Source organism: Glutamicibacter sp. AOP12-B1-11 (genome assembly GCF_052379245.1).
Classification (GTDB): Bacteria; Actinomycetota; Actinomycetes; order Actinomycetales; family Micrococcaceae; genus Glutamicibacter.
The window spans coordinates 1-114,815 of sequence record NZ_JBQSYL010000013.1; the positions used below are offsets into that span (position 1 = coordinate 1).

Below are 114,815 nucleotides of genomic sequence, written 5' to 3' on the forward strand. Positions count from 1 at the left end.
CTAAGTCCATTGAACTCGATGGCCGCCCGTTTGGCATCTGCGCTTCACAGATCGACATCGGCAACACTGCTAGCGACATCATGGACGAACTCGGCACCTCGCAAGGAGCCTTGCAAGCCGACGGCTCGCGCAAGGTTGAGCCAACATTCGACCTGCAACAGGCAGCGCAAGCCGTAGCCTTCCTGGCTAACAGCCCACTCACCGTCTCGGTCAATCAGCTCACCATTACCGCTGCAGGGATGCCCTATATTGGCCGCGGTTAGTTCGCTTTGCGCGCGGAGTTCAGCTGGTGGCTATAGTGGGACGAACCGTTTAGAGTCCAAATTCAGGCAAGTGAGAAGATGAGCGCCGAACCGTCAGCAATGCAAGTGAGCTATCCGGAGAATTGCGGTAATGCCCCACGGCATCTGGTGATTCAGGAAGTGATCGTGGCGCTGCACGGGCGAGATCTGGATCATCTCAGGCTGTGGCTCACCGAGGACATTGAATGGGAAATAGTTGGCTTTGAAACGCTGCACGGGATCGAGGCGCTCTGTAGCTGGGTAATGATTTCAGGAGATACGAAATCACTCGAATTCAAAAGCGTGCTCACTCACGGTCGCGAAGGAAGCACCGATGGAAATATCACCAACGGTCAGGATATCTCCGCGGCTTTTAGCCATGTGCTGCGCTTTACCGGAGCAGCGAAAACCGCACGGATCAAGTCCGCGCGCAGCTATCTGGTGTCGAAGCCAATTTAGAAGTACTCGGCCAAGAACGATTCAAGCTTTGCAAACGCGGAATTCCAGGCCTTTTGGCTGCTCTCGATGACTTCATGTGGCAATGGGCCCTGCGTCAAGGTCACATAGGTCTGGCCGGCAAATTCCTTGAAGTCCAGCTTGGTGTGAATGACCAGATCCAGCGTCATCTCATGCGGACCATCGGCGCTGGCCAGGCATACCTGTTCGTCAAAGATCGTGACCACTGCCTTGAGCGGCACCTGAGCTTCCGGGTTATCGCTTTGTGCCATGGTCAGCTCATGGCGTCCCCCGACCTTCGGCTCGAGAATTACCGAGCCCTCCTGCACCGTCCAGCCATGCGGTCCCCACCACTGCGTAATAATCTCCGGTTCGACGAATGCGGCCCAGACCGCAGCACGAGGAGCGGCGAATTGCCGGGACAAGACAAGTTCATTCATTTCCTGCATACTCGGATTTTACCGTGCTCTCGGCGGGGAATCTAAAGCCGGCTATTTGGGGCGACGGGATTCCATGCGGCTAGCGGTATATACGGTTAGCTCATCGGCCTGAGTTCCGGCGGCCTCGTGGGCGCGCAGCACCATCATGGCGCGGTCCCATTTAATGCGTTCGCGTGGGCTGGTCATGATCGAGCGTTCGGCCGGGCCGAAAATACTCAACCCCAAATACTTCAGGCGCCATCGGGCACGATATCCAAGACTCAAGCCGGTGGTGTCGCTGATGATGGGCAGTGGTGACTCGTCCATGGGGAAACCTCAATTTGTCAGGGCGCCGGAGCCAATTGCGTCCGTGACTTAAGCCTACTCCAATAGTTGGTGCACCAACTATATCCTTAATCACTCGGCGGGCGCCGCGATTCCCGCGTCCACCACATCGCCCAGAATCTTGCACAATTCAACGACTTTTTGCTCGCTTAAGTTCAGCCGACTCAGCATCTCATGGGGAATATCCAACGCCTGCTCACGCAGCATTTCACCCTTCTGGGTAGTCTCAATCAAGATCGCGCGTTCATCGCGCGGATTCTTTCTGCGCTCGAGCAATCCGGCTTTTTCAAGGCGCTTGACCAGCGGGGAGAGCGTCCCGGGATCCAGATGCAGCTTTTCGCTGAGCTCCCGCGCACCGATTGGAGCAGATTCCCACAGGGCCAGCATCACCAGGTATTGCGGGTGGGTCAGCCCCAATGGGTCGAGCACCGGCTTATAAGCTGAAATCACCGATCGTGAGGCGACAGCCAGTCCAAAACACAACTGCCGCTCAAGCTTGAGCAGATCATCACGACGAAGATTGGAGCTGTCCACGATGTTTTGTTCTCCTTGGGGTTCATGCCGGTACCGACACTAAGATCGTACGCCAGCATCCTGAGACGGGGCTTGGCGGCAGAGCGCCACAGGCGTTAGCCTCAACATCTCGGCAAAGAAGACTTCAAGGAGACCTAGGTGAACCCAGAACTGCGTGCTAGCCGCTCACGATTCACCCGATGGGTAGCCACCCTTGCCCCGTCGGTATTCTCCAGCGTGATGGCCACCGGCATCGTAGGCATGGGTCTGCTGCTTTCCGGGTTCTCCGCCCTCGGCCAGGCTTTCTGCATCCTGGCCGGTATCATGTTCCTCGGACTACTCACGGTGCTGGTCCTGCGCGTCGTGCGCTATCCGACGGCGGTGCAAATTGATGCGCTGAACCCGGCCGTTGGTTTTGGGTTCTTCACCGTGGTCGCGGCCTCGAATGTCCTAGCCCTCGCACTGGCGGTTTTGAAGCTCCCGGGCGCCGCACTGACCGCGCTGATATTCGGGACGCTCATTTGGCTGATCACCACCTACGCGATTCCCGCCGGGCTGGTGCTGCATGAACGTCCGGAACCGGCACTGACCCACGCAAATGGGTCGTGGTTCCTCTGGGTGGTGGCCACCCAATCCGTTGCCGGCGGATTAGCGCATCATACGAGCTTCGGCGCCTGGGCCGCCATGCTTGCCTTAGCTATCTGGTTGCTAGGCTGCGCGCTCTATCTGCTGACCGCTACCCTCGTGACGGTGCGCATGATCCGCTATCCGAACCGCGCCGAGACGCTTTCACCGACGTATTGGATCTTCATGGGGTCCACCGCGATCAGCGTATTGACCGGTTCGCAACTACTCGGCTTGGCAAACCGCGGTGAGATTCCGAACTGGCTGCAAGCAAATATCGCCTTTACCACCTTGGCGTTGCTCGCCATAGGGTTATGGTTCATCCCCCTGCTGCTGGTCTTCGGAATCTGGCGGCACATCATCCACCGCCACCCGCTGAGCTATGAAACGGGCCTTTGGGCGATTGTCTTCCCGCTGGGCATGCTCGCCACCGCATGCCTTTCCCTGGGATCAATACCGGATTTCTCGGCTCTCTTTACGCTGGGGCAGATAGTGATTTGGGTGGCCGTGGCCAGCTGGGCGGGAACCATCGCCCTATGGGTGGCACGAATCAGGCATCCTGCCTAGTCTTAGGTTATGAGCAACCTTGAACAGGCACCGGCGGAAATCGACTGCAGCAACCTCGATGCACGCTCAGAGGTTCAGGCGCTGGAGCCCCGCCCAGTCCCCCTCGGTGGCCCGCGAGCCATGACGGTCTCCCGGACTCTTCCGCAGAAACAGCGCAGCCTGATCGGCGCGTGGTGCTTCCTCGACCACTACGGACCGGACGACGTAGCGCTCACCGGCGGGATGAACGTTCCACGGCATCCGCACACCGGACTGCAGACCGTCTCCTGGCTCTTCTCCGGCGAAATCGAACACATCGACTCGGCCGGGCATAAGGCCAAAGTGCGCCCCGGTGAATTGAACCTCATGACCGCTGGATACGGAATCACACATTCCGAAATGCTCTGCGAAGAAACCACGATCTTGCACGGAGCCCAGCTATGGACCGCCCTGCCTGACCGGGTGCGCAATATGGAACCAACCTTCGAAAATTACCGTCCCGAACCGATATACGGCCAAGGATGGATGCTCAACGTTTTCCTCGGCACTCTCGCGATTGGCGAGCAGAGCCTCACCTCCCCGGTGAAGACGCATACCGAACTCAGCGGGGCCGAACTGCACCTCGACCCGCATACCGAGGTCGAAATCGTGGTCCCCGCACATCACGAACACGGTGTACTCGTTGATCAGGGCCGTCCGACGGTCAACGGCAAACCACTTGAGCACCGCGAACTGGGCTTCGTCCGGGCCGGATGCACCACGCTGCGCATCACTGCCGGCGAGCAGCCGGTCCGCGCTTTGCTGATCGGCGGAGAGCCGCTGAAAGAGGAGATCCTCATGTGGTGGAACTTCGTGGGACGCAGCCATGAAGAAGTCCTCGCATTCCGCGCGCAGTACCAAGCGGAAATCGGCGCCGAACCAGGAGACAGCTCGGAGGACCGCTTTGGCCCATTTCCGGAAAACACTCCCGCGCCATTGCCGGCGCCGGCGCTACCTACCGTCCGACTACGTACACGAGTTAACCCCTCCTAGAAAGCGGCCACCAAATGAGCGAAATCACCCCTGTTTTCCTGCCCGAACGTCGGCGATATGCACTGGACGATGATGGAAAGGTCATTGGCGCAACCCACTTTCGAGAATTCACCGGTTCCGCTGGCACCGAGCGGATCTTTTTCCACACGACCGTGGACGAAGAATACGGCGGACAAGGACTGGCCAGTGTGCTGGTGAAATTCGCGTTGGACAACACCATCGCCGGTGGAGCCAAGATCGTGGCAGTTTGCCCGTACGTCAAGGCCTATGTCGCTAAGCACGCCGAATACCAGCCACACCTCGTCGCGACGACCCCAGAGCACCTGAAAGTCCTGCCACGCGCCTAGCTGCGCAGCTCAAGACCCTGCTTGTCCAGGGCTTCACGGAGGATGCGCAGCGCTTTTGGTCCGACGCCATGCAACCGAAGCAGCGCTTTCTCGCCGGTTTCGCCCGCTTGTTCGAGGCTCGTGATACCAGCGCTTAGCAGCGCCCTGGTGGCCGGTGCGCCGATGGCTGGGAGCTCAGTTTCCATACGCCTGGGCTACTTAGGGCCAGCCGCCGCCGGGGATTCGATCCGCGGCGTAACGACCAGCAGTACGATGATCAGGAACAACGAGAAGGCAAAGACCGCGGCGAAGCCCAGCCCCACTGCCACCGTGGCGAAGATGACCCCGCCAAGCGCGGTCACTCCCGCGTTGCCCAGCGCATCCGCCATGGTCATCGCCGAGGAGTTGAACCCTTGTTCCTGCTTGCCGGAGAGGGCCAGCATATTCACGTTTTGGCGTGGGAAGATCATTCCCATTCCAAATCCGCCTATCGCCCAACCAACCACGATGATGGCCACCGACGGGTGGAACAACGCGGCATAAAGCGCGGTGGAGATGGCGAACGCCCCGGCCAGGGCGCCGATTCCGATGCATGCGGAATTGCTTAAACGTTCACCGGCTTTCCCCTGCAGCCACGAGCCCAGGGCCCAGGACAATGCGGAGGCGGTGAGCACCAGACCCGCGCGGTCCGGAGGCAGAAAATAGTCTTCGCGCAGCAAATACGGCAGGTAGACCTCTGTGCCGAAAAATGCTCCAGCCACCAGCGATCGGGTCAGCACCGTGGCTGGCATTCCACGCCGGGCGCTGAAGGTCCCTACGGGCAGCAGCGGCCGGATCGCCAACAGGGCGAGCGCCAACGCTGACAGCAGGGCGACGACGGAGGGCCACCCATTGTCCATGAGCCCAAGCAGGTTCATGGCGATCACCGAAGCCCCGGTGAACCCCGCGAGCAGTAGCCGCTTGATGGAGACCGGACCGAGGGTTGCATCGCGTGCAGAATCCATGCGATGCAGGGTCGGGATGACCGCCACGATCGCGAAGGCGATGAAGATCAGCACCCCAAGGAATACCCAACGCCAACCGAGGTATGTGGCGATCAGGCCCGCAATCCACGGTCCGAGCAACGCCGGGATCACCCCGGCGGCGGCGAAAAGTGCGAAAATTTTGCTGTGCAATTTTGCCGGATATGCCCGAGCGATCAGCACAAAGATTGCCACGGTCACGGCGCCGCCACCGATGCCTTGCAAAATTCTTCCGAGGATCAGCACCTGCATATCCGCCGCGGTGCCGCAGATAAGCAGGCCGCCGGCAAAAATAGCCACGGAAGCGTACAGCGGAATCTTCGGGCCTCTTCGGTCCGAAACCTCTCCCGCAGCAACCATGCCAAGCATCGCGCTGGCAATCGGTGCGGCAAAGGCCAGCGCGAAGTACTTCTGTCCATCGAGCAGCTCACTGACCAGCGGCATGATCGTGGAAACCGCCAACGCTTCGAAACCCACCAAGAAGACCAGGACGAACATGCCCAGGGTGGTCGCCAAATATTTGGCGGCATAGATCGACTCAACCGTTGCGGAATCTACCGCAGAGTCACGTGGTGATGGCATGCGGCCATTCTTTCATTGAACTTCTCGGACGCCGATTCGGCACCGATGGTTAGTGGATGCACCGCATGGCTTTGTAAGCTGAACCCATGCTTAACGAAGATACGCGTCGCCGACTGGTCAAGATCACCGCGCTCTGCCTAGCGCTGATGGTGGGAGCTACCGGGATACTCTCCAGCGGTGTCCTTGGCCTTTTCTAGGCAGCCAGCCCCACGCGCGGCGCGAATGGACGGCGCTTTCAGCACTATCATCGGCACGAAGCCATGCACGGAGAACGCAGCTGAACCAAGGGGCAGGGCCAAGAAATCTTGCGGATTTCTGGACCCTGCCCTGTGCCGTAGGCCTGCCTCGGCAGGCTAGCCGTCGTTCTGCATGTTGCTGAAGCGCGAATAGTGGCCCTGGAACGCCACGGTGATGGTCTTGGTGGGGCCGGCACGGTGCTTTGCGATGATCACGTCGGCTTCACCCGGACGGTTTTCCTTGTCGTAGACATCGTCACGGTGCAGCAGGATTACCATATCGGCGTCCTGCTCGATCGATCCCGATTCACGAAGGTCCGAGATCATTGGTTTCTTGTCGGTGCGCTGCTCGGAACCACGGTTCAGCTGCGAGAGGGCAACCAGCGGAACGTCGAGTTCCTTGGCCAGCAGCTTGAGGTTACGCGAGAACTCGGACACTTCCTGCTGGCGCGATTCCACGCGCTTGCCCGAGCTCATCAGCTGCAGGTAGTCGAGGATGATCATGCGCAGCTCGTTGCGCTGCTTCAGCCGTCGGCACTTGGCGCGGATTTCCATCATGGACATATTCGGCGAATCGTCGATGAACAGCGGAGCTTCGTTCAAGCGACCCATCGTGGTCGCAATCTTCGTCCATTGTGCGTCTTCCACCGAACCCTTGCGCAGATCCTGCAGCTGGATGGATGCTTCTGCCGAGAGCAGGCGCATCGCAATTTCGTTGCGGCCCATTTCCAGCGAGAAGAAGACGGTGGCCATATTGTTCTTAATTGCCGCGGAACGGGCGAAGTCCAGGGCGAAGGTCGACTTACCCACTGCGGGGCGGGCGGCGATGATGATCATCTGACCACCCTTCAACCCCTGGGTCAGTTCGTCGAATTCGTAGAACCCGGTTGGCACGCCGGTAATTCCGTCGCCGGCGTTCGCCGCATTCTCGATCTCATCGACGGTTCCCTCGATGATGTCGCTCAGGCGCACGTAGTCTTCGCTGTTGCGGTTCTCGGCGACCTTGTACACCTCGGCCTGCGCCTCGTTGACGATCGCGTCAACCTCACCATCGGGCGAATAGCCCATCTGGACGATCCGGGTCCCGGCATCGACCAGTCGGCGCAATACGGCGCGTTCGCGCACGATTTCGGCGTAGTAGCCGGCGTTCGCGGCGGTGGGCACCTGCTGGATGAGGTTGTGCAGATAGGCGGCGCCACCCACGCGGGCGATCTCGCTGCGCTTGGTGAGCAGATCGGAGACCGTCACGGCATCGGCTGGTTCGCCTCGTCCGTAGAGATCGATGATTGCGTCAAAAATGGATTCATGGGCCGGGCGATAGAAATCTGTTCCGCGCAGCGCCTCGACCACGTCGGCGATCGCATCCTTCGACAGCATCATGCCGCCAAGAACCGACATTTCGGCAGGAATATCCTGCGGCGGGGTGCGACCCGCTTCCGAACCCTGACTCTCGTAGACCGGCTCCGCGCTCATAACTGACACTTCCATCCCCTATTGACCCTCTGGGAAATACCCTTGTGCCATGATGGCAACACTCAAGCATGTCACCGCCAACCGACGTTATCGTGTCGGCGGTACCTGTGGATATATCAGTCCCAAAGCCAACAGTAGGTCTCTTATCCATAGCCGCAAACTCTGTTATCCACAAGATCTGTGGATAATCCCCCTCTAGCTGTGGATGACCCTGTGTGCGACTTGGGGAGAAGCTTGTGGATTACCCCACTTAAGTTGCGCTAATGACTATCTGACTTGGAGTTTGTTGTTTGCACACCTGTGGATAGAAAGTTAATTTCTTTGTAGAGTCAACCTTCGCAAATGACGTTATCCACAGCATATCTCGCGGGATTCCGGTGTTTTCAACCCGCTTCATCGACTTATCAACGTACCATCCACAGAGGTGTGGATAGTTTTGTGGAAAGAATCTTCGTGAAGAACGCGGTAGTCACCGCTCCAAAAAGCTACTGAAACGTAACTTCGAGGCGAGTAATCCACAATTCGATGCAGAGCACCCCTCTGCGGTCATATGAACTTAACGCGCCCGCGCGGTCCAAGCTCGCCGGGCCAGTTAAACGACTGCGCGCCACTTGTCAGCGAAAATGACAGGTGGCGCGAAGCGAAGACAACTATTTAGACGAGTTCCGGGACTGGTAACGAGTGAAATCGTGAATCATGGAAAATCGACGGTGAATGCTCGGCGACCTTATGGCCATGGACCTGCAACAGGATGACCCAATGGTCTCCGGCCTCAACCTCACTGTAGATCGTCGTGTCGAGCCACAGCGTTGAGTCATGGATGAACAACGAGCCGTCGTCGCTGGTGTGGGTGTCCACACCGCGGAATCGATCTCCGCTCTTGGAAGCGATCTGCCTGCAGACCCCTTCATTGCGCTCGCTGAGCACCGAAACGCCGATTCGATTTGCGTCCCGCAGCTTCGGCCAAGTGTTCGAGGTTTTCTGCACGGCAAACATCACCAACGCCGGTTCCAAGGAAACCCCTACGGTGAATGAGGAGGCGACGATTCCCGTCTTTTCCCCGTTGACTTCGGCGCACAGAGTGGCAATTCCCGATGGGTGCTGGGCGAAAACCTTGCGCAGCGTCAGTGCGTCAAGTTCTTGATTCAAAGACATGCCTTGACTTCCTTTGCTTCATGCCCACCGGTACGGCGACGGTCGGCGGCAGGCTAAAGCAGCTTTGACTTGCTCTTACCCGCCGTCGAAGGTTTAACGCCTCGATGTGCGGTACTTGTATCGTGCGGTGTTGCGCGACACCGAATCTTCACCTGGAGCACCCCGCTACCGTATAGAGGGTTGCCGGCCAGCTAGCCAGGGCCTTTAGCTGACGCTCATGATTCTGATTAAAACGATATTGGCCTAAGCTCCCGCGCGTCAAACAAATTGCTTCGCAAATCGAAATATTCAACCCAAAATTCGATGAGCCACAAGTATTCGAGGGTCCATCGGAAATTTATTCAATCACAGGAGGGTTCGGATGCGGCTGCGCGGCCCGCTGATACCGCTCCCCTTCGGTGCGATACGAAGCGCCCAGCCTCTTGCATAGCGAACGGATCTTGCTAGCCTGAAACCATGCGGCCTCGAATAGCTGGTAATCCGAAGATCACGGTTTTCCTTGGAATTCTCGCCTGCGCCGCGATGCTCACCGGATGCGCCGCCGAAGCACCGCGTTCCCCCGGCGCCACGTCAAGCAGCAGGGCAGTCGATACCAAGTCGCCCGAACCGCGAAGGATCGCAGCCGAGCTAGCCGCCCCCTGGTCCATGGTCTTCGCCGAAAATACGCTGATCGTTTCAGAACGCGATTCGGGGCGGATCGTGGAAATAGATTCAGCGGGCAATGCCCGGCAAATCATCCGCTTGGACGACGTAGTTCATGGTGGCGAAGGCGGACTGCTTGGGCTGGCCTTTCAACAGCCCTACCTTTTCGCCTACTCCACCGCAGAAGACGGCAACCGCATCCAGCGATTCGAACTTTCCGGCGACAGCGGTGCGCTCGCGCTGAGTCATCCGCGGACGATCCTGTCCGAATTGCCATCGGCAGGAATTCACAACGGGGGGCGTCTAGCCATCGGACCGGATTCGATGCTCTACGCGACCGTGGGAGACGCTGGAAATGAATCCTCGGCTCAAGATCTGGAAAGTTTAGGCGGAAAGATCCTGCGGCTGACCATTCAGGGCGAGGTCCCCGGCGACAACCCCTTCCCCGGTTCGCCGGTATTCAGTTTCGGCCATCGCAATCCACAAGGTATCGCTTGGGCTCCCGACGGAACCATGTATGCCAGCGAGTTTGGGCAGAACCGCTGGGATGAATTGAACATTATTGAGCCCGGAGCCAACTACGGCTGGCCGGCGCACGAAGGCATTGCGGAAGATCCCGAATACCGCGACCCGATCCAGCAATGGAGCACGCAGTCCGCGAGCCCCAGCGGCATCACCATTTACGACGGGGTCCTCTACATCGCCAACCTGCGCGGGGAGCGCCTGCGAACCGTGGAGCTGAGCACGCCTCACGATTCCACCGAGTTCCTCGTAGGTGACCATGGGCGCCTGCGGGACGTGAAGGTCAGCGAGACCGGCGAGCTCTGGGTGCTGACGAATAACACCGACGGTCGCGGCACCCCGCAAGAGGGTGACGACAGGATTCTCGGCATCTCCCCGGAGACGCTCATCGACCGAACTGCCACCCGGCGCTGAATTTCGGCCACTGAACGAATTGATACTGCGGTTCTTGGATTGAACCCGAGGTCCATGCCACCATGAAGGTCGCAAGTGCTTCAGCTCACAGGCGCAGGCTGAAGGAAACCACGGATACGAATCGAAGGATATCGCACACATGGTCATGACTCAGGCTAACCACTCGGAACTCACACCCCTGCGATTCCTGCAGCGTTCGGCCGAGGTATACCCGTCGAAGACCGCGGTGATCCACGGGACCCGCAGGTACAGCTACGCCGAATTCGAGCGGCGCGTGCAACGCTTCGCCCAGGTCGTCAAGGCGCGGATCGCGCCCGGGGACCGCGTCGCGGTACTTGCGCCGAATACTCCCGAGATGCTCATGGCCCACTACGCGGTTCCGCTGGCCGGGGGCGTGCTGATCGCACTGAACACCCGCCTGTCGGCGCCCGAGCTGCGCTATATTATGGATCATTCCGAGTCGAAGCTGCTGTTCGCCGATACCGAATTGTTGGCAAATACTTCGACCCTGCGTTCCGAGATTCCGAGCTTGGAAGCGTTGATCGAGATCACCGATGACCAATACGCCGGTACGCGCCCGACCGTCGCCGTGGACGCGGTGCTCTGCGAGCTGCTGGACGCGGCCGGCGAGGAACGCCTGAGCTACGAGGTGGCAGATGAGCGCGCCCCGATCACGTTGAACTACACCTCGGGCACCACCGGCAAACCCAAGGGCGTGCTGTACTCGCACCGCGGCAGCTACCTGAACTCGCTGAGCGAGGCCCATCACCAAGGCTTCACCGCAAAGACCCGTTACCTGTGGACCCTGCCGATGTTCCACTGCAACGGCTGGTGCACCCCTTGGGCGGTCACCGCCGCGGGTGGCACGCACCTGTGCTTGCGCGGCGTGCGCGAGGATGCGGTGTGGGACGCCATTGAGAATCTTTGCGCCACACATCTGTGCGGAGCCCCCACGGTCTGCTCGATCATTGCCGACTCACCGCGCGCCCACGCCCTGTGCGATCCGCTGCGTATCACCACCGCCGGCGCCCCGCCGTCCCCGGCAATCATCACGAAGCTGCAGAAGCTGGGCATCGAGGTGGTCCATGTATATGGGCTCACCGAGGTCTATGGCCCCTACACCATCTGTGAATACCAGGATGACTGGGATCAACTGGATGCGGACACGCGAGCCGCAATGCTCTCCCGCCAAGGCGTGGGCATGCTGACCGCCGAAAGCGCACGCATCGTCGACGAGAATATGGTGGACGTTCCCGCCGATGGGCAAACCATGGGTGAGATCGTCTTGCGCGGCAACAACGTGATGATTGGCTACTACCGCGATGAGGCAGCCACCGAGCAGGCCTTTTTCGGCGGTTACTTCCATACCGGCGATCTGGGAGTGATGCACCCGGACGGCTACCTCCAGGTCCGTGACCGGGCCAAGGACATCATCATTTCAGGTGGAGAGAACATCTCCACCATTGAGGTCGAACAGGCTCTCGCCGCGCACCCGCAGGTGCTGGATCTTGCGGTGGTGGGCGTCCCCGACGACAAATGGGGCGAGCGTCCGGTCGCCTATGTCATTCGCACCACAGGTTCGAGCCTGGACGAGGCGACCCTGATCAATTTTGCCCGCGAACGGCTAGCTGGATTTAAAGTGCCACGCACCATCGTGTTCCCGCAGGATCTGCCGCGCACCTCTACCGGCAAGGTGCAAAAGAACGTGCTGCGCAATCGAAGCCTTGCAGCGCATTCAGAGAACGCCTGACTTGATGCCTGCTTTGGGTTCCCCCGCGCACCTGCGAGGCGTAAGGTGAGGTGCACTTAGCGCCGATTTCACGGGGAGTTCCCATGGCAGCGACATATACCTTCGACATCTTCTCCAGCCTCGACGGCTTCGGCAGCGCCACCGGAAATTGGGGCGGCTACTGGGGCAAACAGGGCCCGGAGCTGCTCGCTCGGCGGCTCGAGCACTACTCGCCACCCTGCCGGATGGTCTTCGGCGCAAACACCTATCGGCTCTTTGCCCAGTTCTGGGCCGAGGCGGAGAAATATACGGATGTGGATGACCCTTGGGGCGAGGCCATGCACAAGCAGCCTGCCACCGTCATTTCCAACTCCCTCGTCGGCCCGCTGGACTGGCCCGACGCGGCCATTGAGCGCGGTGATGCCCTTGCCGTAGTTCCGCGGCTGAAAGCCGAGTCGCTGGTGCCGCTGCGCTCTCACGGTTCGCTGTCCATGAATCGTTCGCTGTTGGCAGCCGGCCTCGTCGACTATATCCAAGTCACCATCTTCCCGGTGCTCACCGGACTGACCGGGCAATCACCGATCTTCGAGGGGGCCGAGGACTTCGACCTGGAACTCGTAGAGTCCCGACTGCTCGATGGCCGGACGCAAGAGCTCATCTATCGCCCGAGCCTGCATCACTAGCGCCGGTGAACCGGCAAAAAGTCGTCGTTGGCTACCGGAAATACGACCATCAGAGGGCTGCTTGCCCGGCGGCATGCGCGGCGCGAATCGGCTCCCCAGCCGCAGTCCGGTACCCCGGATAAACTATTGACCGGGCGGTCAATCAAACATAAATTGGAAATTGACTCCCAAAGGGAGCACTCCGACCTCTAGGAAGGTGATTTTCAATGAAGAAGTGGACTCGGTGGCAAGATTGGGTTGTCGTGGTGGCTGGCGCATACGCCGCGCTGTCGACAACATGGGTCGCGGGCACCACGATGTCCATGAACCTGATGGTGGGCCTTGGCGCCCTGATGGTCGTAGTCGGCATATGGAGTGTCGCCATGCCACGGCTGGTCAGCTTGGAGTGGGTGCTGGCCGCGGTCAGCGCGCTCTTGGTCGTCTCCCCTTGGCTCGGATCCTATGCAAGCGGCTATGCCACTGCTTCTTGGGTCTCGTGGATCTGTGGCGCCGTCGGCCTGGTTGCTTCTCTCTGGGCAATAGCACCGGCGATGCACATGCGCCACGAAGCCCACGGCGGCACGCGGGCAGCGCACTGACAACCATCTGCAACACGCAACCGGACGCGTGCGGGACAACGGGCAGAGCCCGCTGAGTCGCACGCGTCATTCTTGCCCGCAGCTCAATCGCGGAAGGATCTCCCCAATGCCCCTGCGCACCCCGACCCACGGCGGCAAGCACTCTCCTCGTGCCAACGACGAAACCGGAGCCTCCGCACGCACCCGCATCCTGAATGCAGCCGAACAGCTGTTCGCGGCGCAAGGCTTCGATGGGACCCCTACCTCGCATATCGCCAGGGATGCCGGCGTACCCAAAGGGCTCCTGTTCTACTATTTCCCGGCGAAGTTCGCCCTGCTCACGGCCTTGCTGGAGGAACGCCTCCAGGGCACGGAGATCGATTCCGGCGCGCTGGCAGTTCCCGGCGATCCTGCCTCGGGCCTCGTGATGATCGCCGAACGCTACTGCGCGGAGCAGGCGCGCTCCACCATGCTCCGGGTGGTGCTGTGGCGCGAACAGCATACCCACGCGGAGGTGGCGGCAGCCTTGGCAAGCTATCTGCATGATTTGGAGCAGTCAATCGAGCAGCTGCTGAGCCTGAGCGTGAGTTCCGCGGTGGATCAGCGATTTCTGCAGGCCGCCAGCCGGCTCTGGGCCGGCTATTTGAGGACTCTGCCGTTGCCGGGCGCGGCAACCGGCGGGCAGCGGTCCGCCATGGAGCTGCGCCTGGCCGCGGACCTGGTCTGCTCCGGGATGAACTCGGGGCAGTGAACGCGCGCGAGCCCGCGAGAACCCAAGGGTTTTCGCGGGCTCCTTGCACGGTATGCGGCGGACTACTGGGCCAGGCGCATATCCCCGGTTTCGTAGTAGCGCTGGTGCCAGCTCAAGGCCTCGCCCAGCAGGTGCGGGGTGTGCTTGCCGTAGCTTTCGCTCCGGGCCCGGTCGAAGTAGTCCTGGAGCATTGGGCGGTACGCCGGGTGCGCGCACTTGTCGATAATCAGCTGGGCGCGCTGCTTCGGCGACAGCCCGCGCAGGTCGGCCAGGCCCTGTTCGGTAATCAGGATCATGGTGTCGTGCTCGGTGTGGTCCACGTGGCTGGCCATGGGCACGATGCCCGAGATCTTGCCGCCCTTGGCCACCGACGGAGACATGAACACCGACAGGTAGCCATTGCGCGCAAAGTCGCCCGAGCCGCCGATCCCGTTCATCACATGCGAGCCGAGCACGTTGGTGGAGTTCACGTTGCCGTAGATGTCCGCCTCGATCATGCCGTTCAGCGCGATGCAGCCCAGCCGGCGAATGATCTCCGGGTGGTTGGAGATTTCCTGGGCGCGCAGCAAGATGCGATCGCGGTAGTGGGCCACGTGCTTGTTGAACTCGTCGATGCCCGCCGCCGACAGTGAGAAGCTGGTGGCGGAGGCGAACTCGATGGTGCCGTCCTTGATCAGCTCCAGCATCCCGTCCTGGATGACCTCGGTGTAGGCGGTCAAGCCCTTGTAGCCGCCGCGGGCCAGGCCTGCGAGCACCGCGTTGGCAATGTTTCCCACGCCCGACTGCAGTGGCAGCAGCTTCTCGGTGAGCCGTCCGGCGCGGATCTCGTAATCCAGGAAGTCCAGCAGGTGATCGGCAATCTGCGTGCTGGTCTCGTCCACCGGGGCAAAGGGGCTCAAGCGGTCGGGCGCGTCGGTTTCGACGACCGCGACCACCTTGGTGACGTCGATGTCCAGGTATTTCTGGCCGATGCGGTCGCGCACCGTGGTCAGGTTGATGGGTTTGCGGTGCGGTGGCAGCGCGGTGCCGTAGTAGATATCGTGCATGCCGTCCAAGGAGGCGGACTGCTGAGTGTTGACCTCGATGATGATCCGGTCTGCCATTTCCAGCCAGGTCTTGTTATTGCCCACCGAGCTGGAAGGGATCAGGTCGCCTTCTGCGGTCACCCCGACGACCTCGACGATAGCCACATCGATCTTGCCGTAGAAGCCGAACCAGGCGTGCTGGGCGACGTGGGACAGGTGAATGTCCATGTACTCCATGTTGCCGTCGTTGATGCGGCGGCGCAGTTCCGGATCGGACATGTACGGCAGGCGCAAATTCATGCCCTCGGCCTTGGCCAGCACTCCGTCGAGCTCGGGGGCGGTCGACGCGCCGGTGAGCACGTTGATCTTGAAGTCCTTGCCCTCGCCATGCTGGCGTTCCATCTGCGCCGCGAGCGCGCCGGGTACCGCCTTGGGGTATCCCGCACCGGTGAAGCCACTCATGGCCACAGTCATGCCGGGTTTGATAAAAGTTGCCGCCTGTTCGGCACTCATCAAACGGTCAACAAAGGCTCGGTGGTGAATACGCTCGTGCAAAATAACCCCTTCTAAACTTCCTTGTGATGCAGGTCTATAACCTGCATCTCACCGGAATACTTTAGCCGTTATTCGCCTGCAGTTAGACCTCTACCAGGCCTTATCCGCGATAGGTGGGGATATTAGCGACGAGGTGCGTCCAATTTGCGCCGACCGGTCTAGCCTGCGGCGGCCCCTTGGCCTAGTTCAGGTCCACGTGAATGGTTTCGCCGACAACCCTTGCCTGCAGCCTGCCACCCATCGCTTCGACGTAACGGCGCAAGGTTGCGAACTGCACGCGATCGATATCTCCGGTTTCCATGCGGGCCACGCGATCAACGCTGAGCTTCAGCGATGCGGCCAGTTCCACCTGGCTCATTTGCGCATCTTCGCGCATTTCGCGTAGTGACAGCTTGCGGGATTCTTCCTGCACGGTACGCCGATGCTCGGCAACCGCGTCGCGCTGGGAATCAGTTAATACATCTGGATCGGCATACGCAAAGCCCATGTGTTCCACCGCTTCTCTTTATTTAGGTCAACCATAGCCACTCTCACATTCGAGGCTATGGGCGGCAGCAGCGTTCCCCAATGATTATGACGACATTAGTTCCGGTCAATTTGGTGAATTATGGGCCAACACAGGGTTTCGCCATGGCATGGAATGTAGTTAAGCGCGAACGACTAGGGAAAATCGGGAAATATCATCCGAAAGCAGGATGAAAACCTAGCTATGTAAGAATCATACTTAAGGGATGGACGAGAATAAGGTAGTTCATCAAATCAGACGGTCCATGCTGCCCGTCGTGATCTTGAGCCAATTGCTCCAGGGGCCAAGCCACGGTTATTCAATGCTTTCAAAATTCGATGAGCACGGCATCACCGGGATCAAGAGCGGCACCTTGTACCCCCTGCTACGCGGCATGGAAGAGGCCGGAGATATCGCAGCCGAGTGGGAAATCGCCGACCGCGGACCGGCGCGCAAGAACTTCACCATCACCGAGCAGGGCCAACAGACCCTGCAAGAAATTCGACTCTGGCTACGCCAGATTGGCTAGGAGCGCCTTATGCAAGATATTGACACTTACCTCGAAGAGCTGCGCTTCAGCCTTTCACTGCGCAACCTGAACGCCGACACCATTCGCGATATTCTGCGCGAAGTGAGCTCAGAGTGCAATAACTACGAAGAGGCAACGGACAACTTCGGCACGCCAAATGACTACGCCGGCAGCTTCCCCAAAAAGGGCGCGGCAAAGGGGCATCAAATGTTCATGATGATCGGAGTGGCCTTGGGAATACTGTGGCCAGCATTTCAGCTGATCGATCGCGCCCAAGACCCCGATGGGCTCAACGGGCTCGGAACGATAGCCAAAACCTGGCTCCCAGCGTTGGGCTTTATCGCACTTGGAATCCTCATCGACTTCTCACGCGCGCTAAGCCGTTCCCGGAAGACCCGCTAAACGCCAATGGGCGGTGCACTCCCCTTGCGGAGAATGCACCACCCATTGAGAAGAGGTGAGTCTAGGCAGACTTACTTCTTGGCAGCAGCTACAACCTGAAGCTTCAGGTTTGCAACAACATCCGCGTGAATGCGAACGGTTGCGCTGTAGTTGCCAGTCGACTTGATGTGGTCGTTGACCTCAACGTTGCGCTTGTCGATCTTACCCAGACCGGCAGCCTCAACTGCGTCAGCGATGTCAGCGGTCTTAACGGTGCCGAACAGGCGGCCGTTAGCGCCAGCCTTGACGGTGATCTTCACCGGCTGGGACTTCAGCTTCGCCGCAATTGCCTGAGCTTCCTCAAGGTTTGCAACGGCACGAGCGGCACGAGCAGCCTTGATGGACTCAACCTGCTTCTCACCGCCCTTGGTCCACACGAGTGCGAACCCGCGTGGAAGGAGGTAGTTACGGGCGTAGCCGTTCTTTACCTCAACAATGTCGCCCGCAGCACCCAGACCGGATACTTCGTGAGTCAGAATGATCTTTGCCATTTTGCTATCCCTCTTCCTTAGCCTCGGCCAGCGCCGGAGTAAGGCAGCAGGGCTACTTCACGTGCGTTCTTGATTGCCTGTGCGATCTTGCGCTGTTCCTGAACCGATACGCCGGTCACGCGACGAGCGCGGATCTTTCCGCGATCAGAGATGAACTTGCGCAGCAACGCTACGTCCTTGTAGTCGATGACGGTGATGTCAGCGGCCTTCAAGGGATTGGACTTTGGTTTGGGCTTACGGATTTCAGCCTTAGCCATCGTGGAGCTCCTTAGGTTTGGAGCCCGCAGAGAGATCTGCGGGATGGTGAATAAATAATTGTTAGAAAGGTGGCTCGTCGTTGCCTGGGTTGCCCCAGCCACCGCCGCCGCCGTTGTTACCGCCGGAGTTGCCTCCGGTGCTCCACGGGTCGTTGGATGGAGCATTCCATCCACCGCCCTGCTGCGGCTGCTGCTGCGGCTGCTGTGGGGCATTTTGCTGCGGCGCGTTGGAGAAACCTCCACCGCCACCGTTGTTGCCAAAGCCGCCCTGGCCACCGCCGGAGCGCTGGGTGCGGGTTACCTTGGCAGAGGCAAAGCGGAGCGACGGGCCGATTTCATCGACCTCGAGCTCCATGACGGTGCGACGTTCGCCTTCCTTGGTGTCGTACGAACGCGAGCGCAGACGACCCTGGGCGATGACTCGCATGCCCTTGGTGAACGTCTCGGCTACGTTTTCTGCAGCCTCACGCCACACCGATGCACGCAAGAACAGGGCTTCCCCGTCCTTCCATTCATTGGACTGGCGATCGAAGGTGCGAGGAGTCGAAGCGATCGTAAAGTTCGCTACGGCTGAACCGGATGGCGTGAATCGCAGCTCCGGATCGGCGGTCAGATTTCCGATGACGGTAATAACAGTCTCGCCTGCCATTGACTCTCCTTACTCAGAATGAACGTTTGTCGTACAACGGAAGATGTTGCCAGCGTAATTAAACGCGGGCCTCTTCCGGACGGGTGACCTTGTGGCGCAGGATCTGCTCGTTGATCTTGAGCTGACGCTCAAGCTCGAACGAAGTAGCTGGATCCGCGGTGTAGTTCACCACGATGTAGATGGCTTCTGCCTTCTTCTGGATCTCGTAAGACATCTTGCGACGTCCCCAGATATCGACCTTCTCGATCGATCCACCAGCAGCGCGAACAACCTCGAGGTACTTCTCGATGGTTGGTTCTACGGTGCGGTCATCGACCTCTGGATCGATGAGGACCATAAGTTCATAAGCACGCATGTGAACCCACCTCCTTTGGGCTAAACGGTCGCGGCATTTCCGCAACAGGAGGTTCTTGCGTTATCCGTGCTCCGCGGCACCCAAGTTTCGGGCGTGCAGTAGCACAGACCTTTCAATCCTACCCGAGATGTCGGTCGGGGCAGAACCCTTGGTGTCCTAGATCATGAACTCATTTTTGCTCGCCGTCCATTGCAGCTTCCAGACGCTGACCGAAAACCGGCGCCAGTGTGCGCATATAGGTGTCCGAGACATGATGCTTATCCCGGTAGACCAGCACATTTCCGATGACCGCCGGGCAGCGCTGGTCGATGCAGAACTGATCGCTGAAATCCAGCACCTGAACCCGCGGCTCAAGCTTCGCGGCCTGCCGCGTGGCATCCCCCTCTTCGAAGGCGGACTCCTTGTCGAAGGAGCACTGCTCGGGGTTGGAGGAGTGTTCCTCCACGCAGTCGCGTGCATAGGAATCCTGCGGCGGCCGCGGCGTATCAACCACCGCGTACACCTGGCGTCCTGCGTTTTCTAGCTTGCCCCACTGCTCGGCGTATCCCTGAGCCGCGTCCCCGACGAAGCTCGCGCCGCCCCAGTTGGCCGCAACGACCGCGTTGAGGTCCTCGCGTTCACTGAGTTTCATCAGTGTCTGCTCATTGGCTTCGGCGCAGTTGATCCCTCCCTCGCGTTCGGCGGTGCGACTTTCGGCGCTGAACGGGCAGGAGTTCTTCAAATAGGTCACGATCTTCCAGCCGCGCTCCTTGGCGTGGCCGGCGAGCGCCTCGAACCAGTGGGCCGCGTGGGAGTCACCTACTAGGGCCACCGTAAGGGTGGCGTCCTTGCTGCCGAATTCGCATTCCTTGATCTGGGTGGATTGCGGGTCTTGCACGCATTCGCCTAGATCCGGCTGATCATCTTCGGCCGTTGCCGGCACCGGAATGATCTGGGGCTGATCTGCCAGGTAGGCCGGGGCGCCAGCGGATACGGAGGCGGCGCCGAAGCCGGCCGGCGGGTTCTGCAGCAGCGCCGCGACTTGTTGCTGCTCGCGCTCGATCGATTCGCGCTGCGCTACGCCCGGAATCAGCGCCACGGACGCAACCACCGCGATCATGGTGGCCCCTGCGAGCAGCGAGCGCTTCGCGGAGGCCGCCACTGGCTGCCAATGGCGTGCCGGGGTTTCGACGAAACGCAGGCTGGCCCAGGCCAGCGCCAGGGATCCTGCCATGAGCGCCAATGATTCCACCGGGGTCGGATCATGCCCGGTGAGATGGGTGGCGAAAACTATCAACGGCCAATGCCAGAGATACAAAGAGTATGAGGCCAACCCGATCCATTGCACCGGGGCAAAATTCACCAGCGCGTGCAGCGAACCGGGACCCGAGGTGGTGCCTGCGGCAATGATTGCCGCACAGCCAAGCACCGGAACGGCGGCAGCGATTCCGGGGAATACGGTCTGCGCGTCATAGCTGAAGGCCGCACCGAGAATTGCGGCGAGCGCGAGCAGCACCACCGCATTGCGCACCGACCAGGAGCTGACCCAGCGCGGAAGCGTGAAGGCGCCATTGGCATGCCCATCCGCTGCAAGGGCGAGCAGCCCTCCGGCCGCTAGTTCCCAGATGCGCGTAGTTGTCACGAAGTAGCCCGCGGCGTCCCCGGAATATCCGGTGAAGATCGAATAGCCCAAGGAAAGCAGTGCGATAACCGTAAAGGCGATCCACAGCATCCGGCGGCGGGAGGCAAAGCGATCGGCTCGCGGGCCGGGGAGGTTGTGTTTGACCAGCAGGCAGGCCGCCAGCACCAGCAGTGGCCAGAACAGGTAGAACTGCTCCTCAACCCCTAGGGACCAAAAGTGCTGCAGGGGTCCGGGTGCCTGCTCGGACGCAAGATAGTCCACGGAATCCGCGGCCAGCACCCAGTTCTGCACCGAGAAGGCCGAGGCGAGGCCCTGCACGGTCAGTGTCCCCCACTGGGTTTTGGGGAAGATGGCCAGGGCCGCCGCAACGACCACCAATATGACGAGCATTGCGGCTGGCAAGATCCTGCGGGCACGCCCGGCGAAGAAGGAGGCCAGGTTCACCGTCCCGGTACGCTGCGCCTCCCGCAATAGGTGCGAGGTGATCAGGAAGCCGGAGATCACGAAAAAGATGTCCACGCCAATATAACCGCCGGGCAGCAGTCCAGGCTCCAGGTGGTAGGCAACCACCAAAAGGACCGCGAGGGCACGCAGCGCCTGGATCTCGGGCCGGAAGTTCTTGGGGGCAGCAGGAGGGGAGCTCATAGAGTTCTATCCGACCACCGCCGGGTTAACGGATAGTAACTATCCGATGACTCGCAGGCCATCGGCAGGTACCAATCCCCTGCGCCGGAGCTGCAAGAAGCCAGAGAATCCGTATCTCCATGCACCTGCCGCTCCGGGGCACTGCTGGCTCGATATCAGGCTTCCCTGCCTCGCCGATGCGCGTGCCCGGGAGCTAAGGTGCGGGATTCTGCTCAGCTACTACGTTTTTGCTTCTCCCGAATGAGGTCGAGGGCCAAGATCGACCCGATGACGGCCTGACGCTGCCCAATTGTGAGGCTTGGGGCAAGCCGCAAGGCATAGGTGGATTTACCGAGCAGGGCATTGCCCACACCCGACCATTCGCGCGCAACGCTGGCTAGCACACCCGCCGCTCCGGTGACTTGGAAATCGAATCCCCAAATATCACCGGACATTTCCAGCTCCTCACCCTGAAAATCGATGGTGATTCGAGTTTTGAAGAAGGTGATTCGCTTGACCAGACTAGCCAGCGGATTGCCCGGGCCATCTAGGATTTCCAAGCGGTCGCGGCCTAAGGTCATGGTGTCTTTCACCTGTATGACCGGATTGTCTGGACCGTCAAAAACCGTAAGCTGCCGGGCCCCGGCAAACATCCGGCCCAGCGCGCTGCCACCCGTTTCAACGTGGGCAACCTGCACGCCAGCGCCGTCCCTGATGGCGAAGTCATTCTTCGAGATGTTTTTGGTCTGCTGGAACACCAACAGGTCCTGAGCGAAGATCGTCATGAAGGCGATTATGCCATCAAGCGCCGCGGTACCTCGAGGCTCGAAGTTGCCAGCGAACTCAGCGGCAACGACCAACTCAAACTCCAAATGAACTCGGAATCAAAGCAAGATCTTGAGTTCATTTGGAGCTGAGATCATTTTCCCTAGGCTCCGAAGAACTCGCGGGAGACCTTCGAGAGGTACCAAGGATCATCCACGCCGCACATCTCGCGGGCCGAATGCATCGATAGCAGCGCGACGCCTACGTCCAGGGTGCGGATGCCCAAACGGGTGGCGGTCAGCGGGCCGATAGTCGAACCGCACGGTACCCGGTTGTTCGAGACGAACTCTTGGTATGGAACTCCTGCGTTCTCGCACCAATTCGCGAAGGCAGCTGCCCCGACCGCGTCGGTGGCGTAGCGCTGATTGGCGTTGATCTTCAGCAAGGGTCCGCCGTTGAGCTGCGGTCGGTTGGCCGGGTCATGGCGCTCCGCATAGTTCGGGTGCACCGCGTGGCCGGCATCCGCGGAGAGGCAGACCGAGGCCGACATCGCCCGGGCGGTGTCTTCAGTGCTCGCGCCGAAGGATGCCTGGATCCGGCCCAGCAGTTCTTCCAAGAATGGTCCGCTGGCACCGGAACGCGATGCCGAACCGATTTCCTCATGGTCGAAGGCGGCGAGCATGGCGATGTGGTTGCCCGATGGGTTCCGCGAGTAACCGGTCAACGCAATCAGCCCGGCATGCACGCTAGTGAGGTTGTCCAGTCGTGAACTGGCGAAGAAGTCCTTGCCGTGGCCGAATACCTCGCCACGCTGGGCCGGAGCGGTCAGCACGTCATAGCCTGCAACCAAGGCCGGGTCCACGCCCGCTGCGGCCGCCAGAATACCTAGAATGTCTGCGTCTGCCAGCTCCCCGGCGCCGAAGATGGGGTTGGTGTGGGCCTGCTTGTCCAAGGTCAGGCCGTCGTTGACCTGGCGGTCCAGGTGAATCGCGAGCTGCGGGATGCGCAGCAGTGGTTCGGTCTGAGCCAGGTGCACGGACCCGTCGCGCAGCACCAGACGTCCGGCGAGCACCAGTTCGCGGTCCAGCCAGGAATTCAGCAGCGGACCGCCGTAGACCTCAACCCCTGCCTGCCACCATCCATTGGAGCCGGTGGTTGGTTTGGGCTTGAGCTTAAAACCGGGTGAATCGGTGTGCGCACCGAGGATGTGGAAACCGCTGGTTGCGGTGGCGGCTTCGGGCTGGACCCAGGCGATGACGGCGCCGTCACGCACCACATAGTAGGAGCCCGCGCTCAGCTTCCACGCGGCCGATTCGTCCAATGCGGTGAAGCCCGCGGCATCCAATCGTTTGGCGGCGCTGGCTGCCGCGTGGAAGCTCGACGGGGAGGTCGCTACGTATTCGGCCAGGTCTGCAATGTGGGCCATTGCTGCGGCTTGTGCCATAACTGGGTGCTCACTTCTTTCATCAGGTTTCGGTGTCGGCCTGAATTGCCGAGCTTTGTCCAGCTTAGTGGGCTTCTGCCGTTAGCGGCTATGCCAACGAATGCACCATGGAGTTTTCAGCAACTTGCCTGCGGATCCTTGGAGTCCGGGCTGGCTTGGCGCATACGGGCTGACCCGATGCATGGCTCAACTTCGGCATTCTTGATCATCGAATAGCTCTGACCAGCGAATCAAAAGGTATTGCACTTGACGAAGTGCCCATATTCGGGCAATGCTGGCAGAAAGTAGCCAACTAGGAAACGAGCGAAATCATGACATCGGCTCCTCACAGCCCAGATGAGATCCCGGTTGGTCACGAGCCAACACCAGATCCAGACGAAGTTGCGGTAACAAAACCGGTAACCGGTCCGGTCGACCAACCGAAAAAATCCAAGGGTAAGACCCCGCCACCTGAACCGGAGGCCAAGTTGCCTGTCACCAGGCTCGGACGGATCTGGACGGCATCCGTGCTGGGGCTCATTGTCCTGGTGCTGCTCATCATTTTCATTGCCCAGAATCAGGATCAGGTGACGCTGCGCTACTTCACCTACGAAGGCCAGGTAAATCTTGGACTGGCGCTCTTCATTGCCGCCGTCGGCGGTGGCTTGTTGATTGCTGCAGCTGGGGCTGCCCGCGTGATTCAGTTGCGCGCCACCGCCAGGAAAGAGCGCAAGGCTCAGAAGCGCCGTTAAGCGCAGAATCGCTGTTGGCGGCACCCTATACGGGTGCCGCCAACGGCGATTTTTTTGCGAAAGCCTTAGAAGTCCAGCCCCTGCGAAGGGATGACCAATCCTGTCTCGTACGCATAGACCACGGCCTGCACCCTATCTCGCAGATGAAGTTTGGTCAGGATCCGTCGCACATGCGTTTTGACCGTCGCCTCGGAGAGGAAAAACCGATGCGCAATCTCCGCATTGGACAACCCCTCGGACAGGGCGCGCAGCACTTCCTGTTCACGAGGCGTCAGATCATCGAGTAACGGATCGCGTTCCACAGCCTCCGCATTCTTCGCAGGCTGGCCTTTAGCGCCGTTGCGCACATAGGTCTCAAGCAGTCGCGCGGTCACACGCGGTGCAACAACCGCGTCCCCCGAAGCAACCAGCCGTACCGCGGAGACCAGCTCCTCTGGGGCCACATCCTTGAGCAAGAAGGCACTGGCACCGGCCTGCAAACCGGAAAACGCGTACTCATCCAGGTCGAAGGTGGTCAAGATGATGATCTTCGTTTCCGGATGCTGCTTGGCGATCCGTTCGGTCGCCTCAAGGCCATCCATCTTCGGCATGCGCACATCCATCAGCACCACGTCCGGGGTCAACGCCGCGGTCTGCGTCAACGCTTCCAGGCCATCTGCAGCCTCCCCAACGATATGCATATCGGTTTCGCCTTCGAGAATCAGCCGGAAGCCCATGCGCAGCAGCGGCTGATCGTCGACCAGCAACACTTTAATATTTTCTTCCATGAGCTACTCCTTGGGACTTGGATTCTGCGTGCTGTATTCGGGCAATTGCAAGGAGGCTTTAACGATCCAACCGCCGTTGGCCGCCGGCCCTGCGTTCACCGTTCCGTCAAAAAGCGCCACGCGTTCACGCATCCCGCGCAGTCCCTGACCGGTGCCGACACTTGGCACACGGGTTGCATCACCGTCATCGATGATTTCGATCCGCACCTGGCTCGCACAGCGTTCCATGCGCACCTGCACGTTGCTGACATTGTGGGCGTAGCGCAAGGAGTTGGTCAATGACTCTTGGATAATACGGAAGATCGTCAGCTGGAAGGCGGCGTCCTCGGGAAGTTGCTTTCCGGTGTATGTATAGGTCAGCGGCAATCCTGCAACACGGAAGCCCTCAAGCAATTGGTCGAGGCTGCCTCCGGTTGGTTTAAGCTCTGGCTCACCGGTCTCGTTCTGGCGTAAGACCCCGAGCATGCGGCGCATGTCGGCGAGCGCCGCCCGGCCGGTGCCCGAGAGTTCTTTGAGCACCTGCTCGGAACGTTCCTGGTCGCGCCGCCCGACCACGCGCGCCCCTTCGGACAATGCAATCATCACCGAAAGCGAGTGGGCGACCACGTCATGCATTTCGCGGGCAATACGGTTTCGTTCCTGCACCTGGGCAAGGCGCGAGACCTGTGAGGCCCAATGGTTGAGCTCGGCCTCGTGAATGCGCGCATTGCGGATGTTCGTACCGATAGCCGCGGCGGCGGCGTAAATACCAATCAGGAATCCGCCGGTGACACCGATGAGAATACCGGAAGCCGCAGCGTCATCGAGGTTTTCTTCATCTGGTTCCGCGGTCAGATCCGAAAGGTCCGGGTAACCCATCAACACCATCATCAACAGTTGGAAGCAGCCGGCGAGCAGCGCGATGGGGATCGCGCGCCGTCCAGAATAACTGGTTCCCACCGTGTACAGGGCGATGGTCATGCCGACCCCGCCCATTCCGCCGCCTTGACCGGCAATTAATATGCCGACGAATTCAAGGACAAAAACGATGCTCAGCACGGTTAGCGGCGCCTTGCGACGCCAGAGCAGCACGAGCCCGATACTCACCGTCAGCAGCAAATACAGCGCCGGAGGTACCTGTGGCAGATAGGCCATCATGACGGTGTTGGGGAGCGCCAAGAAGAAGTAGATTACTACGGTTCCCACAACGACCACACGCGGATGGGTGCGCAGGTACCTGCGTACCCGGCCCATCCGCTTGGCCGCCAGCTCGTCGAAGGAGACTATCGGCTCCTGCAGCGATGTTTGGCTCATGTCATCCAGTCTAGTTTGCTCAACTGCTACAACTCTTCTTAGACGTCTCGGCTCTTCAACAGCCAAGCACCCAGAATGAGCGGAATCAGCGTCCATCCGGCTACCCCGAGCAGCTGCTGCCACTGCTCAAGCTCGCTGGGGTAGGACAGCGGCATAGCCAATGACATGCTCAGATTGTCCGGAAGGAAACGGACGATGTCCTGGACCCAGTCGGCAACCAAGGTGAGCAGCCCGGTGACCGCGGGAAGCACAAAGAACAACGCCACCAGCGAGGTAATTCCACCGGCAGAGTTGCGCAGCAGTGCACCCAGAGCCAAACCGATCAGCGCAGCCATTACCACGGCCAAAACTCCGTACCAGAGCACGTTCTGGAAATCGCCGCCGAAGTAGTCCAGCTCCATGTTGTAGTTCTTGGCCAATGGCATGCATACCAGGTAGGCAAGTGTGCTTCCGATGACCTGGACTACGGCGCAGAGCAGGGTAATCAGCGTAGCCTTGGCGGCGAAGACGCGCAGACGCTGCGGGCTGGCCAAGAAGGTGCTCACCGCCGAACCGGTGGTGAATTCGCCGCTGATGAGCAGCACGCCCAAAACACCGAGGATCAGCTGGGAGAACGCCAGGCCGGAACCCACGAGTTCTGCGGTAAAGGCCGCACTTGACATGTCCGGGGCGCCTGGCACCGGTGGGGCCTCGCCGGCAAAGGAGCCAACTCCCCACACGCCAATTGCGGCAATGCCCATATTGAGCACGATCGCCACAAGCAGCAGAATACGAGTGGAATTCAGTGAGAAGAAACGAATTGATTCCGAACGCAGCACACCACCGAAGGTGACCTTGCCGCGTGTTGGGGTTGCGAGCTGGGTACTCATTAGTTCGTTCCTCCGGCAACTGCTTCGTTGAGAATTCGTGATTTGTATTCGACCTCGTCGCGGGTCAATTCCATGTACGCGTCTTCCAGGGTCCGCTGCATTGGACGCAACTCGCTCAGCACGACTCCGGCTTCCAGGGCGCGGCGGCCGATCGATTCGGAATCCGGGCCGGCGACGCGCAAGGTTTCCGCATCCAGACGGGTCAATTGCACCCCATCGGCTGCCAAGCTGCTCATCAGCAGCTCCAGATCGCTGGAGCGGACAATGGTTTGCGAGAGCCCGTCATCGATGAACTCGTTGATCGGAGCATCCGCAAGGATCCGGCCGCGGCCGATCACAATCAGATGATCAGCGGTCTGCGCCATCTCGCTCATCAGGTGCGAGGAGATGAATACGGTCTTCCCCTCGGCCGCCTGCTGGCGGGCCAGGTTACGCACCCAGGCGACACCTTCCGGGTCCAGTCCGTTAACCGGTTCGTCCAAGATCAGCACTTGCGGGTCCCCGAGCAGCGCCGAGGCGATCCCCAGACGCTGTCCCATGCCCAGCGAGAAGCCACCAACCTTCTTGCGGTTAAGTTGGCTCAGGCCGGTGAGTTCCAGAACCTCGTCCACCCGGGAAGTGGGAATTCCCCCGGTGGCCGCCATGGATCGCAGGTGGGAGCGCGCGGAGAGCGACTTATGTACCGATTTGGCTTCAAGTAGCGCGCCGACCTCGGTCAACGGGTGTTTAGAGGAGGCGAATTTCCGGCCATTGACGGTGACCTGCCCAACGGTCGGCTTGGCTAGCCCCACGATCATGCGCATGGTCGTTGACTTGCCCGCGCCATTAGGGCCGAGGAATCCGGTCACCATTCCCGGCTGCACCGTAAACGACACGTTGTCGACTACGGTTTTCGCACCATATTTTTTGGTTAACTCATGTGCCTGAATCATACTTCCAGTTTAGAAACCGCACAGTTGGAAAGCACCGCCCCGAATGCTGATCTTGGCTCTCACTCCAAAGACTGAGCCAGCAGCTCGGCGGCGATGAGCATACACCTATAGGTGCACGTATTTGCTGCTTAGAGCACCTGGTCGTAGTTCAACAGAAGCATCAAGGCCCCGATGACCACCGCGGCGAAAGGCAGCGCTAGCAACCCCATGGTCAGCTTATGATCCCGCACGATGGCCACGCATTCGCGCAAGAAGGCGCTCGGCCGATAGTAGGCCGCGGTCTTGCCGCCGAAAGCCCGTGCGTCCAACCCGAGCTGGCGAGAAGCAAAGCCTGCACGCAGCGCATGATAGTCGCTGGTCACCACCCACAGTTGGCCTTCGACTTTCTGCTGACGCACCAACGCATCGGAGAAGACCAGATTCTGGATCGTGTCCTTTGCCTGATCTTCAACCATGATTTGCGCTTCGGGTATGCCCTGCTCTTGCAGGTAGCGTGCCATGCTGACGCCTTCGGGCTCCACCTCGTCGCCACCTTGCCCACCGGTCGGAACCAACAAGGGTTTAGGCTCGGACGCGGTTTCGTAGAGCGAGATTCCCCTATCCAATCGACCGCGCAGCAAGGGAGTGACTTTGCCTTTAATGGTGCGTGCCCCCAGTACTACCACCGCGGCTGCTTGCCCCTTGGAGGGGAACTTCGCCTGCACCCAGGCATAAAGCAGCAGCATCGAGAAGAGGCAAGCGGCCAAGGAGGAGGACATGAACAGGACAAAGGCGAACGCGTAGGCCCACCAAGTATTAATGGACAAGATCACAAACGCCGAGACTGGCAGGCCAAGGACCGCCAGGCCCGCGACCAGCGAGAGCAGGTTCGACATCCTTGGGCCTTCACGCCGCCACATCACGACACCGTTGTGGATTAACGCTCCGGCAAACACGATATAGATCAGTGGAGCCAGCAAGAAGACCAGCACAAGCACCAAGCCGAGGCCGGGCACCAGGCTGGTCAGTAAGTTGATGCTCAGCGAGATACTCCCCAGCACCAGCGGAAAGAGCAGTATCGCGTTGCTCAACCGGCGCGGATCCTTGCGGTACCGAATGATGAAGACCGCCCACACGATCAGCAAGATGAATGCCGGGAAAACCCCGAAGTACGTCGAATCCATCAAAGTCCTCAGTTCTTAGCTTCCCAGAGAGTATTCGCGACGGAGCATTGCCTTGGCGCCGAGGTAGCCGGCCATGCCATGCACCGAGGGGCCCGGAGGCGTCGCCGAAGAAACCAGGTACAGCCCCTTGGACTGCAAGTACCACGGCTCCGGGGAGAGCCGGGGGCGCATGATGCTGCCGAGCAGATCCATGGTTCCACCCGAAAGGTCACCACCGACCAGCGCGGCATTCTGTCGTTCCAACCCGGTGGCCGGAACGACATAGCTTTCCCTGACTAAGTCGCTGAAGCCCGGGGCCGCGGCTTCGATTTGAGCGGTGATTTGGCGCTTCATATCGGCGGCAGAGCCCAATGGCACATGGCAGTAGGCCCAGATGACCTGTTCTCCACCCGGAGCCCGCGAATCATCGAAGACCGAGGGCTGGGCAACGATCAGGTATGGATGCTCGGCGGTACGCCGGTTGGCGATGCGTTCGGCCCGGCCGATTTGGCGAGCGGTCCCGCCTAGGTGGACGGTACCGGTTTGGCCGAGGACCGGGTCCTTCCATGGAACCGCTTCACGAAGCACAAAATGTATCAGGCAGCTCCCCGGCGAGCGCCGGGTCTGGGACAACGCCTTGGCTAGTTTCTCGGGAATTCTGCCGCTGGTCAGGTTCGCCGCGTCTTCGGCAGAGGTGTCGAGCAGGATAGACTCGGCAGCCAACTCATCAACATGCGACACCTTGTGCCCGGTATGGATTTTGCCCCCGTGGGCGGTGACTTCCGCGGCGAGCGCGTCCGAGATGGCCTGCGACCCTCCGCGCGGGATAGCCCATCCCTGGCTGTGGGCCGCGGCCGCGAGAAATAGCCCGGCCCCGGCGTTGGCCGGGCCGCGCGATCCGCCAGCCACATGTGCGGCGCAACCGGCATAGAGTGCGGCCGCCTGCGGGAACTTCCCTGAGAGCACATCTTTCAGCGCCATGCCGCCGAGCGTTGCGGCGCCAAAGATGCCCAGGGTCAACGGATGCGCCGGCACCCTCAGCAACGGGTTCAGCAAGGTGTCCCCCAGCTGCGTCATTCGGTCCACCAAAGGGCCAAGCAACCGGGTATAGGCGACCCCGTCCCGTGCGCCCAGGTCCTCACCGGTGCGCTTCAAATCCCGCCAGGCGTAGGCCGTGCGTTCGTCAAGGACATGCGCAAAAGATAGCTCCGGGACAATGAAGTCGACCCGTTCGTGCACGTTGAGCTCATGCATCGCCTCGGAGAGCATCGCCATCGGATGCACCGCGCTACCCAGGTCGAACTTCGCGCTCGAGCCCTCCAGGGGCTGAGTTCGCGCGGCCCCGCCGATCGTTTCATTTGCCTCGTAGACCTCAACTTGCAGTCCCGCTCGGGCGGCCACGGCGGCGGCGGCCAGGCCATTGGGTCCCGAACCAACCACTGCAATCGAGCTCATACCTGTTGCTCCTGAGAAGTATTAGTGGACTTGCGCAGTCCGCGCAAGGTGAAAACGTCTTTGGCTCCGGCGAAGGCACCAGCCAGCGGGTCCTCCTGGCCTACCGCACGGATTGGATCGCGGCGCGGGTCAAGGATCGAGCGCACCACCTGGAACATCAGGTAGGCAAGCATGCCCATATGCGCGAGCACCAGCACCACGTAGCCGATTTCCGGGAAGGTTTTATGCGGGTCTTGCTCTCCGGAGAATGCATCGAGATAGTTCCATAGCCCGTAGAAGTGGGCGACCTCCACCATCATCCAGACCAGGAACAACCGCCAGCGTGGCAGTGCCAGCGCGAACAACGGAATCAGCCAGACGATGAACTGCGGAGAGTAGACCTTATTGACCAGCACGAAGGAGGCGATGATCAGGAATGCCAGCGACCCCAGGCGCGGAGTACGCTTGGCCAGCAGACCGAGCACCGCAACACCGGCGCAGCAGCTGAAGAACAGAATCAGGCCGTAACGGGAGATCTGTTCTGCCTCGAAGGTACCCATGGAATCGGTTTTTGCTGCCACCGCGTTCCACGCGTGCCAGAAACTTGAAAGCCCGGCACCGCGTTCCGAGGAAAAGGTGAAGAAGTGCCTAAAGGAGTCCGGATAGGCCAGCGCGTAGGGCAGATTTACCAGGACCCAGGTGGCCGCGGCGGCGCCGCCGGTCACCCAGAAGACCTTGAGTTTTCCGGTGCGAAGCGCGATCACCAGTATCGCGCCGAGGATGAAAAACGGGTAGATCTTCATCGCCGCGCCCAAGCCAATCAGCACCCCGGCAAGTACTATGCGTCCGCGGGCGAAGGACAGCATGCCCATGGCAAGCAGTGCCACGGCCCACATATCCCAATTGATGCTCGCGGTCAGGATGATGCCCGGGGCGATCGCCACCATCGCCGCGTCCCAGGGACGGCGCCCGCCCATGCGCAGCGTGCACACCACGGTGACCACCCAGAGGATCGCCACGATGGTCAGGTTCATATCGAAGTAGAGCAGCGAGCGGTTCTCCAGACCCTGCGGGACCAGCGCGGCAACCGCCGAGGCCACCGCGCTCATCAGCACCGGGTATTCGAATTCGGCCCCGCTGCTGAACGGAACCCACGGGTTGTCGGCGAATCCGCGCGCCCCGAAGAGCGGCACCCAGTCGGTGTAGCAGGCATATACGTAGGGGTTGGAACCGCCCCAACCATTAAGCCTGCAGGGGTTCTTTGCCAAGAGCATGAACAGCGCGCCGAGGGTGGTCAGCAGGATCATGACGCGTTCAACACTGAAGAATCCGGGACTAACTCGCCCCGGATCGCTGCGGCGACCCAACGGGCCACCGATCAGCGCGGTGAACTGGCGCAGGAATCCGTCGGCCCGCGAGGGGACGGTAATCCGCAGCGGACCACGCTGGCTCGGTTTATTCGGGGCACTCATAGGTTCCAGCCTAGTTTGCCGGGGCACCGCACTGCACCATTTAGTCCGTTGATTCGGTTATTCGCACCGCTTCCATCGACTTCGAGCAGGCGGCAGGATGCCACTATGCACAGTCAATCCAAGGAAAGCCTGGGCCAGCCGGCGCAACTCCTCCGGGCGATCACCTAAGCCATCGACCGGCGCGAGGAAGTTTTCGCGGCAATCGAAAAGTCGATTCGCGCGCCGCGGCCGTGGCGAGCCTGGGCAACCTGTTGCAGGTAGACGAGTCTGGCACCCGGGCCGTCCTTGATATGCAGGCCCGCCGCTTCGCCGGTGAAGAACGCCAAAAGCTAAACGAACACTTGACCGTGCTGCGCGCCCAACTAGCGGCCCGGGAACCGTAAAACGACTGGATAAGCTCAATGACATGGGCATACAGGGTTTTCCCAGCAAGCTAAACCTGTTCTTCACCCTGCGTTAACCTGATGTAGGGCAGGTGGCCAACTCGGCTTCCTAGGCTCATGGATGTGAGTAAAACCGACAAGCCCAGCGTCCTAGCGATCATCCCAGCCCGGGGTGGTTCCAAAGGCGTCAAGCTCAAAAATCTACGCACCATCGGGGGCATCTCCCTGGTGGGCAGGGCCATCCTTGCGGCGCGTTCTGCGACGACAGTCAGCGAAGTCGTGGTCAGCACCGATCATGAACAAATCAAGGCCGAGGCCCTCGCCTACGGGGCCACCGTGATCAGCCGACCGGCAGATATCGCCGGAGACACGGCTAGCAGCGAAGCGGTGCTTCTCGATGTTTTGTCCAAGGTCTCCGACACTCCGGATATCACCTTGTTCATTCAATGCACCAGCCCGCTGATCGATCCTGCGGACCTGGACGCTGCGGTGGGCGCGGTCCGCGACGGCGGAGCCGAAGTCAGCTTCGCCGCGGTACCCGACCATGGATTTCATTGGACCGCCGATCCCCAGGGGCTCGCGCTGGCCAGCGGACATGACGCGGCGAACCGGCCGCGCCGCCAAGACCGCGAGGCACGCTGGCTGGAGACCGGGGCGTTCTACGCCATGGAGACCGCCGGGTTCCAGGCAGCCAAGCACCGGTTCTTCGGCCGAGTTCGCATCTGCGAGGTCGCCGCGGAACACGGGATGGACATCGACACCGAAGCGGACCTGGCGCTGGCGCAACTGCGCGTCCCGCAGCACAGCGAACCGATCCTAGTTGATGCGGTAGTCACCGATTTTGACGGGGTGCATACCCCGGACACCGCCTACGTGGACGAACACGGTACCGAAACCGTGCGCGTCTCGCGCTCCGATGGCATGGGCGTGGCCCGGCTACGAGCGGCCGGCGTGAAGTTCCTGATCCTGTCCAAGGAACGCAATCCGGTAGTCGCCGCCCGAGCGGCAAAACTGAATGTCGAGGTAGCCCACGGCATCGACAACAAGGCCGAATACCTGGCCCGCTGGCTGGTCGACGAGTCGATCAACCCGGCCCGCGTTGCCTATGTAGGCAATGACATCAATGATCTGGCACCTATGGAGCTGGTCGGCTGGCCGATCACGGTCGCCGACGCCAGCGACGAGGTGCATCGAGCCGCACGGCACCGCCTGACCCGCCCCGGCGGGAATGGTGCGGTCCGTGAGCTCGCCGAGCTGGTCCTCGCGGCCCGCTCCAATCCTCAAGTTTGAATTCCCAAGTTTTCCCAATGAAAGGCAAGTCAATGACCTCCGTGAACACCGAAATCAAGCCAGTAGCCATCGGCGAATCCCTGCTCGGCACCGGCCAGCAGGTTTACGTCATCGGCGAGATCGGCATCAACCACAATGGCGACATCGAGATCGCCAAGCAGTTGATCGACGTCTCGGCCGAGGCCGGCGCCAACGCGGTCAAGTTCCAGAAGCGCACCCCGGAGATCTCCACCCCGATGGACATGCGCGACAAGATCCGCTCCACCCCATGGGGCGACATGACCTACCTGGACTACCGCTACCGCGTCGAGTTCGACCAGGCACAGTACAAGGAGCTCATCTCCTACGCTGCTTCCAAGGGCCTGCACGCCTTCGCTTCCCCATGGGACGTTCCTTCGGTTGAGTTCATGGAAGAGCAGGGTGCAGTCACCCACAAGGTCGCCTCGGCCTCGGTCACCGACATCGAGCTGCTCAAGGCCCTCGCGCAGACCGGCAAGCCAATCATCCTGTCCACCGGCATGTCCACCATCGAGCAGATCGATACCGCGGTGGAGACCCTGGGCACCGACAAGCTGGTTATGATGCACGCAACTTCCACCTACCCATTGCCTCCAGAAGAGGCAAACCTGCGCATGGTCGAGACCCTGCGCGAGCGCTACCAGGTGCCGGTAGGCTACTCGGGCCACGAGCGCGGCCTGCAGATCTCGCTGGCAGCCGTCGCCTTGGGCGCGGTCACCGTCGAGCGCCACATCACCCTGGACCGCACCATGTGGGGTTCGGATCAGGCTTCTTCGCTGGAGCCAAAGGGCTTCGAATCGCTGATCCGCGACATCCGCATCCTCGAGCAGGCCATGGGCGACGGCGTGAAGAAGGTCTTCCCGGGCGAGCTGGCACCGCTTTCGCGCCTGCGCCGCGTCGACGCCTAGCCACGGCACACAACCGGCGGTTGGACTCACCGACGGGTCCAACCGCCGTTTATTTTTGCCCCGCCTAGCCCAGAAGGAACCATGAGTTTGATCCCCGGTCGTATATCAGTGGTGATTCCCGCCTATAACCAGGAGGAATACATCTGCGATGCCCTCACCTCGCTGACCCGCCAAAAGCTGGGCAAGTGGGAACTAGAGGTGCTGGTGGTCGATGATGCTTCCACCGATCAGACCGCGAATCTGGTGCTCGGCTACCAGCAGAAGCTCGAGGGCCTCGAGCTGGTCAGCCTCACCGAAAACGCCGGAGTCTCCGCGGCCCGCAACGCCGGGCTCGAGCGGGCCACCGGCGAATTCTTCACCTTCCTGGACCCGGACGACTGGTACGCTCCGGAACACCTCGCCACCCTGGCCGCGGCCTTGGAAGACCTGCACGTGGACTTCGTCCGCACCGACCACGTGCGGGTGACCGGAACTAACCGGGTGCTGCACCGCGCCCCGCAGGCGCTGCGCGGCCTGCCCCTGAACCCGGCAGATGATATCGAGCCGATCGACTCCCCCTCGATGGTGGACTATGCCTTCGTTTGGGCGGGAATGTATCGCACCGAACTGATGCGCAGCAAGGACACCTACCTGTTCGACGCGGACTTGCACAGCGCCGAGGACCGGCTGTGGCTTTGGAAGCTGCATCTGCGCACCAGCCGCTACGCGGTGATCTCCTACCCCGGAGTGTTCTACCGCCGCGGGTTGCCCGGTTCGCTCACCCAGGTCTTCGACCAGCGCCAGCTCGGCTTCATTCCGGCCTATGCGCGGATCCTGGAGGAGGTGCGTGCCCATGAGCACGCCGACCGCCACCTGCCCAAGGCGATGCGCCAGTTCTTCGCGATCGTGTGCCATCACGAGAAACGCGCCAAGCACTACCCGCCACAGGTGCGGCTAGAAATGAAACAGCAGCTACGAAAGATATTCACCACCATCGACGTTAATATTGCACAACAGGTAGCGCTCGAAATGGATATTGCGCGCCGCCGCCACATCCTTTCCTTCCTTCAGGTCGGGGCCGCTAAATGATCGCTTTAGTCGAGGCCAGCAGCTATTTTCAGTTAGCTTCCCTGGCCGCCATGGCCGACGCCGGACTGCTGCCGCAGGCAGATGAATATGTTCTGGTGCTCGCCAATGGCTCGCAGCTGCCCGAACTGACCACGCCCCTTCACGAAGCCCCGGGATTCGCCGAGCTTGCCGCCCGATTCGATCGGGTGGTGGATTTCGCCGCGCTGATCTCCCCGCGCCGGCCTGCCCAGTTCAACCCGCGCGAAGACGAATTGCTCATCTTCGAACGCTTGCTGCGCAGTGCCTGGGATCTGGGAGACGAACGGCTGACGCTAGTTCTCGAATCGATCCAGGTAAACCCGGCTCGGGCGCTGGCGCGGATCTTCTTCGACGCGTCGATCTGGGTGCATTCGGACGGTCTGATGTCCTACGGTCCGACGCGCAATAAGCTGCAGGTCCCAATGGCCCAGCGCCTGGCCGGGACCATACACGTCGATCTGGTGCCGGGCCTCGAGCCGCAGCTGCTCGCCGAGCAGCAACCATCACGCTTGGTCTTGCAGGGAACCGCGCTGGCGCCGGTCTTTGCGCAACTTGCACGGGAGGCGCAGCTGCAGCTGCCCGAGGGCGCCGCCCTGATCCTCGGCCAGTATCTGGGTTCCCTCGGCCTGATGGATGCCGAGGAAGAACTAGAGCTGCACGAGCAGATGCTCCGAGCCGCCAAGGACCGAGGGCTGCACACCATCTTGTTCAAGGCCCACCCGTCGGCCAGCGCCACCTCGGCGGCCCGATTGCGCGCCCGCGCCCAAGACCTCGAGCTGGATTTCCATCTGCTCGATACCGATCATCTGGCCGAAACCGTGATCCTCGCGGCGAAGCCGGAAGTTGTCATCTCCTGCTTCTCCACGGCGCTGGTCACCGCCCACTATGTGCTCGGTACGCCGGTTCAGGCCGTGGGTACCGCCAAGATGCTGCAGCTTCTCGCCCCCTATGAGAACTCGAACCGTATTCCGCTATCGATCATCCACGGGCTCTTTGTCCAGGACCTGCCGGCTCCCGCTCGCGCCGGAAGCATCGACATGCTCAGCGACTTGCTCGGTGCCATTTCTTATTGCATGCAGTCCACGCAGCTCCCGCATTTGCGCCCGGTCGCCGAGGCTTTCCTCGCCGAACACTACGGCGTGTTTTCCGCCCACTTCAAGCGTCGACGCATCACCAAGCTTGCGCTGCCACCGCAGTGGGCCCACTTGCAAGCACGTCGTTCGGTGCCGGCCAAGGTCCGTGGCGTATCCCGCCACATGCTGCGCCACGGCTCACGGACCTTGGACACCATGTCCAAATCCCTGAGTCGACTGGCAAAATGAACGATACGATGATCAAAATTTCCCAACCCGACACCCAGGAAGTGCCACGGCCACGCTTTGGCACCGCCCATGTGTGGGTGGAATCTCCCCTGCAGCTGCTCTCGGCCGTGGAAACTCACGCCGCCGGATTGCTCGGCGATGAGGTGCGCATCATTCCGCGGCGCGGGATGCCGCTGGAGGCAACCACCGGCGCACTGCTGAGAAATTCGCCGGCTGGTTTGCACTTCATGCCCGCGGCCAAAAGGCCACCGCAGCCTAGCTCGGCGCGAGACAGGTACGTCACCGGCGATGCCTATTCGGGCCGGATACAGCGCACCATGCTGACCGGGGTCAAGGCCAAGGAAATTGTCATCATCGATGATGGGCTGGCCACGTTGGCGCTGATCCGGCAGCTGGTCAGCGAGGAACCTACCGCTGTGGTGCGCGCCCGCGCGAAGAACACCGCTGCCCGCGTGGGCCTGGGCTTGGCGATGTGGCACCGGCTGCGCGGCTTGGCTCGAGAGGGACGTCTGCTGATCGTCTCTGCCTTGCAGGTTGAACCGGAAATCAGGAAGCGCATGGATGCGCTGGGCATCAAGTTCGCCCAGCACAGGTTCGAGTGGCTAGCTACTCAACCCGTCGCCGAACGATTCACCGAAGCGACCTTGCTCATCGGCTCGGCCATGGCGGCGGACGGAATTATTCATGCCGCGCCGTATCTGCAATGGATTCGTTCCATTGCCGCAGAAGGGCCAGTAGCCTTCTTCCCGCACCGCCGAGAGACTCCGCAGATATTGGAAGAACTACAGCAGATTCCCAACGTGGTGCTGAAGGAGCATACGATTCCGATCGAGATGCGATTGCGCGATTTGCGTCCCGGACAAGAAATCAGGGCGCTTCCTTCTACCGTCATTCCCTCCTTGCGCCTCCTGCTCGGTAATGAAGCACGTAACCTGTACGCGCAACCGGTGCCGGGTCATTGGTGGACGCCGAGCACCTCGCAAGATCTTCGTGACCATCTATCAAGCTCGTTGAGGGTGTGACGATCCTCGTGAAACCAGCAATTCTTGCGGTCGCGGATTCAGACTCGTATCTGAAACTCGCCACCACATTCCTGCACCGTCTGGGCCCGAGTTGGGACCGTCGCGTCGTATTGGCGCGCACCCCTGTCATGCCCACCGAAGAACAGATCGCCGCAGCATTCGAGGGAACCGACCTCGACCCCGCAGATCTAGAGGTCTTAGCCTTGAATCAGTTCAATGCGCAAACCGTTGGCGAAGATGTCGTCTTCGCCGCCGCCACTGGGCCAGTGGTCGCCGAGTTGTATGCTCGAATGCTGCGCACCGAGCCGGTGGACCAACGACGCACCGCGCTGATCTCCGCGCTTCCCGGGGTCGCCTATCCTGCCACCCGCAAAGGATGGAATTACCGCCGGCCAGGTGACGCATTCATCTGCCATTCACACGCCGAGGCGCGCGATTTTTCATTTATGAACCTCGACCACGAGGGTCATCAGCCAACGATCATGGTCAGCAAGCTTCCCTTTCTGCGTTCCTCGGGTTTTCCCACCAGTTCATCTGCCCCGATCAAGCGACTGGTCTTTGCACCGCAGGCCAAGGTGCCTGTCGGTAAATCCGAACGCGAGAGCATTCTGGTCTCGCTCGAGCAGGCCGCTCGGCTCAATCCGGGACTGGAAGTCATGGTCAAATTGCGAGCGCGCGCTGGCGAACCGCAGACGCATCTCGAGGCCTACCCCTATGACCTACTTTTTGAAGAGCTTGTTCGCTCTGGCCGGTTGGGAAAGTCCACGCATCTGCGCTTCGTGACCGGCAGCATGTCTGAAGTGCTTACGGAGCATAGCGCGCTCGTGACCGTTTCATCCACGGCAGCGCTCGAGTCGATCGATCGCGGATTGCCGACCATGGTGCTCTCCGACTTCGGCGTAAATGCCCAGATGATCAACGTCGTTTTCGAATCCTCCGGATTGCTCGGTACTCTGCAGGACCTCGAGGACCTGAACTTTGAACCGGCAAACAAGCCCTGGCTACGAGAAAACTATTTTCACCGTGTGGACAACACGTTCAATGAATCTTTGACCATCCTCGCGCATCGTGCCCGGGGCGGTCAGCTAAAAACAGATCCCGAGATTCTGGCTTTCATCAAGCACCAACCACTTCGTCAACGGGTCCGGACGGCACTTCCGACACCAGTGCTCAGGGTATTGCTGAAAATTCGCAGACACATGAAGTTGTCACGACAATCAAACCCAAGGTCCATGTCATGATCAAAATTATCTATGCGAGTGACGTAGGAAATTCGTTATTCTTTCAGTAGCAGTCATAGGCATAATTGGCTTTGCTCTTGTACAAGAATAGCTCCTTGATCCGCCTTTTCCCGGATTGCTGCATGCCAAACTCACCACGATCAGCCTGCCTTCCGTTGAAACATCCGGTGATTGCAACCACTATGGGAATGTTTCTTGGCCAAAAGGTCTTAAGATCATTAAGGGCCCATTAATAGACTGTGCTATCGCGCGGTCATTTTGCCCACAGATTTGTATATTTCATTAGGAGTTCATGTGTCGGCGAGCCCGATTCGCGTTGCCATTGTTGGTGTGGGTAACTGCGCCACTTCCCTTATCCAAGGTGTCGAGTACTACCGAAGTGCCGACGAAAATGCCTCTATTCCGGGCCTGATGCACGTGCGATTCGGTGATTACCACGTGGCCGACGTTGAATTCGTTGCGGCATTCGATGTGGATGCGAAAAAGGTCGGCCTCGACCTATCCGACGCTATCCTGGCCAGCGAAAACAACACCATCAAGATCGCCGACGTACCAGCCACCGGTGTCACCGTGCAGCGCGGGCCCACCCTGGACGGTCTGGGCAAGTACTACCGGGAGACCATTGAAGAGTCGACCGCCGACCCTGTTGACGTCGTCAAGGCGTTGAAGGAAAACAAGGTCGACGTCATGGTCTGCTACCTGCCGGTGGGTTCCGAAGACGCAGCAAAGTTCTACGCTCAGTGCGCTATCGATGCAGGCGTTGGCTTCGTCAACGCCCTGCCGGTCTTCATTGCCGGCACCCCGGAGTGGGCACAGAAGTTCACCGATGCAGGCGTGCCAATCGTGGGCGACGACATCAAGTCGCAGATCGGCGCCACCATCACACACCGTGTGATGGCCAAGCTCTTCGAAGACCGTGGCGTGGTGCTTGATCGCACCTACCAGCTGAACGTCGGCGGCAACATGGACTTCAAGAACATGTTGGAACGCGATCGTTTGGAATCCAAGAAGATCTCCAAGACTCAGGCAGTCACCTCGAACACCTCGGCCAAGCTCACCGCTGACGACGTGCACATCGGACCTAGCGACTACGTTGCCTGGCTCGATGACCGCAAGTGGGCGTTCGTTCGCCTCGAGGGACGCAACTTCGGTGATGCTCCGGTGAATCTGGAATACAAGCTAGAGGTTTGGGACTCGCCAAACTCGGCCGGTGTCATCATTGATGCTGTGCGTGCAGCCAAGATCGCGCTTGACCGCGGCATTGGCGGCCCGATCCTGTCGGCTTCGAGCTACTTCATGAAGTCCCCACCAGAGCAGTACGACGACGAGTCGGCTCGCGCAAAGGTCGAAGCCTTCATCCGCGGCGACATCGAACGCTAGAAAGTCCCCCGGGACGAAGCAAAAAAGATCCGTGCGTGGAATTCTGGAATAGAGTTCCATGCACGGATCTTTTTGTATGCTCCTTCTATAGCGCGCGGCTTGCCCCGGACGCGGAGAAGCCCGCCGGCTGATAGGCCGGCGGGCCTCTGCTGAATTGTTTGCGAGTTCATTTCGCACCCCTTCCTGTAGTTGGCAACAACGGTAATGGCGTTGAGCTCAACTATCGGATACGGAGGTACATTTCCGGTGGCACATGGTTGACCAACTCCCGCTGACTTAGTCGGCGGTTTAATTCGGCACTATCAAGTTGCTTCCGGTTCTTAGCAAAACGCTTTTTCATTATTGTTCCCTCCCTTCTAAACAGATCGGGGAGGTGGGAAGGTCCTGGTGCGTAGTAGAAACTGCGCGAGCTTTCAGGCTTTCGGGACCTGCGAAGATGAGTTCCGAGGTTCGAACGGCCCGTTGAACAGAGCTATCAAAAAGTGGAGCAGACATGAAAAAAGTTCCTAAGGGAGAATGTCGATTACTGACTGACCGCCCCAGGAACTTTTGCTTGAATTCGTAGAAGTCTAGGAATCCATCATTCCGGAGGCAGGGGAAACGCCATGGCGCGCGGCAAAGCCGAACCAGCAATTTGAAAAGGCCATTTTGCCTGATCGCATGCCGCCATAATTCCAGTTATCTCGATTTGTAATCACGTTTCCCACCTCCTAAAAATCTGTCCGAGTCAATCGCGCAAAAGCCCGAGACTCACTTAGTATTGTCTTTTTGATCCGCAAGTCTCATTGAGACTTCCCAATCACAATATTCAGCATACATGGAGAATTTCGCACGCGCCAGTGATTTACTCAAATTCTTCAATAAGTTTCTTTAAAGCCGTGTAGGGACGCTCTGGGCCTGCCCCAAAACGTCCCTACCTGCGCTAATTGCAACTACTATTCAGCTGCTGGTTGCTGAGATTCCGGTTGTTCCGCCCACCATGCACGGAGTCTTTCTGCGGCGACTTGCTCTCCCAGCGGCCCGTCATCCAAACGCAGGTTGAGCATGAAATTGTAGGCGCGACCTACCAATGGCCCGGCTTTAATGTCCAGCAAAGCCATAATCTGTTCACCATTCAAATCTGGACGAATGGACTTCAGCTCTTCCTGCTCGGTAATTTCAGCTATCCGCGTCTCTAGATCGTCATAGGCAAATCCGAGGCGCTCGGCCTTACGGCGGTTGCGGGTCGTGACATCCGACCGGGTCAGGCGGTGCAATCGCTCAAGCAGTTCGCCCGCGTCGGTCACATAGCGGCGCACAGCCGAATCGGTCCAACCGGCGTCTCCATAGCCGTAAAAGCGCATGTGCAGTTCAACCAGGCGCGCCACCGCTTTGGTGGTGTCCTTGTCGAATCGCAGGGCGCGCATGCGCTGTTTCACCAATTTCGAACCGACCATGTCATGGTGGCGGAATGAAACCGCGCCATTGGACTCGAACTTACGAGTTGCAGGCTTTCCAGCGTCATGCAGCAACGCCGCGAAGCGAAGAATGAAATCTGGCCCTGGAACGGGGCCCTCGCTATCGGTTTCATGTCCTATGGCTTGTTCAAGCACGGTCAGCGAATGCTGATAGACATCCTTGTGCCGGTGGTGCTCATCGATTTCCAAGCGCAGCGCTGAAACCTCGGGCAGCACCTTGTCTGCCAAACCCGAATCGACCAGCAAATCTATGCCCGTACGCGGGTCGGCTCCGTTGATCAGCTTGATCAATTCGTCGCGTACTCGTTCGGCAGAAATGATATCGATGCGCTCGGTCATTTCGCTCATCGCCTGGCGAACCTCGGAGGACACCTCGATGCGAAGCTGCGATGCGAATCGTGCGGCTCGCATCATGCGCAACGGGTCATCCGAGAAGGAGATATCGGGGGAACCTGGAGTGCGGATTAGTTCATCGCGCAGCGAACTGACCCCGTCGAAGGGATCCACCAGTTCCAAATCGGGCAGACGTAACGCCATGGCATTCATGGTGAAGTCTCGGCGGTACAGGTCATCATGCAGGTTATCGCCAAAGGCAACGATTGGCTTGCGCGAATCCTTGTCATAGGCGTCAGCCCGGTAAGTCGTGACCTCTAATGTGTGCTCACCCTTTTTCAAGGCGATGGTCCCGAATTCGCGTCCCACATCCCAGATGTTGTCGGCCCATCCCGAGATCACCTTAACGGTTTGCTCCGGCTTCGCGCTGGTGGTGAAATCCAGGTCGGGAGAGACACGGCCAAGATAAAGATCGCGGACCGGACCACCAACCAGGGAAATCTCATGACCGGCACGAACGAAACGATCGGCGAGCTCGAAAATGACCGAAGGCAGGATCTGGCGCAGGGCGTCATGAGATGGAAGTGCGTACATAGTTCCTTAAGCGTGCCAGATTTCTGGTGTTCTCGCTTGAAAAATCGCGGAACTTCCTTGCGAGATACCTCTCTTGTCCAAGTCGCTAAGGCGTAGATCGCCAAAAAGTCGATAGAGTGGTTTCATGAACCGTCCGATCCCGTCTGCCCCAAAGCGCACGCCATTGACTGCGTCAATGGCTTCTGCGCAGGCGTCCGGCGGTCCTCAGACACTTCCAACGGTCGAAGAAGTTTCCTCCGGCGGCATTGTTATTGACTTTGACAACCCTGATTTTCCAGTCGCAATCATTGCACGGTACAACCGCGGTGGACGTTTGGAATGGTGCCTTCCTAAGGGGCACCCCGAGGGCGAAGAGATCAATGAGGAAGCTGCCGTCCGCGAGATCGAAGAAGAAACCGGCATTGCCGGTCGTATCCTCGCTCCGCTGGGCTCTGTGGACTACTGGTTCACAGTAACCAATTACCGGGTTCATAAGACCGTGCACCATTTCCTCCTGGAAGCCACCGGCGGACACCTCACGATCGAGAACGACCCAGACCATGAGGCGGTAGATGTCGCATGGGTACCCTTGAATGCGCTCGGTAAGCGTCTTTCCTTCCCTAATGAACGCCGGATCGCTGACCTGGCACGCGAGGTCCTTACGAAGTATGTCTCAGGTTCCTAATTCACCGCTCAGCCCCGATCAGCCGAATACCGGAACCCACGAACAGGTTACTGAACTAGCGACACCAGCGGCCCCGGCTTCCGGTGGAAGATCAAAAACCTATGCGCTGATGGCGTCGGGCACATTGGTTTCCCGCATGCTCGGCTTCGTCCGCACCGCCATGCTGGCCATGGCCATTGGTTCGGTCACCTCGGTGGCAGATATCTTCGAGAAGGCGAACGTCATCCCGACGATCATCTTCATGCTGCTAGCTGGCGGCGTCTTCAACGTGGTGTTGATTCCACAACTTATCAAGGCCTCCAAGGCCAAGGACCGTGGAGCCGCATACACCTCGAAGCTAGTCACCCTCACCATCGTGGTGATGGGTACGCTGACGGTTGTGCTGACCTTGTGCGCCCAACCAATTATCATTGCGCTCACTAACAACTGGACCGATCCGATGATCGCGCTCGGCACGGCGTTCGCCTATTGGTCCTTGCCACAGATCTTCTTCTACGGGCTATATGCGGTGCTTGGGCAGGTCCTCAATGCGCACGGCAGATTCGCCGCCTTCATGTGGGCTCCTGCGGCCAATAACCTGATCCAATTATTGGTAATCGGCTCGTTCATGCTGGTCTTCGGCGCCTATTCTTCGGGCGATCCGATGGATTCTTGGAGCACCGGAAAAACTATATGGCTTGCCGGCGGTGCGACCCTAGGCATCATCATGCAATCTCTCGTACTGCTCTGGCCATTGAAGAAGACTCACCTCAAGCTCCGCTTCGATTTCTCCTGGCGTGGGATGGGACTGCGCCGGGTCGGCCGGCTAGCTATCTGGACGCTGGCGGCGATGGTCATCGGCAACATCTCTTCTTTGATCTACTCGAAAATCGTCTCCGGAGCGACGGCGGCCCGTACCGAACTATCTGCCGAACAGGCCGCCTCAGTAGCCGGCGAATACGCGCTGAATACCTCGCAGCTAATCACCGTGTTGCCACATTCACTGTTCGCACTGACCGTGGCCACCGTCCTTTTTAATGACTTCACCCGAGCCTTTGCCGACCGCCGGCGCAAAGATATCGGACCACTGCTCAACCAGGGCATGCGCTCTACCGCAATCCCTATCATTTTCTTCACCGTGGTCTTCATCGTATTGGCCGGTCCGTTGGGGCGCCTCTTCGCCGGCAGTTCCGAAAATTCCGTTCAAGCGGCAGCCGCCATCGGCCAGTTGCTGGTCCTCACCGCTCTGGGGCTTCCGTTCAAGTCGATCCAGTTCTTCATGTTGCGCGTCTTTTTCGCCGACGAAGACACCCGGACTCCCATGCTGATCCAGAGCAGCATTGCCGCGATCGGTCTGATCGGCGCCGTGTTGGCAGCCTGGCTGGTCGACCCGATAAATATTGCCGCAGCGATTGCCTTCATCTACGGCATCACCAATGTCATCTCGGCAGTCATCACGCATTATCTGATCAAACGACGCTACGGCGACTATGGCGTCACCAAGGTCATCGACACCTATATACGAATCGGTTGGATGGCCACCCTGTCTGCAATTATTGGCTGCATTCCCCTGGCTTTATTGGGTGGTTTCAGCTTCGGATTCGCTTATGAATCGCTGTTCAGCGCCGCTGTCACGATCTGTGTTGTGGGCCTAGTTATGGCCATAAGCTTTGTGTTGTTGTTGCATCGGACCAAGGTCCCGGAGCTCGCCGGATTCCTCGGCCCGCTTATGCGCAGAATTCCGCGCCTTTCCAAGCCGTGATTCTGCTCAAATGACCAACAAATGACGGGTTTGGGCAGGTAACATGAAGGATGGTGGGTCTGCCTGCCGTTCGAAGCAATCAAACCTTGGAGATGCACGTGTCGCAGCCCATCGATGTCGGTTCTGTCCTTAGCGGGCGCTACCAGGTCACCGAAACCGTTCTGACCACAGCCGAGGGAGATCTGGTGCTTGGCGGCATCGATCAGGTGCTCAACCGATCGGTCAGCATCGTGGTCGCTTCCGCGGCCAACTCCTCGCAGCTGGCCACCAGCGCGCGTGAAATTGCCATGGGCGAGCGTCAGGCCAACGTCCAGGTACTGGACCTTGGGATCACCGAAACGAATCAAAGCTACTTAGTGGCGAACGTCGCCCGCTCAGCCGACCTGCTGGATCTGGTGCTCGAGGCACAAGACGCGCCGTACGTCGAACCGTTCTTCACTGATACCCTGGGCACCGAGCTATTCGGCGAGTCCCGTCAGTCGGTACCCGAGACTTACGAAGACGATGCTGAATACTACGAACAGCTGCGCTACGAAGACGAGCCTGAAGAACAGAACAAGGTTGGCAACGCGCTGAGCAGCGGGTTCGCCGGTTTGAAGAACCGTTTTGGCCGCAAGAATGCCACCGCCGCGGAATCCGTCGATGAAGACGAGTACGTCGAAGAAAATACCGACGATCAGACCGCACCCAATGCCCAGGTAACCACCCCCACGGTGGCAACCCCGATCTCACCGGCAAACAAGGCTTCTGCGACCCCTAAGCCCAAGGTGACCCGTCTGGACGACGATGAGGAACCCAATGTCACCGCAACGGCCGCCCTCGCGGCTGCGGCCCAGTCCAAGGGATCTGCTCCTAAGAAAGAGGAGCCGAAAAAAGAAGAGCCAAAGAAGCCTGCGCAGAAAAAGGCAGCAGCTATGGCCGGCATCGCCGCAGCTTCCGCACCGAAGGCTTCTACCTTCCCTGCAGCCGCCAAGGGCGTTCCTGCACAGGACGTTCCAGAGCCACTGGAGGAAGAGGAAGACGAAGGCACCTCGAAGGGCGTACGTCTGCTCGTGGGCGCCGTGCTGATCGCGGTGCTGATCATCGGCATCGTTTTCGCCTTCAACTTCTTGGGTGGCGCAGGTAAGGACACAACTGCCGATCCTTCGACCGCCCCGTCCGAAACCGCGGCCGCACCGACCCAGGACGAGGCTGAAACGCCAAGCGAGCCTTCACTGCCGGCTCCAAAGGTCGATGATGTCTCGCGTCTGGTGCCAGGCAACCAGCAGCTTAATGCGGAAACCGACAACACCCTCGGCGACATGATCGACGGCAATCCTTCGAGCACCTACAAGACCTACTCGTACACCACCAGCAACTTCGGTGGCTTCTCCTCGAATATGGTCTTCATCCTGGAGCTTGAAGAGGAATCGGGAATCTCCGAAATCAATCTCGAGGGCCTGAATGCCACCGGTGGCGACTACGAGATCCTCGTAGGTACCTCAGATGATCTGGGCGATGCGAAGTCTGTGGCCAAGGGCTCGTTCTCCGGTCCATCGATCTCCGTTCCGGTCAAGGGCGATGACTCCGATCAGATGGCAGGCACGCACGTATTCCTCAACGTCACTGACCTGCCACGCCGTGCTTCGGGCGCCAATGCCTCCCGTCCATTCGGCTTGCAGATCGGCGAGTTCTCCGCCAAGTAACAGAAGCGGAATTTTTTACCAAAGCAATGCGTTGAGGTGGATAGTGAGGTTAGACCTTGCTATCCACTTCGCATTATTAGAACGAAAGGGTTCTACCCTCGTGACTTCAGCACAGAACGACGAAATCCGCGACGTAATCATCGTCGGCTCCGGCCCGTCGGGTTATACCGCTGCGATTTACACCGCGCGTGCGAACCTGAACCCGTTGGTCATTGCCGGCTCAGTCACCGCCGGTGGCGAACTGATGAACACCACGGACGTCGAAAACTTCCCAGGCTTCCCCGAGGGCATCATGGGCCCTGACCTGATGGACAACATGCAGAAGCAGGCCGAGCGCTTCGGCGCCGAGGTGCTCTTCGATGATGTCACCGAGATGCAGCTCGACGGCGAAATCAAGACCCTGTCGTTGGCCGACGGTACCGTGTACCGCGCCCGCACCGTCATTGTTTCCACTGGCTCTGCCTACCGCGAGCTGGGCCTTCCAGACGAAAAACGCCTCTCCGGCCACGGTGTCTCCTGGTGTGCTACCTGCGATGGTTTCTTCTTCCGCGACCAGACGATCTCCGTCATCGGCGGCGGCGACTCCGCAATGGAAGAAGCTCTCTTCCTGACCAAGTTCGCGGCAAAGGTCATCGTGGTGCACCGCCGCAGCGAACTTCGCGCGTCGAAGATCATGGCGGATCGCGCCTTGGCACACGAAAAGATCGAATTCGTCTGGGACTCCGAGGTTGTCGGCATTAACGGCGAAAACAAGGTCAACGGCCTCGTCGTGAAGAACCGCAACACCGGCGAAGAGTCCACCCTGGATGTCACCGGAATCTTCGTAGCCATCGGCAATGATCCACGCGTGGATCTCGTCAAGGATCAGCTGGAGCTAACCGCAGAAGGCACCATCGCCGTCGACGGCCGTTCTTCGCGTACTTCGTTGCCTGGTGTTTACGCAGCTGGCGACGTCATCGATTCAAACTACCGTCAGGCAATCACCGCCGCAGCTTCCGGCTGCGCCGCTGCTCAGGACGTCGAGCATTACTTGGCCAACGTCAAGACCCCGGCCAAGGTAACCAACTAATAATTCGCAGAAAGGGGTTCACTCACATGAGTAACGCTAAGGCAGTAACCGAAGCAACCTTCCAGGCAGAAGTTCTGGAGTCCGAGAAGCCAGTAATCGTAGATTTCTGGGCAGAGTGGTGCGGTCCATGCCGTCAGCTGAGCCCAATCCTGGATCAGATCGCTGAGGAGCACGCAGACAAGGTCACCATCGTAAAGCTGAACATCGATGAGAACCAGGCGATTTCCGCGAAGTACGGCATCACCAGCATTCCTGCAATGTTCGTTTTCAAGGATGGCGAGCACGTCGCCTCCTCGCTCGGTGCTAAGCCAAAGGCTGTCATTGAGAAGGAATTTGCAGAATACCTGTAGATCCTAAGTAGTTGTCAAAATAGGCGTTGAGCTTTCGAGCTCAACGCCTATTTTTGTCCCTACCGCTAGTCAGGGCGTGGTGGCTATGCTCAGAAAACGCGCCTCAGAGCTACGACGTATTTAACCAAGTAATATAGCTTGTTTTCTCTCAAGTAAATTGGAGATTTCATTTCCATGTGTGTTTGTTGGTCAGATTCAACATATCGACGGAAAACACGGCGCTCACCCAACCGGCTGCAGGTAGCACGTGCGCTTCGATCTCTGGCTACTTCAACTTTCTTCGAAGCAACCCGTTAGCGTGCAAAGTAGTTTAGAGCACCTTCCAGATATCGATAGCCGCTTACCAACATGAGCATCTTCGGCGATTACTTTGCATAGATGACGACATCCGCTAGCGGCACCAATCTTCTTACCAGTCATGAATCCCGAGGCTGCCATGCACAAGTCGATCCTCGTTTGAAACTCAGTAGTGCTAGTCAGAAGTGAACTCATCTTTAAAATTTTCATGTTCCTGATTCCTATGTTGCTTGGGATATAGACCAGGAAAATTCAGGAAAAAGACTACCTTCGAGATTCGGCAGTAGAAGACGTGCAACGGTGCCTTGCGAGCTCAAAGAAGAAGACGCTGGATGGGGGTCTCTCAATGTAACGGCCCGCCCTACGACGTACCTGGCAAGCGTCTCTCCTCACTGAATGTGTCAAGTAATCAGGACCAGAAGCATGGAGCGAGAACGGACCGGATGGACCTCAGAACGTTCGCAACCATGTGTCGCTACTCTACTTCGATACAGCAAGTCCAGGAGACCGGTCCACGTAACCGGTACTGGTGTACCAGTTATTGAGAATTGGTGACCGCTGAACTACCTTCGCTGTCCAGTCGCTGCACTCGTGTCAGAGCGTCGATGCCAAGTCGTGGATATCGACGCGGTTCGGCTAATAAGGCGCTATCTCGGATACCCGTTTCTCTTTTGCGCTGACTAGCAACTCACTGAGCTTTCTCGGGAACGCGGCAACGAGAAGAACCGATCGGTCTTCATTGATTCGATTACTGGTGAGAAAGCAGGCTCCTAGAAGCACGCGTATTGTTGGGGTCATCTATTGGGAAAACGCAGGTCCAGTTGTACCTCGCCGAGATTATCAACGTGACCTATAGTCGTCGTAAGTAGTTGGTCGTTCAGGGGCCTTCATAGTGTTGTTGGCAGCCCACGGTGGACAGTTCCCGGGTCTGACGATAGCGCTGTGTCTGTGTACTCGAACGAGTGGACGCATGATGCCACGGTAGTTTGCCATCCGTCCTCCTAGAATAGATTCACCTCCCCCAAGTAGAGCATTTGACTCATTGTGAGGCAGCAATAATGCCTTCCAGTGGCCTTGCCAACGAAACACGATAATCTTCCGTCTGAGCCACCCTTAGAGCCCTTGAAGACCTCTGAATAAGCAGACCCTCTATGGGGAGACTTTCGGCGGATGTCGTAGAAAGCGAAGCAACGCCCGTATGGCTCGACGGCAACAGGCTCTGCACTCACTACAAGCAATCTGTCTGGCCTGCCAGGTTCAATTCAGGGGTTCACGCGGATACGAACTTGGATCGGTTTGTTCAGCATAGGATCTGGGTTGAGCCGGGCAACTTCAACATGTAGGTGCAACCCTCATGTCTACGGATCAAGGGTGTTGTTGAATATTAGTAGGTTTGGGGACCACCCAATATTGCCTTTGAAAGCCAGCGTTATTGCCGTTGGGGACCAGCAGCTGCCCTGAAGGGTGCCACTGGCCGCCAACGGTATTCCTTTCTATACGAGGTTCAACTGCTCACGCATGTTGTACGTCCCGGTTTCGCACCACGTCGTATTGTGAATGATTCGATCCATAATCGCGTCCGCATGCACCCCAGAACCAAGCCGCTGATGCCAGAGGCTTCGTTGTCAGAGGATCAATACACGTGTCGCTCCCGGAACTGTTCCACCTTCTGGTGGTTAGTTAGGTCCCGAGATCTGCCAGTGAAAACTTGACGTTAAGAGTGAATGTTCGTTGGCGCAGCCGCAATCAGTTCTGAAATCGACCGAACCTCATTTATCAGACAATCAGGTCCGCCCGCCCCCGATCGTCGAACGGTGAATACCATGTCGTCTCGCAAATAGCGTTGTTTCACGTGAAACAAACGTCATTTCTGGTCTGGCCTCGAAAGGGCTAGATTCCATTCTGTCTTCCGTTGATTGACGTTCGAAATCGCGCGTCGACGATCGCCGTTTTCAATAATGGAAGGGACCAGTAGCGCACAATTCTGTACCCGAAGAACATATTTGCGTCCCGTGCTGACATGGAGCGGCTTTTCTCGTCGCCAGCTATACAACACCATGGATTCTGTAATTCCAACCTTTAAGTGAGTGAAGAATGTTTCACGTGAAACACGCGCAGATGATGAGTATCAGGAGGACCGCGAACCGAACTGCCCCAAGTGTAGTGAAAAATATCAGCACTACGCCTAGACGGTAGCAAGAACTATAAAAACCGTTTCGTCGCAGACGCCATTGTAGAACCTGGCGCCACATCCCGATTACCCGTAATGAGTTCCAGAATCACTGCGGGAGCAGCCAGTGATTCGGTCGGATGTTCTCATCGATTCGTCAGGTGCCTAATCTGGATAGATGACCTTTTGTCCCACACTGGCTTTCAGCGAGAAATCACAAGTGCACAGTCATCGTTTTTGAGCGGAACTCCTAGTAGCTCTCAAACGCCGGCAAACGAGAACGAGATGCAGACAGCCGATATTTGCCTAGTAACTCTCCCCCACTACATCTGGGATAAGCCCTTCATTTCGCACCTGTCCCGATTGCGCGACATGCTGGATGCTACCGATATTTCCGTTGGGAGACGGTACCTACTTGTGCCGGAGATACAGCGGCCGCCAATGCGAATGTCCATGCCCAACAGCACGGATGATCTCCAGTATTCTGAACCTTTCGAAAACGTTCCAGATGGTACCGCGGAAGAGCCTGCCCATCTCATCTCGCAACGGATGCCGATGCCGAGTAACTAAGTCTCCAGACACTGAGTACAAGATAACGTTGAGCGACAACAGCGGCGTGCATATCTCCAAGCAGCAACGTTCCGAACCAGAAGCAATTTTTCCTTGGCACATGCCGGCAAGACTCCATCCATCGCGACGTTATTCTCATCGCTATGGACTTGTGGAACGTAACCGTAGCCATTGAATCCTTCTCGCGAAGTCTGCCAGGCTTCTTTCGTCGGGTCGGGCAGCCTTCGGCAACGTAGATCCCAACGATGCCGGTGAACCCTATGGCAGTGCCCAAAGAGAACATTCATGTTTCTTTGGGATAGTCCCACACGTAGTACCGTCGGTTGCCACAGGAGTAGACGTTCAGAAAAATACGATCGTGAAATCGCTCGGGAAGCGGATCAGTTGAATATTTGACGATTTGAAAGCGCCAATATGGCCACTCAGAACCGCCAATGGCGCCCCTGAGAGCCATGAATTGGAATCCTTCCGCCATATGACAACATCTGTTGGAGGGAGCAATGCAATTGGTGCGATAAAACAATGCGAAGCTGACACGCTTGCTTCCCGTCGAAGGAATATCGGGGCGGAGTATCGACGTCTCGCGAAACATCTTCAGAAACAACGCATACAACGTCCTAGATGCCGAATTAGAAACCGAAAACACCGGAACGGGAACCCAGGCAAACTATAGGAACCTGTTTGGTAGTTTTTAGTCCCTGGCCTCGGGGAGCATTAGGGCTCGTTCACTCCGCCTGACTGGAATACGGTGTCTAAGCAATTCCCGAGAGTCGGAGTGACACTCAAATTCCTGCATGGACGCGATCATGGAGCGGATCGGGCAAAATACGATCTGAGTCGATACTACGAGCTACAACATGAGGGAGAAAAGGTCCTTGGACTAGGCTATAGGATGTTGTTGCGGTTACGTGGTGCCTCCCGAAAGGTTCGGGCCCTCAACAAGCACATTGGTGGCTATGGAAGGGTATATCCGGAGGCTCCCATACCTCCAGATATTCGATCAGTATTCATTGAGTATGGGATTTGGAGCTACCGCGCGAAAGTACCGAACGCAACTTCAATCGAAGCGTGTGCCGTACTGTCGGAGTGACATCAGATCACCGATCATTCCGAAGGTATGCATCCCGTCTGCTACGCCCCTGATCTCGTCAGTCGGACCTGTCTACCGCTTCTTGGTAACCTCTACATCGGACACTTGTTCAGCGCTCAAGAACTGAAAGATCCCGATATTTCACATACGCCCTACTCCCCTGATCTTCTTCGTGACTGGGGTTCCACCATGGGTATCACTAGAAATTGCTGCAGGATAGAAGCATGCACTCCCATGGTGCAGCTGGACTTCCAAGGATATTATTCGCCGTGATCGATTGGGCGGTGCCAAATTCATTCAGAAGTATCTTGTATCTAGTCGTGATGCCGATCCAACTATCGATATCATCTAAGGATTGAGCTCGAACCGCTACAGCTTTGACAGTGTTGGCGGCAGGGTTGAGAAATATTGCCATCCGACTTGTCTGAACTGAAATTCAATCAGCGTGTTGGATGTCGTAGGTAATCTCGATGTCGGTGTTGGACTTCAGATGCGCTGCAGGCGCCCCCTGGCAGAGCATCTAGAGATTATCCTCATCATCGGTTCTCAGTACTTACTATGATCACTCTATGATTTTGGGATTCGATCCAGCCCGCTAGTTCCTTCTACATTGGTGACACGCAATGTAGTTCCGATGTCAGCCGATCCATGGCGCCATGTTTCACGTGAAACAGAGCATGCCCCATATCCAAGATATTCTGATTTATTGAATACGAACCGGAGCTTTAGCGAGACCAGCACCGATCGCGTCTAGCTAATTTTAAACCGAACACGCTCGAGCATTCGGAGCTCAGTTTGGACCTACGGTCAAATATCAGCGTCCTCGACGCCACTGGAAAGCCGATGATTCTATGCGTGAATACATGAGTATTCGGAGCCTTGAGTGTCACCGAATATTGCCTTTCGATCCGTACCACTAGATTCGAGGGTAAGCGTCGGAGCTGGCAAGGTAGCAAGGTAGCAAGGTAGCAAGGTAGCAAGGTAGCAACACTATCCGACCAACCCACCTCGATTACTTCTACACCAAGAAGATGCCTTCGGCTATCTACCATCCGAGGAACAGAGGGAATGCCCATGCCCTCTGTTGAACGCTGCCAAATGGAATCTTGTCAGTCGCTCCGTCTCTGGTGCTAGTCGAAGATCTGTGAACCTAGTTGTTCTAGGACTCGAAAAATCGCTTTGGAGAGCTATACCCAATGCGACGAAAATGAATAGCACCGCCCACAGACAATGCTGTTGCAATCATCACTCGGCATGTTCACAAAAAATCCTGCCCGTAAACCGTTGCCGGTACAGAATAGATAAAGCACTGAGGTACCACAGGATACGCAACTCCGAAGGCTGGTGGCACTCACAGCGTGGATGACGTTTTTATGCCCCCTAAGGCCTGTATTTAGGGCAACGTGCAGCTGGTTATTTTACGGTTCTAGGCAATGAAGCAAAGTAGACCAACGGATCCTCTGGATCACGGAGTCTATAGTACCTCCCCCGATAGGAACGCATCGGTACAATATTCGAGTGTAGTGAATGTCTGCCCCCTGGCTTATCCTCATTCCTGCGGTATTCAATCGTGCCGCTAGTTCCTGCCCGAGCTTGCTGGAACCGTCTCCAACGGCTATTACCGCGACCGGGCGAATTCACAATACGGGATACCCCGAAGGCAATAAACCGCAAACTTCCCCAGCGCGAATCAAGATATTTTCACTACGTAGCCCTAATTACTTTTCCAAAGGGACTGCTGGTCCCCAACGGCAATAACGCTGGCTCCAATAGGCAACGTTGCGGGGTCCCCAAACCTACTAATATTCAACACTAACGAGTTCTCAAAACATGATCGTCGTTTGCCCGGCAATTCGTTGGCACGCCTTCAATCGTCAGGAATCTGTTGGCGTGCATGGAGATCAGCCGACGTGCGGCCAGAAAATTGCCCACTGGCGGACAATTAATGCGACATCCTAATAAACCACCGCATTCGCTGAGTGAATGATCAAAGCCCGCCGTCTTATCAGCGACCACCTTCAACAAAGGTACTGCTGATGACCGTCTCATTATATGAAGGCAATGCGCCACCCAGATGGTCGGCGCCTCCCCTTTCATTGCATCTATCAGACATGGCCAAATTAGAGCAGACAACGATTTGAACTCTCATTGCTTCTCCCATCGCCACGCGCTCACGCCCGAAGCAACCATCAGATTGTTCCAAGTGCACCTTGGTCGGCATAGAACCTAGCTCGTTACCGCTGGTCCTTCTGCCCGGTGACCTTGTTCAAGGACATTCGATATGGCAGTAGTTCTGGGCCCTGAAACTTACTTCAATCAGAGGTGCAGGTACCGCTCTCGCATATCCACAATTACGCGAACAACGAGCACGCTACTGTCAGATCCGAAGCTGAACACTTGAGCCATTATCTGCGTGAATCAAATCAACGGTTTCAACATCGCCGGATGAGAAGAGAATTCAGCTGCAAGGATTCCTAGATCAAATAAGTTACATCGGACCGTTTTCGGTTTAGGAAAGTCACTACTGGTTCAATGAGGTCAAGTTTGGGTGACGCTCGCATTCTGGGCAAGAACTGATTCGGTTCACGGTGTTCCGCCTTTCCGTTTTTGTGTTTTCACGGGTCACCGCTGATCTGTTTCCTCGACTGACATGCTTGCAGCATCTCTGGTCTGGTTGACTCCTTCCTTCTAAGTGCCCAGCATGGCCTGTGCGCAGCCCCTCAGAAGCCATGTACGCCCTAGGCTGAGGTCTCCTCCAATTCTGGTCAGTTCGACCGGCTGAAGCGCTTACAAGGATCATTCGGTGTATCCGGCTTGCTGCGCGTAGGCGGATAAAAAAATGGTGTCGGGTATGTTTCACGTGAAACATACCCGACACCGCAAGAGCAAGTGGCTACTTCTTCAAGTCCGGATCTAGGACTTCCATAATTCTATTTAGGTCCTCCACCGAGGCAAACTCGATGCTGACTTTACCTTTTTTGGTACCCAATTGAATCTTGACGCTAGTGTCCAAACGATCAGCCAACGACGTCGCCAAAAAATCCAGCCGCTCGTTACGCTGGTTCTCACGTGCCTTAACGGTCTTCTTAGCTGGCTTGTCGCCGCTAAGGGCCACTGCCTCCTCCGTAGCGCGAACGGACAATCCTTCATTGACGATTCGTTGAGCAAGTTGCTCAATTGCTTCTCCATTGGATAAACCGAGCAGTGCACGTGCATGCCCGGCCGACAATACGCCGGCGGCCACTCGTCGCTGCACCAGGGCAGGCAGTTTCATCAGCCGGATTGTGTTCGAAATCTGCGAGCGTGATCGCCCAATACGATCCGAAAGTACTTCCTGAGTGCAATTGAATTCTTCAAGAAGCTGCTGGTAAGCCGCGGCCTCTTCAAGTGGGTTGAGCTGCGAACGGTGAAGATTCTCAAGGAGTGCATCACGAAGTAGGTCGGTATCCAGCGTATCTCGGACGATAGCCGGAATCGTAGACAGTCCTGCGGCCTGAGTCGCCCTCCAACGACGTTCACCCATGACCAGTTCATATGGTGCATCGTTGTCTTCTCGCGAGGGACGAACAACAATTGGCTGGAGCAGGCCAATTTCCCGAATCGAATGGATGAGTTCATCCATGTGTTCCTGGTCAAAATTCGTTCGGGGTTGCTTACGGTTCGGATGAATCTGGTCAACGTTGAGTTCAGCAAAACGAGCTCCCGGTACGTCTACCAAGCCATTTGCCGGCTCCTCCAGCACCCCTCCCCGGTCGTTACTCTGCGGGACAGGTTCGGTCTTGCGCGGAGCGACGGTCGTGTTGAGTCCAGGCATTGCCGCCCGAGGCTTCTTCGCACTCTTTGCAGGTGCCGCTTTCGGCGCAGAGGAAGCCGACTTGCGTCCCGGCTCAAAGAACATGTCTACAGGACGAGCTGTCTTCGTCTTGCTCTGGTCGGAGGTAGGTATCGATGTTTCACGTGAAACATCGTCTTTAATCTCTGCCACAGCCCCGGATGGCGAACTGGAAATCAGCGCACCAAGCCCTCTGCCTAAGCCACGCTTCTTGTCAGCCATATAGCGGCACTCCTTTTCATCCAAATTCTCAACCCACGACTAGTCTACTGTTTACGTGAGTAACTAGGGGGATGTTGACAATTTTCCTTTTAGGGAGTCATGGGTCTATTGAAGATGAAACTTCTATCCTAAAAACAACGAAAAACAAGTGAATTCCAGATCTTGTTGTCTAGAACGTTCTGTCTTAGGATTTTACCGCTCGTTCGGCGATCTCTATGGCTGCCTCCATATAAGACAACGCGCCGGTGGAGCTCGGGTCGTAAGTAATTACGGTCTGCTGGTAACTCGGGGCTTCCGAGATGCGTACAGATCGAGGTATGACGGCGCCGAGAACTTGCTCTGGGAAATGTTCCCGCACTTCGTTGGCTACCTGTGCCGCCAAATTGGTCCGGCCGTCATACATGGTGAGCAGTATCGTGGAAACAGTTAATTTTGAATTCAAATGCTTTTGAATCATCTCAATATTCTTCAAAAGCTGGCTCAGACCCTCCAACGCGTAGTACTCACACTGAATTGGGATGAGCACTTCCCTGGCAGCCACAAATGCGTTGACAGTCAATAGGCCCAAGCTCGGCGGGCAGTCTATGAATACGTAGTCCAGACGAGGAAGTCCCTTGCGTTGACGAGTGCGCGCATAGTCATCCAATGCTCGCTGCAAACGCTGCTCTCGGGCCACCAAAGAAACTAATTCAATTTCAGCACCCGCAAGATGAATAGTTGCCGGAGCCACTTCCAATGTGGGTAGCTCAGGGCAAGTCGCAATGACATCTGCCAAAGGAAGATCATTGATAAGTACGTCGTAAATGCTATCGACTTCCGAATGATGCTCAATACCTAGAGCTGTCGATGCATTGCCCTGCGGGTCGATATCGATTACCAGAACGTTCAGACCACTCTTGGCCAAACCCGCCGCAAGGTTAACTGCCGTGGTCGTCTTGCCCACGCCACCCTTTTGGTTGGAGATAGTGAGGTATCGAGTCTTCGGCGGCGTTGGGACTTCTCGCTCCGAAATCGCTTCGCGGCGCCTATGTTCATTGGCCAGCTGACTAGCTAACGGCGAAGAAGAATCATTAAAGTCAAAAACGTTGCTCGACGAACCTTTAGCCTTGGACAAAGGTGAAACTCCTCCTCGTGAATTGATGCGTTCAAAATCCATGAACCCACCGACGATGTTTCACGTGAAACACACGAAAACAAACGTCTTAGTATGCGTTCAAGCTGAATCTCGAAAGATACTCAGGTCTTGGGTTATTCCGCATCTAAAGCTACTTAAAGACTAACGCCTAAGTATTAGCCAACCTTGATTTGAACCACCGTGGTGACTTCTTCCAGCACGTCTTCACCGACAGTGACTACCTTAGTTTCGGTGCCACCAAGCTTGCGGATGACCTTCTGCGCCTTATCAATTTCTTCTGCGGCGGAACGTCCCTTGATGGCGATAAGGTCACCTTGCCCGTGCAGCAGTGGGATGGTCAGGCCTGCGAGGTTACTCAACGCCGAGACCGCTCGGGCAGTCACGTAACGGGCATTGATGGTCTCAGTCATCTGCTCGGCGCGTCCACGCATCACGGTCACATTGTCCAGACCGAGGTCGTCGATGACTTCTGTCAGCCAGATGCAACGGCGCTCTAAGGGTTCAATCAGCGTCAGCTTGAGATCCGGACGTGCGATGGCCAAGCACAGGCCAGGAAGGCCCGCACCGCTGCCTACATCGGCTACTTCAGCATCGCGCTCCATCAACGACTCGATCACAGCACAGTTGAGCACGTGGCGGGACCACAGACGAGGGACTTCACGCGGGCCAAGCAGCCCTCGTTCAATGCCTGACGTAGCAAGGTGCGCTACGTAGCGCTTAGCAAGATCCAGTCGGTCACCGAAAATCTTTTCGGCAGCTACGGTCTCCGCTGCTGTAAGGCTGAGGTCCTCAGTCATTGCATAGTTCCTTTGAACGATTGAAAACGCGCGGTGCGAATTACTTAGTTATCCAGCGTCGATACGACGATGTGGCGACGGGTGGATTCACCTTCGGATTCCGAATGCAGTCCAGCATCCGCAATGACATCGTGAACAAGTTTGCGTTCGTACGCGCTCATCGGCTCGAGGTGTACTGGCTGTCCCGACTTTCGCGCCTCGGCGATGGCTTCCGCCGCTAACTGCTGCAGTTCTTCGGCACGGTTTGAGCGATACCCGGCAATGTCCAAGACTAAGCGTGAACGCTCGCCAGTGGCATTGAGAACAGCCAGGCGGGTTAGCTCCTGCAGTGCATCGAGTACCTCACCGTCCTTGCCTACGAGGCTGTTCAGGTCGGTGGTGGCTTCCTCGGCGACGATGGAAATGTACGTTCGTCCGCCACGGATTTCGATGTCGATGTCGCCATCGAGATCGGCAATATCCAACAGTTCCTCTAGGTAGTCCGCGGCAACATCGCCTTCGTCGACTACCTCTTCATTTTGCTCGACCTGGTCGGTCAGCTCAGATACTTCGGTGTTCTCAGTTGCAGTCATGACTACTTCTTCCGGCGATTCTTACGCTTTGGCTGCTCGCGCTGGCCCTTAGGTTCTTCGATCGCTGGGGTCTCGGACTCATCCAGCTTCTTCTGTCCCACAGGAGGCAAACCCTTGGCAGCGCGACGAGCGTTGAGTTCGCGTTCTGCCTCAGAGCCTGGAGTTGGGTTGTTGCGAATGACCCAGAACTGCTGTCCCAAGGTCCAAAGGTTCGATGCGGTCCAGTAGATCAGCACGCCGATTGGGAAGTTAATACCACCGATGCCGAAGACCAGAGGCAGGATGTAGAGCATCATCTTCTGCTGCTGCATGAACGGGCCCTGCAGGGCTTCCTGGCTCATGTTCTTGGTCATCAGCTGGCGCTGGGTGAAGAACTGTGAGGCGGTCATCGCGAGGATCATGATGACCGCAACGATGATTACTGCCCAGTTGATGGCACCGGAATTGATGGTGCCCAAGAAGGTCTCGGAAAGCGGTGCCCCGAGGATCGAGGACTGGTCGAAGCTGCGGATATGGTCAGCGGACAAGGCACCGATTGAACGGCCGTCATCGCTGGCACGGGAAGCTTCGTTAAGCACGCGGAAGAGGGCGAAGAAGAATGGCATCTGCACGAGCAGTGGCAGACAGGAAGACAGTGGGTTGGTCTTGTGCTTCTTGAACAGCGCCTGCTGTTCTTGCACCATAGCCTGACGCGACATCTGGTCGGTCTTGCCCTTGTACTTCGCCTGGAGCTTGCGCAGGTCGGGCTGCAGCGCCTGCATCGCACGCTGGCTCTTGATCTGCTTGACGAAGACCGGAATCAGCAGTGTACGGATGAGCAGAACCAGGAAGATGATGGACAAGGTCCAGGTCACTCCCGAGCCCTCGTCCATACCCATGATGGTGAACAGTTCGTGGAAGGCCCACAGGACCCACGACACGGAATACGTGAACGGAGTCAATATGGTGTCTAGAAAGTTCATTAGCGGTCAAGCTCCTTGTGGCCGCTATCCGCGGCGTCTTCATCGTCGGGAATCACAGGATGATTCAGAACTATGATCCTCGGCAGTTTACCTTCGGGCCAAATCCGTGGACCCTCCGGAACGTGGTCTACGCCGCCGTGGGAAAATGGATTACACCTCAGAACCCGCCAGGCAGTCAAGACGATACCTTTGACGGCACCGTGCTGAGTCACCGCTTCGAGCCCATAGGCAGAACAACTAGGAAAGTATCGGCATACATCGCCATAAATTGGCGAGATGATCTTTCGGTAGAACTTAAGAAACCCGATAAGAAGATTGCGTGGAATATCAATGATGAACCACACAGGTCCGGTTCGGAAAGCTAAGTCCTTACGCATCAGCGGACCTCTGTTTTACGAAGCACGGATGCGAAAGCAGTGTTAACCTGTGATCGCAGCTCTTCCCAAGAGAGCTCAGCAGCTCCAGGCAGGGCACGAACGACGATATCCAGGTTTCCATCCACGCGCCTAAGCTCGTGGGCAACTTCGCGCATGCGACGTTTCGCCAGGTTCCGCTTAACCGCAATTCCCACTGCCTTGGAGACAATAAATCCAAACCGGTCCCCCATGACCCCTTCGGGGCGAGGGCGTGCATATAGCACGACGTTCCGGCGTCCGCTTCGGGCGCCGGAACGTACAGTGACTGTAAGGTCTTGCGCTAAGCGCAATCGCTGATTCTTTGGCAACATTTTTGGCCTAGACGGATCTAGTCGAGTCCATCAGAACTATGCAGCCAAAAGCTGATCCACAAATTTATGCGGAAAGCTCGGTGCGGCTCTTGCCGCGACGAGCCGAAAGGATTGCGCGACCCGCACGGGTACGCATACGAAGACGGAAACCGTGCTTCTTAGCACGACGACGGTTGTTTGGCTGAAAAGTCCGCTTGCTCACGGTGACACTCCAAGAATTTTAAGTGATGCGCCGTACCCGCTACTAGCTAGCTGGATAACAACAGGCTGACGCTCGTTCTTTATAAAATGCGTGATTTCGCGGGCTCTTCTAAAAACTGAGCAGGTCACAAAACGCACACATAGGACTGAATAACGATAGGAAAATTTGAGCCGTAGGTCAAATTGGCGCGCGGTAACAGCGCCCCTGTGAATATCAGAGCGTTGCCTGTGAATAATCTACCCCAAACTTGTGGATTACGACAGCTTTCAACGAAAGACACCTCACATTCTGACGCGAAAAACCACGTCAAAGCGGACCTCAAAAGCCTAGATTTCAAGGGAGAAGACGTTTTCCACAGCCAAACCGCTAACTTTTTCCACCAGACTGTGCATAACCATGTGGATAGTGGATAGAATCAGTGGTGATAGCGTCGCCAGAATGGCGAAAACAAAGCCGAAAATCGGGTTTTGTGTGATCAACATTGCATTAAATGATGGAAGTGGGACGCCCTTAGTGAGTAGCGACGAGACCAATAGTATTGGGAGCTCCTGGCGTCAAGTCATTCGCAAGATCGAAGACGACGATCGGGTTAAAGCCCGCCACCGTCCGTTTGTGTCCTTAGCCAAGCCCCAGGGTCTCATCGGAAGTACCCTTCTTGTTGCAGTGCCAAATGACCTCACCCGTGACATTCTGCAGACTCAACTACGCGAGCCGCTAGATCAAGCACTGCGCGAAGTCTTCCAGGACGATATTCGTTGCGCGGTAAGCGTCGACCTGTCTCTGGCCGAAGACGTCGAACAGCCGGTCGAGGAAAAACCAGCACCTGTTTCCACTCCAGCCCCGGTTCCGGAGACTCCCGGCCCACGCCCACAGCCGGCGCCCCAGCCGACTCCCCCCTCAAATTCCCAAGAGTTCGGTCGCCTGAATCCGAAGTACATATTCGATACCTTCGTGATCGGCTCTTCGAATCGATTTGCGCATGCGGCCGCCGTTGCCGTTGCCGAAGCGCCGGCGAAGGCCTACAACCCGCTATTCATCTACGGCGATTCTGGTTTGGGTAAGACGCACCTACTTCATGCGATTGGGCATTACGCGCGTCACCTCTACAAGGGCATTCGTGTTCGCTACGTGAATTCCGAAGAATTCACCAACGATTTCATCAACTCCATCCGTGATGACGAGGGTGCCAGTTTCAAACAGACCTACCGCAACGTCGACATTCTGCTGATTGACGATATTCAGTTCTTGGCAAATAAGGACGCGACGCAAGAAGAGTTCTTCCACACCTTCAATGCCCTGCATAATCACAACAAGCAGGTAGTGATCACCTCCGACTTGCCGCCGAAGCAGCTCCAGGGCTTTGAAGATCGAATGCGTTCACGCTTCGAATGGGGTTTGCTTACCGATATCCAGCCGCCTGAATTGGAAACTCGAATTGCGATCTTGCGCAAGAAGGCGGATGCGGAGAACCTTTCTGCCCCGGGCGACGTGATGGAATACATTGCTTCACGCATCTCTACGAATATCCGTGAGCTCGAGGGTGCACTCATTCGAGTGACGGCCTTCGCCTCATTGAATAACCAGCAAGTAGACCTTGCCCTGGCCGAAACCGTTCTGAAGGATTTGATCAGCGCCGACGGTGCCCAGGAGATCACGCCCTCAACCATCATCAAGCAGACCGCCGAATACTTCGGACTGAGCATTGATGAGCTCAACAGTAAGTCACGTACTCGAACGCTGGTCACTGCACGTCAGATCGCGATGTACCTCCTGCGGGAATTGACCGATATGTCTCTGCCGAAGATCGGTGCCGAACTCGGTGGACGTGACCATACCACCGTGATCCATGCCGATCGCAAGATTCGTGAACTGATGGCCGAACGTCGTGCGATCTTCAACCAGGTGACAGAACTGACAAACCGCATCAAACAAAGCCAGCGCGAGCACTGATTCACGAAAATCACAGCTGTGGATAAGGCTGTGGAGTAGTTGGAGACAACCTGCGCATAACAAGCACCTCGAGTGTGGACTGCGAAAAGAGTGACACTGAGTTTCAACAGGGCACTGGAACTGAGTGTCACTCCCAGTCACAGATTGTTCACATGCACAATTGGTTCAATCTATGGGATCGCGGCGGTTATCCACAGTATCCACAGGGGTTATTAACACTACTTCCTTTAAACACTTATTCATCCAAATAACGAGACCTCTCCCCGATACACCCGTTTTGAACGATTTTTTGTTCATAAGTTCGCTGCACTGCACACCTCGGAATCTTCTATGAAGCTTCATGAGGAAAGTCGTGGCAAGATTAAGTGGAGATATCGTGTAGCTACCTGCTCTATGCTTAAGAACTTGGCGGGAAACAAGCTTCTTGGCCTGACTTAAGACTTATGGGTTCCGAAAGGCGGATTTTTCGTGAAGTTCAGCGTTGAAAAGGATGTATTGGCAGACGCCGTTTCTTGGACCGCAAGGTCTCTAGCGCAGCGTCCACCATCTCCAGTACTTGCTGGCATTTTGATCACTACCCATGAGGGCATCGTTCGCCTTGAGGGTTTTGATTACGAGATCTCATCCCATATTGAAATACCTGCCGATATAGCAGAACAGGGTGAAGTGCTGGTTTCTGGCAAGCTTCTTGCAGAAATTACCCGATCTTTGCCTAATTCAACGGTGACGCTGGAAACCGATGGCACGAAGATTACGGTTTCCTGCGGCCGTTCTCGTTTCCACTTGGCAACCATGCCCGTGGATGAATACCCGACGCTTCCTGCGCTTCCAGAAGTTGCGGGAACCATTAATGGACAAGCTTTCTCCGAAGCCGTATCGCAGGTCATCGTTGCTGCGTCCAAAGATGATACTCTTCCGGTTCTTACCGGCATCAAGGTAGAAATCGTAAACGATCTCATTACCTTCCTGGCTACCGACCGTTACCGCTTGGCGATGCGCGAACTGAACTGGTCCCCTAACCAGCCAGAAGTTTCTACCTCATTCTTGATCAAGGCGAAGACCTTGAGTGAAGTCGCGAAAACACTTTCGAGCGCCGGTGATTTGAAGCTGGCTATCAGCCCTAACGGCGAAATGATTGGTTTCGAAAGCGCCAATCGCCGAACCACCTCGCTGCTGATCAATGGCGACTATCCAAAGATTCGTTCGCTGTTCCCGGACAACACCCCCATCCATGCGACCGTTCGTACCAGCGATCTAATCGAAGCAGTACGCCGCGTCTCGGTGGTTGCCGAACGTAATACTCCGGTTCGCATGGCTTTCACCGATGGTCAGCTGACCCTGGATGCGGGAACCGGCGAAGATGCCCAGGCCGAAGAGGCGATCGTTGCTTCGCTTCGGGGTGAAGACATCACCGTGGCGTTCAACCCCACATTCCTGAGCGAGGGCCTAGGCTCCTTCAATACCGACTACGTGCGGTTCTCCTTCACCAGCGCACCTAAACCTGCGATGATCACCGGTCAGAAGCAGATCGACGAAGACGATCAGGACCAGTACCGGTACCTGGTCATGCCAGTTCGATTGCCAAACTCGAACTAGCAACAACCTCGCGGTGGATGGCCTGGCCATCCACCGCTTCGCAGCTTCCAGGACTCTCGGTGTATATCTCGCAGCTTTCCCTCACGAGCTTTCGCTCGTACGTGCAGGCCGACGTGCAACTTGCCCCGGGCATTAATGTACTGGTCGGCCCCAACGGTGTGGGCAAAACCAACATTGTTGAGGCCGTCGGCTATCTAGCGAATCTTTCCTCGCACCGGGTCAGTAGCGATGCCCCATTAATTCAATTCGGGTCCGAACGAGCACTGATCCGCGGCACCTTGCACCGCGGTTCCCAGACCTCCTCGCTCGAGGTCGAAATTACCAGCGGCAAGATCAACCGTGCCCGAATCAATCGGGCCAATCCGGTGCGAGCACGTGAAATTCTTGGACTCGTTCGAACCGTCCTGTTTGCTCCCGAGGACCTTGCCCTGATCAAGGGCGACCCCTCGAACCGTCGCCGCTTCCTGGACGAGATGCTCATCTCCCTGCGGCCCATCGAAGCCGGCACCAAAAACGACTACGAGCGAATCGTGAAGCAGCGCAATGCGTTGCTCAAATCGATCCGCGGGAAATCCAAGTTGAATTCCTCGCAGGAAAGTACCCTGCAGGCTTGGGACATGCAGCTTGCGAACTGCGGGGCACGCCTCATCCGGGGACGGCTGAACGTCTTGGCGCTGCTGCGTCCGTACATGGAGGCCGCCTATGCGGACCTCGCCGATGGCAAGAAGCACGCCGGTGCAATCTATCGCTCCTCGCTCGAGGGAGAGAACGATGAGAATTCGCTTCCCGCCAACGATCTCGAGGCAATGGCCCAGGACGAGATTCGGGAATTGTTGCTGAATTCCATCGAGGCAAACCGATCACGTGAATTGGATCGCGGAATTTCTCTCTTCGGCCCGCATCGCGACGATCTGACCTTGACCTTGGGGGCGACCCCGGCGAAGGGCTACGCCTCACATGGCGAAACCTGGTCGTTTGCGCTCGCTTTGCGTTTGGCAGCCTACCGAGTCTTTGGCGATGACGATCCGCGAACCGGCTCGGGTCCAATCCTGATCCTCGATGATGTCTTTGCTGAGCTGGATGCGACTCGACGAGACAGGCTGGCTCATATTGTGTCCGGTGCCGAACAAGTTCTTGTCACGGCCGCGGTTGCCGCCGATGTCCCCGAAGCTTTGAAGGGGCATTTTTTCCAAGTCAGCCCCGGCCAGGTCAGCGATGTCTGAGGAAGAGCTCGACTCAGCCAAAGCGCTGCTCAATCGCATGCGCAAGCTTGCCGAGGAACGCGGAGAGCCGAGAATCGATGCGGCCCGAATGGAGCGGGTGAAGAAACGGCAGGCCGCTCGTCGCGGATTTGCCGCTCCCAAGGGTACCGCAAGCGAAGGATCTGCCCGTGACCCGCATGCCATCGGCGAAATCGTCAACAGAATGTCAAAATCCCGTGGCTGGAATACGCAAGTTGCCGTCGGTTCGGTACTTGGCCGGTGGGCAGAACTTGTCGGAGAAAACGTTGCGGCGCACTGCAAACCAGAATCCTTTGAAGATACGGTCGTCGTCGTGCGCTGCGATTCAACTTCCTGGGCCACGCAGTTACGCCTACTCAGCCATCAAATTTTGAAGAAAATCGATGCCGAACTAGGCCCTGGGATTGTAACTGTCATCAAGGTTCTGGGGCCCAACGCTCCATCGTGGCGGCACGGAATGCGTTCGGTCGCCGGACGTGGACCGCGAGACACCTACGGCTAAAAATGCTGGCACGGCATATGGCGCTCTAACGGACCCGGTGGCTGGCTCCCCCCTCACCGGATCGCCCTCAACCGCTCAGAGAGACGGTTCTGTGGCTGCTACAGCCGATTTGAGCTTCAGGATCCCTATATATTTTGCTAAACGCGGTAGAATTAGCGGTAGTGAATGCGCGTTGTGCAGGTACGCCCTGCGCTCGTTGCACCCGACCATGATTTCTTGATACGCACCTCACTCAGGAGCGGCAGGGAATCGCGCGCCAAATTCGAGGAGTTCGTAGCACAAGTGTCTACCGAAAACGCTTCACCGCAGGAACCGGCCGAAAGCCAAGTACCCGCGGAATCGATGACTTCCAAAGTCGAACACACCTATGGCGCCCAGGACATTACCGTCCTCGAAGGACTCGAAGCGGTACGCAAACGTCCGGGCATGTACATCGGTTCCACCGGTCCACGAGGCCTGCACCACCTGGTATACGAGGTCGTCGATAACTCCGTCGATGAGGCATTGGCAGGCTACTGCGACACCATCGACATCACCTTGCAGGACGATGGTGGTGTCCGTGTCGAGGACAATGGACGTGGCATTCCCACCGACATGCACCCAACCGAAGGCAAACCTGCCGTAGAGGTCGTCATGACGATCCTGCACGCCGGCGGCAAATTTGGCGGAGGCAGCTACGCGGTTTCCGGCGGTTTGCACGGTGTGGGCATTTCCGTGGTCAACGCCCTCTCGCGCCGCGTTGATACCGTGGTTCGCCAGAAGGGCCATGCCTGGCGGATTTCCTTTGCCAACGGTGGGGTCACCACGCAGCCGCTGACCAAGGGCGAAGAAACCGACGTCACCGGCACCACCCAGACGTTCTACCCGGACCCGGAAATCTTCGAGACCGTAGAATTCGACTTCGAAACCCTGCGCGCCCGCTTCCAGCAGATGGCGTTCCTGAATAAGGGACTGCGTATCCGCCTGACCGATGAACGCGTCGTCGAAGAGGTTGAAGCAGAGGTCGAGGAAGAGCGTGAGAACCAGGTAGTCAAGCCCCGCGTGGTCGACTACCTGTACAAGGACGGCCTGCTGGACTATGTCAAGCACCTGAACTCCGCCAAGAAGGTCGAGCTGGTCCACGAGGAGGTCATCGCCTTCGAGGCCGAAGACACCGCCCGCGGCATCAGCGTTGAAATCGCCATGCAGTGGACCAGCGCCTACTCGGAATCGGTGCACACCTACGCGAACACCATCAACACCCATGAAGGCGGAACTCACGAAGAAGGCTTCCGCGCGGCGCTGACCGGGCTGCTCAACAGGTACGCCCGCGATAACAAGATCCTGCGCGAGAAAGACGACAACCTCTCCGGGGATGATGCCCGCGAAGGGTTGACGGCGGTGCTTTCGGTGAAGCTTTCCGAACCGCAGTTCGAAGGCCAGACCAAAACCAAGCTGGGCAACTCGATGGCCCGTGGCTTCGTCCATGGTGTGGTCAACGACGAACTGGGCGACTGGTTCGAACGCAACCCGAACGTGGCCCGCGATATCATCCGCAAGGCCCAGCTCGCCTCCCAGGCCCGCATGGCGGCCCGCAAGGCGCGCGACAATGCGCGCCGCAAGTCGCCGATGGAATCCTTCGGCATGCCCGGCAAGCTCTCGGACTGCTCCTCGAAGAACCCCGCCGAGTGCGAGGTGTTCATCGTCGAGGGTGACTCCGCAGGCGGCTCGGCCAAGCGTGGACGCGACCCGCACACCCAGGCCATCTTGCCGCTGCGCGGCAAGATCCTGAACGTCGAGCGTGCCCGCCTGGACCGCGCGCTGGGCAACGCCGAGGTGCAGGCGATGATCACCGCCTTCGGCACCGGCATCGGCGAAGAGTTCGACATGGCCAAGCTGCGCTATCACAAGATCGTGCTGATGGCCGACGCCGACGTCGACGGCCAGCACATCACCACGTTGCTGCTGACGCTGATCTTCCGCTTCATGCGCCCGCTGATCGAACACGGCTACGTGTACCTGGCCAGCCCGCCGCTGTACCGCATCAAGTGGACCAACGCGGCCCACGAGTACGTATTCACGGACCGCGAACGCGATGACGCCCTGGTCAAGGGCGCCGCCGCGAATAAGCGCATCCCGAAGGAAAATGGCATCCAGCGCTACAAGGGCCTGGGCGAGATGGACTACTCGGAGCTGTGGGACACCACCATGGATCCGGCCCATCGTGTTCTGCGCCAGGTGGCCATGGACGATGCGGCCGCCGCGGACGAGGTCTTCTCCGTGCTGATGGGCGAGGACGTAGAGTCCCGCCGCAACTTCATTCAGCAGAACGCCAAGGACGTGCGCTTCCTGGATATCTAACGCGCGCTCCGCGCAGCGAAACGATAACCAGTAACGAATTTTGACTTGTAAAGGGATGAAATGAGCGACGAGCAAACCCCGGGCAACGAACCGTTGGACGGGGAAATCGTGCCCGCACTTGAGGGCCACGACAAGATCGACCAGATCGATCTGCAGACCGAAATGCAGCGGTCCTACCTTGACTATGCGATGGCCGTGATCGTGGGCCGTGCGCTGCCCGACGTGCGCGACGGGCTGAAGCCGGTGCACCGCCGCGTGCTGTACGCAATGTACGACGGCGGCTACCGCCCCGAGCGTTCGTACAACAAGTGCGCCCGCGTGGTTGGCGAGGTCATGGGCCAGTACCACCCGCACGGCGACACCGCGATCTACGATGCGCTGGTCCGGCTGATCCAGGACTGGGTCATGCGCTACCCGCTGGCTTTGGGCCAGGGCAACTTCGGTTCCCCGGGCAACGATGGCGCCGCCGCCCAGCGTTACACCGAAACCAAAATGGCCCCGCTGGCCATGGAAATGGTCCGCGACATCAACGAAGACACCGTTGATTTCCAGGACAACTACGACGGCAAGAACCAGGAACCAACGGTGCTGCCGGCACGGTTCCCGAACCTTCTGGTCAACGGCTCCTCGGGGATCGCGGTCGGCATGGCCACCAACATTCCGCCGCATAACCTGCGCGAGGTCGCCGAGGGCGTGCAGTGGTACCTGCAGAATCCCGACGTTTCCCGCGAAGAGCTGCTTGCCGCGCTGATGCAGCGGGTCAAGGGCCCGGACTTCCCTTCCGGCGCGATGATCCTGGGCACCAAGGGCATCTCGGATGCCTACCGCACCGGCCGTGGCTCGATCACCATGCGTGCAGTGGTCAACGTCGAGGAAATCCAGGGACGCGCCTGCCTGGTGGTCACCGAACTGCCGTATATGGCGAACCCGGATAACCTCGCGGTGAAGATCGCCGAGCTGGTCCGAGACGGAAAGATCGCCGGCATCGCCGATATGCGCGACGAGACCTCGGGCCGTACCGGCCAGCGCCTGGTGATCGTGCTCAAGCGCGACGCCGTGGCCAAGGTGGTGCTGAACAACCTCTACAAGCACACCGAGCTGCAGTCGAACTTCTCCGCGAATATGCTCGCGATCGTCGACGGGGTGCCGCGCACCCTGCCGCTGGATGGCTTCATCCGCCACTGGGTGACCCACCAGATCGAAGTGATCGTGCGCCGCACCAAGTACCGGCTGAAGAAGGCCGAAGAAGAGGCCCACATCCTGCGCGGCCTGCTCAAGGCCTTGGATGCCTTGGACGAGGTGATCGCCTTGATCCGCCGCTCTTCCACCACCGAAGCGGCCCGCGACGGACTGATGGAACTGCTGGACATTGACGAGGCGCAGTCCCGTGCCATCCTCGACATGCAGCTGCGCCGGCTGGCCGCCCTGGAACGCCAGAAGATCCAGGATCGCCACGCCGAGCTGGAAACGATGATCACCGAATTCAAGGAAATCATCGGCGATCCGCAGCGCCAGCGCACCATCGTCTCGGAAGAACTTGCCGAGATCGTGGACAAGCACGGCGACGACCGCCGCACCAAGGTGCTCATGGGCTTCGACGGCGATATGAACGTCGAGGACCTGATTCCCGAAGAGGAAATGGTGGTCACCATCACCCGCGGCGGCTATGTGAAGCGCACCCGTATCGACAACTACCGTTCGCAGCAGCGCGGCGGCAAGGGTATCAAGGGTGCCAACCTGCGGGGGGACGACGTGGTGGAGCACTTCTTCGTGACCTCCACGCACAACTACCTGCTGTTCTTCACCAACCATGGCCGGGTGTACCGCACCAAGTGCTACGAATTGGCCGAAGCCGGACGCGACGCGAAGGGCCAGCACGTGGCCAACGTGATGGCCTTCCAGCCCGACGAGCACATCGCCCAGGTGCTGGATCTGCGCACCTACCAGGATGCCGAGTACCTGATGCTCGCCACCCGCAACGGCCTGGTGAAGAAGACCCGGCTGGAGGATTACGACACCAACCGCACCGCCGGGGTGATCGCCATCAACCTGCGCGAAGATGACGAATTGGTCTCCGCGCAGCTCGTTAGCGAATCCGATGACGTGATGCTCGTCTCACGCAAGGGCCAGTCGGTGCGCTTCACCGCGACCGATACGGCGCTGCGTCCGATGGGCCGCGCCACCTCCGGGGTGACCGGAATGAAGTTCCGCGAGCACGACGAACTGCTCGCCGCCGAGGTGGTCCGCGCGGACTCCTTCGTCTTCACCGTCACCAACGAGGGCTATGCGAAGCGCACCACGGTCGAAGAATATCGTGTGCAATCACGCGGTGGTTTGGGCATTAAGGTCGCTAAACTCAACGAGGAACGCGGCGAATTGGTCGGTGCGTTGATCGTCGACAACAGCGATGAGGTGCTCGTGGTGATGGCCTCGGGCAAGGTCGTCCGCTCGGCAGTTTCGCAGGTCCCTTCCAAGGGCCGCGACACCATGGGCGTGATCTTTGCGAAGCCAGATAAGAAGGACCATATTATTGCGGTTGCCAAGAACTCTGAGACGGAGCTCGAAGAGAACTTGGAGGAAGATGCCGTAACGTTGAATTCAGAAAACATGACAGATGAGTCATCTGCTGTGCCTGAAATCGCTTCGGACGCACAGAGCGATGACACCGATAACGGAGGTAACGCATGAGCACGCCCTCGACGCCTCGCCCAAGTGGCAGCGCCCCGAAGAGCGCAGCGCCGCGACCTACCCAGGTAAAGCGCCCAGCGCCAACCTCGAATGGCAACCGTCCGACCGGCGCCCGCCCGGCGCCGACCGGCCAGCAGCGCCCAGCTGCCGGAGCACCGCGCCCAGCCGCCGGGGCACCGCGTCCGGGAACCGGTCAGCAGCGCCCAACCCAGTCGCAGGAACGCCTCGTCCGCCCCGCACCGAAGGCGAAGGTGCGCAAGGCGCGGCTGCTTGCTTCGAAGGTTGAACCGTTCTCGGTACTCAAACTTGCCTTCCTGCTATCGGTAGCCTTCGGTGTGATCACCGTGGTGGCATCCGTGGCAATCTGGGCACTGCTGGATTTGACCGGAACCTTCGATTCCTTCAATCAGTTGATGCGTGACGCAATCGGTGCCGAGGGAACCTTCGACCTGCGAGATGTCGTCTCGCTGGGCCAGGTAGCCTCGTACGCAACGATCATCGCGGTGATCAACGTCGTGGTGATCTCCGTGCTCTCGATGCTCGGAGCGGTGTTGTACAACATTGCCTCCTCGCTCGTTGGCGGCGTCGGAGTTACCCTCACGGACGACTAAGAACGTGCTAGTCGAGCCCGGGTTTCGTGCTGTGATGCATGACACCCGGGCTCGATTTGTATCTTCTTGCAAACCCCGGTAAAGTTTTATTTCGTTCCGAAGGGAATGAAAAAGGTAAGGGCGTATAGCTCAGGCGGTTAGAGCGCTTCGCTGATAACGAAGAGGTCCCTGGTTCAAGTCCAGGTACGCCCACGGAATCCTTACCGGCGAGAAAGAGGGTAGAATGAAAAAGCTCCTGATTCTCGGGACGATTGCGGCTGCTGCGGTAGTCCTAATCAAGAAGGTGAAGGATTCTTCGGAAATCAAGGAAACCTGGCAACAGGTAACCGACAAGGTTTCCTAACGCTTTTCGGGGCCTTAGCTCAGTTGGTAGAGCGCCTGCTTTGCAAGCAGGATGTCAGGAGTTCGAATCTCCTAGGCTCCACAGGTTAGATTGGCGGAAAGCAGAAGCTTTCCGCCAATTCTTTTCCAAAGACGAGGTGTGAATTCCTCGGAAAGTGAAAATCTTTCGATAATAGAATACGGGGCCTTAGCTCAGTTGGTAGAGCGCCTGCTTTGCAAGCAGGATGTCAGGAGTTCGAATCTCCTAGGCTCCACAGAATGAAAAGGGCGGAAAGCAATCAGCTTTCCGCCCTTTCGCTTTACCCAAGAGCCACGAAACAAACGATGCGACTACTGGCTGACGCGAGCACGCATCACATTCTTGTAATGGCCGAGCAATTGTTCACCGATACTGAACCACGTGCGCTCTTGCACGCTCAGATAGGCGGTTCGAGCAAATGCCAGCCGCTTGGCATCATCGTAAATGAGGTCGCTCACCCGGGCGCGAAGCTCATTGAGATCTCCCGGGGCGTAAAGCCACCCTGTGCGCGAGGAATCCACTAAATCCAGTGGCCCTCCCCTGCCCACCGCTACGACCGGCACAGCACAAGCCATGGCTTCTTGGATGGTTTGGCAGAAAGTTTCCGAGGCGCCCGGATGAACGAACACATCAAAGGATGCAATGACTTCCGCTAGACGGGTACCCGAGAGGAAGCCGGTGAAGTGGGCATCGGGCAACGCGTTGCGTAGTTCGTCTTCCAAAGGCCCGGAACCAACCACCACGATTCGGGTGTTCGGCAGCGAATTGAGCACTCGAAGATCTGCCACCTGCTTCTCTGCGGCCAGGCGACCCACATAGCCAATGATGCGTTCACCATTGGGTGCGATAGCCGTACGGAACTTAATATCGCGACGCTCTGGTGTGAACTGAACGGTGTCTACTCCCCTGCGCCCCCACGCGAGCCGTGTGACGCCCAGAGATTCGAGCTGACGCCGAGAAAAGGAACTTGGCACCAGCGTGAGGTCCGCGGCCGTGTGAATGGCTCTGACGTGTTCCCAGAGCCTCTCGGTGAGCCATGGCATCTTATAACGAGCCGCGTAGGTCGGCACTTCAGTTTGATACATCGCCAGCGTCGGGATATCCAATTCCTGCGCGGCGCGCAAGGCACGCCAGCCCAGGAGGAAAGGACTTGCCAGGTGAACTACGTCGGGAGCTTCCTTGGCCAGAATTTTTTTGAGCCGGCCTGAGCCTCCGGCGGCTAAACGCACTTCTGGATATCTGACCATGGCTACTGAAGGGACGGTGATTACCGGAAATCCCTTGTACGTCCGTGGCACGCTATGGCCCTTGAGCTCACCGGACAGTGAGCCCGCCGGGGTGATAACCACCGCGCTATGGCCGGTGAGGGCCAAATGATCGAGGGTCCTTAGGACCGAGTTGGTGACCCCATTGACGTGGGGCAGGAACGATTCAGCAACGATAGCAACCTTCACATCTCCATACTGCGGTTTCGGGGTAACGCCGAGCTTAACGTGCCCTACAGCGTTCATTAACTTCTAGCTTCGGCCATTCGCCAGGGAGTCATATCCCCGAAAAAATATCGAAGGTGTCTCTACCTAAGCAGCCGCCGAACATGGATCATGGAGGTGAACAGAAAGTAGCTCGAGACTCTCGACTCGCGGTTTCGCGTTTCCCGATACTTCTTCGGCATGGCGGCTTAGGCGGCCGGTTTCCCCGGGTGCTTGCTCGAATTGAATTTGTGGATCAATCCGCTGCTCATGGTCAACATGTTCCGCAGGGTCGCTCCTTGTCACTTCCTGACTTCGCTTTGGAATTCGAATCGCCGCTTCCGGTGGTGCCATTGCTTGGTTGGCCGGTGGCGATGACAAATGTAGCCAGCTGGTTCGCCGGACAGCACCTGCCGGTAGTCCCTGGCATGATGGCCAGAACCGTCGTTAGGATCGTACCGATCCCGGTGACCTGCGGCCTGCTGCTTCGGATGTTCTTGCATAAGCCAGTTCCAGCGAGGCTGCCCGCTTGCCACGGATTTCATGTTTCGCCATTTCCTTTGCCGCCCCGATTATCGTCGCCCTATGTGCTGGACCTATCCGAGTCGCTGGCTTATTAGTCTTGTTCACGGGGATTGTGCACAACTGCTTGGGGCTGGCCGTTGGCTAAGGGATTGCTGAATTGCTAGAGGGACCCGAAGCAATCAGTCCGACTACCGCCTTGGAATCCAGAATTCCCGGCGCGGTATTTTCAGTGTGGCGCAAATTATTGGGTCTTCGATGGCGGCATATTTGCTTCTTATGAGGGGCGAATAAATCGATATATAGGCATTTGAGTTGCGTGTATGCATAAATCCGTATATATAAATACGAATCTTTGCGGGCTGGCTTCAGTCACGGTTCAAGGCAGTGACCCCAAACTTGTAAACTTAGCCGGTGACGTTCTTATTGGCCGCGGTGGGAATACTCGGCATTTCAGCATCTGGCCCCATCATCGCGGCATTTCCCAGCGTCCCGGTGATGTCCATGGCCTTCTGGCGCAATGCGGCAGCGGCCCTCATTCTTGCCGCACCTTCCATCAGGAAGAATCCTCGGGCGTACCTGCAATTCACTCGCCGCGAATGGTTTTATCTTCTCGTGGTCGGCGGCGCGCTTGCCCTGCACTTTGTGTGTTTCATGTTTGCCGTCCGAATGACCAGCGTCGCAGCGGCAACCGCCCTAGTTTGCATTCAGGGCGTTTGGATAGCTTTGTTTCAATCCCTGCGCGGAGTTCGCTACCGCTCCCCGGTAATTATCGGTATGAGCGTCGCGATTCTAGGAGTAGTGACGATCACCGGATTCGACTTGGGGCAGGGGCGCACCGCATTCTTCGGAGACCTCTTAGCACTGGCCGGTGGCATCCTTGCAGCTATTTATACCTTCGCCGGCGCAGCGGCACGGCGCACCATGACGACGTCCAGGTACACCTCGATCTGCTATGCGGTCACCGCGATCTTGCTGCTACTGATGTGCTTGTTTACAGGCCAACCGCTCTGGGGATTTGATGCCTGGGGTTGGCTGGGGATCATCTTGCTGACGGTGTGCGCACAGTTATTTGGGCATACAGCGATGAACCATTTGTTGAGTGTTCTCGGTCCGTTGACGGTTTCGACCTTGATCTTGTTGGAGATTCCAGGCGCTGCCCTGCTCGCGGCTTTGCTCCTAGGTCAGGTGGTTCCTGTCGGGACCTATCTGGGTTTAGGGATTATTCTGGTGGGACTTGTTCTAGTAGTGCGTGGGCAGGCGAAGCCCAAACTTGAGGTTTAGTCCTCGGAGATAAGATTTTGGACTTCGGCGACATTCGCTTCGCGAGATTCAACAGGTTGCTGCGGCTCTGCGATTTTTGGTTCGTTTTCCCAAGGGTCCTCAACGGGCCTTGAAGCCTTCCACATGGCTACGCCTAAGGCCACGAGTCCGACGAACACGCCGAATGCCAAAAGTTTTCCTGCTGCACTTTTCTTGCTCATGGTTACTCCCTAATGAATCAATTTTCGTTACCAGCTACGTCCAGACTAGGCAGTTAGCTGATGCGAGGCCAGTGTTCAACAGACGCGCTCGGATAATCGCGCAAATGTTTCACTCAACGCGTACCCCAGCTTTGGCGGCCTCGCCCCTACTCATGGGAGAATAAAGCCATGACCGCAAACGCAACGCATAAAGCCACGATTCACACTACTTTGGGCGACATCGTCGTCGATCTTTTCGGCAACCACGCCCCGAAGACCGTAAAGAACTTCGTTGGCTTGTCGACCGGTGAGCAGGAATGGGTACATCCAGAATCCGGTGACAAGAAGACCAACACCCCGCTATACAGCGGGACCATCTTCCACCGCATCATCTCGGACTTCATGATTCAGGGTGGCGACCCACTGGGTCAGGGCTTCGGCGGCCCAGGCTACCAGTTCGATGACGAGATCCACCCAGAACTGAACTTCAACGAGCCATACAAGCTAGCCATGGCAAATGCCGGTATCCGCATGGGCCGTGGAACCAACGGTTCCCAGTTCTTCATCACCACCGTCCCAACCGCATGGTTGCAGGGCAAGCACACCATTTTCGGTGAAGTGACCGAAGCCGAATCACGCAAGATCGTCGACGCGCTGAACGCAGTTGCCACTGACGGCCGTGACAAGCCAGCGGAAGATGTTGTTATCAACTCGGTAGATATCGAGACCCTGTAACACCCTCTTTACCGACGTCGGCTCCGGTGATTCCCTAGTGGAGTCGCCGGAGCCGACGTATTTAACAGATAAACGCGCTAATGAGATCAAGGTTGAAATAGATGTCTTACGGTCAAGTGACTCCCGCGGGCCAAACCGCCCCCACCTGTTTTAGGCACCCCGAAACGATCTCATATGTGTCATGCACCCGCTGTGGTCGCCCGGTGTGCCCACGCTGTCAGGTTCCTGCGCCGGTCGGAGTACAGTGCGTGGAATGCGTCAACGAAGCAAACAGGAACATTCCTACACAGCGCACCGAATTCGGCGCACGAGCACGCCAAGGCGCCCCGATTATCACTTATTCGTTGATCGCACTCAACGTCGTGGCCTATATTGCCCAGTGGGTCATCCCGGGAACCACCGCGAGTATGGTGCTGGTGCCGGCGCTGGCTGGTTGGGAACCCTGGCGCCTGATCACTAGCGCATTTGCTCACTCAACTGGTTCCATTTTCCACCTAGCAATGAACATGTACGGAGTTTACCTCTGTGGTGTATTCCTAGAGCCTCGCTTGGGGCGGGCCCGCTTCGGCTGGTTGTATCTGCTCAGCGCTTTAGGCGGCTCACTGGGGATCTTGTTGCTTAGCCCCGCGCTGAGTGCCACCTTGGGTGCTTCGGGCGCATTGGCGGGACTTTTCCTTTCTCTCTTCGTCGTCTTCCGTACCAACAAGCAAGTCCTGCGGCAAATGGGTATCGTGCTGGCGCTAAATGTTGTGCTCGGCTTCGTCGTATCGGGGATCTCCTGGCAAGGACACTTAGGTGGCGCCGTGATTGGCGCGCTAGCTGCCGCCTGCATCGTTCTGGTGCCTCGTAATCCACAACGTTCGAAGATTCAGTTCACGTTGTTGGGGATTATGACGATACTTGTTGCCTTGGCGATATATCTTTCCGCGGCAGCGGTCAAATGGCCGATGGGCTAGTTCGAATTCTCTAGGCCCGAGTTATCCACACAATTTATCCACACTGTTAATAACTTACACCCGTGTAACTCACCCTTAGAGGTCAATCCCCCTCCCCCGAAACCACTGAACTTCCGCGGATATGCCATCCGAGGTATTGAATACGCACAGCTTTACCCACATTTGTGGATAACTTTTAAACAGGGCCTGTAGATAGCAATATTACGAAGGTGCATAGGGGGTGCGATCGCTTGTTCGAATCTTTAAGCGAATCGGCCAATTTTGGGGACATTGCCGATACGGGCAAGATGTCCACACGAGTAATCCACAGTGTTAATAACTTACAAGCATGTGATTCCACAGTCTTTATTCGGCCATGAGTAGGCCTTTTCCTTGATTTGTACATGTAGTCGCAGTGTTATCCACACCTGTGGATAAAGTTGTGAACAAGTAAGCGTGACTGTTCTCCACAGGGTGTGTGGATAAGCTGTTAATACTGTGGATATCTGACGTGCCTAGCCAAAAAGCGGTAGTACTAGCAAGACGGCAAAAATGGCCATGAAAACGCAGATGATCCCGTCAAGAACGCGCCAAGACTTGGCGCTGGAGAACACTCGCGCTAAGAACCTTGAGGCGTAGCCAAGCGCGACGAACCAGGTAATGCTGGCGGCTATCGCACCACCGGCGAAGTGCCATTTCCCTTCGGCCTGCGTTACCGCCACCGAGCCTAGCAGCAGCACGGTATCCACATAGACATGCGGATTAAGCCAAGTCAACGCCAACGTGGCTAGTGCGACGGAAATCCTGGCGGTCGGCTCCGATGAGTTCGATGTACTCAGAACACCCGGAGAAATTGCCCGACGCAACGCGAAAATTGCATAGCAAGCAAGGAAGATGAACCCTCCTACCCTCGCATAAGTGAGAATCCATGGTGCGCGCTCAATGATGGCCCCGATTCCGTACACGCCTGCAAGGATCAACAAAATGTCTGACAGAGCGAAGATGCATACCGTCAGTAGTACGTGTTCTCGTCTGATTCCTTGGCGAAGAAGAAAGGCGTTCTGCGCTCCGATGGCAATGATTAGCGAAAGCCCTGTGGAGAAGCCGAGGATTCCTGTGGAGAAGCCGAGGATTGCTGACGTGTGGATCATGGGGTAACCGTAAAAGAAACTCTTCTTCGCTGTCGAACTTAAAAAACTGATGCTGCATTAGTATTTCTAATGTGAATCTTGATCTCGAGCACCTAGATACTCTTCTTGCGGTGGTGGATTCAGGCAGCTTTGACGATGCTTCTATCGACCTTGGAGTGACGCCGTCCGCAATCAGCCAACGTATAAAAGCCTTGGAAAGTCGACTCGGTTCAATATTGCTGGTGCGCAGTCGGCCAGTTAAACCAACGGAGAAGGGCGCAAGAGTTCTGCGCTATGCTAGACAGATTTCCTTGTTGGGCACAGAGTTCAGCCACGAACTCATGCGAGACGAGGTGCTACAGGGCAAAATAACGCTCTCGATCGGCGTAAATTCCGATTCTCTTGCGACCTGGTTTGCTCCCGTATTCACCGAACTGACTCGGTGGCCGCAACTTAGCTGCGAGATTCTACGCACCGACGAAAATCTCACCATGGAACTTCTACGCACCGGACGGGTCAGTGGCGTGGTGACTAACAGCCCGGAAGTAGCGCAGGGATGTTCCGTCCAACGACTGGGGGCTATGCGATACCGTGCGGTCGCCGCGCCAAACTTACTGAGCACGTGGACTGCCCAGGATCTGTCGCAAATGCCGATAGTACTTTTTGATCGAGAAGACCCGCTCCAGCACCAAATGCTTGAGCGTATTGACAGCTCAAAGAAGCGACCTACTGGAACTATTTATTACGTCCCGGATTCTTCGCAGTTTGTCCATGCAATACGCGCCGGCATGGGTTGGGGAATGGTGCCTGAGCAACAATTGTGCTTAGCGTCGGAGCTGAAGGTGCTCGACGATAGTTGGTTCATCGACGTCCCCTTGTACTGGCAGCGCTGGTCGGTGGATTCACCTGCGCTTGACCGGCTCGGGTCCATATTGCTCAACGCCGCAGAGCAAAACGGGCTCGATTTGCTAATCTGAGGGGGAGTCGGCAGCAAGCCCACTCCCGGACGAGGGAGCCGTACCCGGAACGACAGCTAAGACGGCCAGTAAGGTAACTGGCATGTATTGGCTAATTCTCGTGATCTCGGGGCTTTTTGAAGCGGTTTGGGCTACAGCATTGGGGATGAGCTCCGGGCTCACAAAACTCGTCCCAACAATTATCTTTTTCACTGCGCTAGTGATTTCAATGGGCGGGCTAGCCTACTCAATGAAAGAAATCCCCACCGGAACCGCTTATGCGGTCTGGGTGGGGATTGGGGCTTCTCTGACTGTCATCTATTCAATAGCGACCGGTCAAGAAGCATTCTCAGCGCTGAAAGTGTTCTTTATTGTCGGGCTGATCGGCTGCGTAATCGGCCTAAAAACCGTCAGTCACTAAATGCTATTTCCAGCCAGTCGTCATGAAAAAGCCGACCATGGCAATGCCAAAGCCGATGACAATGTTCCAACCGCCAATGCTAGGGATTGGGAATAGTGTCTGCGAAATGTAATAAACAATAATCCAAACCAATCCCAGCAGCATCAAGCCGAACATCACTGGCTTGTACCAGCTAGGCATGGGCTTATCCACCGCATGGGCGCCTTGTGCTGTCTGCTGGGACTGTGTTTTGTTCTTGCGTCGTGGCTTAGACTCTGGCACTAGAACGCTCCCTCGGCTTCATCCGCATAGTGTAGTAAATGTGGGAGACTCTCAGGTCTTCCCGGTAGGCTTGGGGCAGGTAATGAACGAACGATCGCATCGATTTCCTGCGTAGATTCCATACTAGCCGTAATGTGCGTTGTCCATTGATTTACGGTTCACGGAAGTTCACCCGACTTTTAGTGCCCGATCGCCCAAAGGAGCATCACCGTAGTGAATCGTGTAGCGTCCGCGCCCGGGCGAAGAATGGCCCGTGAAAAGCAAACTGTCGGAGGCAGGGTCACTGGATTCCTCGGTGAACTGCTCATTACCTTGGGCATCGTCCTGATGCTTTATGTCGTCTGGGAACTCTGGTGGACGAATATCGATTCTGCAAATGCCCAGAAAGAAGTCACACAAAACCTAGTTCAAGACCTAGGCGATGTGGTGATTCCCGAAGAAGGCGTCGAAGAAGAAGAGGATATCGATTACGGTCCAGCTCCGACGGCCGAAGCTGCTCCGGGGGACACCTTCGGAATCATGTACTTCCCAACCTTCGGTAAAGACGGGACTCACCATCCGGTGAGCTACGGTGTGCAGAGCTCCGTGATCGATAATCTCGGAATCGGATACTATCCGAATACCCAGTTGCCGGGAGAAAAAGGAAATTTTGCGGTCGCCGCTCATCGCCAAACCCACGGGCAGGTCTTTTGGGATATCGATAAATTGGATAATGGGGACCATGTCTACTTGCAAACCAAGGAAGGCTATTACACCTACACCTGGTTTGACACTGAAATCGTTGCTCCGTCCAATGGCGACGTTCTGCTTCCAACGCCCCATCAGTGGGGCGTTGAGCCCACGGAATCAATTCTCACGATGACCAGCTGCCACCCACCATTTAGCACTCGTGAACGCATCATTGCCTATTCCGAGCTGACCGATTGGCGCCCACTAGATGCCGGCCCGCCCAAGGAAATTCGGGAACTCGTTGCAGACGCCACAAGCTAGGGAGAAATAATGTACGCATGGATTTTTCGAAATCTGCCAGGACCGGTCTGGTTACGCATTATTGAGGCATTGATCCTGATCGCCGCGGTCGTGTTGTTGCTGATGGTGTATGTTTTCCCATGGCTGTCGCAATACAGCCCGTTTACCGACTCTACGATTGGCCAGATAACCCTGTGAGTACCACCAAGATCCTCGTAATCGACAATTACGATAGCTTCGTCTACACCCTCGTCGGTTATCTTCAAGAGCTCGGCGCGGAAACCACCGTGTACCGCAATGACATGATCAGCCTCGAGCAGGCGACCGACCTTGCTTCCGAGTACGACGGTGTACTGATTTCTCCCGGACCAGGGGATCCTGCTGGAGCTGGAGTGAGCATCGACCTGATCAAATGGTGCGGTACGCACGCCAAGCCGATGCTCGGCGTCTGCCTGGGCCACCAGGCCCTAGCCGAAGCCTATGGAGGCACGGTTACGCATGCCGAAGAGCTGATGCATGGAAAGACCTCATTGGTCAGCCATGAAAACCATCCGGTTTTCAAGGACGTGGCTAATCCATTTACCGCCACGCGCTACCATTCGCTCGCTGCCATACGCGAGAGCATTCCGGAGTCTTTGGAAATTATCGCGCAGACCGCCGGGGGAGTCATCATGGGGTTGGCGCATCGCAGCGCGCCGCTGTGGGGGCTGCAGTACCATCCCGAATCCGTGCTCACCGAACAGGGCTACCAGATGCTCGGCAACTGGTTGGAGTTCGTAGGTCTGCAGGGCGCGGCCGGCAAAGCCGCAACCCTTAGTCCACTATTTAGCGGCGAGTAGTTACCCCTCTTGGTTTCCTCTGCCTCGGCCATTTCCATTCCCCGGTCCACGTGTGGACTGAGGAGGCTTTGAAGATTCCGGCGTCGGAGAAGTAGCTTCTTCTGGCTCGTCAGTTTCCTCGGATTCTTCCGAATCATCGGCAGGTTCCGAGGACGTAGGCGTTTCACTGGGAGTGGGCTCGGCTCGTTTAATCGCTTCTGATACCTTCACTAGCGATCCCTGGGGGGCGTCCGTTCCGGCGACAGGATCTTGCAAGAAGAGGGTGCCTGGCTCTTCATCGCTTTCGACCTCAACGAACTGGGCGCGCAGTCCGACGTCATCTGATGTCAGTGCCTTTTCCGCTTCATCGCGGCTCATCCCGGTGACGTCTGGAACCTTGACCATACCCGTTGAAAGAATCAGGTCAACGGTCGAGCCCGCTTTGACCTTCGAGCCGAGTTCAGGGCTGGTACCAATCGCCCAATCGGTAGGGATGCTCGGGTGGTTTTCACGGCTAACTTCGCCTACGACCAGCCCTGCTTCGCGGATTGCATCGCGGGCAGCTACCTCGGATTGGTTCTCCAAGGACTCAGGGATAACCCGATCCTCGGATCCATCGGAGATGAAAAGCTTCACGGTGGAGTCCTTGGGAAGATCCGTCCCGTCATTCGGGTCGGTGCGCGTGGCCTTATTCTCGTCAATGTCGTCGCTGAATTCATGTTCGACGTTCACCTTGAAGGTCGCATCATTCAGCAATCGCGTCGCATCCTCCTCGGAGAGGTTCTTAACCTCGGGAACTGCCACTGGCGCGCGCTGTTCTGCCTCCGCCTGCAGGGATCGAATGACCAGGAAACTGGCGATGCCCACGGCGATCAAGGCGATGATGGTCAACAACCAAATCAAGCCACGATTCGACCGATGCTCCCGGGGCTCGGTCTCCCTAGCATCTGAACGGGAGGAAAAGACCGGGTGCTCGCTGGTGACCGGGTGTCGAGGTGGGGAACTGTCTTCTGCACGCTCGTAGAAGGGCACGGTAGCGGCGAGAATCGTGGCCGACTCATCTCGGTATTCAATTCCGTTTTGCGCATCTTCCAGGGCCGCGGCAAAGGCTCCGGCGGACTGGAAGCGTTGATCCCGTTCCTTGGCCAGGGATTTGAGCACCACCGGGTCATAGATTTCCGGCAGGGAGCTGTTGACCTCACTCGGCGGAACGGGGCTCTCGCCGACATGTTGGTAGGCGACTGAAACTGGGGAGTCCCCGGTGAAAGGAGGCTGATGGGTGATCAACTCGTAGAAGAGGCAACCGGCGGAGTAAATATCCGAACGGTAGTCCACCAACTCACCACGCGCTTGTTCGGGAGAGAAGTACTGCGCGGTGCCAACCACCGCGGCGGTCTGCGTCATCGTCGCTGAGGTGTCCATGGCTCGGGCGATCCCGAAGTCCATGAGCTTCACGTGGCCCTCATCGGTCAACATGATGTTGGCCGGTTTGATATCGCGGTGCACCACATTTTTCATATGCGAATGATCTAGCGCATCGCATACGCCGCGAATTAGTTCGACCGCATACTGTTCGTCGACTTGCTCTTCGCTCAGTACCTGCTTCAAGGTTCGTCCGGAAACATATTCCATGACGATATACGGAGAGGTGGAATTGCTGCGTTCGGTAGCCGGCAGTTCACCGGTGTCATACACTGCGACGATATTTGGGTGGCTCAGCCCGGCTACCGATTTCGCCTCGCGACGGAATCTATTGACCACCATCGGATTATCCGCTGTGTCGTGCCGCAGGACCTTCACCGCGACCTTGCGCGCGAGCGTATGATCGGTGGCCAAATAAACGTCGGCCATGCCTCCACGGCCGATCAACGAGTGAATTTCGTAGCGGTCGGCGATCAGCCGGGGCAAGCCTGGCGGCAATGCATCAAATTCACTCATGGTGCTTCGCTTGTGCCTGTTTCTTCTGGTGCTGGTGATTCGGTAGGGCTTGACGTTGGTGTGGTGCTAGGCGTCGACGAGGGGGTTTCCTCAGGCTCTGGGCCCAAGGAAAGTACCAAGGAGACACGCGAACCTGGGGTGACCTGAGTGCCTTCGACAGGGGTCTGCTTCAGCACCGTGCCCGCTACGGAGGAGTCGTACTCTTCCCCACCCTTAGTCACGGCGAGTCCGGAGTCCTGCAACAGCTTCTGCGCTGCCTCATAGCTCATGCCGGTTACCGCGGGAACCTCGGTCATTTCGGGAGCCTTGGCATAGCTGACGTTGATGGTGGAACCTGGTTCAACGCTGCCGGTCGGGGAAACCGACAAGACTTCGCCCGGCTCGGCCTCGGAAGTTTCCGTGGCCGTGGCAGCTACTTCCAATCCGAGCGAATTCAACTCGCTGGTCACCGTGTCGATGTCCTGACCGACCAAGCCGGAGGGCACGGTGACGAACTGGGCTGTTTCGCTTGACTCGGTGGTCTGCTCGCTAGGTTCGCTGGTCTCGTCGCTTGGCTCGGTGGTTTCCTCGCTCGGCTCGGAGCTTTCCACAGAGGCCGTGGTACTAGCCGGCGGAACGGTCGGCTCCTCATTTGAAGAATTGATCTTGGGAATCAGCCAAGCGCCGAGGGCGATGAGCGCGGCCAGGACGATGACAACCACCAATGGAATGATCCACGGGTTGCGCTTCTCCTCGGCATAGTCGTCTTGACGGTCTATCTGATGCTCGTCGAAGCCTTCGTCATCATAGCCTGCGGCGGCTAGCCCGGCTTCGGCCGGTGCCACTACGGTCGGCATGGCGTCGGTCATTGGCGGAGCGGTTTCGACCGGGGTCACCGCGCGGGTGGCGTCATCATCGATGTTCAGCGCCTGGGTGGCATCATCTTGCACACCGGTAATCAGCATGCCGGGCACGGAGATGGTCGCGGTGTTGGTGTCCCCCTTGCGCAGCGCTTCGGCGGCGTCGGCCAACGCGTTGGCGTTCGCCGGACGGTCTGCCGGGTTCTTGGCGAGCATCGACATGATCAGCTGGCGCACTGGCGCCGGAAGCGAATCCGGCAAGGCCGGAGGCGCGTCGTTGACCTGGGCCAAGGCGATGGCGATCTGTGATTCACCGGTGAATGGGCGACGCCCTGCAAGGCATTCGTAACCGATGACGCCCAGCGCGTAGATATCCGAGCTGCCGGTGGCGATCTGCCCGGTAGCCTGCTCGGGGGCCAGATACTGGGCGGTGCCCATTACCTGTCCGGTGGCGGTCAGCGGGACCTGGTCGGCCAGACGTGCGATGCCGAAGTCGGTAATCTTCACCACGCCGGTAGGCATGACCAGGATATTTCCCGGCTTCACGTCGCGGTGAACCAAGCCGTGCTCGTGGGCTGCGGCCAAGGCACGCGCGGTTTGAGCGATCAGCGACAAGGTGCGGTCCACGTCGAGCTTGCGCTCGCGTTCGATGATCGTCGAAAGCGGCGGGCCCGGAACGAGTTCCATGACCAAGTAGGCGGAGCCTTGCTCCTCGCCGTAGTCGAAGACTCCGGCGATGCCCGAGTGGTTCAGCAGCGCCGTGTGGCGCGCTTCGACGCGGAAACGAGTCAAAAAACTCTCGTTGTCCGTGTACTCCTCTTTAAGGATCTTGATCGCTACTAGACGCCCGAGAACCTGGTCTCGTGCCTTCCAGACCTCGCCCATGCCACCGATCGCGATGCGGTCGGTCAGCTTGTATCGACCGCCCAAGGTGGTGCCCGTTACTGGCCTCACTTGTTGAACACCGCCTCTGTCATCTTCTTCATCAGTGACCCGGCCGTGTTGTGGCCGGTGTTGTAATCTACTTGTTCAATATTGACCGTGATAGCAACCTGCGGATCGTCTCCCGGCGCGAAACCGGTAATCCAGGAATTCACGATCGGGGTTCCGTCGTCTTCGGTTCGGACCTGTGCGGTACCGGTCTTGGCTCGCAGGTCTACACCCGGTACCGCAGCGTTCATCGCGGTTCCGGAGGTGACCGGTCCCTTCATCAAATCAGCTACCGTATTGGCAACTTCTTTGGTAGTAGCCGTTGAGAAAGCCTTCGGCTTCGGATCTTCGATAACACGCAAATCCGGGGCTATGACCTTATCGACCATATTTGGCTGCATGATTACCCCGTCATTGGCGATAGCCATGGCGACCATGTTCATCTCCAAAGGGGTGGCCTTGGTATCAAATTGCCCGATGGTGGACATGGCCAACTCCGAAGCGGTGATTCCGGTGGGGAATTCGCTGGCAGTGACGGACTGCGGAATGTTCAACTGCTGTCCAAAGCCGAAGCGTTCGGTGACGTCCTCGTAGGGTTCCGCTCCGAGCTTCTCGCTGATGCCAACAAAAGGCGTATTGCAGCTCTGGGTAAAGATGAACTCCAACTGCGCTTGCGGGCGGCGCGCACAGATGCCTTCTTCAAAGTTGCCAAGTTGGGTATTGGTCCCGGGCAGGGTGACCTTGGTTGGGTTGTCCAACATGGTATCCAGATCGTATTCCCCGGATTCGAGTGCGGCCACAGTACTCAAGATCTTGAAGGAGGAACCCGGTGCGACCAGATGGCCGATTGCCGGGTTGACGTAAGGGCTGAGGCCCGAAACGCCGGTCAGCTCCTTCATGTTCTCCGCCGCCGCAGAGGTCGAATGCACCGCCAGATCGTTTGGATCGTAGCTTGGCTTCGAAGCCATGGCCAGAATGTCACCGGTTTTCGGGTCCGTGACGACAATGGTGGCGCGTAACCCATCGGGAATCATCTCGTAGGCCTGCTTTTGCAGTTCCCCGTCGATGGTCAACTCGACCGATGCGCCTTCCGCGGTCTGTCCGGTGAACATCGCGGTGAGCCGGTCAAAGACGAGGTCGGAACTGCTGCCGGTCAACCAGTCATTGAGCTCTGACTCCAGGTGTGTGCTGCCATTGGCCAAGGAGTAGTAACCGGTTAGGTGAGCGTACTGCTGGGGGTCGTTGTACCGACGCTGATAGGTGAATTGACCGTCGTCGGTGGGTACCGATTCGGCAATGGGCTTGCCATCGACCAAAATGGCACCACGCGGCAGGTCGAACTCGCGGAAGAGCTGACGCTTATTCAACGAGTTCTCGGCAAGTTTCTCGGAGCTGAAGAACTGGATGTAGCTCAATCCCGCCAGGCAAATTACAAACATCATGGTCAGCGCGATCCAGACGCGCTTAATGGCTTGATTCATACGTTCTTCACCGCCTTAGGGGTCGTGGCTCCCGGGGTCGCAATCTCGTCGGTTGGTCCCACGCCGCCGGTCATCGGTCGGCGCGAGTTATGCGAAATCATCAGCAGCAAGGAGATGATGATCCAGTTGGCGAGCAAGGAGGAGCCGCCGGCAGCCATAAATGGAGTGGCCAGACCGGTCAGTGGAATCAAACGTGTTACGCCGCCGATGATGACGATGCACTGCAGCCCCAGGGTGAAGGACAGCCCCGCCGCAAGCAGCTTGCCGAAGGTATCACGCGAACCCAACGCGGCACGTAAACCGCGGCTGATCAGCAGCATGTACAGCAGGATAATTGCCGTCAGGCCGATCAGGCCGAGCTCTTCACCGAAGGAAGCGATGATCATATCCGAGTTCGCTAGCGGCACCCGGTATGGGGATCCCTCGCCTAAGCCGGTGCCGAAGAGGCCACCATCGGCCATGCCGAATAGCCCTTCGACAATCTGCATGCTGCCGCCCCTGGCCTGGTAGATCTCCGGGTCGAAGGCATTTAGCCAAACATCGACGCGCCGGGTCACGTGGCTCATCGTGGTGGCTGCGAAGACACCGCCGGCCGCGACCATGAGCAAGCCGATCAGCACCCAGGAGATGCGCGCGGTAGCCACATAGATCATCACGATGAACAGGCCGAAGAAGAGAATCGAGGAACCTAGGTCGCGCTGGACCACCAGCACTCCGATGGACAAGATCCAGGCCACCACCATCGGGGCCATATCGCGACGGCGCGGCAATTGCAACGGGCCGATTTTACGCCCGGCCATCAAGATCAGATCTCGGTTGGAGGAAAGATATCCGGCAAAGAAGATCGACAAGGTGATCTTTGCCAGCTCACCGGGCTGCATCGAGAATGCGCCGAGCCGAACCCAAATGCGGGCACCGTTAATGGTCACGCCGAACCCGGGAATCATCGGCAGCAGCAGCAAGATAATGGATGCCAACAAGGCGATATAGGTGAATCGGCGAAGCACTCGATGATCGCGAATCGCCCACAGAACGATGGCGGCGATGATGACCGCGATGGCGGTCCAAAGCAGCTGCCGCATCGACTGACTTGTGGTTTTGGCCAAGTCAATACGGTGGATCATGGCTAGGCCAAGAGCATTCAAGGCCACCGTAATGGGAAGTATTACCGGATCGGCATATTTAGCGAAGATGCGCAGCATGATGTGCAGCAACAGCGCGAGTCCAGCCAAAACCCCGGTCTGCACAAAGAAGTCTTTAGTGTCGTCGCTGTCCGAGGAACTTCCGACGAGGAAGAAGGCAGCGGCGCCGACGCTCAAGGCCAGCAGCAACAGGACCAGCTCAAGGTTGCGCCGTGGAACCGGTGCGGTGTGCAGTTCGCTCATCGCATGATCTCCTGACAGTAGGCTGGCGGAAGTGGAAGGTCGTCGCTGGCACCGTCTGTACCTGGCGCCAAGACCGGACAATTCTGTTTCGCTGTCACCAGCAACTCTTGAATCATCATGCTTGCGTGTTCAAGGCTGTCTGCCGGAATGGAAGATTCCACTCGTTGACGCGAATACTCTGGCAAGGCTTCGAGCGGGATATTGCTGACCGTATCAACCTCGGATAGTGAGATGGGGCCAAGCTCCTGCGGTACGCCCTTGTAGATGGCGACCTTATCTCCGACAGCGCCAACGTAGAACTGGGTTTGTGTCCACAGATAACCCCAGACCCCGAGCCCGATCACCAAAAGGGTGATCATGGTCAGCAGCAATGGCATGATCCAACGGCGGTGCGGAACCCGCGACTCGAGCGGATCGAGGATTTCGCCGGCAGCAGGGGAGCGGTGCGTCAGCAACGCGGCGGCGCGACGCTCACCGGTGTGCTGGGTGACCACCGGTATCTGCCCGGTCTGTGTGGCAAGCTGCGCGGCTCCGACCAGGAGGTGGGGGCGCTGGGAAATTTCATGGCGCAGGACCGACGCGCTCGCCTCAACATCGCCTTCGGCGGCGATGGTCAGCTGTCCGGTATCCGGGGCCGGCTCGAGAACCGAGGGTTCGGCATCTTCGGATTCATCGACCTCGACCAGCTCAAAGAGCACCACCGTGACGTTATCCGGGGCGCCATTGCGCAAGGTCGTGGCCACGAGTTCATTGACGGCCGCATCCATATCTGCGGTGCCACGCACGATTTGTTCGATAATGGGCACGGCTACCGCATCGGTTAGCCCATCGGAGCACAGCAGCCAGCGTTCGCCGGCGGTTGCCTCGAGCTGTTGCACATCCAGTTCGGGGGAGGCATCCGAATCGCCGAGCACGCGCAACAGCACGTTCTTATGCGGGTGGGTCTCCGCCTCGTGGGGTTGAATGCGCCCCTCTTCGACAAGCCGCTGCACGAACGTGTGGTCACGGCTGATCTGTTCAAACTCGTTGTTTTTCAGCCGGTATGCGCGGGAGTCGCCAATGTGCGCCATGTGCAGGGTCTGGCCAGAGAGCAACAGCGAGGTGACGGTGGTGCCCATTCCCGAAAGCTTCGGGTTCGCGCCCACTAGTTCGTTGAGAACCAGATTAGCCGCCTGAATTTCATCGGGAAGCGCATTTTGCGGGTCTGCCGTGTATCGATGGTCAAGATGCACCAGATCTAGCACGGTGGATGCCGAGGCCACATCGCCACCGACGTGTCCGCCCATGCCGTCGGCGAGTACCGCAAGATATTCTCCCGCGTAAGCGGAGTCATCGTTCTTTTTGCGCACGCGTCCGACATCGGACATCGCCGCGAACTTAAACTTTAAAGCCATTGGCTAGGCCTTCAATTCCAGGACAGTCTTCCCGATGCGGATGCGCTGTCCCGGTTCGACCGGCTGCGCGCGGGTGAGCTGGCTGTCGCCTACGAAGGTGCCGTTGGTGGAGCCAAGGTCTTCGATGAACCAACGCGAACCCTGTGGGAAAAGTCGGGCATGGCGGCCCGAGGCATAGTCGTCTTCAAGTACCACGGTGGCATCCTGGGCGCGACCGAACAGGATCGGCTGGCCCTGCAACGGGATACTGCGCCCGGCCAGGGGGCCTTCAACGATCTGTAGGGTATGTACTGCCTTGCGCGTGCTGATCTCTGGTTCGGCAAGTTCTGGATTCTTTTTCAGTGCCCGGGCGCTAGGTGCTCCGGTTCGAGCTCGCGTGCCGATCACCAAGTCACGGCGCATCGCACCGACGATGCTCAGCACGAGCAGCCAAATCAAGACAAGAAAGCCAAGTCGGAACAGGTTGAGAACCAGATCATTCATGCACGGCCTCCGTTGCTAGGCGTAATTAGGCGAAAGACTATCTTGGTCTGTCCGATAGTGATGATCGAACCGTCCAATATACGCGTCTCGCCCGAAATCTTTTTACCGTCCACATAGGTGCCGTTGGTTGAACCTAGATCGGTGACGGCATAAGCGCCTTTGCCCTTCGTTTCGAAACGGACGTGCTGCCGCGAAACGCCGGTGTCATCCACGGGGATGTCGGTGCTCGCCGAGCGCCCAAGCACGATCGAATGGTGATGAAGCGCGAAGCGTTGCCCATTTACCTCGACAACCGCCTGCTTGGGAAGCGGAGCGGCTGCTGGCGCCGCCGGTGGGGGAGTAGGGCGTGGTTGTGCGGTGGTTTTGGGATCCGCAGCTGCGGCGCCCTGGTCCTGCTGCGGTTTGGGGGCCTTTGCCTTGACCGGAGCCGAAGCTACCGAGTTAGCGCTGGAGTCCTTGATGGAACCGGAAACTTCCATTTCGCCGGGCTTGAGCTCCTGGGAATTCACGAAATGAATCATGATGTTTCCTTGGACCGAATAGCCTTGGCTTACGGCATGTTCCGCGGTCACCTTAGCCATCTCGTTGACTACGGGTGAGCCCCACGACTTGGCCGTTGCAAAATCCTTGTCGCTCAACGAGACGATGAAATCGTTCGGAGCAAGACTGCGGCCCTCGCTGATCGCAAGAATTCCACGATCCATTTCGTTGCGCAGGGCGCTGGTGAGTTCAACCGGCTTGATGTCTGCGGTGCTGGTGCCACGAAAGAAGCTGGTGACGACCTTCTCTAAGCCTCGTTCGACGTTGTCGAGAAAGCTCATTGCGTGTGCTCCTTTCCTGTAGTCCACGGCGTTTCAAGGCCTTGCGGTCTTAGTCTGATGCCTTCGAGACACAGAACTTCATTATCGATCTTACTGTTTACAGCTGTGCAATTCCCGGAAATATCCTTGAAGGAACGACGGGCATCATATTCAACGCCCCAACGGCCCAAAAGGTTTCATGTGGCGCTAAGCACATGTGGGCCCTCTGATTAGGCGAACGGCGAAAAGTGCGTGTAAGCTATTTCTTGTTGCCGCGAGAGCGGGAATCATGCGCGAGTGGCGGAATTGGTAGACGCGCTGGCTTCAGGTGCCAGTGCCCTTCGGGGCGTGGGGGTTCAAGTCCCCCCTCGCGCACATGAGAAAAAGAGCCTCTCACTAGTCTGAAAAGACGAAGTGAGGGGTTCTTTTCGTTAACTCGCAGGGCGATCTTGGATTCGGTTCAAGACGCAAAATAGCAGCTGGAGGCTCCTTGGGGGTGCGAATGCCCAACTCCCAGCGAGCCGAGCAAAACGTCGCACGGATTTGCTCCACGTTATCTGCGCCATTCTCCCGAACCGAGAAAAATTATTCGCCGGGCGTGGGAAGAACCACTTTTCCCGACCTTCTGCCCGGACAGATTTCCTTCACCGCCCATCGCATAGAATCGGATTCATTGGATTACCGAAACGGTGGGGGCATCATGGCAGGCACTAACCAAAGCATCGAACTAGCCGGAACTGTGCACCAAGTCGAGGATCGACTGGTATTGCGCTTCGATCAAGAATCCAGTCAAAAACTTCCCAGTCGCGGCCAGGTGGCTGTGCGGCTGGTGGATTCAAACCAAAGTGTCGTCGTGGAGCCAGATGGGCGGCGTGGACATTGGCTGCCTGCCGAACAGCTTGGTCTTGAACTCGGGCAGAGACCCATATTGCAGGTGACGATCGCCGAGCAGTGGCCCGAGGTAACCCTCCCGGAAGATCTAGCCGGCGCCCTTGAGGACGCGAGCGATCTGCAGGACACCTGGGAAGGGCTGACCCCCATGGCCAGATGGGAATGGGCGCGGTGGGTCAAATCGACGAAGAACGCCGCGACGCGTCAGCGGCGGGTGGAGGTCAGCATTTCCAAGCTGCGCGACGGCAAACGGCGCCCCTGCTGCTTTGACCTGTCTTCCTGCACCGATCCGGAAGTTGCCAAGAGCGGAAAGCTCATCGAGTAGTTATTGGGCCCCACCGCTCGAGGCGCGAACCATCAGTTCGCTGGAAAGCAGCAATTGGAATCGCTCGAGGTCCTTGCCCTCGATCAGGGTGCGCAATGCCTGGGCAGCCTCAATGCCTACGGCTTGGGCGTCGAGGCGAACGCTGGTCAGCGAAGGGTTTGAGGTGGCGGAAAAAGGCAGGTCATCGAAGCCGGTGACCGCCAACTCTTGGGGGATCCGCACTCCCACGACGCTTGCTCCATGCAATACGCCGTAGGCGTGCGTATCTGTGGCGCAGGCCAACGCCGTGATGCCCGCGTGTTTCCACTGCTTCCAGTTCGCGGAGAAGGTCGCTGCCGCGTCTCCCATTTCAATGGTTGAGGACCTGATTGCGTCCGCCGGAACTTCCATGCCGTGTTCGGCCGCCGCGCTCAGAAAGGCTTCGCGCCGCATGCGCAGGGTGGCGGTTCCGGTGTTTGCGTCCAGATAGCCAACCTTGCGGTGACCCTGTGCGGCGAGGTGCGCCGCCACGTCCCGTGCGCCTTGGAGCACGTCAAAATTTACCGATGGAACATTTTCTGGCGCATCCGGTGCATCGAGGGCGATCATTGGCAGGGGGCTGGATAGCTCGGCAAGGAATTCAGGTGTAGGTGCATGGACGAGCAATCCGGCCGGGCGCAAGCCCAGCAGGCGCCGGGTTTCGGCGGCGCTCGGTGATAGGCCGGCGTCGGTGACCGAAAGCAGCAGCTGGTAGTCCTCCCCGAGGACCCCGCGAACTCCGGCGATGAGCTTGGCGAAGAAGGGGTTTGAAATATCCGGGGCCACCAGAATGACCAGCGAGCTGACCCCGCGTGCCAGCGAGCTGCCGATGCTGTCTACGTAGTATCCGAGTTCGCGAATCGACTCGCGAACTCGGGCTTCATTTCTTTTGGAGACTCGGCCGCTGGACTTGCCGTTCGCCACCAGCGAGACAGTTGCCGTGGAAACTCCAGCATGGGCCGCGACCATGGCAGCGGTGACCTTGCGCGCTGGCTGGGTTTGCTTCGGCGAATCACCATTGTTCATGGCTCCATCCTAGTGCGCCGTCGAGCGTGCGCAACGTCGGGAGTTAAGCGCTTGACGCTTTGCGTTATCCGAGGAAGAATCAAGGGTAACCACACATCGAACTCCCGATAGCCGGCTATCGGGCGGATCAAGGGCGCAAATGAGCACACCACGTAAGATCATCCTTGACTGCGACCCAGGGCACGACGACGCGGTCGCCATCCTGTTGGCTCACGGAAATCCGCAGATCGAGCTGCTTGCGGTAACTACCGTCGTCGGCAATCAGACGCTGGATAAAGTCACCGACAACGCACTGGCGGTGGGCACCATCGCCGGGATCACCGGGGTGCCATTCGCTGCCGGGTGCGCGCGCCCGCTGGTGCGCAATATCGAAACCGCTCCCCAGGTGCATGGTGACTCCGGGATGGACGGCCCGGCCCAGCCTAAGCCGCGCATCGAATTGGACGAGCGCCATGCGGTGGACCTGATCATCGAGACGATCATGTCGCACGAACCGGGCGAGATCACGCTGGTACCTACCGGAGCGTTGACGAATATCGCGTTGGCGGTGCGCCGCGAGCCACGCATCGTCGAGCGCGTGCGCGAGGTCGTGCTGATGGGCGGCGGCTACCACACCGGAAACTGGAGCGCCGTGGCCGAATTCAACATCAAGATCGACCCCGAAGCGGCGCATATCGTCTTCAATGAGAACTGGCCGGTGGTCATGGTGGGCTTGGATCTCACGCACCAGGCGCTGGCCACCAAGGACGTCGTGCGGCGCATCGAGCAAATCGGCACCGGCCCGGCGAAGTTCGTGCGCGAGCTCATGGACTTCTTCGCTCAGGCCTATCATGACCACCAGGGTTTCGACGCCCCGCCGGTGCATGATCCCTGCGCCGTGGCATATGTGATCGATCCAACCGTGGTGCGTACCCTGCGCGCGCCGGTCAGCGTTGAACTGCGCGGCGAACTGACCCTGGGGATGACGGTAGCTGACTTCCGTGCCCCGGCCTCGGCCGACTGCCATACCTCGGTGGCCGTGGATCTGGATCACGAACGCTTCTGGGATCTAGTTGTCGACGCCCTGGAGCGAATCGGTGAGGTCGAGCTAACAGCGTAGTTTCGGCAAAATCCAGCTAATTGTGATGACAGTCAATGCCAAAGCGCACCGCCATGCATAGACTGGAGATAAATACAGCTCAGGAGGCGAAGTGGCAGTCAAAACCCCGCACCAGAACGTAACCTTCGAATCGTCCGGAACGCAGGCGCACGGCTATCTTGCGCTTCCCGAGTCCGGTAAAGGCCCCGGCGTCATCGTGATCCATGAATGGTGGGGGCTCACCGACCATATTCGCGATATCGCAGACCGGCTCGCCGACCAGGGCTTTGTCGCCTTGGCTCCGGATCTCTACGGCGGCTCGATCACCCATGATGGCGACGAGGCCGGCAGGATGATGTCCGAACTGCCCGAGGAAAAGGGCGCAGAGCTCCTCTCTGGTGCGGTGGACTACCTGCTCGCCAGCGACCATGTCACCAGCGGCAAGCTGGGAGCCATTGGATTCTGCATGGGTGGCGGTTTCGTCTTGCAGCTGGCCGCTCAGCAGGGCGAAAAGATCGGCGCTGCGGTTCCGTTCTACGGTGTCGGCCAGGGTGTGCCCAATGAATTCAGCGGCGTGCGCGCGGCAATCCAGGGTCACTACGCGAACTTCGACGACTCCTATCCGGCCGCCGAGGCCAAGGCCCAGGAGGAACGGATCCGCCGTGAATCCGGTGCCGAGGTGCAGTACTTCTACTACGACGCCAAGCACGCATTCCACAACGACGAGAACCCGGCGGGCAATTACGACGCCCAGCTCGCGGACCTCGCCTGGCAGCGCGCCGTGGACTTTTTGCGACAAAAAGCCAACTAAGCACATAAAGTGGTAGGCATCACAGTTGGTGTATGCCTCGAATACTTCCGAAGCAATCCAAAACTCAAGGAGAAATAATGTCTGAAACCATCCTCGTAGGTGTTGACGGTTCCGAAACCGCTCAGCGTGCAGCTCGCCGGGCCGCCGAACTTGCCGTGAAGCTCGACGCCGATCTGGTGGTGCTCACCGCTCACGCCTCGGACAACACCGAGGTCGTCTCCATCGGCAGCGACACCTGGATCCTCGACGACGCCGAGCAGGCTCGCAAGCTGGCCCAGCGTGTGGCAAATGACGTGCGCAACGCGGTGCCAGGCGTGAAGATCAGCGCCGCTGCCGGCCACGGCAAGCCAGGCGACGTCCTGATCGCCGATGCAACCGACCGCGGCGCATCGATGATCGTCGTCGGCAACGTGGGCATGAAGGGTCTGGGCCGCGTGCTCGGCTCGGTCGCCTCCTCGGTAGCCCACTCGGCACCATGCGACGTGCTTGTGGTCAAGACCGACAAGTAAGCGAAGCTTGAACTGCGGCGGGCACGGATCTTTCCCGGCCCGCCGCAGTGCTTTAACCGCACCGCACCCCAGCAAAAGACCAGTAGGCTTTAACCGTGCAAAAACTTCGAGTTTCCTACGTAGCAGGCGTCACCCCGGGCAAGTGGATGGATCGCTTCACCGAACGCTACCCGCAGGTCGAATTCCAGGCTTCGCGTTATGACGGCGAGGACATCCTCGGCCTGCTGGCAACCGATCAGGCCGATGCCGTCTTCGTGCGCTACGTCGGGGATTCGCCGAAGGACGCCACGCGGCATCTCATTCCGCTCTACGAAGAGCTCGAGGTCGTCTGCGCGGCCAAAGACCACGACGTCGAGTACCACGAGGAAACCATCGACGAGCAGGAAGTGTCGAAATTCCCGCAGCTTGACCTGTCCGAGTACCCGGAAGAAGCCGGCGGGATCCCGATCGCGATGGAAGTTGTCGCCTCCGGCGCGCAGGTGCTGCGCGTTCCGCAGAGCATCGCCCGGCTGTACCAGCGCAAAGACGTGGTCTATCGCCTCATCGAGGGCGGAGCGAGAACGCAAATCGGGATCGCCTGGCCCACCGGACTGGCCGACACCGAACTGGTCGACGAATTCATCGGCATCGTCCGCGGACGCAGCGCAAACTCCTCCCGCCAGGCCTCGGTGCGCAGCACCCAGCAAGAAGCCAAAGCGGTTAATGACAAGCTGCGTGCGGTGGCCAAGGAAAAGGCGAAGCTGCGCGCAAAGCAGGAAAAACAAACTAAGGCCAAAGCGCGCTCGGGCGGTGCTAAGTCCCGCAAGCGCCGATAATAACCTAGTCAGCCACGCTAGAGACATGAGAGAGTAGGCCATATGGAGCAACTCGATACCCTCAGTCTGAGCACCCAGGGCAGCGCCCTGATTATCACCATCAACCGGCCTGCCTCGATGAACGCACTGGCCCTGGAGGTCGTTGCAGACCTCGAGCGGGCCGTCGACTACCTTGAAGCCAGCGGGTTCAAGCACCGCGGAGTGGTCATCACCGGCGCGGGAGAGAAAGCCTTTGTGGCCGGGGCAAATATCGTGCAGATGAATACGATGGACGCGACTGCGGCCGAGGCCTATGGCCGACGCATGCACCAGGTCACCGAGCGGCTCGAGTCGCTGCAGTTGCCGGTGATCGCCGCGGTCAACGGATTCGCCCTGGGTGGCGGGTGCGAACTGGCCTTGGCCTGCGACTTCATCTACGCCTCGCAGAAGGCAAGTTTCGGACAGCCGGAGGTCACCCTCGGCCTGGTGCCCGGCTTCGGTGGATCGGTACGCCTGCCACGCCGCGTGGGCAATGCGATGGCCCGCGAATTGATCTTCACCGGCCGCCGGATCAAGGCCGATGAGGCACTGCGCATCGGCCTGGCTAACCGCCTGGTAGCCCCGGAAGAACTGCTGACCGAAGCCGTCGCGACCATCGAAGAGATGGCCAAGGTTTCCCCGACCGCCGTGGCGAACGCCAAGCGCGCCATGGTCAAAATGGACTCGGTCAACGTCCATGACGCTCTCGAGCTGGAGGCACAGAGCTTCCACGAGGCCTTTAACACCGCCGATTCCGTAGAGGGCCGGGCGGCCTTCGTTGAGAAACGCGCCGCGAACTTCCCCGGAAACTAGCCATGCACTACGGGGCGCATCAGGACCAATGGCTGCGCTTCTACGCGCCGCAGGAGGCCACCGCGCTCGGTGCGGTGATGATCATCCACGGCGGATATTGGCGCGAAAAGTACACCGCGCAGCTCGGTGAACCGCTGGCCTTGGATCTGGCAGCACGCGGTTTCCCCACCTACAACCTCGAATACCGGCGCGGGCCGGGCAGCGCGGCAAAAATGCTGGCCGATGCCCGGCTTGCGCTGGCATTGATCAAGGAGGAAGGCCCGATCACCCTGATCGGGCATTCCGCCGGCGGGCACCTCGCCTGCCTGCTCGCCGCCCATGAGGAGCGGGTCAGCCAGGTGATTTCGCAGGCCGGCCTGCTCGATCTGCAGCTTGCCCGGACGCTGCGGCTGAGCAACGACGCGGTCAACGAAATGCTCGGCGACTGTGATCTGTCCACGCTGAACCCCGTGGAATTATGGCCGACGGGGGCGCGTGTCGTAATCTTTCATGGACGGGCCGATGCGGATGTCCCGGTGAAAATTGCCCGGCGCGCGGCCGATCATGCGGCGGCACTCGGCCAACAACACTCCTTGCGGATTTTCGACGGCGACCATTTCACTTGGATCGATCCGTCCAGCCATCAGTGGGAGGCGTGCGTCAAGGCGCTGTACCCGCTGCACTACAAAGGAGCATGATGAACCCGACGGTCATAGGCGAGGCGCTGGTCGACGTATTGGCCTCCGGAATTGCCCCGGCGCAAGAATTTGTGGGCGGAAGCCCGCTGAACGTTGCCGTCTCACTGGCCCGCCTAGGCTACCCGGGCACCCTGATCACCCGCTGGGGGCAGGACGAAAAGGGTGCAAAAATCGAACGCTTCCTGGCGGAGAACGAGGTCAAGTACCTCGGTGGCGCGGACGACGAGCCGACGGTGATCGCCCACGGAATCCTGGACCCCGCCGGCGGCGCGACCTTCGCATTTAACGCCTTCTGGCAGATGCCCACCATCGGCCCCGAACTGGCCCAGGACTCCGAGCTGGTGCACACCGGATCCATTGCCACGCTCTTCAGCCCCGACGAGCTGCTCCCCTTGCTGGCAGCCGCCCGGAGCCACGCCACCATCAGCTACGACCCGAACCTGCGCCCCTCGCTGGTGACCAACCACGCCCAAACTGTTGCCGAGGTGGAGCAATTCGTGGGCCAGGCGGATGTCGTTCGGGTTTCGGGGATCGACCTGAAATGGCTCTACCCGATGCGTACGGTGCACGAGTCGGCCCGCGCCTGGTTGGCTATGGGTCCGGCGATCGTCGTGGCAACCGCCGGGTCGGGCGGCTCCTGGGGAGTGGTGCGCGCGGGCGAATCGGAACACACCGCACAGGCCGTCGAGGTCACGGACACCGTGGGCGCCGGGGACACCTTCACCGCCGCCCTGCTGTGCTGGCTGGCCGAACATGGGCTGATCGGCGCGTCGAACCGTGAAAGGCTGGCCCGGCTTGCGGTGGATCAGCTCGACCAGGCCCTGGATTTTGCCGCCCGCGCGGCGTCGGTCACCGTGGGACGCGCCGGCGCGAACCCGCCGAGCCGCGAGGAGCTTTCATGATCAAGCTGATCGCCTCGGATCTCGACGGGACCATCGTGGCGCGCGATGGCAGCATCAGCGACCGCACCCGTCGCGCCTTCTTGGACGCCCGCGAGGCCGGAATTCATATCGTCTTCGTCACCGGCCGGCCGTTCCGCTGGCTCACCCCCATCATCGAGGCCTTCGGCGGGATGGGGACGGTGATCTGTTCCAATGGGGCCGTGCTCTATGACCTAGAGCAAGACCGCGTGATCTGGTCCCGCACGCTCAGCTCGGCCACCGCCAGAATGGCGGCCGAAATTATTCTGAAGCATGAACCGGACGCCGCCTTTGCGGCCGAGACCACTCGCGGATTGCACCTGGGCGAAAATTTTGCCGAACGCCACCGGACCCTTGGCAGCCAGTCGGTATTGGATCTAGACTCGGAAGCCATCGACCAGGAAGGCATCGTGAAGTTTTTGGCCCGCTCCAAAACGTTGCCCATCGATGAGTTCTACGCTGCCGTCGCCCCGGAACTGGAAAAGCTTCTTTCGGTCACTCACTCGGCATTCGATGTTTCGCTGCTGGAAATGGCCCACGTCGACATCCACAAGGCCACCACTCTCGATGTGTACTGCCGCGAGCTGGGCATTACCGCCGATGAAGTCATGGCCTTTGGGGATATGCCCAACGACCTCGAGATGCTCGAATACGCAGGCCACGGTTATGCGATGGCCTCGGGCCACCCGCTGGCCTTGGCCACCGCGCAGCACACCGCGGACACCCTCGAGGCAGACGGAGTCGCGCAGGTCATCGAGGATCTGCTGAAATGACCTACGCTTTCACGCACCGCGGCGTCCGGCGAGACGGCGAAGAGAATACGCTGATCGCCTTCCAGCGCGCGTGGGACCTGGGCATTACGCACTTGGAAACGGATGTGCGAGCCTCCAAGGACGGCACCGTTTACGCCTTCCACGACCAGAACCTGGACCGGGTGACGGATGCGACCGGGCCGCTGGGCGAGCGCACCGACGAAGAACTTGCTTCGGTGCGTGCAGGCGGGCAGCCGTTGTGCACGCTCGCCGAATTATTGCGCAATTTTCCCGATGCGTTGGTGAATATCGACGTCAAGGACGAGGCGGTGATCGCGCCGCTTGCCCTTTTGATCGAAGAGCTGGGCTGCCACCGGCAGATCGCCTTGGCCTCATTTGATAGCTCGCGCAGTGCCGCGGTGCAGCATCTCATTGCTACGGAAATGAAACGTTCCCCCGGTATTCGTGAGACGGCGTTGATCTGGTTGTGCGCCATGGTTCTGGGCCGCGTGCCTAAACGGCTGATTAAGGACTTCTGGGCCGTGCAGGTGCCCCTCAAACAAGGATTTCTGCCGGTGGTTACCTCGCGTTTTATCCGTGCGGTCCACGGCGCGCGGGTGCAGGTTCATGTGTGGGTCATCAATGATGAGCCGAGCATGCGAATGCTGATCGAGAAGAACGTGGATGCAATTATTAGCGACGAGGCCGAACTGCTGGTCAAAGTGCTCGGTTAGTTCAGCAACACGCGTTTGACCAGATACTTCTCCAGAACCTGCGCATCTGGTTCGAAGCCCAGGCCGGGGGCGTGCGGCAGCTGGATCGCTCCGTCCCCATTCATGGCTGATTGATGCGGAGCGTGCAGCGGGTGCAAGGTATGCGCCCATCTCACAAACGGAATCTCCAACTCTGGAAGCGGGGTCCCGTTGGTGAGAACCTGGGGTGGATCGAGCGCCAGAATTTGAGCGCTCGCAAGTAGCGCAGGCCCGTAATAGAAGTTGTGCGGCACCACCGGAACGCCGAGCCGCTTGCCCGCCTGGCGGATCTCAAGCATTCCCGAGATGCCACCGATTTTGCCGACGCTCGGTTGCGCAAAGCTGAGCGCACTGGACTCCATGGCTGAGATGAGCCCGGCAACTCCCGAGTGGTTCTCCCCGGCGGAAATGTTCGCGAAACGGGCGTTGAGCTCACGAAGCGCCGTCGTGGAATCGGGAGGAAAGACGGGTTCCTCAACCCAGAGCAGATCGAGTGCTTCAAACTGTGCGATGGCCTGCGCGGCACCGTCCTGATCCCAAGCGCAGTTGACGTCGACCATGAGCGCCGAGCTGCCAATGCTCTGGCGGGCTGCTGCGATGGCCTCGCGGCTGGATTCATGCAGTTTGAAGGCCGTAAATCCCAGGCTTTGCGCCTGCTTTACGTGGGATGAAACTTCATCCGGATCTTCGGCGTAATGCACCAGGGAGGCGTAGGCGCGGATCTGGTCTCGCGAGCCGGGCTCAATGTACTCACGCAAGGTCGCTCCGGCTTGTTGTGCCTCGAGGTCCCACAACGCGATGTCCATAGCCGAGAGCGCGTAATGCACCGGTCCGGTCCGCCCAAAGGCATGAAATGCATACTCGGCCGCGGGTATGGAATTGGCGATCCCGGTTTCTCTGCCGATAAAAAATGGGCCGACGATCTCTTGCAGCGCCGCCCATGTGGCGGGGTTCGATTTGTGGCCAAAGGCTTCACCCCATCCGGTAAGCCCGTTTTTGGTACTGACCTTGACCATCAGGGATTCCATGTGTGTGAAATTTCGCGACGATGCATTGAACGTATCGATTGATTCCACATCGGAATCTTCGAGTTCTTGGCGCCCGGCCTCGAAAGGCATGGAAATCAGAAGCAGTTCAATAGACTGAATGTAATCCATTAAGTTCTCGTTGACTTGAGTCAATGCATCAATCTTTCATTTTCTCTGGGGGATTTTCCGGCTTGGCAAGGTGCGGGGCATGAGCCTTTGGTGAATTGTGGAACCGTTCACTGAATTGCTGCGCTCAATGTGGTTGACCTCACGTTGGTTTTTAGTTTAGCGTGGGGGAATACGCTTTGGAAAGCGCATTCCTAACTATTAGTTATTCAGCTTCTCTAGGAAGCATCAAACCGAGGAGTCAGCCATGTTGGTCCACACTCGCCAGGGGTCCCAACGCACCCCTTCGAACGAGGGCGTTGGTCAATGAGTGCCATTGCTGAATTATCAAGACTTAGCAAGACCAAAGGCCGCAAGGCTCCCGCCAAAGACAACAAGGCCGGCCACCTCTTCTTGCTGCCGTGGACTATCGGGCTGTTCCTGATCACGCTGGGCCCGATGGCAATGTCCCTGTACTTGTCATTTACGGACTACAACCTCTTGCAGGCCCCGGAATTCGTCGGCATGGACAACATCGAACGGATGTTCAGCGACGAGCGGCTGCACAATTCGCTGCGCGTGACGTTTACCTATGTACTGGTCGGCGTTCCGCTCCAGCTCGGCGTCGCGCTCGGCGTCGCCATGCTGTTGGATCGCGGAATGCGCGGGTTGTCCTTCTACCGCTCGATCTTCTACCTGCCCTCGATGCTCGGCTCATCCGTAGCCATCGCGGTGCTATGGAAGCAGATCTTTGGAACTACCGGGCTGGTTAACCAGCTCCTGGGACTCGTGGGCATCGAAGGCATGGGCTGGATCTCCGATCCGAGCACGTCACTGAGCAGCCTCATTCTGCTCAACGTGTGGACCTTCGGCTCGCCGATGGTGATCTTCCTGGCGGGTCTGCGCCAGATCCCTGCGATGTACTACGAAGCCGCTTCGATCGACGGGGCCACCAAATGGCGCCAATTTGTCAGCATCACTCTTCCGATGCTGAGCCCGATCATTTTCTTCAACCTCGTACTGCAGGTGATTGGAGCCTTCCAGAACTTCACTCAGGCATTCATCGTCTCCAATGGTTCTGGCGGACCGGCGGATTCAACAATGTTCTTTACCTTGTACCTCTACCAGCAGGGCTTCAAGCAGTTTGACATGGGCTACGCCTCGGCGATGGCTTGGCTATTGGTCCTGATCGTCGGTGGTTTCACAGCACTGAACTTCTTCGTTTCTAAGTATTGGGTGTTCTACGATGACTAATCAGACTTCAACTTCGCGCGAGGAACTAGACGCGAATAAATTGACGGCACTTGACGAAGAAGCGCTGTTCGGGGGTCGGCCCCCCGTGGGCGGAACCGATTCCAAGGGGAAAAAAGTCAAGGGCCACCGCCCCAGCGCACGAACCCGCGCACGTGCGATCATCAAGCACACCATTTTGATTCTGGCCGCGCTGATCATGATCTACCCGCTGCTCTGGATGATTGCCAGTTCCTTCAGGCCAAACGATCTGATCTTCCGCGAAGCCGGTCTGGTGATCTCGAGCGTGGAATGGGAGAACTATCCCAACGGTTGGAGCGCACTGTCGGAACCATTCAGCAAATACCTGATGAACTCGGCCATCGTCGTGCTCGGTTGCATCCTAGGAAATCTGGTTTCTTGTTCGATGGCGGCCTATGCCTTCGCCCGCCTGGAGTTTAAGTTCAAGAAGATCATGTTCGTGCTCATGCTGATGACCATCATGCTTCCCATTCACGTCATCATCGTTCCGCAGTACATCATGTTCTCGCAGATCGGTTGGGTCAACACCTTCTGGCCTATCATCGTTCCGAAACTACTAGCCACTGACGCATTTTTCATCTTCCTGATGATTCAGTTCATCCGTGGCATTCCCAAGGACATGGATGAAGCCGCGCGCATCGATGGCGCGGGCCACCCACGCATCTTCTTGCAGGTGATCTTGCCATTGATGGTGCCGGCATTGGCTACCACCGCGATCTTCACCTTCATCTGGACCTGGAGCGACTTCTTCACCTCGCTGATCTACCTGACAAATCCAAGTAACTACACGGTTCAGGTGGCGTTGAATGCCTTCATCGACTCGACCGGCGAATCGAACTGGGGAGCGTTGTTCGCAATGTCGATCATTACTCTCGTACCCGTTTTCTTGGCCTTCCTCTTCGGCCAGAAGTTCCTGATCAAGGGCATCGCCACTACCGGCATCAAATAACCACAAGGGATGGGCTCGGCTGAAACGTTCGAGCCCATCCGCTGGTCAACGATTTCTTAAGGACCCACCCAGATGACTGCACCTAACCGTACCCGGTACGTACTAATCGGCACCGGAAACCGTTGCGAAATGTACCTCACCGCGATCCTGGGCGAGCACAGCGACGTCGCCGAGCTCGTGGCACTATCCGATCCAAACCCCGGGCGGATCGAGTACTACCAAGACGTTGTGGAACAGACGTTCGGGCAGCGCCTGGATGCCTTTGATCCGGCGCAACTGGCCGACTATGTTGCCGAGCACGAGATTAACCGGGTGATCATCACCAGTCCGGACTACACCCACGCAGACCTCGTTTGCGCCGCGCTCCGTGCCGGTGCTGATGTGATTGTTGAAAAGCCGCTGACCATCGACGCTGCAAGCACCACGCGTATCGCGGCGGCGGTTGCGGAAACCGGCCGAGAAGTCATCGTCACCTTCAACTACCGCTACTCACCGCGCAATACCGCGTTGAAGAAGGCCATCGATGACGGATTAATCGGCGAGGTAACCTCCATCGACTTCAGTTGGGTGCTCGACACCGTGCATGGTGCCGACTATTTCCGCCGCTGGCACCGGATCAAGGAGAACTCCGGCGGTCTGCTGGTGCATAAATCAAGTCACCATTTCGACCTTGTGAACTGGTGGTTGTCCGATACCCCGCAACGGGTCTTTGCGGCCGGAGGGTTGAAATTCTACGGCCCGGATAATGCCGCACGGCGCGGGCAGCAGGCCAGTGAACGTGGAACCCACGAACACAGCGAGGCAGATCCCTTCGACCTGGATCTACGCAGCGACCTTCGCCTGGAGAAGCTGTACTTGGATAGCGAACATCATGACGGATACCGCCGCGACCAAGGAGTATTCGCAGGCGAGATCGGGATTGAGGATAATCTGGCGTTGACGGTGGAGTACGAAGGCGGCCCGGTGCTGTCCTACTCTCTGAATGCGCACAGCCCCTGGGAGGGGTACCGGGTGGCAGTCAACGGCACCGCAGGACGCCTGGAATTGGATGTGGTCGAGCGAGCAGCGGTGCTTCCTGCCGCAGGGGGAAATCCCGTGGATCCGTCCTTCTCGGACGACGGACAGAATACCGCGGTGCGCTCCAAGGGGGAGAAGCTTGTCCTCCAGCGCCACTGGGGGCCGGCCGAGGAACTGGAAATCATCAACGGGGAAGGTTCGCACGGCGGCGGGGATGCACTGCTGCTGGAGGAGCTCTTCCGCGGCACCACAGTCGACAGGTATTCACGGCAGGCCGGATTCCTCGATGGAGCGCGAGCTATCGCCGTGGGAATCTGCGGCAACCAATCCCTGGAATCTGGTCAAGCGGTAGCCGTAGAACAGGCCGGACTTGGTGTTAACTTATCCCTCGTGGAACGGGTTCAGGTGTAATCGGAAAAATGAACGAGAAAGTTATTATCACTGGCGGATCAGGCCGTCTAGGTCGTGCTGTCGTAGCCGGATTTGCCCATGCGGGGCACCATGTTGTGTCCTTGGACCGAACCCTTCCCGAGGATCCTCTGGACGATGTCGACTACCGAAGCGTGGACCTCTTGGATGCCGCAGCCACTTGTGCATTGTTCAAGGAAGCCACCCCGCAGGCGGTAGTCTCCCTAGCGGCCATGGCGGTGCCCTTTATGGCGCCGGAGGAAGTGCTGCTGCGCACCAACGCAACGATCGCTCACAACGTCACCTCAGCCGCCGTGGAATCCGGGGCAACCCGCGTGGTCCTGGCTTCCAGCCCATCGATCATGGGCTACGGATCCCCGGGCGGCTGGAAGCCTGGCAAGCTGCCGCTGGACGAGACCGAAACCCCGCGCCCGTGGCACGCGTACGGCCTTTCCAAATACGTTGCCGAACAGATCGGGGCAATGTTCGCCGCAAAGATGGGCCCAGCAAGCACGGTCAAGTTCGCCTCCTTCCGGCCTTGCTATGTCATTGCCGAAGAGGAATGGGCTGGTGCCATAACGCAGCAGGGGCACACCGTGGCCGAACGCTTGGCCGATCCTAAACTTTCGGCTCCGGCGTTGTTCAACTACGTGGACGCCCGGGATGTCACGGATTTTCTGCTCTTGCTGCTGGAACGCTTTGACCGAGTGGAGAATGGTTCGGTCTTCTTTGTGGGGGCCAAGGACGCCATGGCTACCTCCCCATTGTCGGAGCTCATCCCGGAAATCTATCCAGAGCTGGCGGAGCTGGCGGCCAACCTGACCGGGGATTCTCCGGCTTTCAGTATCGAGAAGGCTCGAAGCGTCATCGGCTGGGAGCCAAAGCGCAGCTGGAGAACCGAATTGAAACAACTGGTCTAACCGGTCCTGCGGGAGCCCACCTCTCGCTCTGCGGTTTCAGCGCGCCAACACTGCGGGGCGATCCAAATTGCCTACCCGAATCACCGGCCACCGGGGATCGACGCTGAGTACTTCCACGGTTGGCTTACCGCCATGCTCGATGAGCAGGACGGTATCCTCAACTTTAAAGGTCATGGCGTCCTGTACCGCACTGGGATTCCACGCGAAAGCCTGATTCGCGCGGATGAGGTCGGTAGCATCTGGGGTCAGGCGAGGATCTCTGCCGTTGTAACCGGCAATCCCACCTTGATGATGGTTCTGCCATTCTTGGGGATCGAACCCATGCAGAGGATACGCGGCCTGAACGACGGGGAGCATCGATCTTAGTTCGGTGCCCGGTTGCAAGGATCTGAAAATCTCGTGCTCCACCTGAAGAATCGCGTGCTCTGCTTCCAGCTCTCCGGGCAACGGGTCGCCAAAACGGACCCACCGGGTGACATTGGCGATCAATCCACCGCGGCGAACGCAGAGTACCGCCATGGCTTTGCGCCCAAGCAGGGCCTTTGTGGGCAGGGGGTGGCGGAATGCCGAGCGAGAATCCCCGCAGACCAATGCCACCAGCACTTCGCCGCCGAGGCTGATTGCTGCGGCACTGAGCCTGGCAGCAATATCCCGTTCGGAGTCTTCGGGGCTCGCCTCACCGAGCACTTGCGTGAAAATCCCGGCGACAGCCACACAGAGACCTCGGTACCTGCTGACCTCGGCGTCGCATAGAACGGTACGCAAGCCTCGCAGCTGCACCTCCACTCGGGCCTCGGACAAGACCTCCAGTCCACGCACCTCTGGGCACCATGCCGCATAGTCGTCGAGTGACTCGTACCAGTCCAGAATGTGCAACCGGGCCTCGGGGACTTTGCGCAGTTCTTCGGCAAGCAAGCGGTCCGCTTCGCTCAGCGGCGTGGCGATCTCACAACCTTCGCGGTGCACCAACACACGCAGTGCCGGAGGACTCGCCAGCGAAACATGGGTTCGAGCGCCGGCTAGGTACCACGACAGCGACCCCGCGGTGGACAGCAAGATAGCGTCCGCGCCCAGCTCGTCGAGCAGATCCACCAGCTGGGCATGCTTGAGGTTATATTCATTGAGGGGCATACTTCTCCTGCCGAGATGGAGTAGGAAGTTATTCTTGATTGAACGTTTCGGCCAGCTGGGCACTTTGCTGCTTGGAGAGTGCTCCGTCAACGACCAGAATCCGAACCTTGCGGCTGGCCAAGGCGCTTGGCTCCAGAATCACCGGGCTATCCCACGCCAGCGATGCGCCGATGCCGGGATATCCCGAGTACCGAACAAACCATGGGTCATGCGCTGTGGAACAGAAGATGAGCGTTGCGGCCCCATGGCCCAGGTCGCGGGAATTCAATCCCACCGAATCGGCGGAAAAAACTGCGCTAAATGCCAGCCAATCACTGGTGGAGCCATGCACGGCCGATTCACCGGAGGCATTTGCTGTATAGATTTCGCCCCGATGCACGGCCGGCAGGCGCCAGAAGAATCCGCCATAGCCGCCCTGGTCCCGCCCGTTGGAACCAGGAGACCCCAGCGATACCTGCTGGTCGCGCGCTTGCAGGGCAAACTCAAAGTCCAATGACCAGCCTCGGATTTGCAACCGTTCAAAAGCCTCCGCTCGAACGGTACGGTATTCATCAAGGAGCACTTGTCCATGGTGGTCAACCCATTCAAGATGCGAAGTGACAGCGGAATTGGATTCGTTGAATTCCTCGCAGACGGCGCGAATGTGCCCATGGTCAGCTTTCCAGAGATAACGCCCAGCTGAGCGCGTGTAGGTTCGTCCGCCCCAGAAATTGGTTCCATTTACATCCTGCAGCGCGACTCCCAGACCGAGATGCCAGGTGTGGTCCAGGGGTTGCTGGTCACTGACGGTGACACCGTCGAGCGTGCGCAGCTGATCAAGGAATGGGCGTGGTGAGTTTGTCGGGGCAATGTCCGTTCCGGTGCGTAGCCGCGCAACCTCCACGGGATCGCCACTGATCGGATGGGCGATCTGGAGAGTTCCGCTAGTGGGTGCCGGCTTGGCCCACGGGGCTCCTAGGGAAGAGAACGCAGTTTGCGCGGCCACCGCGCGGTCAATGAACCTTTCGATGTCTGGAACCACCGGATGATATTCTCCATCTTCGCCTACGCCATAAACCTCGCTGCGGCAGATCGCTTGCGGATCGGGTGAGGTCCGCACCTGTTCGAGGACTTTCATGAACGCTCCGGCATTTTCCAAGGGGCACAGCAGTTTTGGCGCTGCGCCGCTTCGCACATCCACAAGATTTTCGAGCAGGTTAACTCGACCGAAGCTGCGGATATATTCTTCACCGCCGAGATCCGGGTTGGGGCGAACCACCAGCTCGTCTCGTGTGTAGTACAGGGTTGCTTGACCTTCGGTCCCGTAGACGGTGACCCACGGGTCGCGTTGCTCGGCCGCGCACACGGTTAACGCGGCAGTCACCGGGATCCCCTTCACCGTGCGCAGGCAGAGCACCGAGGTGTCATCGGCTTCGATATCATGGGCGTGGTAAAGCTCGGTGGAAAGTGCGGCGACATCCTCGGCTCGGCGTGCCCCGGCAATGTGCAGGGCACTCATCACCGCGTGGGCCAGCGGATTGGTGATGACCCCGTCGGCAATGTGGATGCCATCCAGGACTCGGTGGCCGGCCCAAGGCGCCCGATCATAATACCCCTGAGTGCGCAGCCAGGTACCGGAGGCACCGACGGCGCGCAACTCGCCGATGGGTGAATCACGCGCATCATCAACAAAAAACTCCTCGAGAGCCGCTAAAGCCAAGGAGCCAACTGCCTGAAAACCGACCTGCACCCGGCCTCCGGCCTCCCGGGCAGCAGAAAGCAGTTCCTGGTATTGCGCGAAGGTAGCCGTAGGAGGCTTCTCCAGGTACAGATCGGCGCCGGTCATAAGTGCCTTGAGCGCCAGTTCGTGGTGGGTGTTGATTGGCGTCGAAACAATGATGATATCCGGGCTGATATCGGAGTCGATCAACGCATCAAGGGAGGCGAATATGGGGGTATCTTCGCCGCGGATGTCCGGCCCCGGATCGTCGGGGCCGGCACCGGCCACAAAATTGGCTTTACCCAGCGCAACGAGGCGGTGGATGTTCAGCAGGTGCTGGCGTCCGAACCCGTTCAGCCCAATTAGCGCGATCCCCGGTACTCTGTGATCCGGCGCATCCGTTGTCGTGGCACCTTGCTGCGATAAGTCGGTCATACCCGTCCTTGGTTAACGTCGTTGACTAAGTGAAATAAGGATACGAGCTAGTTGGCGGTGCTCGCCTCCAGCACCCCTGAAGCTTCATTGAGGTGCGGGAGCACTAGCTGCTCGTAACGCTCTTTCATGGTGCGAATGGTCAGCTCCGCGGCTTGATTATTAACTTCTTCGTTGAAGATCTCCACCTCAACGGGACCGCGGTATCCGGCTTGGGCGACCCAGCGGGAAATGGAAGCGAACTCAATGTATCCATCGCCCATCATGCCCCGTGACTGCAGGGCATCGCGGGCGATCGGGAGGTTGAAGTCGCAGATCTGGTAGCTTGCCAGTCGACCCTCGTGACCGGCCCGCTGAATTTGAGCTTGAAGCTGGGGATCCCAGAATACGTGGAAGGTATCCACCACGACACCCACGGCCGAAGTCGGGTAGGGAGTGGCCAAGTCCAGGGCCTGGCCCAAGGTGGAGAGCACCGCGCGGTCGGCCACGTACATGGGGTGCAGGGCCTCGAGAACCAGCCGCACGCCATGTTCGGCGGCGTAGGGAACCAATTCCCCCAGGGCCTTGGCGACGCGGTCGCGGGCCGCAACAATGTTTTTGTCGGCCCCGTCCCCCTGGCCACCGAGGATATGCGCGGCGGCGGGAAGCCCGCCCACAACCATGATCAGCTCGTTGGCGCCGATGATGGCAGCCTCGCGGATCGCTTCGCGGTTCGATTCCAACGCTTCGCTTCGCCCCGCAGCCGAATTGCTGGTCAGGAAACCGCCGCGGCACAGCGTGCTTGCCTTCAACCCGGCGCCGGCGATGATCTTCGCCGCCGGTCCTGCCCCGCCCACGTCGCTAATGAGGTGGCGCCAGGGACCAATATGGCTCAGGCCCGCCTCGGCCGCTGCCTGCACTGCTTCGCGCAGATTCAGCCGAGGTGTAGTGCCGGTGTTCAGTGCCAGTTCGAAGCTCATGCGACTCCAGTCAGAGTTGGGACGGGGGAGAACACGCCATTAATTTCCAATAGCTGTTTCAGGCGTTCAGCGGCTAGCTCGGGATTCAGCAACAGACCGGCCTGATCGGCCAGGACAAACGTGCGCACCAGATGCAGAATTGAGCGGCCGGCATGCAGTCCGCCGACCATTTGGAAACCGGCTTGGTGCCCGTTGAGCCAGGAAAGGAAGGCGATTCCGGTCTTGTAGTAGAACGTCGGTGCGGAGAAAATATGCAGTCCCAGATCCCGAGTGGAATCCAGGATGGTGCGTGCCCGCTGTCCATCTCCCGCGTCGAAGGCCTGAAGCGCGGTCGAGGCCGCCGGATAGATTGCAGCGAAGATGCCTAGCAGGGCATCGGAGTGCCTGGTGCCGTCGCCTTGGATAAGTTCCGGGTAGTTGAAGTCGTCACCGGTGTAGAGCCGGACACCCTGTGGCAGCCGTGCGCGCAAATACTTTTCATGCTCGGCATCCAAAAGCGAAACCTTGACGCCATCGATCTTGGCCGCATGGTTCTCCACCAGGCTGGCGAAGGTGGCGGTTGCCGTCTCGATATCGGTGTCCCCCCAGTAGCCAGCCAGCGCGGGATCAAACATTTCCCCGAGCCAATGCAGAATCACCGGTTTGGTGGCGGCTTCCAGCAGGGTGCCGTAGACGTTCAGGTAGTCTTCGGACGATTCGGCGGCGCGGACCAGCGCCCGCGAACACATCAAAATGACCTTCGCCCCGGACTCTTCGACGAGTCCCAGCATCTCCAAATAGGAGTCTGTGACCCGGGCCAAGTCGCCGGCCTGCACGCTGAGCGGATCCAGCTGGTCGGTGCCGACTCCGCAGGCCAGCAGGTCTCGCACGCTACGCCCGGTCAGCGCCGGATAGCTATTGCTGGCAACTACCCTTGCCGCTTCGGCGGCGGAACGTTGAATGAGTTCCCTGGTCGCCGCGTAGTCCAGGCCCATGCCACGTTGAGCGGTGTCCATGGCATCGGCGACGCCTAAACCGTAGGACCACAGTTCGTGGCGGTAATCCAAGGTTGCTTCCCAGTCCAAGGCGGCCGGTGCCCCCGGGGTGTTATCGGCGGTCATCAGCGGAATTACGTGGGCCGCAGCGTAGACCTTGCGTGTGCTGATCGGTGCGGTGGGGCGGCGAAAATCTCCGGGGCCGGAGAGCGTGTAGCTGTAGGGTTCCCCGTGCTCGTTGGGCAGGATGATTGTCGGTTGTGCTTGTTGCTGGCTCACAGGGTGATCTCCGGGATGTCGATGGTGCGCCGTTCGGCGCTGGACTGCAGGCCCAGCTCGGCAAGCTGCACGCCACGAGCGGCCGACAGCAAGCCGTAGCGGTGTTCGCGCCCGGCCACGACATCGGCCAGGAATTCTTCCCACTGCAATTTGAACCCGTTGTCCAGATCCGCGTTGGCCGGCACTTCCAGCCACTGATCGCGGAAGGATTCGGTGACCGGAAGGTCCGGGTTCCAGACCGGCTTGGGTGTGTTGGCTCGCTGTTGGGCGACGCATTTGTTCAGACCTGCCACCGCGGATCCGTGAGTTCCGTCGATCTGGAACTCAACGAGCTCGTCGCGATAGACACGCACCGCCCAGGAGGAGTTGATCTGGGCAACAACTTGATCTCCGGCAGGAGTTTCAAGTTCAAAGATTCCGTAGGCTGCGTCGTCCGCGGTTGCCTCGTAGGGCGCACCCTTTTCATCCCACCGGGTGGGGATGTGAGTTGCGGTTTTGGAGGTAACTGATTTGACCTTGCCGATGATGCCTTCGAGGACGTAGTTCCAGTGGCAGTACATGTCGGTGGTCATCGATCCGCCATCGGCCAGCCGGTAGTTCCATGACGGACGTTGGGCTTCCTGGATTTCGCCTTCGAAGACCCAGTAACCGAATTCTCCGCGCAGGGACAGGATCCGGCCAAAGAAGCCCTCGTCGACAAGCCGGCGCAGTTTGACCAAGCCTGGCAGGTACAACTTGTCGTGCACTACGCCGGCGGTAATGCCCTTGCTCTTGGCTTGGCGCGCCAGGTCTACCGCTTCGGTAAGGGTTTCGGCGGTCGGTTTTTCGGTGAAGATGTGCTTACCGGCTGTGATGGCCTTGGACAGGGTGTCGTAGCGCAGCGACGTCATCGAGGCGTCAAAGACGATGTCGATGGAGTCGTCGTTGATTAGCGAGTCGAGGTCGGTGGAGTAGTGCTCAACGTTGTGGAGCTGGGCCAGTTCCTTGAGTTTCGCCTCGTTGCGGCCAACGAGAATTGGCTCGACGGTCACCTTGGAACCGTCGGGCAAGGTAATTCCTCCCTGATCACGGATCGGCAGGATGGAGCGGAGCAGGTGCTGCCGATAGCCCATGCGGCCGGTGATGCCACTCATGGCGATGCGAAGTACTCGTGGTTCTGTCATGGGGGTGCTCCTCGTGCAAGGGATTGTTAAGAAAGGAATTGGGAATGCGCTTTCCACGATAGTGTTGCCCAATTAGTGTGTCAACCATCTCCGTTCAGGGAGATAAGCTTGTTCAAAATTGCAATGGGTGATAAGGATTTCATGTGGCTATTCGACTAACTGACGTGGCTAATGAAGCCGGAGTTTCATTGGCAACCGCATCGCGCGTACTGAACGGGTCGGCGCGCAAGCCTGCCGAGGAAATCTCCCTCCGAGTTCGTGCGGCGGCAGAGAAATTGGGATATTTCCCCAACGCTCAGGCGCAAGCGCTTGCCCGATCCTCGACTAAGCTGGTGGGCCTCGTGGTGCACGACATTGCCGACCCGTATTTCTCGTCCATTGCCCGCGGGGTGCAGCGCGGGCTGGACGCCAGTGGCATCCAACTGCTGCTGACTAGTACTGGCGCGGAACATGACCGGGAAATAGCTGCCGTTCGCGCCTTCATGTCGCACCGGACCGACGCTATTATCATTTCTGGAACCCGGCGCTTGAGCGGCGATCAGGAGCTCATGGAATTGCTGGAAAGCTACCAGGGCAACGGTGGCCAAGTGGCGATGATTGGGCAAACCTTTCCCGCAACGGGCGGAATTCAGGTCGATAACGCCGGGACCGCTAGCGACCTGGCCGGGGAACTGCTCAAAGCCGGTCATCGCCGTTTTGTCGTTTTGGCCGGCAACCCGAACTTGGTGACCGCGAAACATCGTGCCGACGGGTTTGTGTCCAAGCTTGAGCGCTCCGGCGTGCCGGTTGAGGAAGTGCTCCACGGAGCTTTCTCGCGCGAGGGGGGTTATTTGGTCATGAGCGACTACTTGCGAGGGTATCAATCCACCGAAAACACCGGTCCGGTCTGCGTCTTCTGCGTATCTGACGTCATGGCGCTGGGGGCGATTCGCGCAATTCGCGAGCACGGCTTGCGGATTCCCGACGATATTGCGATTGCCGGCTTCGACGACATCCCAACGCTGATTGATGTCACCCCGTCGGTGTCTACCGCCCGCCTTCCGCTCGAAGAAATGGGCCGCATGGCCGGCGAGATGGTTCTCGCGCATAGTGATTCGAAGCTGCTGGTTGTTTCGGGAACCCCGGTTTTGCGGGAAAGCACCGAGAGCCGTTGATCCGTCGATACCTTTTTGGAATCATTCGATTCAAAGGTGTCATCGACATATTCCCACTTCGATCTTGACTCGTGAGCTGAATCACATCTAGATTACTTGGGAAGCGCTTTCCATTCGCGTCGGCGCACAGGTGTCTCGACACTGAGTAAACCCTCGCGAGTTCTCGCCCATCCAAGGAGGAGTCCATGAACAATCAACAACGGTCCGAAGGCATGCGTCGCATTGCCGGTCAGCGACTAACCAAGTCCCTTGCCATAGCTGCAGTCGCAGCGCTGGCATTGACGGGGTGCGGCGGAGGCGGGAACGCGGCTGACAGCGCCGATGGAAAGGTGAGTTTGCGATTCGCCTGGTGGGGTTCGGACTCAAGGGCGCAG

Annotated in this window: 107 protein-coding genes, 4 tRNA genes, 3 pseudogenes and 1 riboswitch (1 of these 115 running past the window's edge); of the genes and pseudogenes, 63 read left to right on the top strand and 51 right to left on the bottom strand. The window is 58.4% G+C overall.

All coding sequences use genetic code 11. From position 1 onward, the window contains the following. Together ACT3UQ_RS09345 and ACT3UQ_RS09350 are read left to right on the top strand one after the other, a co-directional pair. Positions 1–263: pseudogene (locus tag ACT3UQ_RS09345) on the top strand (short-chain dehydrogenase); the annotation flags it as partial. Between the two features lie 78 nt (positions 264–341). Further along, on the top strand, positions 342–740 hold the full coding sequence (locus ACT3UQ_RS09350) for a hypothetical protein (protein ID WP_105554016.1): 399 nt from the start codon (positions 342–344) through the stop codon (positions 738–740). Here the strand turns inward: ACT3UQ_RS09350 and ACT3UQ_RS09355 are convergent. From ACT3UQ_RS09355 to ACT3UQ_RS09365, 3 genes are all read right to left on the bottom strand, one after another. Next, positions 737–1,177 carry an SRPBCC family protein gene (locus ACT3UQ_RS09355; RefSeq protein ID WP_444635329.1) on the bottom strand — a complete coding sequence of 147 codons (441 nt, stop codon included), beginning with the start codon at positions 1,175–1,177 and terminating at the stop codon, positions 737–739. The genes ACT3UQ_RS09350 and ACT3UQ_RS09355 overlap by 4 nt on opposite strands. Positions 1,178–1,228: 51 nt before the next feature. After that, positions 1,229–1,483, bottom strand: coding sequence for a hypothetical protein (locus tag ACT3UQ_RS09360; protein ID WP_096282817.1), 255 nt, complete (start codon positions 1,481–1,483; stop codon positions 1,229–1,231). 90 nt (positions 1,484–1,573) lie between these two features. After that, on the bottom strand, positions 1,574–2,035 hold the full coding sequence (locus ACT3UQ_RS09365; RefSeq protein WP_105554018.1) for a MarR family winged helix-turn-helix transcriptional regulator: 462 nt from the start codon (positions 2,033–2,035) through the stop codon (positions 1,574–1,576). A 138-nt stretch (positions 2,036–2,173) separates the two neighbouring features. Here ACT3UQ_RS09365 and ACT3UQ_RS09370 point away from each other — a divergent pair, with 138 nt between their 5' ends. From ACT3UQ_RS09370 to ACT3UQ_RS09380, 3 genes are read left to right on the top strand one after another with little or no spacing between them, the layout of a single operon-like run. After that, complete coding sequence (locus ACT3UQ_RS09370) at positions 2,174–3,205, top strand: tellurite resistance/C4-dicarboxylate transporter family protein (RefSeq protein ID WP_105554019.1); 1,032 nt, start codon at positions 2,174–2,176, stop codon at positions 3,203–3,205. Between the two features lie 9 nt (positions 3,206–3,214). Next, positions 3,215–4,216 carry a pirin family protein gene (locus tag ACT3UQ_RS09375; protein WP_096282823.1) on the top strand — a complete coding sequence of 334 codons (1,002 nt, stop codon included), beginning with the start codon at positions 3,215–3,217 and terminating at the stop codon, positions 4,214–4,216. Between the two features lie 14 nt (positions 4,217–4,230). Further along, positions 4,231–4,563, top strand: a complete 333-nt coding sequence (locus ACT3UQ_RS09380) for a GNAT family N-acetyltransferase (RefSeq protein ID WP_096282825.1) — start codon at positions 4,231–4,233, stop codon at positions 4,561–4,563. Here ACT3UQ_RS09380 and ACT3UQ_RS09385 read toward each other — a convergent pair. The 4 genes from ACT3UQ_RS09385 to ACT3UQ_RS09400 form a co-directional block, all read right to left on the bottom strand. Next, the gene (locus ACT3UQ_RS09385) at positions 4,560–4,748 is read right to left on the bottom strand and encodes a DNA-binding protein (RefSeq protein ID WP_096282827.1); all 189 of its coding nucleotides are present in this window, start codon (positions 4,746–4,748) and stop codon (positions 4,560–4,562) included. The two genes, ACT3UQ_RS09380 and ACT3UQ_RS09385, sit on opposite strands and share 4 nt — an antisense overlap. A 9-nt stretch (positions 4,749–4,757) precedes the next feature. Beyond that, the gene (locus tag ACT3UQ_RS09390; RefSeq protein WP_105554020.1) at positions 4,758–6,146 is read right to left on the bottom strand and encodes an MFS transporter; all 1,389 of its coding nucleotides are present in this window, start codon (positions 6,144–6,146) and stop codon (positions 4,758–4,760) included. Positions 6,147–6,499: 353 nt separating this feature from the next. Beyond that, entirely contained in the window at positions 6,500–7,855 is a 1,356-nt protein-coding gene (gene dnaB, locus ACT3UQ_RS09395) for a replicative DNA helicase (RefSeq protein WP_096282830.1), read from the bottom strand. A 654-nt stretch (positions 7,856–8,509) separates the two neighbouring features. Then, positions 8,510–9,010: a flavin reductase family protein gene (locus tag ACT3UQ_RS09400; RefSeq protein ID WP_105554021.1), complete on the bottom strand. Its 501-nt coding sequence runs from the start codon at positions 9,008–9,010 to the stop codon at positions 8,510–8,512. A gap of 106 nt (positions 9,011–9,116) precedes the next feature. Beyond that, positions 9,117–9,233: riboswitch (SAM riboswitch) on the bottom strand. A 233-nt stretch (positions 9,234–9,466) separates the two neighbouring features. Here ACT3UQ_RS09400 and ACT3UQ_RS09405 point away from each other — a divergent pair. The 5 genes from ACT3UQ_RS09405 to ACT3UQ_RS09425 all read left to right on the top strand — a co-directional run bounded on the left by ACT3UQ_RS09405 (position 9,467) and on the right by ACT3UQ_RS09425 (position 14,308). After that, positions 9,467–10,588: a PQQ-dependent sugar dehydrogenase gene (locus ACT3UQ_RS09405; protein WP_105569341.1), complete on the top strand. Its 1,122-nt coding sequence runs from the start codon at positions 9,467–9,469 to the stop codon at positions 10,586–10,588. 139 nt (positions 10,589–10,727) lie between these two features. Next, on the top strand, positions 10,728–12,338 hold the full coding sequence (locus ACT3UQ_RS09410; RefSeq protein ID WP_105554023.1) for an AMP-binding protein: 1,611 nt from the start codon (positions 10,728–10,730) through the stop codon (positions 12,336–12,338). 83 nt (positions 12,339–12,421) lie between these two features. Then, the gene (locus tag ACT3UQ_RS09415; RefSeq protein WP_096282838.1) at positions 12,422–13,000 is read left to right on the top strand and encodes a dihydrofolate reductase family protein; all 579 of its coding nucleotides are present in this window, start codon (positions 12,422–12,424) and stop codon (positions 12,998–13,000) included. A gap of 206 nt (positions 13,001–13,206) precedes the next feature. Beyond that, positions 13,207–13,578 carry an SPW repeat domain-containing protein gene (locus ACT3UQ_RS09420; RefSeq protein WP_096282839.1) on the top strand — a complete coding sequence of 124 codons (372 nt, stop codon included), beginning with the start codon at positions 13,207–13,209 and terminating at the stop codon, positions 13,576–13,578. A gap of 106 nt (positions 13,579–13,684) precedes the next feature. Then, the gene (locus ACT3UQ_RS09425) at positions 13,685–14,308 is read left to right on the top strand and encodes a TetR/AcrR family transcriptional regulator (RefSeq protein ID WP_105554024.1); all 624 of its coding nucleotides are present in this window, start codon (positions 13,685–13,687) and stop codon (positions 14,306–14,308) included. A 62-nt stretch (positions 14,309–14,370) separates the two neighbouring features. Here the strand turns inward: ACT3UQ_RS09425 and ACT3UQ_RS09430 are convergent, their stop codons facing one another. Then, a complete protein-coding gene (locus ACT3UQ_RS09430; protein ID WP_374955688.1) occupies positions 14,371–15,888 on the bottom strand; it encodes an acetyl-CoA hydrolase/transferase family protein in 1,518 nt (505 codons plus the stop codon). A gap of 181 nt (positions 15,889–16,069) precedes the next feature. Then, positions 16,070–16,375 (bottom strand): helix-turn-helix domain-containing protein, encoded by a 306-nt coding sequence (locus ACT3UQ_RS09435; RefSeq protein WP_105569340.1) that lies wholly within the window; start codon positions 16,373–16,375, stop codon positions 16,070–16,072. Positions 16,376–16,619: 244 nt separating this feature from the next. On the opposite strand from ACT3UQ_RS09435, the gene ACT3UQ_RS09440 reads away from it, so the two are divergent. Together ACT3UQ_RS09440 and ACT3UQ_RS09445 are read left to right on the top strand one after the other, a co-directional pair. Next, the gene (locus ACT3UQ_RS09440; protein WP_105569339.1) at positions 16,620–16,922 is read left to right on the top strand and encodes a PadR family transcriptional regulator; all 303 of its coding nucleotides are present in this window, start codon (positions 16,620–16,622) and stop codon (positions 16,920–16,922) included. A 9-nt stretch (positions 16,923–16,931) separates the two neighbouring features. Beyond that, a complete protein-coding gene (locus ACT3UQ_RS09445) occupies positions 16,932–17,324 on the top strand; it encodes a hypothetical protein (RefSeq protein ID WP_105554027.1) in 393 nt (130 codons plus the stop codon). Between the two features lie 71 nt (positions 17,325–17,395). On the opposite strand, the gene rplI is transcribed toward ACT3UQ_RS09445, so the two are convergent. The 7 genes from rplI to ACT3UQ_RS09480 form a co-directional block, all read right to left on the bottom strand. Further along, positions 17,396–17,854: a 50S ribosomal protein L9 gene (rplI, locus tag ACT3UQ_RS09450; protein ID WP_096282849.1), complete on the bottom strand. Its 459-nt coding sequence runs from the start codon at positions 17,852–17,854 to the stop codon at positions 17,396–17,398. A gap of 17 nt (positions 17,855–17,871) precedes the next feature. Continuing rightward, a complete protein-coding gene (gene rpsR / locus ACT3UQ_RS09455; protein ID WP_026820365.1) occupies positions 17,872–18,111 on the bottom strand; it encodes a 30S ribosomal protein S18 in 240 nt (79 codons plus the stop codon). Between the two features lie 61 nt (positions 18,112–18,172). Further along, positions 18,173–18,760 carry a single-stranded DNA-binding protein gene (locus ACT3UQ_RS09460; RefSeq protein ID WP_105554028.1) on the bottom strand — a complete coding sequence of 196 codons (588 nt, stop codon included), beginning with the start codon at positions 18,758–18,760 and terminating at the stop codon, positions 18,173–18,175. A gap of 58 nt (positions 18,761–18,818) precedes the next feature. Continuing rightward, positions 18,819–19,115: a 30S ribosomal protein S6 gene (rpsF, locus tag ACT3UQ_RS09465; RefSeq protein WP_096282853.1), complete on the bottom strand. Its 297-nt coding sequence runs from the start codon at positions 19,113–19,115 to the stop codon at positions 18,819–18,821. Between the two features lie 169 nt (positions 19,116–19,284). Continuing rightward, entirely contained in the window at positions 19,285–21,381 is a 2,097-nt protein-coding gene (locus ACT3UQ_RS09470) for an acyltransferase family protein (RefSeq protein WP_105569337.1), read from the bottom strand. A 212-nt stretch (positions 21,382–21,593) separates the two neighbouring features. Further along, positions 21,594–22,145: an LURP-one-related/scramblase family protein gene (locus tag ACT3UQ_RS09475; protein ID WP_146112482.1), complete on the bottom strand. Its 552-nt coding sequence runs from the start codon at positions 22,143–22,145 to the stop codon at positions 21,594–21,596. Between the two features lie 143 nt (positions 22,146–22,288). Continuing rightward, a complete protein-coding gene (locus ACT3UQ_RS09480) occupies positions 22,289–23,569 on the bottom strand; it encodes a M18 family aminopeptidase (RefSeq protein ID WP_444637040.1) in 1,281 nt (426 codons plus the stop codon). Between the two features lie 311 nt (positions 23,570–23,880). Here ACT3UQ_RS09480 and ACT3UQ_RS09485 point away from each other — a divergent pair, with 311 nt between their 5' ends. Further along, the gene (locus ACT3UQ_RS09485) at positions 23,881–24,300 is read left to right on the top strand and encodes a lipopolysaccharide assembly protein LapA domain-containing protein (protein WP_444637041.1); all 420 of its coding nucleotides are present in this window, start codon (positions 23,881–23,883) and stop codon (positions 24,298–24,300) included. A 65-nt stretch (positions 24,301–24,365) separates the two neighbouring features. Here the strand turns inward: ACT3UQ_RS09485 and ACT3UQ_RS09490 are convergent, their stop codons facing one another. The 7 genes from ACT3UQ_RS09490 to ACT3UQ_RS09520 all read right to left on the bottom strand — a co-directional run bounded on the left by ACT3UQ_RS09490 (position 24,366) and on the right by ACT3UQ_RS09520 (position 32,209). Then, the gene (locus tag ACT3UQ_RS09490) at positions 24,366–25,067 is read right to left on the bottom strand and encodes a response regulator (RefSeq protein ID WP_105554033.1); all 702 of its coding nucleotides are present in this window, start codon (positions 25,065–25,067) and stop codon (positions 24,366–24,368) included. Between the two features lie 3 nt (positions 25,068–25,070). Beyond that, positions 25,071–26,360 (bottom strand): sensor histidine kinase, encoded by a 1,290-nt coding sequence (locus ACT3UQ_RS09495; protein WP_181148320.1) that lies wholly within the window; start codon positions 26,358–26,360, stop codon positions 25,071–25,073. A 38-nt stretch (positions 26,361–26,398) separates the two neighbouring features. After that, a complete protein-coding gene (locus ACT3UQ_RS09500) occupies positions 26,399–27,229 on the bottom strand; it encodes an ABC transporter (RefSeq protein ID WP_105554035.1) in 831 nt (276 codons plus the stop codon). Then, on the bottom strand, positions 27,229–28,161 hold the full coding sequence (locus ACT3UQ_RS09505) for an ABC transporter ATP-binding protein (RefSeq protein WP_105554036.1): 933 nt from the start codon (positions 28,159–28,161) through the stop codon (positions 27,229–27,231). The genes ACT3UQ_RS09500 and ACT3UQ_RS09505 overlap by 1 nt, the downstream gene beginning before the upstream one ends. Before the next feature lie 128 nt (positions 28,162–28,289). After that, on the bottom strand, positions 28,290–29,324 hold the full coding sequence (locus ACT3UQ_RS09510) for a YdcF family protein (protein ID WP_105569336.1): 1,035 nt from the start codon (positions 29,322–29,324) through the stop codon (positions 28,290–28,292). Positions 29,325–29,339: 15 nt separating this feature from the next. Beyond that, positions 29,340–30,758 carry a phytoene desaturase family protein gene (locus tag ACT3UQ_RS09515; protein ID WP_105554038.1) on the bottom strand — a complete coding sequence of 473 codons (1,419 nt, stop codon included), beginning with the start codon at positions 30,756–30,758 and terminating at the stop codon, positions 29,340–29,342. Further along, on the bottom strand, positions 30,755–32,209 hold the full coding sequence (locus ACT3UQ_RS09520) for a glycosyltransferase family 87 protein (protein WP_105554039.1): 1,455 nt from the start codon (positions 32,207–32,209) through the stop codon (positions 30,755–30,757). Before ACT3UQ_RS09520 ends, ACT3UQ_RS09515 begins: the two co-directional genes overlap by 4 nt. 230 nt (positions 32,210–32,439) lie before the next feature. Between ACT3UQ_RS09520 and ACT3UQ_RS09525 the strand changes: the two genes are divergently transcribed. The 8 genes from ACT3UQ_RS09525 to ACT3UQ_RS09560 all read left to right on the top strand — a co-directional run bounded on the left by ACT3UQ_RS09525 (position 32,440) and on the right by ACT3UQ_RS09560 (position 40,859). Beyond that, positions 32,440–32,592, top strand: a complete 153-nt coding sequence (locus ACT3UQ_RS09525; protein WP_181150391.1) for a hypothetical protein — start codon at positions 32,440–32,442, stop codon at positions 32,590–32,592. 123 nt (positions 32,593–32,715) lie between these two features. Then, positions 32,716–33,882, top strand: a complete 1,167-nt coding sequence (locus ACT3UQ_RS09530; protein WP_105554040.1) for an acylneuraminate cytidylyltransferase — start codon at positions 32,716–32,718, stop codon at positions 33,880–33,882. Between the two features lie 32 nt (positions 33,883–33,914). Next, positions 33,915–34,808, top strand: a complete 894-nt coding sequence (locus ACT3UQ_RS09535) for an N-acetylneuraminate synthase family protein (RefSeq protein WP_096282878.1) — start codon at positions 33,915–33,917, stop codon at positions 34,806–34,808. 81 nt (positions 34,809–34,889) lie between these two features. Then, on the top strand, positions 34,890–35,876 hold the full coding sequence (locus ACT3UQ_RS09540) for a glycosyltransferase family 2 protein (RefSeq protein WP_096282880.1): 987 nt from the start codon (positions 34,890–34,892) through the stop codon (positions 35,874–35,876). Further along, a complete protein-coding gene (locus ACT3UQ_RS09545) occupies positions 35,873–37,216 on the top strand; it encodes a polysialyltransferase family glycosyltransferase (protein WP_096282882.1) in 1,344 nt (447 codons plus the stop codon). Before ACT3UQ_RS09540 ends, ACT3UQ_RS09545 begins: the two co-directional genes overlap by 4 nt. After that, positions 37,213–38,238, top strand: coding sequence for a hypothetical protein (locus ACT3UQ_RS09550; RefSeq protein ID WP_444637042.1), 1,026 nt, complete (start codon positions 37,213–37,215; stop codon positions 38,236–38,238). The genes ACT3UQ_RS09545 and ACT3UQ_RS09550 overlap by 4 nt, the downstream gene beginning before the upstream one ends. A gap of 8 nt (positions 38,239–38,246) precedes the next feature. Further along, entirely contained in the window at positions 38,247–39,479 is a 1,233-nt protein-coding gene (locus tag ACT3UQ_RS09555) for a DUF6716 putative glycosyltransferase (RefSeq protein WP_255248290.1), read from the top strand. A 294-nt stretch (positions 39,480–39,773) separates the two neighbouring features. Then, on the top strand, positions 39,774–40,859 hold the full coding sequence (locus ACT3UQ_RS09560; RefSeq protein ID WP_105554042.1) for an inositol-3-phosphate synthase: 1,086 nt from the start codon (positions 39,774–39,776) through the stop codon (positions 40,857–40,859). Between the two features lie 935 nt (positions 40,860–41,794). Here the strand turns inward: ACT3UQ_RS09560 and ACT3UQ_RS09565 are convergent. Next, complete coding sequence (locus tag ACT3UQ_RS09565; protein ID WP_105569332.1) at positions 41,795–43,243, bottom strand: CCA tRNA nucleotidyltransferase; 1,449 nt, start codon at positions 43,241–43,243, stop codon at positions 41,795–41,797. A gap of 124 nt (positions 43,244–43,367) precedes the next feature. On the opposite strand from ACT3UQ_RS09565, the gene ACT3UQ_RS09570 reads away from it, so the two are divergent. From ACT3UQ_RS09570 to trxA, 5 genes are all read left to right on the top strand, one after another. After that, a complete protein-coding gene (locus ACT3UQ_RS09570; RefSeq protein WP_105554043.1) occupies positions 43,368–43,907 on the top strand; it encodes an NUDIX hydrolase in 540 nt (179 codons plus the stop codon). Further along, a complete protein-coding gene (gene murJ / locus ACT3UQ_RS09575) occupies positions 43,891–45,648 on the top strand; it encodes a murein biosynthesis integral membrane protein MurJ (RefSeq protein WP_258133631.1) in 1,758 nt (585 codons plus the stop codon). Before ACT3UQ_RS09570 ends, murJ begins: the two co-directional genes overlap by 17 nt. 98 nt (positions 45,649–45,746) lie before the next feature. Further along, on the top strand, positions 45,747–47,333 hold the full coding sequence (locus ACT3UQ_RS09580) for a hypothetical protein (RefSeq protein WP_146112483.1): 1,587 nt from the start codon (positions 45,747–45,749) through the stop codon (positions 47,331–47,333). 100 nt (positions 47,334–47,433) lie between these two features. After that, the gene (gene trxB / locus ACT3UQ_RS09585; RefSeq protein WP_105554046.1) at positions 47,434–48,402 is read left to right on the top strand and encodes a thioredoxin-disulfide reductase; all 969 of its coding nucleotides are present in this window, start codon (positions 47,434–47,436) and stop codon (positions 48,400–48,402) included. Between the two features lie 26 nt (positions 48,403–48,428). Next, positions 48,429–48,752, top strand: coding sequence for a thioredoxin (trxA, locus tag ACT3UQ_RS09590; protein WP_096282898.1), 324 nt, complete (start codon positions 48,429–48,431; stop codon positions 48,750–48,752). A 1,790-nt stretch (positions 48,753–50,542) separates the two neighbouring features. Here the strand turns inward: trxA and ACT3UQ_RS09595 are convergent. The 9 genes and pseudogenes from ACT3UQ_RS09595 to rpmH form a co-directional block, all read right to left on the bottom strand. Then, positions 50,543–50,662 (bottom strand): annotated as a pseudogene (locus tag ACT3UQ_RS09595) (ATP-binding protein); the annotation flags it as partial. A gap of 5,110 nt (positions 50,663–55,772) precedes the next feature. After that, complete coding sequence (locus tag ACT3UQ_RS09600; RefSeq protein ID WP_105554048.1) at positions 55,773–56,933, bottom strand: ParB/RepB/Spo0J family partition protein; 1,161 nt, start codon at positions 56,931–56,933, stop codon at positions 55,773–55,775. A 184-nt stretch (positions 56,934–57,117) separates the two neighbouring features. Continuing rightward, complete coding sequence (locus ACT3UQ_RS09605; protein ID WP_258133632.1) at positions 57,118–58,089, bottom strand: ParA family protein; 972 nt, start codon at positions 58,087–58,089, stop codon at positions 57,118–57,120. 134 nt (positions 58,090–58,223) lie between these two features. Next, complete coding sequence (gene rsmG, locus ACT3UQ_RS09610) at positions 58,224–58,865, bottom strand: 16S rRNA (guanine(527)-N(7))-methyltransferase RsmG (RefSeq protein ID WP_444637043.1); 642 nt, start codon at positions 58,863–58,865, stop codon at positions 58,224–58,226. 44 nt (positions 58,866–58,909) lie between these two features. Next, a complete protein-coding gene (locus ACT3UQ_RS09615) occupies positions 58,910–59,437 on the bottom strand; it encodes a Jag family protein (RefSeq protein ID WP_444637044.1) in 528 nt (175 codons plus the stop codon). Between the two features lie 2 nt (positions 59,438–59,439). Further along, entirely contained in the window at positions 59,440–60,399 is a 960-nt protein-coding gene (yidC, locus tag ACT3UQ_RS09620) for a membrane protein insertase YidC (RefSeq protein ID WP_105554051.1), read from the bottom strand. Beyond that, complete coding sequence (gene yidD, locus ACT3UQ_RS09625) at positions 60,399–60,776, bottom strand: membrane protein insertion efficiency factor YidD (RefSeq protein WP_096282907.1); 378 nt, start codon at positions 60,774–60,776, stop codon at positions 60,399–60,401. The genes yidC and yidD overlap by 1 nt, the downstream gene beginning before the upstream one ends. Beyond that, positions 60,776–61,126 carry a ribonuclease P protein component gene (gene rnpA / locus ACT3UQ_RS09630; protein WP_105569330.1) on the bottom strand — a complete coding sequence of 117 codons (351 nt, stop codon included), beginning with the start codon at positions 61,124–61,126 and terminating at the stop codon, positions 60,776–60,778. Before rnpA ends, yidD begins: the two co-directional genes overlap by 1 nt. Before the next feature lie 64 nt (positions 61,127–61,190). Continuing rightward, on the bottom strand, positions 61,191–61,328 hold the full coding sequence (gene rpmH, locus ACT3UQ_RS09635) for a 50S ribosomal protein L34 (protein ID WP_096257183.1): 138 nt from the start codon (positions 61,326–61,328) through the stop codon (positions 61,191–61,193). A 513-nt stretch (positions 61,329–61,841) separates the two neighbouring features. Here rpmH and dnaA point away from each other — a divergent pair. From dnaA to ACT3UQ_RS09690, 11 genes are all read left to right on the top strand, one after another. After that, a complete protein-coding gene (gene dnaA / locus ACT3UQ_RS09640; RefSeq protein WP_096282910.1) occupies positions 61,842–63,278 on the top strand; it encodes a chromosomal replication initiator protein DnaA in 1,437 nt (478 codons plus the stop codon). Between the two features lie 468 nt (positions 63,279–63,746). Beyond that, positions 63,747–64,874, top strand: a complete 1,128-nt coding sequence (dnaN, locus tag ACT3UQ_RS09645) for a DNA polymerase III subunit beta (RefSeq protein ID WP_096282911.1) — start codon at positions 63,747–63,749, stop codon at positions 64,872–64,874. Between the two features lie 59 nt (positions 64,875–64,933). Next, positions 64,934–66,097: a DNA replication/repair protein RecF gene (gene recF, locus ACT3UQ_RS09650; protein ID WP_105554129.1), complete on the top strand. Its 1,164-nt coding sequence runs from the start codon at positions 64,934–64,936 to the stop codon at positions 66,095–66,097. After that, positions 66,090–66,617, top strand: a complete 528-nt coding sequence (locus ACT3UQ_RS09655; RefSeq protein ID WP_105554053.1) for a DUF721 domain-containing protein — start codon at positions 66,090–66,092, stop codon at positions 66,615–66,617. Before recF ends, ACT3UQ_RS09655 begins: the two co-directional genes overlap by 8 nt. 342 nt (positions 66,618–66,959) lie before the next feature. Beyond that, positions 66,960–68,957 (top strand): DNA topoisomerase (ATP-hydrolyzing) subunit B, encoded by a 1,998-nt coding sequence (gene gyrB / locus ACT3UQ_RS09660; protein ID WP_219843944.1) that lies wholly within the window; start codon positions 66,960–66,962, stop codon positions 68,955–68,957. Between the two features lie 60 nt (positions 68,958–69,017). After that, the gene (gene gyrA, locus ACT3UQ_RS09665; protein ID WP_444637045.1) at positions 69,018–71,645 is read left to right on the top strand and encodes a DNA gyrase subunit A; all 2,628 of its coding nucleotides are present in this window, start codon (positions 69,018–69,020) and stop codon (positions 71,643–71,645) included. Beyond that, positions 71,642–72,256, top strand: coding sequence for a DUF3566 domain-containing protein (locus ACT3UQ_RS09670; RefSeq protein WP_105554055.1), 615 nt, complete (start codon positions 71,642–71,644; stop codon positions 72,254–72,256). Before gyrA ends, ACT3UQ_RS09670 begins: the two co-directional genes overlap by 4 nt. A gap of 118 nt (positions 72,257–72,374) precedes the next feature. After that, positions 72,375–72,448, top strand: a tRNA-Ile gene (locus tag ACT3UQ_RS09675). A gap of 31 nt (positions 72,449–72,479) precedes the next feature. Further along, on the top strand, positions 72,480–72,599 hold the full coding sequence (locus ACT3UQ_RS09680) for a DLW-39 family protein (RefSeq protein WP_217990318.1): 120 nt from the start codon (positions 72,480–72,482) through the stop codon (positions 72,597–72,599). Positions 72,600–72,607: 8 nt separating this feature from the next. Continuing rightward, a tRNA-Ala gene (locus ACT3UQ_RS09685) sits at positions 72,608–72,680 on the top strand. 99 nt (positions 72,681–72,779) lie between these two features. Next, positions 72,780–72,852: transfer RNA gene (locus ACT3UQ_RS09690), tRNA-Ala, on the top strand. A gap of 76 nt (positions 72,853–72,928) precedes the next feature. Here ACT3UQ_RS09690 and ACT3UQ_RS09695 read toward each other — a convergent pair. Next, positions 72,929–74,071: a glycosyltransferase family 4 protein gene (locus ACT3UQ_RS09695; RefSeq protein ID WP_105554056.1), complete on the bottom strand. Its 1,143-nt coding sequence runs from the start codon at positions 74,069–74,071 to the stop codon at positions 72,929–72,931. Positions 74,072–75,043: 972 nt separating this feature from the next. Here ACT3UQ_RS09695 and ACT3UQ_RS09700 point away from each other — a divergent pair. Both ACT3UQ_RS09700 and ACT3UQ_RS09705 read left to right on the top strand, forming a co-directional pair. Further along, positions 75,044–75,361, top strand: a pseudogene (locus ACT3UQ_RS09700) (EamA family transporter); the annotation flags it as partial. A 24-nt stretch (positions 75,362–75,385) separates the two neighbouring features. After that, positions 75,386–75,892: a DMT family transporter gene (locus tag ACT3UQ_RS09705; protein WP_308729562.1), complete on the top strand. Its 507-nt coding sequence runs from the start codon at positions 75,386–75,388 to the stop codon at positions 75,890–75,892. On the opposite strand, the gene ACT3UQ_RS09710 is transcribed toward ACT3UQ_RS09705, so the two are convergent. Continuing rightward, positions 75,889–76,092, bottom strand: coding sequence for a hypothetical protein (locus ACT3UQ_RS09710; protein ID WP_105554058.1), 204 nt, complete (start codon positions 76,090–76,092; stop codon positions 75,889–75,891). The genes ACT3UQ_RS09705 and ACT3UQ_RS09710 overlap by 4 nt on opposite strands. A 168-nt stretch (positions 76,093–76,260) precedes the next feature. Between ACT3UQ_RS09710 and ACT3UQ_RS09715 the strand changes: the two genes are divergently transcribed. Together ACT3UQ_RS09715 and ACT3UQ_RS09720 are read left to right on the top strand one after the other, a co-directional pair. Beyond that, the gene (locus tag ACT3UQ_RS09715; RefSeq protein WP_105554059.1) at positions 76,261–76,806 is read left to right on the top strand and encodes a peptidylprolyl isomerase; all 546 of its coding nucleotides are present in this window, start codon (positions 76,261–76,263) and stop codon (positions 76,804–76,806) included. 248 nt (positions 76,807–77,054) lie between these two features. Further along, complete coding sequence (locus tag ACT3UQ_RS09720) at positions 77,055–77,762, top strand: rhomboid family intramembrane serine protease (RefSeq protein WP_444637046.1); 708 nt, start codon at positions 77,055–77,057, stop codon at positions 77,760–77,762. Between the two features lie 494 nt (positions 77,763–78,256). Here the strand turns inward: ACT3UQ_RS09720 and ACT3UQ_RS09725 are convergent, their stop codons facing one another. Beyond that, positions 78,257–78,892: a LysE/ArgO family amino acid transporter gene (locus ACT3UQ_RS09725; RefSeq protein ID WP_444637047.1), complete on the bottom strand. Its 636-nt coding sequence runs from the start codon at positions 78,890–78,892 to the stop codon at positions 78,257–78,259. 71 nt (positions 78,893–78,963) lie between these two features. Between ACT3UQ_RS09725 and ACT3UQ_RS09730 the strand changes: the two genes are divergently transcribed. Beyond that, positions 78,964–79,848, top strand: coding sequence for an ArgP/LysG family DNA-binding transcriptional regulator (locus ACT3UQ_RS09730; RefSeq protein WP_444637048.1), 885 nt, complete (start codon positions 78,964–78,966; stop codon positions 79,846–79,848). A gap of 82 nt (positions 79,849–79,930) precedes the next feature. Then, a complete protein-coding gene (locus ACT3UQ_RS09735; protein WP_105569324.1) occupies positions 79,931–80,248 on the top strand; it encodes a DMT family transporter in 318 nt (105 codons plus the stop codon). Positions 80,249–80,251: 3 nt separating this feature from the next. On the opposite strand, the gene ACT3UQ_RS09740 is transcribed toward ACT3UQ_RS09735, so the two are convergent. Next, positions 80,252–80,509, bottom strand: coding sequence for a cell division protein CrgA (locus ACT3UQ_RS09740; RefSeq protein WP_096282923.1), 258 nt, complete (start codon positions 80,507–80,509; stop codon positions 80,252–80,254). Between the two features lie 213 nt (positions 80,510–80,722). Here ACT3UQ_RS09740 and ACT3UQ_RS09745 point away from each other — a divergent pair, with 213 nt between their 5' ends. From ACT3UQ_RS09745 to ACT3UQ_RS09755, 3 genes are read left to right on the top strand one after another with little or no spacing between them, the layout of a single operon-like run. Continuing rightward, positions 80,723–81,499 carry a class E sortase gene (locus ACT3UQ_RS09745; protein ID WP_105554064.1) on the top strand — a complete coding sequence of 259 codons (777 nt, stop codon included), beginning with the start codon at positions 80,723–80,725 and terminating at the stop codon, positions 81,497–81,499. Positions 81,500–81,508: 9 nt separating this feature from the next. After that, on the top strand, positions 81,509–81,676 hold the full coding sequence (locus ACT3UQ_RS09750; RefSeq protein ID WP_181148310.1) for a hypothetical protein: 168 nt from the start codon (positions 81,509–81,511) through the stop codon (positions 81,674–81,676). Then, a complete protein-coding gene (locus ACT3UQ_RS09755; RefSeq protein ID WP_444637049.1) occupies positions 81,673–82,317 on the top strand; it encodes an anthranilate synthase component II in 645 nt (214 codons plus the stop codon). The genes ACT3UQ_RS09750 and ACT3UQ_RS09755 overlap by 4 nt, the downstream gene beginning before the upstream one ends. On the opposite strand, the gene pknB is transcribed toward ACT3UQ_RS09755, so the two are convergent. From pknB to ACT3UQ_RS09790, 7 genes are read right to left on the bottom strand one after another with little or no spacing between them, the layout of a single operon-like run. Continuing rightward, the gene (gene pknB / locus ACT3UQ_RS09760; RefSeq protein WP_105650538.1) at positions 82,318–84,234 is read right to left on the bottom strand and encodes a Stk1 family PASTA domain-containing Ser/Thr kinase; all 1,917 of its coding nucleotides are present in this window, start codon (positions 84,232–84,234) and stop codon (positions 82,318–82,320) included. Then, entirely contained in the window at positions 84,231–86,027 is a 1,797-nt protein-coding gene (locus ACT3UQ_RS09765) for a protein kinase domain-containing protein (RefSeq protein WP_444637050.1), read from the bottom strand. Before ACT3UQ_RS09765 ends, pknB begins: the two co-directional genes overlap by 4 nt. Then, positions 86,024–87,484, bottom strand: a complete 1,461-nt coding sequence (locus tag ACT3UQ_RS09770; RefSeq protein WP_444637051.1) for a penicillin-binding transpeptidase domain-containing protein — start codon at positions 87,482–87,484, stop codon at positions 86,024–86,026. The genes ACT3UQ_RS09765 and ACT3UQ_RS09770 overlap by 4 nt, the downstream gene beginning before the upstream one ends. Beyond that, a complete protein-coding gene (locus ACT3UQ_RS09775) occupies positions 87,481–88,869 on the bottom strand; it encodes an FtsW/RodA/SpoVE family cell cycle protein (RefSeq protein ID WP_096282929.1) in 1,389 nt (462 codons plus the stop codon). Before ACT3UQ_RS09775 ends, ACT3UQ_RS09770 begins: the two co-directional genes overlap by 4 nt. Continuing rightward, on the bottom strand, positions 88,866–90,263 hold the full coding sequence (locus ACT3UQ_RS09780) for a PP2C family protein-serine/threonine phosphatase (RefSeq protein WP_096282930.1): 1,398 nt from the start codon (positions 90,261–90,263) through the stop codon (positions 88,866–88,868). Before ACT3UQ_RS09780 ends, ACT3UQ_RS09775 begins: the two co-directional genes overlap by 4 nt. Before the next feature lie 3 nt (positions 90,264–90,266). Then, positions 90,267–90,746, bottom strand: coding sequence for an FHA domain-containing protein FhaB/FipA (locus tag ACT3UQ_RS09785; protein ID WP_096282931.1), 480 nt, complete (start codon positions 90,744–90,746; stop codon positions 90,267–90,269). After that, on the bottom strand, positions 90,743–91,567 hold the full coding sequence (locus tag ACT3UQ_RS09790) for an FhaA domain-containing protein (protein ID WP_096282932.1): 825 nt from the start codon (positions 91,565–91,567) through the stop codon (positions 90,743–90,745). Before ACT3UQ_RS09790 ends, ACT3UQ_RS09785 begins: the two co-directional genes overlap by 4 nt. 270 nt (positions 91,568–91,837) lie before the next feature. Here ACT3UQ_RS09790 and ACT3UQ_RS09795 point away from each other — a divergent pair. Both ACT3UQ_RS09795 and ACT3UQ_RS09800 read left to right on the top strand, forming a co-directional pair. Continuing rightward, positions 91,838–91,921 (top strand) — tRNA-Leu (locus tag ACT3UQ_RS09795). A gap of 325 nt (positions 91,922–92,246) precedes the next feature. Further along, on the top strand, positions 92,247–92,762 hold the full coding sequence (locus ACT3UQ_RS09800; protein WP_096283002.1) for a YdeI/OmpD-associated family protein: 516 nt from the start codon (positions 92,247–92,249) through the stop codon (positions 92,760–92,762). Here ACT3UQ_RS09800 and ACT3UQ_RS09805 read toward each other — a convergent pair whose 3' ends face one another. After that, positions 92,763–93,806 carry a LacI family DNA-binding transcriptional regulator gene (locus ACT3UQ_RS09805; RefSeq protein WP_255248297.1) on the bottom strand — a complete coding sequence of 348 codons (1,044 nt, stop codon included), beginning with the start codon at positions 93,804–93,806 and terminating at the stop codon, positions 92,763–92,765. Positions 93,807–93,945: 139 nt separating this feature from the next. On the opposite strand from ACT3UQ_RS09805, the gene uriH reads away from it, so the two are divergent. From uriH to ACT3UQ_RS09850, 9 genes are all read left to right on the top strand, one after another. Beyond that, positions 93,946–94,905, top strand: coding sequence for a uridine-preferring nucleoside hydrolase UriH (uriH, locus tag ACT3UQ_RS09810; RefSeq protein ID WP_096282933.1), 960 nt, complete (start codon positions 93,946–93,948; stop codon positions 94,903–94,905). Positions 94,906–94,996: 91 nt separating this feature from the next. Beyond that, a complete protein-coding gene (locus ACT3UQ_RS09815; protein WP_096282934.1) occupies positions 94,997–95,695 on the top strand; it encodes a dienelactone hydrolase family protein in 699 nt (232 codons plus the stop codon). Positions 95,696–95,772: 77 nt separating this feature from the next. Beyond that, positions 95,773–96,204, top strand: coding sequence for a universal stress protein (locus ACT3UQ_RS09820; protein ID WP_096282935.1), 432 nt, complete (start codon positions 95,773–95,775; stop codon positions 96,202–96,204). A gap of 95 nt (positions 96,205–96,299) precedes the next feature. Then, positions 96,300–97,019, top strand: a complete 720-nt coding sequence (locus ACT3UQ_RS09825; RefSeq protein WP_444637052.1) for a LysR family transcriptional regulator substrate-binding protein — start codon at positions 96,300–96,302, stop codon at positions 97,017–97,019. Between the two features lie 42 nt (positions 97,020–97,061). Continuing rightward, positions 97,062–97,850, top strand: coding sequence for an enoyl-CoA hydratase/isomerase family protein (locus ACT3UQ_RS09830; protein WP_096282937.1), 789 nt, complete (start codon positions 97,062–97,064; stop codon positions 97,848–97,850). 2 nt (positions 97,851–97,852) lie between these two features. Next, positions 97,853–98,527: an alpha/beta hydrolase gene (locus tag ACT3UQ_RS09835; RefSeq protein WP_096282938.1), complete on the top strand. Its 675-nt coding sequence runs from the start codon at positions 97,853–97,855 to the stop codon at positions 98,525–98,527. After that, positions 98,524–99,429: a carbohydrate kinase family protein gene (locus tag ACT3UQ_RS09840; protein WP_308729561.1), complete on the top strand. Its 906-nt coding sequence runs from the start codon at positions 98,524–98,526 to the stop codon at positions 99,427–99,429. The genes ACT3UQ_RS09835 and ACT3UQ_RS09840 overlap by 4 nt, the downstream gene beginning before the upstream one ends. Then, a complete protein-coding gene (locus ACT3UQ_RS09845; RefSeq protein WP_096282940.1) occupies positions 99,426–100,220 on the top strand; it encodes an HAD family hydrolase in 795 nt (264 codons plus the stop codon). Before ACT3UQ_RS09840 ends, ACT3UQ_RS09845 begins: the two co-directional genes overlap by 4 nt. Then, positions 100,217–100,933, top strand: a complete 717-nt coding sequence (locus ACT3UQ_RS09850) for a glycerophosphodiester phosphodiesterase family protein (protein ID WP_096282941.1) — start codon at positions 100,217–100,219, stop codon at positions 100,931–100,933. Before ACT3UQ_RS09845 ends, ACT3UQ_RS09850 begins: the two co-directional genes overlap by 4 nt. On the opposite strand, the gene ACT3UQ_RS09855 is transcribed toward ACT3UQ_RS09850, so the two are convergent. Next, positions 100,930–102,108: a mandelate racemase/muconate lactonizing enzyme family protein gene (locus ACT3UQ_RS09855; protein ID WP_444637053.1), complete on the bottom strand. Its 1,179-nt coding sequence runs from the start codon at positions 102,106–102,108 to the stop codon at positions 100,930–100,932. The genes ACT3UQ_RS09850 and ACT3UQ_RS09855 overlap by 4 nt on opposite strands. A gap of 303 nt (positions 102,109–102,411) precedes the next feature. On the opposite strand from ACT3UQ_RS09855, the gene ACT3UQ_RS09860 reads away from it, so the two are divergent. From ACT3UQ_RS09860 to ACT3UQ_RS09875, 4 genes are all read left to right on the top strand, one after another. Next, positions 102,412–103,338, top strand: a complete 927-nt coding sequence (locus tag ACT3UQ_RS09860) for a carbohydrate ABC transporter permease (protein ID WP_096282943.1) — start codon at positions 102,412–102,414, stop codon at positions 103,336–103,338. Beyond that, entirely contained in the window at positions 103,331–104,305 is a 975-nt protein-coding gene (locus ACT3UQ_RS09865) for a carbohydrate ABC transporter permease (RefSeq protein ID WP_096282944.1), read from the top strand. Before ACT3UQ_RS09860 ends, ACT3UQ_RS09865 begins: the two co-directional genes overlap by 8 nt. 72 nt (positions 104,306–104,377) lie before the next feature. Continuing rightward, a complete protein-coding gene (locus ACT3UQ_RS09870) occupies positions 104,378–105,733 on the top strand; it encodes a Gfo/Idh/MocA family protein (RefSeq protein WP_444637054.1) in 1,356 nt (451 codons plus the stop codon). Positions 105,734–105,741: 8 nt separating this feature from the next. Next, positions 105,742–106,650 carry an NAD-dependent epimerase/dehydratase family protein gene (locus ACT3UQ_RS09875; protein WP_444637055.1) on the top strand — a complete coding sequence of 303 codons (909 nt, stop codon included), beginning with the start codon at positions 105,742–105,744 and terminating at the stop codon, positions 106,648–106,650. 36 nt (positions 106,651–106,686) lie between these two features. Here the strand turns inward: ACT3UQ_RS09875 and ACT3UQ_RS09880 are convergent, their stop codons facing one another. Genes ACT3UQ_RS09880 through ACT3UQ_RS09900 form a run of 5 tightly spaced genes read right to left on the bottom strand, consistent with a single transcriptional unit; the run spans position 106,687 to position 113,287 of the window. Then, a complete protein-coding gene (locus ACT3UQ_RS09880; RefSeq protein WP_105569318.1) occupies positions 106,687–107,781 on the bottom strand; it encodes a M24 family metallopeptidase in 1,095 nt (364 codons plus the stop codon). Positions 107,782–107,809: 28 nt separating this feature from the next. Next, positions 107,810–109,915, bottom strand: a complete 2,106-nt coding sequence (locus ACT3UQ_RS09885) for a DUF6807 family protein (protein ID WP_444637056.1) — start codon at positions 109,913–109,915, stop codon at positions 107,810–107,812. Positions 109,916–109,962: 47 nt separating this feature from the next. Beyond that, positions 109,963–110,871, bottom strand: a complete 909-nt coding sequence (locus ACT3UQ_RS09890) for a sugar phosphate isomerase/epimerase family protein (RefSeq protein ID WP_105554080.1) — start codon at positions 110,869–110,871, stop codon at positions 109,963–109,965. Beyond that, a complete protein-coding gene (locus tag ACT3UQ_RS09895; RefSeq protein ID WP_374954786.1) occupies positions 110,868–112,124 on the bottom strand; it encodes a dihydrodipicolinate synthase family protein in 1,257 nt (418 codons plus the stop codon). The genes ACT3UQ_RS09890 and ACT3UQ_RS09895 overlap by 4 nt, the downstream gene beginning before the upstream one ends. Continuing rightward, entirely contained in the window at positions 112,121–113,287 is a 1,167-nt protein-coding gene (locus tag ACT3UQ_RS09900) for a Gfo/Idh/MocA family protein (RefSeq protein WP_444637057.1), read from the bottom strand. The genes ACT3UQ_RS09895 and ACT3UQ_RS09900 overlap by 4 nt, the downstream gene beginning before the upstream one ends. Positions 113,288–113,430: 143 nt before the next feature. Here ACT3UQ_RS09900 and ACT3UQ_RS09905 point away from each other — a divergent pair, with 143 nt between their 5' ends. Together ACT3UQ_RS09905 and ACT3UQ_RS09910 are read left to right on the top strand one after the other, a co-directional pair. After that, the gene (locus ACT3UQ_RS09905) at positions 113,431–114,441 is read left to right on the top strand and encodes a LacI family DNA-binding transcriptional regulator (RefSeq protein WP_105554082.1); all 1,011 of its coding nucleotides are present in this window, start codon (positions 113,431–113,433) and stop codon (positions 114,439–114,441) included. Positions 114,442–114,626: 185 nt separating this feature from the next. Then, positions 114,627–114,815, top strand: the beginning of a protein-coding gene (locus tag ACT3UQ_RS09910; RefSeq protein WP_444637058.1) for an ABC transporter substrate-binding protein. The gene runs 1,128 nt beyond the window's last position; only the first 189 of its 1,317 coding nucleotides appear in the window; it begins with the start codon at positions 114,627–114,629; its stop codon lies beyond the right edge, outside the window.

Bases quoted from the DNA above. Each gene is read 5' to 3' on its own strand.
- ACT3UQ_RS09415 (WP_096282838.1), top strand. From the start codon at position 12,422: ATGGCAGCGACATATACCTTCGACATCTTCTCCAGCCTCGACGGCTTC.
- ACT3UQ_RS09780 (WP_096282930.1), bottom strand. From the start codon at position 90,263: ATGGCTTTAAAGTTTAAGTTCGCGGCGATGTCCGATGTCGGACGCGTG.
- ACT3UQ_RS09680 (WP_217990318.1), top strand. From the start codon at position 72,480: ATGAAAAAGCTCCTGATTCTCGGGACGATTGCGGCTGCTGCGGTAGTC.
- yidD (WP_096282907.1), bottom strand. From the start codon at position 60,776: ATGCGTAAGGACTTAGCTTTCCGAACCGGACCTGTGTGGTTCATCATT.
- rpsF (WP_096282853.1), bottom strand. From the start codon at position 19,115: ATGCGTGCTTATGAACTTATGGTCCTCATCGATCCAGAGGTCGATGAC.
- ACT3UQ_RS09425 (WP_105554024.1), top strand. From the start codon at position 13,685: ATGCCCCTGCGCACCCCGACCCACGGCGGCAAGCACTCTCCTCGTGCC.
- ACT3UQ_RS09390 (WP_105554020.1), bottom strand. From the start codon at position 6,146: ATGCCATCACCACGTGACTCTGCGGTAGATTCCGCAACGGTTGAGTCG.
- ACT3UQ_RS09545 (WP_096282882.1), top strand. From the start codon at position 35,873: ATGATCGCTTTAGTCGAGGCCAGCAGCTATTTTCAGTTAGCTTCCCTG.
- ACT3UQ_RS09710 (WP_105554058.1), bottom strand. From the start codon at position 76,092: ATGAGCAAGAAAAGTGCAGCAGGAAAACTTTTGGCATTCGGCGTGTTC.
- ACT3UQ_RS09805 (WP_255248297.1), bottom strand. From the start codon at position 93,806: ATGAACAATGGTGATTCGCCGAAGCAAACCCAGCCAGCGCGCAAGGTC.
- ACT3UQ_RS09900 (WP_444637057.1), bottom strand. From the start codon at position 113,287: ATGACAGAACCACGAGTACTTCGCATCGCCATGAGTGGCATCACCGGC.
- ACT3UQ_RS09490 (WP_105554033.1), bottom strand. From the start codon at position 25,067: ATGGAAGAAAATATTAAAGTGTTGCTGGTCGACGATCAGCCGCTGCTG.
- yidC (WP_105554051.1), bottom strand. From the start codon at position 60,399: ATGAACTTTCTAGACACCATATTGACTCCGTTCACGTATTCCGTGTCG.
- ACT3UQ_RS09820 (WP_096282935.1), top strand. From the start codon at position 95,773: ATGTCTGAAACCATCCTCGTAGGTGTTGACGGTTCCGAAACCGCTCAG.
- gyrA (WP_444637045.1), top strand. From the start codon at position 69,018: ATGAGCGACGAGCAAACCCCGGGCAACGAACCGTTGGACGGGGAAATC.
- ACT3UQ_RS09840 (WP_308729561.1), top strand. From the start codon at position 98,524: ATGATGAACCCGACGGTCATAGGCGAGGCGCTGGTCGACGTATTGGCC.
- ACT3UQ_RS09860 (WP_096282943.1), top strand. From the start codon at position 102,412: ATGAGTGCCATTGCTGAATTATCAAGACTTAGCAAGACCAAAGGCCGC.
- pknB (WP_105650538.1), bottom strand. From the start codon at position 84,234: ATGAGTGAATTTGATGCATTGCCGCCAGGCTTGCCCCGGCTGATCGCC.
- ACT3UQ_RS09500 (WP_105554035.1), bottom strand. From the start codon at position 27,229: ATGAGTACCCAGCTCGCAACCCCAACACGCGGCAAGGTCACCTTCGGT.
- ACT3UQ_RS09485 (WP_444637041.1), top strand. From the start codon at position 23,881: ATGACATCGGCTCCTCACAGCCCAGATGAGATCCCGGTTGGTCACGAG.
- ACT3UQ_RS09350 (WP_105554016.1), top strand. From the start codon at position 342: ATGAGCGCCGAACCGTCAGCAATGCAAGTGAGCTATCCGGAGAATTGC.
- ACT3UQ_RS09750 (WP_181148310.1), top strand. From the start codon at position 81,509: ATGTACGCATGGATTTTTCGAAATCTGCCAGGACCGGTCTGGTTACGC.
- ACT3UQ_RS09785 (WP_096282931.1), bottom strand. From the start codon at position 90,746: ATGAATGATCTGGTTCTCAACCTGTTCCGACTTGGCTTTCTTGTCTTG.
- ACT3UQ_RS09565 (WP_105569332.1), bottom strand. From the start codon at position 43,243: ATGTACGCACTTCCATCTCATGACGCCCTGCGCCAGATCCTGCCTTCG.
- ACT3UQ_RS09570 (WP_105554043.1), top strand. From the start codon at position 43,368: ATGAACCGTCCGATCCCGTCTGCCCCAAAGCGCACGCCATTGACTGCG.
- ACT3UQ_RS09705 (WP_308729562.1), top strand. From the start codon at position 75,386: ATGAGCGTCGCGATTCTAGGAGTAGTGACGATCACCGGATTCGACTTG.
- ACT3UQ_RS09385 (WP_096282827.1), bottom strand. From the start codon at position 4,748: ATGGAAACTGAGCTCCCAGCCATCGGCGCACCGGCCACCAGGGCGCTG.
- ACT3UQ_RS09725 (WP_444637047.1), bottom strand. From the start codon at position 78,892: ATGATCCACACGTCAGCAATCCTCGGCTTCTCCACAGGAATCCTCGGC.
- ACT3UQ_RS09495 (WP_181148320.1), bottom strand. From the start codon at position 26,360: ATGAGCCAAACATCGCTGCAGGAGCCGATAGTCTCCTTCGACGAGCTG.
- ACT3UQ_RS09800 (WP_096283002.1), top strand. From the start codon at position 92,247: ATGGCAGGCACTAACCAAAGCATCGAACTAGCCGGAACTGTGCACCAA.
- ACT3UQ_RS09355 (WP_444635329.1), bottom strand. From the start codon at position 1,177: ATGAATGAACTTGTCTTGTCCCGGCAATTCGCCGCTCCTCGTGCTGCG.
- ACT3UQ_RS09470 (WP_105569337.1), bottom strand. From the start codon at position 21,381: ATGAGCTCCCCTCCTGCTGCCCCCAAGAACTTCCGGCCCGAGATCCAG.
- ACT3UQ_RS09790 (WP_096282932.1), bottom strand. From the start codon at position 91,567: ATGAGCTTTCTCGACAACGTCGAACGAGGCTTAGAGAAGGTCGTCACC.
- ACT3UQ_RS09510 (WP_105569336.1), bottom strand. From the start codon at position 29,324: ATGGATTCGACGTACTTCGGGGTTTTCCCGGCATTCATCTTGCTGATC.
- ACT3UQ_RS09480 (WP_444637040.1), bottom strand. From the start codon at position 23,569: ATGGCACAAGCCGCAGCAATGGCCCACATTGCAGACCTGGCCGAATAC.
- ACT3UQ_RS09890 (WP_105554080.1), bottom strand. From the start codon at position 110,871: ATGAGCTTCGAACTGGCACTGAACACCGGCACTACACCTCGGCTGAAT.
- ACT3UQ_RS09375 (WP_096282823.1), top strand. From the start codon at position 3,215: ATGAGCAACCTTGAACAGGCACCGGCGGAAATCGACTGCAGCAACCTC.
- ACT3UQ_RS09830 (WP_096282937.1), top strand. From the start codon at position 97,062: ATGGAGCAACTCGATACCCTCAGTCTGAGCACCCAGGGCAGCGCCCTG.
- ACT3UQ_RS09435 (WP_105569340.1), bottom strand. From the start codon at position 16,375: ATGGGCTTTGCGTATGCCGATCCAGATGTATTAACTGATTCCCAGCGC.
- ACT3UQ_RS09410 (WP_105554023.1), top strand. From the start codon at position 10,728: ATGGTCATGACTCAGGCTAACCACTCGGAACTCACACCCCTGCGATTC.
- ACT3UQ_RS09845 (WP_096282940.1), top strand. From the start codon at position 99,426: ATGATCAAGCTGATCGCCTCGGATCTCGACGGGACCATCGTGGCGCGC.
- ACT3UQ_RS09875 (WP_444637055.1), top strand. From the start codon at position 105,742: ATGAACGAGAAAGTTATTATCACTGGCGGATCAGGCCGTCTAGGTCGT.
- ACT3UQ_RS09670 (WP_105554055.1), top strand. From the start codon at position 71,642: ATGAGCACGCCCTCGACGCCTCGCCCAAGTGGCAGCGCCCCGAAGAGC.
- ACT3UQ_RS09865 (WP_096282944.1), top strand. From the start codon at position 103,331: ATGACTAATCAGACTTCAACTTCGCGCGAGGAACTAGACGCGAATAAA.
- ACT3UQ_RS09735 (WP_105569324.1), top strand. From the start codon at position 79,931: ATGTATTGGCTAATTCTCGTGATCTCGGGGCTTTTTGAAGCGGTTTGG.
- ACT3UQ_RS09360 (WP_096282817.1), bottom strand. From the start codon at position 1,483: ATGGACGAGTCACCACTGCCCATCATCAGCGACACCACCGGCTTGAGT.
- ACT3UQ_RS09655 (WP_105554053.1), top strand. From the start codon at position 66,090: ATGTCTGAGGAAGAGCTCGACTCAGCCAAAGCGCTGCTCAATCGCATG.
- ACT3UQ_RS09550 (WP_444637042.1), top strand. From the start codon at position 37,213: ATGAACGATACGATGATCAAAATTTCCCAACCCGACACCCAGGAAGTG.
- ACT3UQ_RS09775 (WP_096282929.1), bottom strand. From the start codon at position 88,869: ATGAGCGAACTGCACACCGCACCGGTTCCACGGCGCAACCTTGAGCTG.
- ACT3UQ_RS09850 (WP_096282941.1), top strand. From the start codon at position 100,217: ATGACCTACGCTTTCACGCACCGCGGCGTCCGGCGAGACGGCGAAGAG.
- ACT3UQ_RS09715 (WP_105554059.1), top strand. From the start codon at position 76,261: ATGACCGCAAACGCAACGCATAAAGCCACGATTCACACTACTTTGGGC.
- gyrB (WP_219843944.1), top strand. From the start codon at position 66,960: ATGACTTCCAAAGTCGAACACACCTATGGCGCCCAGGACATTACCGTC.
- ACT3UQ_RS09835 (WP_096282938.1), top strand. From the start codon at position 97,853: ATGCACTACGGGGCGCATCAGGACCAATGGCTGCGCTTCTACGCGCCG.
- ACT3UQ_RS09505 (WP_105554036.1), bottom strand. From the start codon at position 28,161: ATGATTCAGGCACATGAGTTAACCAAAAAATATGGTGCGAAAACCGTA.
- ACT3UQ_RS09405 (WP_105569341.1), top strand. From the start codon at position 9,467: ATGCGGCCTCGAATAGCTGGTAATCCGAAGATCACGGTTTTCCTTGGA.
- ACT3UQ_RS09445 (WP_105554027.1), top strand. From the start codon at position 16,932: ATGCAAGATATTGACACTTACCTCGAAGAGCTGCGCTTCAGCCTTTCA.
- ACT3UQ_RS09475 (WP_146112482.1), bottom strand. From the start codon at position 22,145: ATGACGATCTTCGCTCAGGACCTGTTGGTGTTCCAGCAGACCAAAAAC.
- rplI (WP_096282849.1), bottom strand. From the start codon at position 17,854: ATGGCAAAGATCATTCTGACTCACGAAGTATCCGGTCTGGGTGCTGCG.
- ACT3UQ_RS09880 (WP_105569318.1), bottom strand. From the start codon at position 107,781: ATGCCCCTCAATGAATATAACCTCAAGCATGCCCAGCTGGTGGATCTG.
- ACT3UQ_RS09870 (WP_444637054.1), top strand. From the start codon at position 104,378: ATGACTGCACCTAACCGTACCCGGTACGTACTAATCGGCACCGGAAAC.
- rnpA (WP_105569330.1), bottom strand. From the start codon at position 61,126: ATGTTGCCAAAGAATCAGCGATTGCGCTTAGCGCAAGACCTTACAGTC.
- ACT3UQ_RS09540 (WP_096282880.1), top strand. From the start codon at position 34,890: ATGAGTTTGATCCCCGGTCGTATATCAGTGGTGATTCCCGCCTATAAC.
- ACT3UQ_RS09770 (WP_444637051.1), bottom strand. From the start codon at position 87,484: ATGAATCAAGCCATTAAGCGCGTCTGGATCGCGCTGACCATGATGTTT.
- ACT3UQ_RS09615 (WP_444637044.1), bottom strand. From the start codon at position 59,437: ATGACTGCAACTGAGAACACCGAAGTATCTGAGCTGACCGACCAGGTC.
- ACT3UQ_RS09605 (WP_258133632.1), bottom strand. From the start codon at position 58,089: ATGGATTTTGAACGCATCAATTCACGAGGAGGAGTTTCACCTTTGTCC.
- rsmG (WP_444637043.1), bottom strand. From the start codon at position 58,865: ATGACTGAGGACCTCAGCCTTACAGCAGCGGAGACCGTAGCTGCCGAA.
- ACT3UQ_RS09600 (WP_105554048.1), bottom strand. From the start codon at position 56,933: ATGGCTGACAAGAAGCGTGGCTTAGGCAGAGGGCTTGGTGCGCTGATT.
- ACT3UQ_RS09380 (WP_096282825.1), top strand. From the start codon at position 4,231: ATGAGCGAAATCACCCCTGTTTTCCTGCCCGAACGTCGGCGATATGCA.
- ACT3UQ_RS09400 (WP_105554021.1), bottom strand. From the start codon at position 9,010: ATGTCTTTGAATCAAGAACTTGACGCACTGACGCTGCGCAAGGTTTTC.
- ACT3UQ_RS09420 (WP_096282839.1), top strand. From the start codon at position 13,207: ATGAAGAAGTGGACTCGGTGGCAAGATTGGGTTGTCGTGGTGGCTGGC.
- ACT3UQ_RS09855 (WP_444637053.1), bottom strand. From the start codon at position 102,108: ATGGATTACATTCAGTCTATTGAACTGCTTCTGATTTCCATGCCTTTC.
- ACT3UQ_RS09460 (WP_105554028.1), bottom strand. From the start codon at position 18,760: ATGGCAGGCGAGACTGTTATTACCGTCATCGGAAATCTGACCGCCGAT.
- ACT3UQ_RS09885 (WP_444637056.1), bottom strand. From the start codon at position 109,915: ATGACCGACTTATCGCAGCAAGGTGCCACGACAACGGATGCGCCGGAT.
- dnaB (WP_096282830.1), bottom strand. From the start codon at position 7,855: ATGAGCGCGGAGCCGGTCTACGAGAGTCAGGGTTCGGAAGCGGGTCGC.
- ACT3UQ_RS09535 (WP_096282878.1), top strand. From the start codon at position 33,915: ATGACCTCCGTGAACACCGAAATCAAGCCAGTAGCCATCGGCGAATCC.
- ACT3UQ_RS09515 (WP_105554038.1), bottom strand. From the start codon at position 30,758: ATGAGCTCGATTGCAGTGGTTGGTTCGGGACCCAATGGCCTGGCCGCC.
- uriH (WP_096282933.1), top strand. From the start codon at position 93,946: ATGAGCACACCACGTAAGATCATCCTTGACTGCGACCCAGGGCACGAC.
- murJ (WP_258133631.1), top strand. From the start codon at position 43,891: ATGTCTCAGGTTCCTAATTCACCGCTCAGCCCCGATCAGCCGAATACC.
- rpsR (WP_026820365.1), bottom strand. From the start codon at position 18,111: ATGGCTAAGGCTGAAATCCGTAAGCCCAAACCAAAGTCCAATCCCTTG.
- ACT3UQ_RS09440 (WP_105569339.1), top strand. From the start codon at position 16,620: ATGGACGAGAATAAGGTAGTTCATCAAATCAGACGGTCCATGCTGCCC.
- trxA (WP_096282898.1), top strand. From the start codon at position 48,429: ATGAGTAACGCTAAGGCAGTAACCGAAGCAACCTTCCAGGCAGAAGTT.
- ACT3UQ_RS09520 (WP_105554039.1), bottom strand. From the start codon at position 32,209: ATGAGTGCCCCGAATAAACCGAGCCAGCGTGGTCCGCTGCGGATTACC.